Source organism: Veillonella parvula, from assembly GCF_945949885.1.
Taxonomy (GTDB): Bacteria; Bacillota; Negativicutes; order Veillonellales; family Veillonellaceae; genus Veillonella; species Veillonella parvula_B.
This window is the reverse complement of record NZ_CAMFFZ010000006.1, coordinates 1-82,246: the sequence shown is the minus strand read 5'-3', so window position 1 is coordinate 82,246 and position 82,246 is coordinate 1. Positions and strand designations below refer to the sequence as shown.

At 40.2% G+C, this 82,246-nt stretch carries 75 protein-coding genes, 2 tRNA genes and 5 pseudogenes; 77 read left to right on the top strand and 5 right to left on the bottom strand.

Annotated features, from left to right (window positions below):
- The 10 genes and pseudogenes from Q7O55_RS03380 to Q7O55_RS03335 form a co-directional block, all read left to right on the top strand.
- Nucleotides 1-612, top strand: a pseudogene (locus tag Q7O55_RS03380) (tetracycline resistance ribosomal protection protein Tet(W)); the annotation flags it as partial.
- A 50-nt stretch (nt 613-662) separates the two neighbouring features.
- Entirely contained in the window at nt 663-1,430 is a 768-nt protein-coding gene (locus Q7O55_RS03375; protein ID WP_303928274.1) for a class I SAM-dependent methyltransferase, read from the top strand.
- Nucleotides 1,431-1,601: 171 nt separating this feature from the next.
- A complete protein-coding gene (locus tag Q7O55_RS03370; RefSeq protein WP_002586616.1) occupies nt 1,602-2,024 on the top strand; it encodes a sigma-70 family RNA polymerase sigma factor in 423 nt (140 codons plus the stop codon).
- Nucleotides 2,017-2,229 (top strand): helix-turn-helix domain-containing protein, encoded by a 213-nt coding sequence (locus tag Q7O55_RS03365; RefSeq protein ID WP_002586615.1) that lies wholly within the window; start codon nt 2,017-2,019, stop codon nt 2,227-2,229. Before Q7O55_RS03370 ends, Q7O55_RS03365 begins: the two co-directional genes overlap by 8 nt.
- A 497-nt stretch (nt 2,230-2,726) precedes the next feature.
- A complete protein-coding gene (gene mobC / locus Q7O55_RS03360) occupies nt 2,727-3,125 on the top strand; it encodes a plasmid mobilization relaxosome protein MobC (RefSeq protein ID WP_002596229.1) in 399 nt (132 codons plus the stop codon).
- Nucleotides 3,097-4,722: pseudogene (locus Q7O55_RS03355) on the top strand (relaxase/mobilization nuclease domain-containing protein). The gene mobC and the pseudogene Q7O55_RS03355 overlap by 29 nt, the downstream one beginning before the upstream one ends.
- Nucleotides 4,712-5,098 (top strand): cysteine-rich VLP domain-containing protein, encoded by a 387-nt coding sequence (locus tag Q7O55_RS03350; RefSeq protein WP_002596231.1) that lies wholly within the window; start codon nt 4,712-4,714, stop codon nt 5,096-5,098. The pseudogene Q7O55_RS03355 and the gene Q7O55_RS03350 overlap by 11 nt, the downstream one beginning before the upstream one ends.
- 72 nt (nt 5,099-5,170) lie before the next feature.
- Nucleotides 5,171-5,965, top strand: a complete 795-nt coding sequence (locus tag Q7O55_RS03345) for a replication initiator protein A (protein WP_006356266.1) — start codon at nt 5,171-5,173, stop codon at nt 5,963-5,965.
- Complete coding sequence (locus tag Q7O55_RS03340; protein WP_002596233.1) at nt 5,962-6,804, top strand: ATP-binding protein; 843 nt, start codon at nt 5,962-5,964, stop codon at nt 6,802-6,804. Before Q7O55_RS03345 ends, Q7O55_RS03340 begins: the two co-directional genes overlap by 4 nt.
- Before the next feature lie 14 nt (nt 6,805-6,818).
- Complete coding sequence (locus Q7O55_RS03335; protein WP_002596234.1) at nt 6,819-7,013, top strand: transposon-encoded TnpW family protein; 195 nt, start codon at nt 6,819-6,821, stop codon at nt 7,011-7,013.
- A gap of 64 nt (nt 7,014-7,077) precedes the next feature.
- Here Q7O55_RS03335 and Q7O55_RS03330 read toward each other — a convergent pair whose 3' ends face one another.
- Nucleotides 7,078-7,278 carry a hypothetical protein gene (locus tag Q7O55_RS03330; RefSeq protein WP_002596235.1) on the bottom strand — a complete coding sequence of 67 codons (201 nt, stop codon included), beginning with the start codon at nt 7,276-7,278 and terminating at the stop codon, nt 7,078-7,080.
- Nucleotides 7,279-7,503: 225 nt separating this feature from the next.
- Here Q7O55_RS03330 and Q7O55_RS03325 point away from each other — a divergent pair, with 225 nt between their 5' ends.
- From Q7O55_RS03325 to Q7O55_RS03260, 14 genes and pseudogenes are all read left to right on the top strand, one after another.
- The gene (locus Q7O55_RS03325) at nt 7,504-9,120 is read left to right on the top strand and encodes a recombinase family protein (RefSeq protein WP_002596236.1); all 1,617 of its coding nucleotides are present in this window, start codon (nt 7,504-7,506) and stop codon (nt 9,118-9,120) included.
- An 89-nt stretch (nt 9,121-9,209) separates the two neighbouring features.
- Nucleotides 9,210-9,917: pseudogene (locus tag Q7O55_RS03320) on the top strand (putative porin); the annotation flags it as partial.
- A gap of 184 nt (nt 9,918-10,101) precedes the next feature.
- Nucleotides 10,102-15,180: a TonB-dependent siderophore receptor gene (locus Q7O55_RS03315; protein ID WP_303928266.1), complete on the top strand. Its 5,079-nt coding sequence runs from the start codon at nt 10,102-10,104 to the stop codon at nt 15,178-15,180.
- Nucleotides 15,181-15,215: 35 nt separating this feature from the next.
- The gene (locus Q7O55_RS03310) at nt 15,216-15,833 is read left to right on the top strand and encodes a MotA/TolQ/ExbB proton channel family protein (RefSeq protein ID WP_303928264.1); all 618 of its coding nucleotides are present in this window, start codon (nt 15,216-15,218) and stop codon (nt 15,831-15,833) included.
- A gap of 2 nt (nt 15,834-15,835) precedes the next feature.
- Entirely contained in the window at nt 15,836-16,243 is a 408-nt protein-coding gene (locus Q7O55_RS03305; RefSeq protein WP_303928262.1) for a biopolymer transporter ExbD, read from the top strand.
- Nucleotides 16,244-16,245: 2 nt separating this feature from the next.
- Complete coding sequence (locus Q7O55_RS03300) at nt 16,246-17,049, top strand: energy transducer TonB (protein ID WP_303928261.1); 804 nt, start codon at nt 16,246-16,248, stop codon at nt 17,047-17,049.
- Nucleotides 17,050-17,077: 28 nt separating this feature from the next.
- Entirely contained in the window at nt 17,078-17,596 is a 519-nt protein-coding gene (locus Q7O55_RS03295) for a flavodoxin family protein (protein WP_303928260.1), read from the top strand.
- Between the two features lie 21 nt (nt 17,597-17,617).
- Complete coding sequence (hutW, locus tag Q7O55_RS03290; RefSeq protein ID WP_303928258.1) at nt 17,618-19,258, top strand: heme anaerobic degradation radical SAM methyltransferase ChuW/HutW; 1,641 nt, start codon at nt 17,618-17,620, stop codon at nt 19,256-19,258.
- 338 nt (nt 19,259-19,596) lie between these two features.
- A complete protein-coding gene (locus Q7O55_RS03285; RefSeq protein WP_303928256.1) occupies nt 19,597-20,619 on the top strand; it encodes a carbohydrate kinase family protein in 1,023 nt (340 codons plus the stop codon).
- A 4-nt stretch (nt 20,620-20,623) separates the two neighbouring features.
- Nucleotides 20,624-21,985, top strand: coding sequence for a TrkH family potassium uptake protein (locus Q7O55_RS03280; RefSeq protein ID WP_369691707.1), 1,362 nt, complete (start codon nt 20,624-20,626; stop codon nt 21,983-21,985).
- A 34-nt stretch (nt 21,986-22,019) separates the two neighbouring features.
- Nucleotides 22,020-22,670 (top strand): TrkA family potassium uptake protein, encoded by a 651-nt coding sequence (locus Q7O55_RS03275; RefSeq protein WP_303928254.1) that lies wholly within the window; start codon nt 22,020-22,022, stop codon nt 22,668-22,670.
- A gap of 113 nt (nt 22,671-22,783) precedes the next feature.
- Entirely contained in the window at nt 22,784-23,590 is an 807-nt protein-coding gene (locus tag Q7O55_RS03270) for a hypothetical protein (protein ID WP_303928253.1), read from the top strand.
- A 12-nt stretch (nt 23,591-23,602) separates the two neighbouring features.
- Complete coding sequence (locus tag Q7O55_RS03265) at nt 23,603-24,703, top strand: AAA family ATPase (protein ID WP_303928251.1); 1,101 nt, start codon at nt 23,603-23,605, stop codon at nt 24,701-24,703.
- Nucleotides 24,704-24,841: 138 nt separating this feature from the next.
- Nucleotides 24,842-26,485, top strand: a complete 1,644-nt coding sequence (locus Q7O55_RS03260; protein WP_303928249.1) for a VWA-like domain-containing protein — start codon at nt 24,842-24,844, stop codon at nt 26,483-26,485.
- Between the two features lie 109 nt (nt 26,486-26,594).
- Here the strand turns inward: Q7O55_RS03260 and Q7O55_RS03255 are convergent, their stop codons facing one another.
- Nucleotides 26,595-27,272: a metal-dependent hydrolase gene (locus Q7O55_RS03255; protein ID WP_303928248.1), complete on the bottom strand. Its 678-nt coding sequence runs from the start codon at nt 27,270-27,272 to the stop codon at nt 26,595-26,597.
- A gap of 108 nt (nt 27,273-27,380) precedes the next feature.
- Between Q7O55_RS03255 and moaC the strand changes: the two genes are divergently transcribed.
- The 10 genes from moaC to Q7O55_RS03205 all read left to right on the top strand — a co-directional run bounded on the left by moaC (nt 27,381) and on the right by Q7O55_RS03205 (nt 37,013).
- Entirely contained in the window at nt 27,381-27,893 is a 513-nt protein-coding gene (gene moaC, locus Q7O55_RS03250) for a cyclic pyranopterin monophosphate synthase MoaC (RefSeq protein WP_303928246.1), read from the top strand.
- Between the two features lie 28 nt (nt 27,894-27,921).
- Nucleotides 27,922-28,407: a tRNA (uridine(34)/cytosine(34)/5-carboxymethylaminomethyluridine(34)-2'-O)-methyltransferase TrmL gene (gene trmL / locus Q7O55_RS03245; RefSeq protein WP_004696651.1), complete on the top strand. Its 486-nt coding sequence runs from the start codon at nt 27,922-27,924 to the stop codon at nt 28,405-28,407.
- Nucleotides 28,408-28,512: 105 nt separating this feature from the next.
- Complete coding sequence (locus tag Q7O55_RS03240; protein WP_303928244.1) at nt 28,513-28,878, top strand: YlbF family regulator; 366 nt, start codon at nt 28,513-28,515, stop codon at nt 28,876-28,878.
- Nucleotides 28,853-29,782: a UDP-N-acetylmuramate dehydrogenase gene (murB, locus tag Q7O55_RS03235; protein ID WP_303928242.1), complete on the top strand. Its 930-nt coding sequence runs from the start codon at nt 28,853-28,855 to the stop codon at nt 29,780-29,782. Before Q7O55_RS03240 ends, murB begins: the two co-directional genes overlap by 26 nt.
- A 138-nt stretch (nt 29,783-29,920) precedes the next feature.
- Complete coding sequence (locus Q7O55_RS03230) at nt 29,921-30,868, top strand: epoxyqueuosine reductase (protein WP_303928241.1); 948 nt, start codon at nt 29,921-29,923, stop codon at nt 30,866-30,868.
- A 197-nt stretch (nt 30,869-31,065) separates the two neighbouring features.
- A complete protein-coding gene (gene typA, locus Q7O55_RS03225) occupies nt 31,066-32,877 on the top strand; it encodes a translational GTPase TypA (RefSeq protein WP_004696644.1) in 1,812 nt (603 codons plus the stop codon).
- A 266-nt stretch (nt 32,878-33,143) separates the two neighbouring features.
- Nucleotides 33,144-33,863, top strand: a complete 720-nt coding sequence (locus Q7O55_RS03220; RefSeq protein WP_227037128.1) for a DUF4198 domain-containing protein — start codon at nt 33,144-33,146, stop codon at nt 33,861-33,863.
- Between the two features lie 145 nt (nt 33,864-34,008).
- Complete coding sequence (locus Q7O55_RS03215; protein WP_303928238.1) at nt 34,009-36,252, top strand: autotransporter outer membrane beta-barrel domain-containing protein; 2,244 nt, start codon at nt 34,009-34,011, stop codon at nt 36,250-36,252.
- A 98-nt stretch (nt 36,253-36,350) separates the two neighbouring features.
- A complete protein-coding gene (locus Q7O55_RS03210) occupies nt 36,351-36,809 on the top strand; it encodes a low molecular weight protein-tyrosine-phosphatase (RefSeq protein WP_303928237.1) in 459 nt (152 codons plus the stop codon).
- Between the two features lie 129 nt (nt 36,810-36,938).
- Nucleotides 36,939-37,013: transfer RNA gene (locus Q7O55_RS03205), tRNA-Arg, on the top strand.
- A 118-nt stretch (nt 37,014-37,131) separates the two neighbouring features.
- Here the strand turns inward: Q7O55_RS03205 and Q7O55_RS03200 are convergent.
- Nucleotides 37,132-37,546, bottom strand: a pseudogene (locus tag Q7O55_RS03200) (hypothetical protein).
- Between the two features lie 418 nt (nt 37,547-37,964).
- On the opposite strand from Q7O55_RS03200, the gene Q7O55_RS03195 reads away from it, so the two are divergent.
- The 3 genes from Q7O55_RS03195 to Q7O55_RS03185 are packed head-to-tail and all read left to right on the top strand — an operon-like array spanning nt 37,965 to nt 39,627.
- Complete coding sequence (locus Q7O55_RS03195; protein ID WP_303928235.1) at nt 37,965-38,780, top strand: class I SAM-dependent methyltransferase; 816 nt, start codon at nt 37,965-37,967, stop codon at nt 38,778-38,780.
- A 9-nt stretch (nt 38,781-38,789) separates the two neighbouring features.
- A complete protein-coding gene (locus Q7O55_RS03190) occupies nt 38,790-39,137 on the top strand; it encodes a nitrous oxide-stimulated promoter family protein (RefSeq protein WP_004696632.1) in 348 nt (115 codons plus the stop codon).
- A complete protein-coding gene (locus Q7O55_RS03185) occupies nt 39,127-39,627 on the top strand; it encodes a folate family ECF transporter S component (RefSeq protein WP_004696629.1) in 501 nt (166 codons plus the stop codon). Before Q7O55_RS03190 ends, Q7O55_RS03185 begins: the two co-directional genes overlap by 11 nt.
- A 77-nt stretch (nt 39,628-39,704) precedes the next feature.
- Here Q7O55_RS03185 and Q7O55_RS03180 read toward each other — a convergent pair whose 3' ends face one another.
- On the bottom strand, nt 39,705-39,983 hold the full coding sequence (locus Q7O55_RS03180; protein ID WP_004696628.1) for a hypothetical protein: 279 nt from the start codon (nt 39,981-39,983) through the stop codon (nt 39,705-39,707).
- A gap of 192 nt (nt 39,984-40,175) precedes the next feature.
- Here Q7O55_RS03180 and ilvB point away from each other — a divergent pair, with 192 nt between their 5' ends.
- From ilvB to Q7O55_RS03120, 12 genes are all read left to right on the top strand, one after another.
- Nucleotides 40,176-41,903: a biosynthetic-type acetolactate synthase large subunit gene (gene ilvB / locus Q7O55_RS03175; protein WP_303928232.1), complete on the top strand. Its 1,728-nt coding sequence runs from the start codon at nt 40,176-40,178 to the stop codon at nt 41,901-41,903.
- 8 nt (nt 41,904-41,911) lie between these two features.
- Nucleotides 41,912-42,424: an acetolactate synthase small subunit gene (ilvN, locus tag Q7O55_RS03170; protein WP_101928817.1), complete on the top strand. Its 513-nt coding sequence runs from the start codon at nt 41,912-41,914 to the stop codon at nt 42,422-42,424.
- A 184-nt stretch (nt 42,425-42,608) separates the two neighbouring features.
- Nucleotides 42,609-43,199: a carbonic anhydrase gene (locus Q7O55_RS03165; protein ID WP_303928230.1), complete on the top strand. Its 591-nt coding sequence runs from the start codon at nt 42,609-42,611 to the stop codon at nt 43,197-43,199.
- Nucleotides 43,200-43,205: 6 nt separating this feature from the next.
- Nucleotides 43,206-44,528 carry a metallophosphoesterase family protein gene (locus Q7O55_RS03160; RefSeq protein ID WP_303928229.1) on the top strand — a complete coding sequence of 441 codons (1,323 nt, stop codon included), beginning with the start codon at nt 43,206-43,208 and terminating at the stop codon, nt 44,526-44,528.
- Between the two features lie 218 nt (nt 44,529-44,746).
- Nucleotides 44,747-45,931, top strand: coding sequence for a M20 family metallopeptidase (locus Q7O55_RS03155; RefSeq protein WP_303928228.1), 1,185 nt, complete (start codon nt 44,747-44,749; stop codon nt 45,929-45,931).
- Between the two features lie 31 nt (nt 45,932-45,962).
- Entirely contained in the window at nt 45,963-46,973 is a 1,011-nt protein-coding gene (gene argF / locus Q7O55_RS03150; RefSeq protein ID WP_369691704.1) for an ornithine carbamoyltransferase, read from the top strand.
- Between the two features lie 110 nt (nt 46,974-47,083).
- Entirely contained in the window at nt 47,084-48,034 is a 951-nt protein-coding gene (gene argC, locus Q7O55_RS03145; RefSeq protein ID WP_303928226.1) for an N-acetyl-gamma-glutamyl-phosphate reductase, read from the top strand.
- Nucleotides 48,035-48,044: 10 nt separating this feature from the next.
- The gene (gene argB / locus Q7O55_RS03140) at nt 48,045-48,902 is read left to right on the top strand and encodes an acetylglutamate kinase (RefSeq protein ID WP_303928225.1); all 858 of its coding nucleotides are present in this window, start codon (nt 48,045-48,047) and stop codon (nt 48,900-48,902) included.
- An 85-nt stretch (nt 48,903-48,987) separates the two neighbouring features.
- Nucleotides 48,988-50,175: an aspartate aminotransferase family protein gene (locus tag Q7O55_RS03135; RefSeq protein WP_303928224.1), complete on the top strand. Its 1,188-nt coding sequence runs from the start codon at nt 48,988-48,990 to the stop codon at nt 50,173-50,175.
- Between the two features lie 137 nt (nt 50,176-50,312).
- The gene (locus Q7O55_RS03130) at nt 50,313-50,495 is read left to right on the top strand and encodes a hypothetical protein (protein WP_004696604.1); all 183 of its coding nucleotides are present in this window, start codon (nt 50,313-50,315) and stop codon (nt 50,493-50,495) included.
- A gap of 190 nt (nt 50,496-50,685) precedes the next feature.
- Complete coding sequence (locus Q7O55_RS03125) at nt 50,686-51,864, top strand: M20 family metallopeptidase (RefSeq protein WP_303928223.1); 1,179 nt, start codon at nt 50,686-50,688, stop codon at nt 51,862-51,864.
- 168 nt (nt 51,865-52,032) lie between these two features.
- Entirely contained in the window at nt 52,033-53,004 is a 972-nt protein-coding gene (locus Q7O55_RS03120) for an MFS transporter (RefSeq protein WP_303928221.1), read from the top strand.
- A 137-nt stretch (nt 53,005-53,141) separates the two neighbouring features.
- Here the strand turns inward: Q7O55_RS03120 and Q7O55_RS03115 are convergent, their stop codons facing one another.
- Nucleotides 53,142-54,128, bottom strand: a complete 987-nt coding sequence (locus Q7O55_RS03115) for a GMP reductase (protein ID WP_004696596.1) — start codon at nt 54,126-54,128, stop codon at nt 53,142-53,144.
- 183 nt (nt 54,129-54,311) lie between these two features.
- Between Q7O55_RS03115 and thiT the strand changes: the two genes are divergently transcribed.
- The 28 genes and pseudogenes from thiT to Q7O55_RS02975 all read left to right on the top strand — a co-directional run bounded on the left by thiT (nt 54,312) and on the right by Q7O55_RS02975 (nt 82,061).
- A complete protein-coding gene (gene thiT, locus Q7O55_RS03110) occupies nt 54,312-54,842 on the top strand; it encodes an energy-coupled thiamine transporter ThiT (RefSeq protein WP_303928220.1) in 531 nt (176 codons plus the stop codon).
- Entirely contained in the window at nt 54,835-55,959 is a 1,125-nt protein-coding gene (gene mobB, locus Q7O55_RS03105) for a molybdopterin-guanine dinucleotide biosynthesis protein B (RefSeq protein WP_303928219.1), read from the top strand. The genes thiT and mobB overlap by 8 nt, the downstream gene beginning before the upstream one ends.
- Nucleotides 55,940-57,175 (top strand): molybdopterin molybdotransferase MoeA, encoded by a 1,236-nt coding sequence (locus Q7O55_RS03100; RefSeq protein WP_303928217.1) that lies wholly within the window; start codon nt 55,940-55,942, stop codon nt 57,173-57,175. The genes mobB and Q7O55_RS03100 overlap by 20 nt, the downstream gene beginning before the upstream one ends.
- 348 nt (nt 57,176-57,523) lie before the next feature.
- Nucleotides 57,524-57,859, top strand: coding sequence for a cupin domain-containing protein (locus Q7O55_RS03095; RefSeq protein ID WP_303928216.1), 336 nt, complete (start codon nt 57,524-57,526; stop codon nt 57,857-57,859).
- Nucleotides 57,860-57,863: 4 nt separating this feature from the next.
- The gene (locus Q7O55_RS03090; protein ID WP_369691706.1) at nt 57,864-58,187 is read left to right on the top strand and encodes a zeta toxin family protein; all 324 of its coding nucleotides are present in this window, start codon (nt 57,864-57,866) and stop codon (nt 58,185-58,187) included.
- Nucleotides 58,188-58,202: 15 nt separating this feature from the next.
- A pseudogene (locus Q7O55_RS03085) lies at nt 58,203-59,224 on the top strand (helix-turn-helix domain-containing protein).
- A gap of 365 nt (nt 59,225-59,589) precedes the next feature.
- Nucleotides 59,590-59,856, top strand: coding sequence for a SemiSWEET family transporter (locus Q7O55_RS03080; protein ID WP_369691705.1), 267 nt, complete (start codon nt 59,590-59,592; stop codon nt 59,854-59,856).
- 263 nt (nt 59,857-60,119) lie between these two features.
- Complete coding sequence (locus tag Q7O55_RS03075; RefSeq protein ID WP_287511405.1) at nt 60,120-61,148, top strand: AraC family transcriptional regulator; 1,029 nt, start codon at nt 60,120-60,122, stop codon at nt 61,146-61,148.
- Between the two features lie 385 nt (nt 61,149-61,533).
- Nucleotides 61,534-62,436 (top strand): L(+)-tartrate dehydratase subunit alpha, encoded by a 903-nt coding sequence (gene ttdA / locus Q7O55_RS03070; RefSeq protein ID WP_054746885.1) that lies wholly within the window; start codon nt 61,534-61,536, stop codon nt 62,434-62,436.
- Entirely contained in the window at nt 62,436-63,047 is a 612-nt protein-coding gene (gene ttdB, locus Q7O55_RS03065) for a L(+)-tartrate dehydratase subunit beta (RefSeq protein WP_024062026.1), read from the top strand. The genes ttdA and ttdB overlap by 1 nt, the downstream gene beginning before the upstream one ends.
- Before the next feature lie 102 nt (nt 63,048-63,149).
- The gene (locus Q7O55_RS03060) at nt 63,150-64,418 is read left to right on the top strand and encodes an SLC13 family permease (RefSeq protein ID WP_303928209.1); all 1,269 of its coding nucleotides are present in this window, start codon (nt 63,150-63,152) and stop codon (nt 64,416-64,418) included.
- Between the two features lie 269 nt (nt 64,419-64,687).
- The gene (locus tag Q7O55_RS03055; RefSeq protein WP_303928208.1) at nt 64,688-66,358 is read left to right on the top strand and encodes a formate--tetrahydrofolate ligase; all 1,671 of its coding nucleotides are present in this window, start codon (nt 64,688-64,690) and stop codon (nt 66,356-66,358) included.
- Between the two features lie 158 nt (nt 66,359-66,516).
- Nucleotides 66,517-67,134 (top strand): cyclodeaminase/cyclohydrolase family protein, encoded by a 618-nt coding sequence (locus Q7O55_RS03050; RefSeq protein WP_303928207.1) that lies wholly within the window; start codon nt 66,517-66,519, stop codon nt 67,132-67,134.
- Between the two features lie 180 nt (nt 67,135-67,314).
- Entirely contained in the window at nt 67,315-68,643 is a 1,329-nt protein-coding gene (locus Q7O55_RS03045) for a nucleobase:cation symporter-2 family protein (protein WP_303928206.1), read from the top strand.
- Between the two features lie 218 nt (nt 68,644-68,861).
- Nucleotides 68,862-69,302 (top strand): MOSC domain-containing protein, encoded by a 441-nt coding sequence (locus tag Q7O55_RS03040; protein ID WP_303928204.1) that lies wholly within the window; start codon nt 68,862-68,864, stop codon nt 69,300-69,302.
- Nucleotides 69,303-69,328: 26 nt separating this feature from the next.
- Nucleotides 69,329-70,294 carry a GTP 3',8-cyclase MoaA gene (moaA, locus tag Q7O55_RS03035; protein ID WP_303928203.1) on the top strand — a complete coding sequence of 322 codons (966 nt, stop codon included), beginning with the start codon at nt 69,329-69,331 and terminating at the stop codon, nt 70,292-70,294.
- A gap of 1 nt (nt 70,295) precedes the next feature.
- On the top strand, nt 70,296-70,598 hold the full coding sequence (locus Q7O55_RS03030) for a hypothetical protein (protein WP_303928201.1): 303 nt from the start codon (nt 70,296-70,298) through the stop codon (nt 70,596-70,598).
- A gap of 83 nt (nt 70,599-70,681) precedes the next feature.
- Nucleotides 70,682-70,757 (top strand) — tRNA-Lys (locus tag Q7O55_RS03025).
- Nucleotides 70,758-71,035: 278 nt separating this feature from the next.
- Nucleotides 71,036-71,977: a Dyp-type peroxidase gene (locus tag Q7O55_RS03020; protein ID WP_303928200.1), complete on the top strand. Its 942-nt coding sequence runs from the start codon at nt 71,036-71,038 to the stop codon at nt 71,975-71,977.
- A gap of 183 nt (nt 71,978-72,160) precedes the next feature.
- Nucleotides 72,161-73,660 (top strand): threonine synthase, encoded by a 1,500-nt coding sequence (gene thrC, locus Q7O55_RS03015; protein ID WP_303928199.1) that lies wholly within the window; start codon nt 72,161-72,163, stop codon nt 73,658-73,660.
- A gap of 184 nt (nt 73,661-73,844) precedes the next feature.
- Entirely contained in the window at nt 73,845-74,732 is an 888-nt protein-coding gene (locus Q7O55_RS03010) for a DMT family transporter (RefSeq protein WP_303928197.1), read from the top strand.
- A 172-nt stretch (nt 74,733-74,904) separates the two neighbouring features.
- A complete protein-coding gene (locus Q7O55_RS03005) occupies nt 74,905-76,572 on the top strand; it encodes an ATP-dependent endonuclease (protein WP_303928195.1) in 1,668 nt (555 codons plus the stop codon).
- A gap of 285 nt (nt 76,573-76,857) precedes the next feature.
- A complete protein-coding gene (gene mscL, locus Q7O55_RS03000) occupies nt 76,858-77,325 on the top strand; it encodes a large conductance mechanosensitive channel protein MscL (RefSeq protein ID WP_004696554.1) in 468 nt (155 codons plus the stop codon).
- A 123-nt stretch (nt 77,326-77,448) separates the two neighbouring features.
- Nucleotides 77,449-78,498, top strand: coding sequence for a D-glycerate dehydrogenase (locus tag Q7O55_RS02995; protein ID WP_303928193.1), 1,050 nt, complete (start codon nt 77,449-77,451; stop codon nt 78,496-78,498).
- A gap of 82 nt (nt 78,499-78,580) precedes the next feature.
- Nucleotides 78,581-80,269 carry a glutamine--tRNA ligase/YqeY domain fusion protein gene (locus Q7O55_RS02990; protein ID WP_303928191.1) on the top strand — a complete coding sequence of 563 codons (1,689 nt, stop codon included), beginning with the start codon at nt 78,581-78,583 and terminating at the stop codon, nt 80,267-80,269.
- Between the two features lie 37 nt (nt 80,270-80,306).
- On the top strand, nt 80,307-80,939 hold the full coding sequence (locus Q7O55_RS02985) for a hypothetical protein (RefSeq protein WP_303928189.1): 633 nt from the start codon (nt 80,307-80,309) through the stop codon (nt 80,937-80,939).
- 104 nt (nt 80,940-81,043) lie between these two features.
- The gene (locus tag Q7O55_RS02980) at nt 81,044-81,631 is read left to right on the top strand and encodes a DUF3793 family protein (RefSeq protein WP_369691703.1); all 588 of its coding nucleotides are present in this window, start codon (nt 81,044-81,046) and stop codon (nt 81,629-81,631) included.
- A gap of 10 nt (nt 81,632-81,641) precedes the next feature.
- Nucleotides 81,642-82,061 carry a flavodoxin gene (locus Q7O55_RS02975; protein WP_004696544.1) on the top strand — a complete coding sequence of 140 codons (420 nt, stop codon included), beginning with the start codon at nt 81,642-81,644 and terminating at the stop codon, nt 82,059-82,061.
- The last annotated feature ends 185 nt before the right edge of the window (nt 82,062-82,246 follow it).

The window sequence follows — 82,246 nt, the reverse complement described above, 5'->3', positions numbered from 1 at the left end:
CCGCCCAACCCGTTTTGGGCATCCATCGGACTGTCTGTTACACCACTCCCGCTTGGCTCCGGTGTACAATACGAGAGCCGGGTTTCGCTGGGATACTTGAACCAGAGTTTTCAAAACGCTGTCAGGGATGGTATCCGTTACGGGCTGGAGCAGGGCTTGTTCGGCTGGAACGTAACGGACTGTAAGATTTGCTTTGAATACGGGCTTTATTACAGTCCGGTCAGCACGCCGGCGGACTTCCGCTCATTGGCCCCGATTGTATTGGAACAGGCATTGAAGGAATCGGGGACGCAGCTGCTGGAACCTTATCTCTCCTTCATCCTCTATGCGCCCCAGGAATACCTTTCCAGGGCTTATCATGATGCACCGAAATACTGTGCCACCATCGAAACGGCCCAGGTAAAAAAGGATGAAGTTGTCTTTACTGGCGAGATTCCCGCCCGCTGTATACAGGCATACCGTACTGATCTGGCCTTTTACACCAACGGGCGGAGCGTATGCCTTACAGAGCTGAAAGGATATCAGGCCGCTGTCGGTCAGCCGGTCATCCAGCCCCGCCGTCCAAACAGCCGCATGGACAAGGTGCGCCATATGTTTCAGAAGGTAATGTAAAGATACATAATCGTCAAGACGGCAACAATCAGAAGTTATGGAGGGTAACAATGGAATATAGTAAGGAAGATTTAATGGAAGCAAAAAAGCAAATTTGGGGAGTGGGAGAGAACATGGGAACAGAGGAAAGTAAAAAAATCTGGGAGGAGAACGCACAATTTTGGGATAATGCAATGGGTGACGAATCTAATGAATTTCACAGAGAGGTAGTGCGTCCCAAAGTAACGGAACTTCTATCTCCTAATCCTGCGGATTACATTTTGGATATTGCGTGTGGCAATGGAAATTATTCTTCGTATCTTGCACAAAGAGGCGCTTCGGTTGTCGCTTTTGATTACAGCAAAAAAATGATAGAATTGGCTAAAAGACGGCAATCACAATATGCAAAACAAATTGAATTTTATGTGGCGGATGCGACCGATAGAAAAAGTATATTAGAATTAAAAAGAAATCGAGCCTTTACGAAAGCAGTTTCTAATATGGCAATTATGGATATTACGGATATTGAACCACTTCTTATGGCTGTTTATGAACTGTTGCAGGAAAGCGGAATTTTTGTCTTTGCAACGCAACACCCTTGTTTTGTCACGTTGACTGAAAAATATATGACACCGCACAGTTACTATGATATAGCGATTGAAGGGCAACCGAAAGAGCAGATTTATTATCATCGTTCCATACAAGATATTTTTAACCTTTGTTTTAGAGCTGGATTTGTCATTGATGGATTTTATGAAGAATGTTTTAAAACCAACAAAGAAATTCCTATGGTAATGATAGTAAGGCTTAAGAAGGTAAAACGTGATAGCTTAAAATAAATTCAAGTTTGTCGGGTAAATAGCAAACCCAGCCGAGCCAGTCAACGGTCAAGATGAACGGCGCATATGCGCAGCCGTTGACAGCCCCGCCCGCCTTTGCTGGTAGGCAATCAAGGGGCGACAGCAAGAAGTGCCACCGCCCCGCACTATTATTCAGAAAGGGGAATTTCCATGACCGACCAGATAGCCTATCAAGAATATATCCAGCGCAGGTACAACGCCTTTTGCAAGACTGTTATCCGCTGTGCCGCCTTGGACAAGATTTTGAAGCTTAAACGGCAATGGGAACGGCAAGTTTCCCTTGACTATCTGATGAACGAGAAGTTTGTCCAGTTTGCCGCGTCGGAGCCGGACGAGGAATACCCATTTACCGTCTGCGGTCAGACCGTCCTGCTCTGCAACGCCGCCCTTGCCGACGCGATCTCTGTTTTGCCGGAGCAGACGCGGGAAGAAATCCTGCGCTATTACTTTCTGCGCCAGCCGCAGCGCGTGATCGGCGCGTGTATTGGCCGGTCACGCAGCACAGCGGGGCGGCATATCCAGCTTGCCTTGCAGCGGCTACGCGAAGAAATGGGGGTGAGCCGGTATGAGTAGACTTCTCCCCTATGAAACAATCCTCAAAGCCCGTGAGGGCGACCCAGAAGCCGTGAACGCTGTCCTGCTCCACTACGCCGGATATATCCGCTATTTCTCAAAAGTGAACGGGCAGGTCAACGCCGAGGTGGAGGACTATGTAAAGCAGCGGTTAATTGACTGTCAATTCAAGTTCCGGCTTGACGAACCACCGGACAAGTCATAAAAACTGAATACCAGCCGCCACCGACGCGGCCAGCGAAAGCAGTAAGTCTTGAAAAAGATTTACTGCTTTTTTTGTTGTCCGGCTCCGCTCCCGGCCATTTTGCCCCCTGCCGGTTGTAGTAGTAAGCGAGGAGGGAATTTTTCTGCCCTGGTGTTTGGCATTTGGAGCATTTACCCGTAGTAGAGGGCAAAGAGAAAGGATTTCTCCAACACCGGGTAGAAACCACTGCGTCCGGTGTCATTTTAGCGAAAGCGGGCAGGAATGCCCTTTACAGGATTAGTAGTAGCAGAAAAAGAGAAACAAACTTTTGTGGTTGCAGTTTTCCAAAAAAGTGGCGGACGGAAGTGAGAGAAAGTTTGCAGTCACGGAGAGCAAGTTTCTACCACGGTGCCAAAATCCGCAATTCTGCAGTTTTGCCCCTCGCGGGAAACTTGTTGGGGAGTGCCTTCCCCAAACCCTGCTCATGCGCCCTTACGGGCGAGAAAGGAGGTCACACCATGCGAAAGAAATACAACACGCCCCACCGCAGCCGCGTTGTGAAAACCCGGCTGTCCGAAGATGAGTATGCCGACTTCACAGCGCGGCTTGCGCCCTATGGTATCAGCCAGTCCGAATTTCTCCGGCAGGCGATACGGCGGGCGACCATACGCCCGGTTGTCCATGTGTCGTCGGTCAATGACGAGTTGCTTTCCGCTGTCGGGAAGCTGACAGCCGAGTACGGCAGGATCGGCGGCAACCTCAATCAGATTGCCCGGTATCTGAACGAATACGGCGTACCCTACAACACCCTTTCCGGCGAGGTACGCGCCGCCATATCCGACCTTGCCGTCCTCAAGTATGAAGTCCTCAAGAAAGTAGGTGACGCGGTTGGCAACACTCAAGCATATCAACTCTAAAAACGCCGACTACGGAGCCGCCGAGCAATATCTTCTCTTTGAGCATGACGAGTTTACCATGAAGCCCGTCCTTGATGAAACCGGCAGGCTTATCCCCCGCGAGGACTACCGGCTGTCCACGCTGAACTGCGACGGGGAGGATTTTGCCGTTGCGTGTATGCGGGCCAATCTCCGCTATCAGAAAAACCAGCGGCGGGAAGATGTGAAAAGCCACCACTACATCATCAGCTTTGACCCGCGGGACGGGCCGGACAACGGCCTGACCGTAGACCGGGCGCAGGCGTTGGGGGAACAATTCTGTAAAGAGCATTTTCCCGGCCACTAGGCCCTTGTCTGCACCCACCCGGACGGGCATAACCACAGCGGCAACATTCATGTGCATATCGTCATAAACAGCCTGCGGATTGAGGAAGTGCCGTTCCTGCCCTACATGGACAGGCCGGCCGATACGAAAGTCGGCTGCAAGCACCGATGTACCGACGCTGCCCTGCGCTACTTCAAATCCGAAGTCATGGAGATGTGCCACCGGGAGGGGCTTTATCAAATCGACCTCTTGAACGGCAGCAAGAACCGCGTCACCGACCGGGAGTATTGGGCGCAGAAAAAGGGACAGGCCGCGCTGGACAAGCAGAACGCCCCCATGATTGCCGATAGTATCACGCCCCGGCAGACCAAGTTTGAAACGAACAAGGAGAAGCTGCGGCAGACCCTACGGAAAGCCCTTGCCACCGCCGCCAGCTTTGACGAGTTTTCCTCTCTGTTGCTGCAGGAGGGTGTGACCGTCAAGGAGAGCCGGGGGCGGCTTTCCTACCTCACGCCGGACAGGACAAAGCCAATTACCGCCCGGAAGCTGGGCGACGATTTTGACCGCGCCGCTGTCTTTGCCGTTTTAGAGCAAAACGCCGCCAGAGCAGCCGAAGCGCCAGCCAGATCCCCCGATCCCCCACGCACCATAAAAGACCGCTTGCAGGTTGCCAGAGCCGAGATAGCCGCCCCGAAACAGGACGGAGTGCAGCGGCTTGTGGACATTGAGCAGAAAATGGCCGAGGGCAAAGGCCGGGGCTATGAACGCTGGGCGAAGATACACAATCTGAAGCAGGCCGCCAAAACGCTGTCCGTCTACCAGCAATACGGCTTTACTTCCCCGGAGCAGTTAGAAGCCGCCGTTGACACCGCCTATCAGAAAATGCGCCAGACCAGCGGCGAACTGAAAGCACTGGAAACGAAGCTGCAAGGGAAAAAGAAGTTGCAGCGGCAGGTGTTGGCCTACGCCCAGACCAAGGCCGCCCGCGACGGGCTGCGGGCACAGAAATCCGAGAAAGCCCGCGCCGCATACCGGCAGGCCCATGAGAGCGATTTTATCATAGCCGACGCAGCAGCCCGGTATTTCAAGGCGCATGGCATTACCAAGCTGCCCGCCCGGAAAGCGTTGCAGGCCGAGATCGAGCAGCTTATCTCCGAGAAAGACGGCCTGTATAACACCTATCACGAACAGAAACAGCGGTTCAAGGAGTTGCAGACCGTCAAGCGGAACATCGACCAGATTTTGCGCCGGGACGAGCCGCACCGCAGAAAGGAGCAGAGCCATGAGCGATAACCTGCCCCACATGGACTACCGCCAGCACCGGCGGGCGCGGCGGCTGGTACATGAGTGCTGTAACTACGATGAGGGGAACTGCCTGCTATTGGACGACGGGGAGCCTTGCGTGTGCGTCCAGAGCATTTCCTTTTCCCTCATGTGCCACTGGTTCCGTGTGGCTGTCCTGCCCCTTGACGGGGAGCTGGCCGCAGCCCTCTTGTGCCGGGGAAGCCGGAAACGGTGTGCCGTCTGCGGGGCGGCCTTTGTCCCCAAATCCAACCGGGGAAAATACTGCCCCGACTGCGCCGGGCGCATGAAGAAAATCAAAGCCGCCGAGAGAAAGCGGAAACAAAGGCAGAGATGTCACGCTTTAGAGCCTTTCAAACCCGCATAAATCAAGGCTTTTTTCGTGGGTGTCAAAGGGTACGCGATACATTTATCCTTTTCCCCCGGAAACGGCGTTTTAATGCGTGACAATACGCCAAAATCAACCCGAACACAGGGAGGTGATCCTATCGCTGATTATATCAGGGCAGACACGCGGCTGCCCGCCTATCTGCCGTATCCCCGTTTCCTGCTGAAAATGGAGATTTCACAGACCGCCAAGCTGCTGTATTCGCTGCTGTTAGACCGTTCCACCCTCTCCCAGAAAAACAAGTGGCTGGACGACGAGGGCAGGATTTATATTATCTATCCCATCGCGGAGATAGCAGAAATACTGGATAAAGGCAGCACCACCATCAAGGGGGCGCTTAATGAACTGGACACGGCGGGGCTGTTGGAACGGGAACGGGGCGGCTTCTCCGCACCGAACCGGCTTTATGTCAAAGTACCGCCAGTGCCACAGGTACAGTTTTCAGACCAACTGATGGCCGGAAGTCCGCCCCTCATAGAGCCGGAAAACCGTCCTACTGATGGTCAGAAAACCGACCTTATGATGGTCGGAAAACCGTCCCCTAACCAAACTACTATAAACAACCTTACAGAGAGCCAAACAAAGGGAGTGAGTGGGGGGCCGTCCGCGCCCTATGGCCGATATGGAAATATTTTTCTGTCACAGACCGAATACGACGAGTTGCAGGCAGAGTACCCTGACAGGCTGGAACGGTTCATCGAGGAAATGAGCCGCTACCTTGCCGCCAACGGGAAAAGCTACCAGAACTATGCCGCCGCCCTGCGGATATGGGCGGGGAACGACAAAAAGGAAGCCCCTAAAAAGGGCATACCAGACTACTCATGCAAGGAGGGCGAGAGTTTATGAAGAATGAAATCAACGCGGTTTTGGAGAATATGACGACCACCATCCCGGAGCCGGAGGACTACACCGGCGAGGACGGTTTACTGTACTGCGGCAAGTGCCGCAAGCCGAAAGAAGCCTATTTTGCGCCGGATAAGGCCGCTATCTTCGGGCGCGACCGCCACCCGGCAGAGTGCGACTGCCAGAGAACCGCCCGCGAGGAACGGGAAGCCGCCGAAAAGCGGCGCAGACACCTTGACACCGTGGAAGAACTGAAACGCCGGGGCTTTACCGACCCCACCATGCGGGACTGGACTTTCGAGAACGACAACGGCAGGAACCCGCAGACCGGGCTTGCCCGCCGGTATGTGGAGCATTGGGAAGATATGCGGACAGACAATATCGGCTGCCTGTTCTGGGGCGGCGTAGGCACCGGCAAAAGCTACCTTGCAGGCTGTATCGCAAACGCCCTCATGGAGAAAGAAATCCCCGTCCGCATGACGAACTTTGCTCTTATCCTCAATGACCTTGCCGCCAGCTTTGAGGGGCGCAACGAGTACATTTCCCGCCTTTGTCGTTATCCGCTGCTGATCCTTGACGACTTCGGCATGGAACGCGGGACGGAATACGGGCTGGAACAGGTGTTCAATGTGATTGACAGCCGTTACCGCAGCGGCAAGCCGCTGATCGTCACGACCAACCTTACGCTGGACGACCTGCACAACCCGGAGGACACCGCCCATTCCCGGATTTATGACCGCCTGCTTTCCATGTGCGTCCCGGTACGCTTTACCGGCGACAACTTCCGGCAGGAAACCGCCAAGCGGAAAATGGAGAGCATGAAGAAACTGATTACCGACTGAAAGGAGTATTGCCTATGGCAGATAACAAGCAGCACGACACCCGCACCACCCGCCGCCCTGACTGTGTGACGGAAATCCGCATGGGCAATTCCGTCCTTGTCGTGTCCGGCTATTTCAAGAAAGACACCACAACCACAGCCGCCGACAAAATGGCGCGGGTACTGGAAGCGGAAGCCGCTGCTACACAGGAGCCGACTTATCCGGCGTGAACCGGGGCATGGAAAAGCGGCCATGCCAGGGAGCATGACCGCTGGAACGAAAATCGGAAGTGCTTTAGCAATTCTTAATCTCATTCTCTATAAAATAATTTGCAATTTCAAAGGCTTTTATTCTTCTCTTTGCCAATGTGATTTGTGATTTATAACGCTCGGAATTATCCTTTGATTCAAATGTTTTTACTGTTTCTCTTAGCTTGTGCAGAGTTGAATCAATTTGCCTTTTGGCCGCGGTTAATTCATCTATTGTATACTTCATGTTTTCTCCTTTAACTTCTGATTTTTTTGTTAAATCAGAGTATACCACGGAGTTATGAACTTTTCTACTGCAAATATGGGACGACAACCCATACCATAAAAATCGGAAAATTGAAAAGCTGTAAAGAAGCAAATTTAACGCTTTTGCCGCTGTACAGCCCCCGCCGTTCCGTGGTACAATGAAACCACGGAATAGTGGGGCTGGCTGTCGGAAACGGAGGATTTTATGTTAAGACAAGCCACCCAAAACCTCATTACCGCCCTTTATCCGAGATTGTCCCACGAGGATGAATTGCAAGGCGAGAGTAATTCCATATCGAACCAAAAAAGGATACTCGAAACCTACGCAAAACAGAACGGCTTTACCAATCTGCGCTGGTACACCGACGACGGTTTTTCCGGCGCGAACTTCCAGCGGCCCGGATTTCAAGCCATGCTTGCGGACATTGAAGCCGGGAAAGTGGGTACGGTCATCGTCAAGGACATGAGCCGGTTAGGGCGAAACTACTTGCAGGTAGGGTTTTACACGGAAATGCTGTTCCCTCAAAAGGGTGTGCGTTTTATCGCTGTCAACGATAATGTGGACAGTGCCAGCGAGGGCATGGACAACGATTTTACCCCGCTGCGAAATCTGTTCAATGAATGGCTGGTGAGAGATACGAGCAAGAAAATCAAGGCAGTGAAAAAGTCAAAAGGCATGAGCGGCAAGCCTGTTACCAGCAAGCCGGTTTACGGCTATGTGATGGACGAGGACGAGAATTTTATTATAGACGAGGAAGCCGCCCCGGTGGTGCAGCAGATTTACCAGCTTTGCCTTGCCGGGAACGGCCCGACCAAGATTGCCCGTATGCTGACGGAGCAGCAAATCCCCACGCCGGGGACGCTGGAATATCAGCGGACAGGCAGCACCCGCCGTTATCACCCAGGCTATGAGTGCAAATGGGCGACCAACACCGTCGTTCATATCCTCGAAAACCGAGAGTACACCGGATGTCTGGTGAACTTCAAAACGGAAAAGCCTTCTTATAAGGTCAAGCACAGCATAGAGAACCCCGTCGAGAAGCAGGCCATTTTCGAGAACCACCATGAGCCGATCATCGACAAGGAAACATGGGAACGGGTGCAGGAGTTACGCAAACAGCGCAAACGCCCGAACCGCTACGATGAAGTGGGGCTGTTCTCCGGGATTTTGTTCTGCGCCGACTGCGGCCATGTGCTGTATCAGCAGCGGTATCAGAACAAAGACCGCAAACAGGACTGCTACATCTGCGGCAGCTACAAGAAGCGCACCCGCAACTGTACGGCGCACTTTATCCGCACCGATCTGTTGACCGCTGGTGTCCTGGCAAATCTCCGGCAAGTGACCGAATACGCAGCCAAGCATGAGAGCCGGTTTGTGAAACTACTTGTCCAGCAGAACGAGATCGGCGGCAAGCGAAAGACCGCCGCAGCCATCAAGCAGCTTGAACAGGCGCAGGAACGCATTTCTGAAATCAGCCGCATTATCAAGCGGCTGTATGAGGACAATGTAAACGGCAAAATCAGCGATGAGCGTTTCATGGAACTGTCGGCTGACTACGAAGCCGAGCAAGCGGAGCTGAAAAAGAGAGCCGCCGCCCTGCAAGCCGAACTGGACAAGTCACAGGCAGCTACCGTCAACGCCGAGAAATTTATGGGCATTGTCCGCAAGCACCTTGCCTTTGAAGAACTGACCCCCACTCTCTTGCGGGAAATGATCGAGAAAATTGTGGTGCATGAGTGCAGCTATGATGAGAACGGCACCCGCAGGCAGGACATTGAGATTTATTACAGCTTTGTCGGCAAGATTGACTTGCCCGAATAACCGCCCGACCTATCCGACACAATGGCCAAGTGTCGGATAGGAACGGCAAAATTTTTTGCACTTCTATTGCTTCTTTATCACACATAAGCAAATACACAGGTAATGTTATCCCAACGACAGGTGTTGTATTACAACAAGATACAGTACCACCAATTGATAAAGCTGCCTATGTTCAAGTTAAACATATGGTAACGCCTCGTCTTGGTTTAGCTGCTTGGTACTTACGCTCCTTTGGTGGTAGCGACTATCGTTTCTATACGGCGAATGGTAATGCTACAGAAGCACATGAGTTTAACAATGTGGCTAATGTATTTGGTGTAGGTGCTAAGTATCAATTAAATCATAATGCAAGCATTTCCTTCGACTATGGTCAAAACCGTAGTGACTATGGTCGCTTCATGAATGGCAATACTCATTATGAACATAAGGCTGGTTCATCTCAATTCGATATTAAAGGTCGCGATATAGGTGGGACACCTCATTTCTGGGCATTGCGATTCGATGTAGGTCGTGTAGATATGAATAAACCAGGTTCTTGGAATGCTTATGTGGATTATAAGTACTTCGGACATGGTTCCTTCTTCGGCGGAAATGGCACCGAAGCTGTACCTGATCGTTATTTAGATGGCATTAAGAGCTTTACATTTGGTGGGGGCTATGTACCAACTAAAGATCTACTTTTACAAGCATTCTATACATTTGATGCAAAAGGGATCAATAAACGAGACACATTATATGGATCTGAAAACTTCAAACTTGGGAATTATACTCGTTTCCAAATGACGTATAAATTCTAAAAAATAGTCCGATTTGTCCAAAACGTATATTTTTGGTCTATTCGGAGTAGATATGCAAGATACACTTTGCTAACATTAAAATGTGAATGATATTCAATGTCATTATATGTTGGTGAAGTGTATCTTTTTAATTTTGTGTGGGAGATACAAGTCATATGTTTAGTTAGAAATTTAGGAGGGCACAATGACCCGGTGGGGACATACAAAGCGTAGCATAATTTTGTCTAGTGCAGTTGCCTTGTGGCTTAGTGCGCCTTTAGTGGTTTGGGCAGATAATGCGACTGTCACTACAGATGTTGTTCATGTCAAAGGTACATGGGCAGAAGAAGAAGCAAAACTGAACTCACAGCAAGTGCAAATCATTACCAAGAAAGAGATTGAGAAGAAACAGGCGAAGTCCGTCGAAGACATTATTTTTACGCAAACAGGCGTATCTAGAACGGTTGATGCTATGGGGCGTGTAGGTGTATCTATTCGAGGGGCAGAAGCCCGTCACACCCTTATCCTTGTAGATGGTCAACCAGTACTAGGTGATTTTGATAAGTACTCAGGTGCGGCCGACGAAGTACAGCGTATTGGTACAGAGAATGTAGAGCGAATTGAAGTTATTCAAGGTGCGGCTAGTGCTAAATATGGTTCGGATGCTGTCGGTGGTGTAGTTAATATCATCACTAAAAAAGCACAAAAGAAACCATCTGTACAATTTAATGCAGAAGGCATGCGTCGGAAGAGTGATGGCGATGTTTTCCCATTCCAAAATTTCTTTATTCGTGCTGATTCAGGTCAAATGGGGAAATTGAAGGTCGGTTTGTCAGGTAGTAAACGAGATCTTATGCCAGTTCTTGCATCTGTTAAACGTCGTGCTTCTGGCATGGCCTTTGACTATGCAAAACATAACTTTAAGCCAAATGTACTTCGTTACTATGGTGACGCGGCAGATATTGGTCTAGTAGCGACCTATGAGGCTAATGATAAAAATAAAATTGAAATGCGCCTCAACCGCTATACAGAAGACCTCGTACGAGATGTTAAGCATTCTGACTCCGACTTAGAGCCACAACAACACTTTAAACGTACGGCAGATCGTAATACAGCTAACTTACAATGGTCTTCTAGAGCCGGTAAGAGTGACTGGACTGTTGAAACAAACTATTCTCGCATTAAAGAAAATGATGTAGCGCTAATTAACTATACAGGACGTTCTGCTTATGAAGGTTCCAATGAGTTGCGTTATATCGATAACATCGATCATCGTCAATTGGATATTCGCGTAAATGCAAATACGCAAGTTAATAAAAATCATTTGCTCAGCTACGGTGTTAGCTATGCTCGTGAAGAAGGTTCTGGTAGCCGTTTAAAGAGTTCTCCTAATACAAGCACTATGTATATCGATCCATGGGATTACGATAAGAGCTTGTTAGTAGACCGACTTGATCGTCTTGTACGACGTAAAGGCGACAATAGTGTTAGAGTTTATTCTCATATCCATGATTACAAATTTATTAATTCTGGTGGCGGTATGCCGCAATGGGATATGGATTACGAATACTACGGTGCCGAAAATGATGCTCAAAAACCAGGTATTACCTATGACGATTATGTAAATTATGGTTTATCTGAAAGCCGCTTAAGCGACTGGTCTAGTACAGCTCCAAATAACCTACCTGTTACAGATGAGTTTAAGGCTCGTTACAAAGCTTTAGAGAACCGTTTGAAAGCAGAGAATCCTGAATTATCTGCTACCCGTGCCAATATCGTAGGTGATTACTTTAAATATGGTGAGTCTAATGATCCAGAAATGCGGAAAAAAGCACCTAAGCTAAATGGTAAGGCTTTCTTAGAAGAGTATCGTAATCGCGACCAACGCTTGACTACTGGTAGTGGTACGATTCGCAAGTTAAATGCTTACATTTCTGACACTTGGCAAGTCAATAAGAACTTAACATTGTCTCCGATTGTGCGTTTGGACAATAGTAGCTTGTTTGGCTCTAACCTATCCGCATCCTTGGGCATGACATATAACGTTAATGGTAATACACATCGCAGATTTAAAGCCAATGTAGGTACTGGTTATACAGAGCCTGGTATGGGCGAACTGTGGTATAACTGGGAGATGTACGCGTCTAACCCGGTAGGGATTGGGGTTGCAAAACTCGGTTGGTACTGGGCTGGTAATCCTAATTTAAAACCTGAAAAATCACTCAACTTTGACATGAGCTTGGAAGGGGAAAATAAAAATACCTATGCTCGTGTAGGTGTATTCCACAACCGTATTAAGAACTATATGTCTGTATACTTTACTGGCGACTTTATGGACTTTGCACCATATCTTAAAGGTGATGCAAAATACCAACGTGCTCCAGATATGATTTATAGCTTTAAAAATATTGGTAAAGCTGAAATTACGGGTGTTCAAGCTGAGGTACAACAAAAATTCGGTAAACATTGGTCTGGTAAGTTAGGTTATACATACTTACATGCAATCAATAAGAGTGATCCGACAATGCCTCGTCAATTACTTGATAAACCAATGCACAAAGTTGACATTGGTATTACCTATGACAATCCTAAGTCTGGTTGGAATGGTTCCATCTGGGGCGATTACTATATCAACATGCTTGATAGTAATACTCTCAATAACGGTGGTAACTACTGGCCAGATATCTTGTCTGGTGATGCAGGCGTTTACAAGAAGCAAACATATGAAAAGAAAACATTTGGCATTTGGAACGTAATGGTTCAAAAACGTTTCAATAAAAATGCCATGATGTATTTTGGCATCAACAATATCTTTAATCATCGCGATGATGACCGTGCTACACAAGAACGCGTCTACCGTATGGGTGTTAACCTTAAATTTGGTGGTGGCGATAGTAGTAAAACTACAGCCATCGGCAAGACTAAGGATGGTACGAATGTTAATGCTACAAGTGCTAATGTAGCTAATGATGAAGTGGTAAATGCAGAATCTGGTGTACAAAATGTATCTGATGTAGTTCGTTTAACTGATTTTATTCGTTCTGATTTTGATACTACTAAAGAACGTGGTGTTACATTGCTTGGGGACTATAGAGCACGTTGGATGGCACATGATGGCTCTAACAGACCACAATCTCCATTTAGAGCGAATTCCGCTATCGCTTCTGCAAAAGCAAATATGTACGATGCAGACCGTCATAGCTTTGAGCAACGATTACGACTTGGCTTTGATGCTCGACTCAATGAGTTTACAAACCTCAAAGTTATCGGCAGTGCGACTGGCATGAGTGGTGTAGATACAAGTTGGACACAATCTGATTCCAAAGGCTTTAACCATCAACGACTCGATACCGTTGATCTTACAAGAAGGGTTAAAAAATGGGATGTATCAGTGGGTCGCTTGACAGAACCTATGGGTGCTAGTGGTTACTGGTTCGGTCAATCTTATGATGGCGTTCGTGCTGTTTGGAATGGCCATGACTCTCAAGTTCGTATTGGGGTTGGTACTTTCAAACATAGCACGGGTATTACTGATTCTGCATATACTCATGCAGTCCATGAAGTTATCTTTAGACCGCCAACAGCAGCCGAATTAATTGGTATCAACCGCGATGACTATCCATATGATATTAATAGTGCTACTAAGACCGGTTCTGATGGAGAAAAAAAATCTACAGAAGATGCACCAGCACCAGATAGTCCTAATGGCATTTATGATTCTACTTACAAAGGTAAGACAGATAGTATTTACTTCTATCAACAGCTAAAAGGTTTGCAAGATGAGTATGAAGCATATAAGGCTACATTGAACCTAAATTGGAGCAATCCAAACCGGGATCAAGAAATTGAAAAGGCTAATGCTAAATTAGCTGAAACTCAGAAAAAACAAGCTCAAATTATGGGTCGCTTACAAGATATTCTTACAAAAGCATATCCGAATGATATGGCTGAGAAGAAATTCTCCCTTGATATACCATCTGGTGGATATGCGATGTATGAAATCACTAATAAGAAAACAGGGGAAAAACTGTATAAGACAGGTGGCATTATGTATAATGTGAACTCTTCCTTATACCCTGAATACTTAAAAGAAAAGGCAAAAGGTGTTATCGTATCTACGGATAATAAAGAAGCTTTATTGAATCCGAAGGCTTATGTTGATAAACATGGTGATGCGATTAACCAATCTATCTCTGAAATTGCTAAATATAATGCAAAAGATAATTGGAGTAATTATAACAATAGTGAGCTTGACGAAGTTTGGGTGAAACAAGCTGATGGTACATTTAAGAAATCTTATGATTACTATGGGCAACTATCAAGTGATTATGAATTCACTGGTTTCTTAGGTGCAAAGACTTATAAATATGATAGTGGTAAGTATGTATTTAGTGATTATGATGCTAAAGATGCACTATATAAAAAGAACTTTACAATGACTACTAGTGATTGGGGCGAAGGTGGTTCTGTATATGGCTGGAGAATGCCTTCTGCTATGTTCAACTATCTCTACAATCTTGAAAAAGTTGTGCATGATGCAGAATCTGAAAATAAATTACCTCGTGAAGCTATTGGTAAGATCATTGGCAACTTGATTAGAACAGAAGGGGTAGTTCTTGAAAAAGATACTGTACCTGCTATCGATAAAGCAGCATTTATTCAATACAAGAAGCAAATTGGCTCTCGTCTTGGTTTACAAGCTTGGTACTTACGTTCCTTTGGTGGTAAAACACATACATATTTAAATGCAAATGGCAATGGTAATGATGAGTACAACTTCTCCAATGTAGCTCATGTATTTGGTATTGGTGCTAAATATCAACTTGGTGCCAATGCAGTTGTTACTGTTGATTATGGTCAAAACCGTTCCAACTTAGGTCGTTACTTGAACGGTAACACTGTATATCAACATGAACGTGGTACGGCAGACTTTGCTATTAAAGGTCACCAAATGGGCGGTACACCACATTTCTGGATGGCTCGTCTTGACATTGGTCGTGCTGATTTAGATGTTCCAAAATCTTGGAATGCGTTCATTGATTATAAATACTTCCAACATGGCTCATTCTTTGGTGGCAATGGTACAGGCGCTGTTCCTGATCGTTATTTGGATGGTATTCGTAGCTTTACATTTGGTGCCGGTTATGTACCACGTAAGGACTTGCTCCTTGAAGCATTCTATACATTCGATGCGAAGAGTACTAATAAACGAGATACTTTATATGGTAGTGAAAGCTTTAAGTTAGGCGATTATACAAGAATTCAAGGGACCTACAGGTTCTAATGTTCAGTCTATAAACAGACAGAAAGGTTACAAATATGGAAAATTTAAATTATGTCATTCACTTATTTCATAGTGGCGGGTATGTAATGTATCCATTATTACTCTTGTCATTCATGGTTATCGCTATAGCTGCAGAACGTGCTTTCTTCTATCGTAAATATGCAGGTAAAACATTTGTTGTAACTCATGCAGTAAATGAATTAGCAAAACTACAACGTTGGGATGAAATCGATAAAGTAATTAAAGAAAACCATTCTATTGCAAGTCGTATTGCGGAAGCAGGCTTAAATAATGATTTCAGCGAAGAAGCAATGAAGACAGCTTTTGCTGATCAAATGGGGGTTGATGCAGTTGGTTTCCGTAAATATATGGATTACCTTAGTGCTACAGTTACAATCTCTCCATTATTGGGCTTGCTTGGTACGGTAACAGGTATGATTAGCTCTTTCAGTATCCTTGACTCAGGTGCCGGTGCATCTGCCATTACTGGTGGTGTAGGTGAGGCCCTTATCGCTACAGCATCTGGTTTGTGTGTAGCCATAATGGCGTTTATCGTTTACACAATTTTTAGTCATCGTTTGGATTCCATTATTAACCAAATTGAAAATATGTGTGTTAATATAGTTACAGCTAAACGAGAAGGGTGGAAATAATTATGAACTTGCAAAGCTTTCGTATGAAAACTAAGCCGGAATTTATGATCATTCCAATGATTGATATCATCTTCTTCTTGTTGGTATTCTTCATGATGAATAGCTTACAAACAGTTGCTCAAAAAGCATTATCTGTACAATTACCTAAAGCGAGTAGTGCTTCTGCACCAGCTCAATTGCCAGTTGTATTTACATTAGATGCAGAAGGGCATATTACAATTGATAACAATCCAATGAGTATTGATCAAGCTGAAGCTATGATTAAACAACGTATTCAAGAAAATCCTAATGTCAGTGTTATCTTGCAAGCAGATAAACGTGCGGCTCATGGTCAAGTAGTAGCGATCATGGACATGCTAAAACAATCTGGCGTTAAACGCTTAGCTATTGCAGCTGAACAGAAAGGATAACTATGGGACTAGGCATATCATGGAAAAAAGCAGCCATTATATCCGCCGTAGTTCATCTAGTTGCTCTTTTTATTGCCGTAATCTTTTTTGTAGTGGTTCCAGCCATTCAAGAAATGGAAACCTATGAAATCGACCTCACACAAAGTGTGCTCGATGATGGCGGCAGTGGTCACGCAGGTGGTGGCGGAGGTAACAGAGCAGATTTGTTCCCTAAACCATTATCTGCAGATGAAGTAGCGGCAAGGACAAAGGCTGTTGTAGCAAATGTTGAACCATCTACAGCTACAGATATTCCTGATGCAGTAGATGTGGCAGCAAAAGGAAGCGAAAATAAAGCCAATACACCTGGTGATAATTCCGCTGTTGGTGGCACAGGCCCTGGATCTGGTGGCGGTTCTGGTGGTGGTCATGGTACCGGTGAAGGTACGGGTATTGGTGATGGTAGAGGTCATGGTACTGGTACAGGTGACGGTACAGGTGAAGGTGATGGTCACGGTACAGGTAAAGCAGCATTTAATACGGCTGGTTTCTACGCAGCTGTAGACAGTCAAAAACAAATCCCTTATGCGGCAATTAAACGTAAAATGAATGTAGACGTTACAATTTATGTAGCTGCTCGTTTGGATACAGAGGGTAACCTAATTAGCGTTACACCATTGAGTGGTGGTGATGAAATATTTGTTGAAGCTGCCCTTGATGCAGTACGACGTGCCACACCATATCCAAATCCTACAGGAGATATACAACCAGTAGAAGTTCCTGTACACTTTGTAGTACAGGCCGATGGTGAAGACGAAGAAGAATAAATTTATCTAAGTAATAAAGGAGATAATTATGAAATCTATTATTTTATATTCATCCCTCACGGGAAATACAAAAAGCGTAGCGGAAGCAATAGCTTCTGTTATGCCTGAAGGGACACCTTGCGTTCCTGTAAAAGAAGCGCCTGATAATTTAGCTGATTATGACACTGTGTTCGTAGGTTTCTGGGTAGACCGCGGTACAGCTAACAAAGAAGCGGCTAAGTTGATTGAAACTTTGACAAATCCTAACATCGTATTCTTTGCTACGTTAGGTATGTATGCTGATTCTGATCACGCTCGTGAAAGTATCGATAAAGCATCTACATTGTTGCAAAACAAAGAATCCCTTGTAGATGGGTTTGTATGCCAAGGTAAAATCGATCCTAAAGTAATCGAAATGATGTATAAAATGTTCCCACCTGGATCTGCACATGGTCAAAGCCCAGAACGCGATGCGTTACATAAAGCGGCTGAAACTCATCCAGACGAACAAGACTTTGCAAATGCAAAAGAATTTACAAAATCTGTACTTGCAAAGTTGCAAGCCTAATTTCTGAAAGGGGATTGGAGTATGAGTTTAGCAAGTTTCTTTGAGTCCATTCCGGAGAAGCAGCGAAACCTACAACTAGGTTTAGCCTGCGATAATCCGATGAGTGGTGCATTTCCTCATAAACGTGTTGTTCATGCAGGTCTCAATGGTACGCTCGTTTCTCCAAAAGAAACGCAAGCCGTTTGGGATGCATTAATGAATGGGGCTCCTAAAAAGGGCGAAATGCAATGCGCTTACATTCATATTCCGTTTTGTAAGACAAAATGCACATATTGTGGATTCTTCCAAAACGGTACGAGTCAAAGTGTTGAAGATCAATATATTGATGGTCTTATCAGTGAATTAAAGCTCGCTAGTGAGCGTCCGAGATTAAAAGATGGCTTAATCCATGCCGTGTTTATCGGCGGTGGCACACCAACATCTTTATCTCCTACAAACTCTGAAAGACTGCTCAAAGCAATTAAAGCGTACTTGCCATTGGCAAATGATTACGAACTTACCTTAGAAGGGCGTATTCACGATTTAATTCCTGAAAATCTTGAAGTTTGGATGGCAAATGGTGTTAACCGTATGTCCATCGGTGTACAATCTTTCAATACAGAAGTACGTCAAATGGTAGGTCGTTTAGATACGAAAGAAACCGTATTAGAACGTTTATCTGCCTTGAAAGCTTATGGTCAATGCTCTGTTGTTATTGACTTGATCTATGGTTTGCCTGGTCAAACTATGGAGGTTTGGGAAGAAGACTTAGCAGATTTGGTAAGCTCTGGCGTAGATGGTGCGGATCTATATCAATTAAATGTGTTTGATGGTAGTGATCTCAATAAAGATATTGCAAACGGCAAAGTTCCAGCTGCAGCCACAACCGCGATGCAAGGTGAGATGTTTGAATTCGGTCGTAAATACCTTGATGAACGTTCCTATCGTCGATTGAGTGCCGCTCATTGGAGTGCTAATAATCGTGAACGTAGCTTGTATAACACTTTAGCTAAATCGGGCGTTTCAATGTTCCCATTTGGCAGTGGTGCAGGTGGTAACGTCGACGGTTATGGTATGATGTTACATCGTGCATTAAAGCCATACGAAGATATGGTTACCTGCGGTGAAAAACCATTTATGGCCCTTATGAAACAACGTGATTTACAACCTATCGTGAACCAAGTAGTAAGTCAATTAGAACAAGGGTTCCTCAATATTATGAGTTTAGTAAAACTGGATTCAAGATTAGATGAATTGAACTGGCTCTATAAATTATGGGAAAAACGCGGTCTTGTTGCCTATAATGGTTTACTTTATAAATTAACTGCAGCAGGTGAATTCTGGACTGTAAATCTTACACAAAGTACATTAGAAGCAGTTGAATATATCCTGACTGGTAAGAACTCCTTTGCTGTAGAAGCAGTAGCTGCACAAGATACAAAAACAACTTCTAAAGACAATCCTAATCAAGAAGTACGGGGGATTGGGCAAGGTAAAGCTAATATTTCTGTACCAACTGATGAAGATTCTGAAGCACAACGTAAAGAAGCTCTCATTGCTAAGGCGAAAGCTGAAATTGCTAAGAGCGTTGCTTCTGGCGAAGCAGCAGAACGAATGGTACAAGTTATGTACAATTTAAGTGCTGATGAGATTGAGTACATGATGGAACGTATGATGTCTTAAATTTTTATGTTACACCTCAATTCTAACAACCTCTCCCAATAACTAACATATAATATACAAGACATATTACGTGACATATACGTACTACTTGTAGTACAGAGTAACCCCAGACGAGCGTCTGGGGTTTACTTTTTATAAAGCGAAAGGTATTCTGTAGGTATAAGACTTAAATGAATTTTAAAAGTAAAACAATCAATGTATAAGAATAAATATATAAGTCTATAAGGACAATAAAAAATAATTGTTGTTAAAGTCATAAACCAATAAGTAAGATAGTGAATCTATAAGATGTGAAGTGATATTGCTTGTATAGCTAATAAAAGGCTTAGGAGGTTAGTATGAGTACATTTCCTCAAAAAAAAATAGATATTGTAGGTATCGGGGCTAGCACATTAGACCGCTTCATCGTTGTGGAACATTACCCAACGGGACGTGAGGTACAACAAGTTGTATCTTCTACCACCGATGGTGGTGGACCTGTAGCCACAGCATTAGCCGTTGCAGGTAAATATGGTGTACGTACGGCCATGATTGATAGTATCGGTGACGATATGGTGGGGCGTCATATTTTAGATGACTTCAAAAAATATAATGTTAATACCGATGCTATCCACATTGAAACGGGGGAAAAGAGTGGCGTTGCTACAATTCTTGTAAAGCATAGTACGGGGGAGCGGGCTGTGTTTTTTGAACGATCCACTGCAAAAGAGCCGGCCTTTTTAGAAGTACATAAAGAGTTAATCAAAAATGCTTTTATTTTGCATATCAATGGTCGACATCGCCAATTCATGCGCTCTGCTATGGCTATTGCAAAAGAGGTAGGCACTATCATTTCTTTAGATGGTGGTGCTCAGCGTTACGATGAAGACATGAAGCCTATTACAGAAGACAGTCATATCGTTATCGTAGCTCGCGACTATGCTGAGAAGTATACGGGCTCAACTAATTTGGAAGATGCTTGTCGTATCATTCATGACCGTGGTGCTTTAATTGCAGGTGTTACGGATGGGGCTAATGGTAGCTATTTTGTATGGCCTGATGGTACAGCGTATCGTTGTGAGCCATTCCCGCAAAAAAGTATTGTAGATACTACGGGGGCAGGGGATAGTTTTCATGGTGCTTTTTTGGCTAGTTTAGTAAATACAATTCATTATATGAATGGACAAGAAAATACTTTTATTATTAAGCCAGATAGTACATATATAAATGCTGTAGATGTGCTCAAACATTGTGCACATTCTGATTTAGAGAAGGCCGCTATTTTTGCATCTGCTGTAGCTTCCCTAAATACGCAAGGCATTGGAGGGCGTAGTCCGCTACCAACTCTAAAAGTCGTGCATGAACTTACAGGTTGGGAGTAAGGTTATGTGGCAAAATACTTCACAAAATCATGTACAGCAATATATACAACAAAATCCCTATCGTCTATTAGCTCTTAGCTTTTTGGCTGCCATGACTATAGGGACGATATTGCTCATGTTGCCCATATCAAATGCTCAAGGCCATAGTACAACGCTTGTAGATGCAGCTTTTACCGCAGTATCTTGTGTTTCTGTAACAGGATTGGCGACAGTAGATACCTATTATCACTGGTCCTTGTTTGGCAAAATCGTCATGGTAATCCTTATCCAATTAGGTGGTTTGGGAATTGTTTCCTTTACTACTATTATTGCTCTAGTATTAGGGCGACGCGTAGGTCTAAAAAATCGCGTGCTTTTGTCAGAGGATGTAGGGCAAGATGGCATGAAAGGACTTCTACACATTACTAAGAAGCTAACCATTTATACCTTTTGTGTCGAAATTATTGGTGGCATTGTCTATACCATTCAGCTATATCCCTATATTGGTGATGCTGCTTTATATACGGGGATTATGCAATCTGTTTCCAGCTTTTGTAATGCAGGATTTATATTCTTTGATAATGATCTACCTTATGCTATGGTGGGCGATGTATTATTTAATATGAATACAATGGCCCTTATTATAATAGGTGGTTTTGGTTATCTCGCAACTTTTGATATTTGGTCGCATCGAAAGCTACGACGTTTTGTAGATTTAAAACTACATACAAAAATAATGTTAGTTGGCACAACGGCGCTCATCCTTTTAGGGACTATTATTTTCTTAGGGATTGAGTGGGCAAATCCCAAAACTTTTGGCCCTTTACCTATATGGAACAAGGTCATGGCTTCTCTATTTCAATCGATTACACCTCGTACAGCAGGTATTTCAACTGTAGATTATAATGCTTTACATCCAATTACCCTGTTTATTACCATCATTTTTATGTTTATTGGGGCAGGGTCCAACTCTACAGGGGGCGGTGTTAAAATTAGTACCATTGCCGTCGCTTTTCTAGCATCGCGTACATTATTTAATAACCGTCCTGATACAGAGGTTTTTGAACGTCGTATTTCGTTGGTTACTGTACTTAAGGCAAATGGAATAATCTTTTTATCTATCCTTCTTGTTTTACTGGCTACTTGCTATTTGGCTTGGGATGAGCCGTATAACTTTATTCGACTACTTTTTGAGGTAACCTCTGCCTTTGGGACCGTAGGTCTTACAACGGGTATTACACCTGATTTATCTGAAAGTAGTAAATGGGTGTTGATGCTTGTCATGTTTACGGGGCGTGTAGGGGTTATGACTGTTATTGGCACCTGGGCTCTAAAAACAGCACCTACTAAACCGATTAGCTATGCAGAAGAAAATGTATTGTTATAAAGAGTGATTTGAGTAAATACACAAGAGGTAATATATGAAACATAAAACGATAGCAGTTATAGGTCTTGGTCAATTTGGTGGCACTATTGCTAAGATGTTAGCATCTATGAATCATGAAGTATTAGGTGTAGATATTGATCCTGAAGTTGTACAGAAAATATCACCTTTTGTAACACACGCTATAGTAGCAGATACAACGGACGAACAAGCAATCAAGGCATTGGCATTAAGTCAATTTGATATGGTCATTGTGGCTATAGGTGAGAATCTTCAAGCAAATCTAATGACATCTATGCTTCTTAAAGAACTGGATGCTCCTAAAATAGTGGCAAAGGCTGAAAACAATATACAAGGAAAAATGCTTCATAAAATAGGTGTAGATCAAGTGATTTATCCTGAATATGATATGGCATTACGTCTTGTACAATTTTTAACGCGGGACCATGTGATGGATTATTTGCAACTATCTAAAAGTATTAGTCTTATAGAAATTAAAATGCCTTCATTCTTGGTAGGAACTTGTTTAAAGGACTCCAACTTGCGTGAGAAATATAATCTTAATGCAGTAGGTATAAGACGTGGCGAGGATTTAGAAGTACCACCTAATCCAACTACCATTTTCGGTGAAGATGATAAATTATTAGTCATTGGGAAGAATTCTGATTTAGATGCATTAACGATGTAATGAGTATACGAAAGAGATATAACCATATCGAAAATATATGATATAATAAAAATAGAATTCAGTATAGGCCATACGTATTCGTATGGCCTTTTAATATAGAAATGAAGGTTATTATGACAGAGGAACAATACATAACGGCATTGACCAATAACCCACATGGAATCCGTAATATTCCAAATCCCACGGAAGTAATGCAGCTAACTTGCGTAGCTCAAAACGGTATGCTGTTACAATATATCAAAGAACCTACTCAAAAGGTGATTGAAACAGCGCTTTCACAAGCACCACGGGCCATACAGTTCGTAGAGTATCCTAGTGAAGCGTTGTTGAGTGCTTTGGTAGAAAAGGACTGGGCGGTTTTAGAATATATTGACAATCCGTCTGACGCATTAATTCAAAGTGCATTAGCTCAATCAGGCTGGGCTATTCGCTATATTGAGAACCCATCTGAAGAATTGCAATTAGAAGCGGTGAAGGCGAATTACGATGCCTTACAATATATCAAGGCCCCAAGTGAGGCTGTGCAGTTACAAGCCGTGCAAGGGAGTTACTTAGCCTTGCGCTACATTGATGAGCCTAGCGTAGCTGTTCTAGAAGCAGCAGTAAAGCAAGATCCACAAGCAATGCGTCAAATTACAAATCTCACAAAGGACTTGGCGTTACATCTGTTTAAGGTAAGTGCGGCTGTCGTAGGTTATATACCTAATACATTGGGCGTTACGGTAGATGAAATCAAAGCTATCATCATTAATGCCGTTGCTAGTGATATCGTTGATGAAGACTATGTACGCGAGTTAATCAACAATAAAGCTATCGGTGGACGTCAATCAAAATGGCCTATTGATATATTGTCACTTATTGATATGTATGGTACTAGAACTGTTAAGAAAATCGCAGTGAGTGAATATTTGAAATATTAGGACGGAGATACAATGAACTTTATAGATACAATGGCAAGTGTTGAATTAGTGCTTGCCGCTAATCAAGTGCCCTTGCTCGTTGGTGAGACTGGTATTGGTAAAACCTCTCTCGCAGCGCGTGTAGCAGATGTACACGACTGGGAACTCGTTACTATCGATGGAAACCTGTTAAAAGAAGGTGAAATTGGAGGCTTGCCAACAGTAGAAACGGTGACGCATACAGATGGTCATGGAAATACACGAGATGTGAAAACTACAGTATACGCTGTGCATCATACATTGGAACATGTGGCACAAGCCGTAGATAAAGGGCGTCAAGTATTGTTGTTTATCGACGAAATTAACCGCGCAGAACATGCAGTGCAACAAGAGTTGATGAACCTTATCTTAAATCGTGAAATCAATGGTTTCTCCTTAAGTGATCAAGTGCGCATCATCGCTGCTATGAACCCTGAGGATTCTTTTGATTACCAAACGATTGATATGGATCCGGCACAACAAAACCGTTTTGTATGGCTTTATATGAATGCTGATTACATGCAATGGATTGACTGGGCTATCGGTGCAGGCATTGAAGAAAAGGTTATCGAATTCATTTCTTCATACCCAGAATATTTAAATCAACGTCATGAAGACGATATCGATGCCACACCTCGCTCCTTTGAACGCGTTTCCGGTCTATATAGGATTTTTAAAAACCAAGAAGGCACAAGCTATAGTCGGGATGTATTTATGAATGTTATCCGCGGTAACGTAGGCAAACTCATTGCTGAGGCCTTTGTAAACTTTATCGAGTCCGACCAAGAACCTCTTATTACTTTTGACGATGTATTGGTGGCGGTTCAAAGACCAGGTGCTATTATGTCTATGGCTGAGCAGGTTAAAGGTGAAAGCCCAACTCGCCTTTATATAGCAGCAAAAAATATGTTGCATCGTTTAAATCGCAATAGTAATGCCCAAGAAATTCATTACTTTGTAGAATTCTTGACCTTGTATCCAGGGGACTTGCGCGTAGCGGTTATGAAAGATCTTCGTAACACGTATGAGCGCGTTTACGCTTATGCTATTGAAGATGATCTCTTTGTAGACACCTTTTTTGAAGCTCAAAAATAATTCTATGTTAGTAGTTAGCTGAATCGAAGCTGTCTATATAGATAACCGATTTTAGTAAATTATTAGTCATGAGACTAATTGATATATGGAATATAATATTAATTAAATCTGTTTTTTTAAAGAAAAGGAGGTGTAAATATGCAACGAAACTTAGATAAGGATGATATACGTGATGCGTCGGATCTACTGTCTCATATCGATGGTTGGGAAAAGACGAGTTCTTATGATGCGGAGGCTATCGAGACGCTCGATCGATGGCATGCGAAACGAGAGCGCATACATCGTGAAGCAGAGGCTTTGTATACGCAAATATACGCATCCTATGAGGCCTATGTAGATAGCTATGAAGAACAACATCATAGCATGGCGCCTGAACTCATAGCGGCCGATCTTATGAACCATAATATGTCGGATAGCCATATAGGTACCATCGGTCGTGCTCTTGAAGATGTACACGTAGAAGGTACGGACCTTGCCGTTATGCAGCAAGCGGTAATGACGCCTGCCTATGAGCAACGGTTGTGGAATATATTGCATGATGTGAATAGCTTACTCCTTGAAGAAGACCAATTCTTTGGTTACTTTTATTTACAAATGACTCATCGCATTCGCTTTGATATAACCAGTGCCTTCGGTATTAATCTTAAACAGGGCGGCTATGTGTTATATATAAATCCCTTTATCTTGTTACGTCAACCGCCTGATGTGATGAAGGATGGCATTAAGCGTGAAGTTCTTCATATTATTTCTGCTCATTTGATGCGGGTAAAAGCACTGAGCCAAGGCTTTCACAAAACAGCAGTCCATATGGCTATGGACATGGTCGTAAATGATTACCTTGAACATGTGGACCGTGATGCGGTAACGGTGGCCAATGTAAATACGCGTTTTGGTTTGTTATTAAAGCGTTTCCGTACCATTGAATACTATGCGAAGGCTATTGATAAGGTCATGAAAGAAAACCCAGACCTTTTTGTGCCTATCGATAACGCAGATACAGCGGTTGCTATGGAGTTTGACCCTCAAACCAGCCATGATATTTGGGATGAATCCGATTCTATTGATACAGATACGATGGACCAAATCACGGAGCGCTATATCAACGAAGCCTCAAAGGGGGATATGGAAGGCTATGTGAAAAGCCTTATCGATACATTCCAAAAGACACGTCGTGCCTTGCCTTGGTATTTCTACCTTAAAAAGCTAATGGGCAAGGTAGCGAGTGGATACAAAAAAACGACGATGCGTCGTAATCGTCGCCAACCTGAGCGTTTGGAATTATCTGGTACATTACGTCAACATAAGGCAAATGTATGGGTAGCTCTCGACATGAGCGGTAGTATAACTGATGTGGAGTTTACAAATGCTTTAGAGCAAGTGCTACAAATCGTGCATGTTTATAACCATCGTATTACTGTTGTAGAATGTGATAATGAAGTACGCCGCACCTATACGATGAAATCTGTAAAAGATGTAAAACCTCGCCTCGATGTGCGTGGTGCTACAGCCTTTACCCCTGTATTCTCTCTGGCTAATCAAAACCGTGTAGATTTACTTGTATACTTTACAGATGGCAAAGGGGAAGAACGTTTACGGGAAGCTCCTAAAGGCTATAAAGTACTTTGGGTACTAACAGGTGAGAACCCACAATTATCTTTGCATAACCCATACGGCATGGTTCGTGAACTCGGCTATGTTGGTGTTGATGAAACTCAAGATATTGAAGAGTTTGTACGCATGGCCAATCGCGGTGGTTTTTCCATGGCAAACCAAGAAATTTAGTATATTAGGTTTACGATGTCTTTTAATAGTTTTGATTTTGAAATATGATGGTATATAAAAAAGACGTAATCCTCTGGATTGCGTCTTTTTTAGTTCTGTGGATTTATTATTAGCTGTTAAGCTCAATAGAGGAACCTGGATCGATAATGAGTGCTGTTTGGTTATACTTGCCTTCTACAAGGCTTGTAAATACACCTGGTTCACGGTCGATAACAGGCCATGTTTTGTAGTGAATTGGAATGGAAATACGCGCTTTTACATAAGAGGCAGCAAGGGCTGCATCTTCAACCCCCATTGTGTAATTATCACCGATAGGAAGAAGTGCGTAATCGATTTCACAAAAGCGATTTAATAATTTCATATCGCTAAAGAGTGCTGTATCACCAGCGAAGTATAGGATATCTCCGTAGAAATCTACGATACAACCTGCAGCGTGACCGCCAGGGATGCCAGCGCCGTGGAAGGCAGGAACCATTCGAACAGAACCGAATTCAAAGTCGAACTTGCCACCTAAATGCATGGCGTGTGTACGACAACCGGCAGCTGCTGCTTTACCCGCTACCTCAGCCGTAGAGATAACGAGGGCGTCATTTGCTTTGGCAATAAAATCTGTGTCTCCATAGTGATCATCATGGCCATGACTGACAAAGATATATTGGCATTTGATATCTTCTTTTTTTGCGATATCCCATGTATTACCGGTCAAGAATGGGTCGAAAATCATGGATACATCGCCACGTGTGAGCATAAAGCAAGCGTGACCAAAATAAGTTAGTTTTGTTTTCATAGGAACACTTCCTTCCTTGTACATACAATTCTTAATTCTATTGTATAATATAATAAATGAAAATAAAACTATTGGTGATAATTTATACATAATTAGTAAGGATATATTATGGATTTAACACATTTTGATCAAGATGGTAATGCTTGGATGGTAGATGTATCAGATAAGGATATTACAACTCGTACTGCTGTGGCAGAAGGCTTTATTACTATTAATGATGCAATTTATGAACGCATTGCGGCGGGAACAATAAAAAAAGGGGATGTTCTTAGTGTGGCCCAATTGGCAGCTATTATGGGGGCGAAACAGACGAGTGCTCTCATTCCGCTTTGCCATCCGTTGGCATTGACTAAAGTTGAGGTGCATTGTACTCTTGTTGATGGTGAAAGTCCAGCCTGTACGGATTCTACACATAATAGAGCTGTTAAAGTTCATGCTACCGTAAAAACGACAGGAAAGACAGGTGTTGAAATGGAAGCACTTACGGCGGTTCAAGTAGGACTTTTAACAGTCTACGATATGTGTAAAGCTATTGATAAGGGGATGATTATAGGCCCTACATATCTTGTAGAAAAAGAAGGCGGGAAAAGTGGACATTTTGTCCGTTCCTTTGTAGAATAATATAGATATAAAGAATAGGGGATTGAAAATGGAAATAGTACTTTATGAGCCTGAAATTCCAGGTAATACAGGAAATATAGCGCGTTTATGCGCCGCTAATCATATGACCTTACATCTCATCAAACCCCTTGGCTTTTCTATTGATGACAAGCACGTAAAACGAGCTGGCCTTGATTACTGGCACTTGGTAGATGTACAGGTACATGAAAATATTCAAGAATTATATGAGAAATATCCTGATCGTAGATATTTCTATGCCACTACCAAAGCAAAGCATACTCATTCCGAGGTGAAATATGAAATCGGTGATATGCTCGTTTTTGGGCCTGAAACAAGAGGGTTGCCTGAAAGTTTATTAGATGGTAAAGAGGATACATGCATTCGTATACCCATGGTAGATGAAGCACGTTCTCTGAACTTATCTAATGCGGTGGCGATTATAGCTTATGAAGGTATGCGTCAACTTGATTATCCAGATCTTAAGGCTGAAGGCAATTGGATTCAATCTAAATAAATAGACTTTCATAATTGAGAAATATATTATACGTATGTGTTAGAAGATCTACCAAATCTATATGACCGGTAGCGATTTTAACGGTGTTGTTTGGAGGAGGATATTATGAACTACGATAAAGCTCATGATTTAGCTCACGCAATGCGTGAATCTGAAGAGTACAGAGAGTTAATGGCTGCTCAGGAAGCAGTGAAAGCAGATGCAGTAGCAACGGGTTTGGTTCGCACATTTATGGCTCAACAAATGCAATGGGAATATGCTAAGTTGTCTGGTGCTCCAGAAGCGGATGAGTTGCAAAAGAAACAAGAGGAATTGATGCCTCAAATTCAAGAAAATGCTGCAGCGGCTGCTTATTTGCAAGCGCAAATGCGTTGGAGTCAGATTTCTAATGATATTTATAAAATCATTAGCGAACCAATCACTGAGGGGATGAAAGTGTTAGATCATGGCGAACAACAACCAAAACATTAAGGTATTACAAACAGCTTTATTAGAAAAATTACCATGTACACGTGTACGAGAGCAGGAGCTTCTTTGTCATCATACGACATTCAAAATTGGAGGACCTGCGGACTTATTTATTGAACCTACTACGATGGCAGAACTTAGTTTTACACTTCGTACCATTCACGAATTAGATGTGCCTGTAACTATTATTGGTTGTGGATCTAATATTTTAGTGAAAGACGGAGGTATCCGTGGCGCTGTCGTATCAGTTCGACATATGACCCAAATCATGGATTGTAACGAAAACACATTGTGCATCGGTTCCGGGTATATGTTAAAGGATGCTTCTAAATTTGCTTGGGCGAATAGTTTATCTGGTCTTGAATTTGCCATTGGTATTCCAGGCACACTTGGTGGTGCCGTATTTATGAATGCAGGTGCTTATGATGGGGAAATGAGCCATGTAGTTACTGCAGTGAGAGCCGTAGATTTCCAAGGAAATATTAAAGAGTATGATGGATCTCACTTGGACTTTGCTTATCGTCATAGTGTATTCCACGATAATCATGAAGTTATTGGGGAAGTCATTATGACACTCAAACCAGGCGACAAGGATGCCATCAAGGCACGTATGGATGAGTTAACAGAAAAACGTGAATCAAAGCAACCTTTGGAATATGCCAGTGCAGGTTCAACCTTTAAGCGCCCACCAGGGTACTTTGCAGGTACATTGATTGAACAAACAGGCCTAAAAGGTTTGTCTGTAGGTGATGCGCAAGTATCTCATAAGCATGCTGGCTTCGTAATCAATACAGGTAGTGCAAGTGCGAAGGATGTACTTGACCTGATTAGTGAGGTACAACGTCGTGTGTATGATCAACATGGTGTACATCTCGAACCAGAAGTACGCATGATTGGTGAAGATTAATACAAATCAAATACTAATATAAGATTTCTTATGTAATGTTACTCTTTTAAGGATGACGGATTCATAAGAAATCTTTTTTTATAGTTTTTAAAAGAGTATGATAGATTTATAGTTAGTTCATGTTTTGGAGGCGATGATATGAATACTTTGTTGGCCCAGGAGATTTATGATAAAGCGCTAGCGTGTGGGTATGACAGTTGTGGTATAGTGCCTCTTGATGCACTTGATTTTTATAAAGAGCGGTTGATAAAGCGTTTAGAAGATGTACCTGAAAGTAAAGAGGTATATGCGCATAGTAAAGATTTTTTAGCATTAAAAGAAAAGTATCCTTGGGCACAATCCATAGTGGTTTGTACTGAATATTTTGGTGATTATAAGTTTCCTGTATCTCTTCGAAACCGATATGCAAAAGGGTTGTTGTTATCTTTGTCAAATATTCCTCACAGTGATGAGTTTAAACGACGGCAATCTTTTGAAGTTTGGCTTGGTGAAAATGGAATACGATATATTGGCGGTGAAACGGCGAAACCTGCCGGAATTATTCCTTTGCGGCCCGCTTCGGTAGCAGCTGGTTTAGGCATTTATCGAAAAAATAATTTTTTTTATGGCCCTAAAGGTTCTAGCTATGAACTGGTAGGCTATTTAATTGATGAGTCCTGTGAGTATATTCAACAGTTAGAGATACCACCATGTCCGGATTCTTGTAATTTATGTCAGCAAGGGTGTAGGACAAAATCCTTATCTGCACCGTTTACTATGAATCCGTTAACATGTGTATCTTTTATTAATACATTCGGTGATGGTAAGTTACCGGATGGTGTCACAGACGATATGCTGGAGGCGTGGATATTAGGTTGTGATAACTGCCAGGATGCATGCCCTTTTAATGCAGACCATGACTGGAGCATAGGGCTGGATTATCCTGGACTTGATGAATTAGAGCCGTTGCTACAGCCAGAATATATTTTGAAAGCCTCTGATGAGGAGATTATAAAAAAGCTGATTCCTAAATTCTGTTTCCATTTAACAGATAAACAAATTCCGTTGTTGCGTAAATCTGCTAAGCGGGCGATAGCGCGTAAATAGGTTTTTGTCCTAAGATGAGTCAAAAGTATAATCGAATGTTGAAATTGCCATGATTAGAATAGGTGTACTATTTTGACTTTTTTCTATAGACTGCGTTATAATTAACTGTTGCCATTTTTGGAAAATATACCTACATAGCTACTTTCACAGAGGCTATGTGATATAGAATATACTGAAAGAATTAAAGGGAGGATCTTATGATTCGCGAAAATCTTCGTAATGTAGCGATTATCGCCCACGTTGACCATGGTAAAACTACTTTGGTGGACGCATTATTAAAACAAAGCCATGTGTTCCGTGAGAATGAAAAGGTAGCAGAACGCGTAATGGACTCCAACGACTTGGAACGTGAACGCGGTATTACTATTTTGTCTAAAAACACTGCTGTTATGCATGATGGCATCAAAATCAACATCGTTGATACTCCAGGCCATGCTGACTTCGGCGGCGAAGTGGAACGCGTACTTAACATGGTTGATGGCGTATTGCTTCTCGTAGATGCTTACGAAGGTCCAATGCCTCAAACTAAATACGTTTTGCGTAAAGCATTAGAGCAAAAATTGAAACCAATCGTAGTTATCAATAAAATCGACCGTCCTGACCAACGTGTTAAAGAGGTTGAGGATGAAGTCCTTGAATTGTTTATGGAGCTTGAAGCTGATGATGATCAACTCGACTTCCCTGTGGTTTACGCATCTGCTCGTTCCGGTGTGTCCAAAACCAACTGGGATGATGAAGCTGTAAACATGGAACCGTTGTTCAAAACATTGATTGATGAGATTCCGGCACCACAAGGTGATATGGAAGGCCCTCTTCAATTCATGGTAACTACACTTGATTACGATAACTTCATCGGTAAAATCGCCGTAGGTCGTATCGTTCGCGGTAAAATGAAAACTAACCAACAAGTGGCAATCATGAACGGTGAAAGCACTCGTAAAGCGAAAATCGGTCGTGTGTACACATACAATGGTTTGAATCGCGTTGAAACTGACGAAGCTGAAATGGGTGATATCATTGCCTTTGCAGGTATCGACGATATTAACATCGGCGAAACAGTAGCGGATGCTGAAAATCCTGAAGCATTACCATCCATCTCCATCGACGAACCAACATTGTCTATGGTGTTTTCCGTAAATAACTCTCCATTCGCAGGTCGCGAAGGTGAATTCGTTACATCCCGTCACTTGCGTGATCGTTTATTCCGTGAAGTAGAAACCAACGTTTCTATGAAAGTAGAAGAAACTGATTCTGCAGATGCGTTCAAAGTATCTGGTCGTGGTGAATTGCATTTGGCAGTATTGATTGAAACTATGCGTCGTGAAGGCTACGAATTACAAGTAGGTAAACCTCGTGTAATTTTCAAAACTATTAACGACCAATTGTGTGAACCGCTCGAAGCGTTGACCATCGACGTACCTCAGGAATTTATGGGTACCGTAATGGAAAATCTCGGTCAACGTAAAGCTGAGTTGACTAATATGGTTGAATTGGCCGGTTATCTTCGTATGGAATTCGTAGTTCCGGCTCGTGGTCTGATCGGTTTCCGTGCACAATTCTTAACAGCTACAAAAGGTAATGGTATTATGAACCATGTATTCCATGGCTATGCACCATATAAAGGTGAAATTCCTTCCCGTACACGTGGTGCTTTGGTAGCATTCGAAAATGGCGAAACTACTCCATATGGTTTGAACTCCGTTCAAGATCGTGGTACATTGTTCGTTGGCCCTAACCAAGACGTGTATGCAGGCCAAGTTATCGGTGAAAATACACGTGAACTTGATATGGATGTTAACCCATGTAAGAAAAAACATGTTACCAACATGCGTTCCAGTTCCTCTGATGAAGCGGTACGCTTGACTCCACCTCGTATCTTCTCTTTGGAACAAGCTCTTGAGTGGATCAACGATGATGAACTTGTTGAAGTAACACCTGAAAGCATTCGTATGCGTAAAACAATCCTTGATCGTAATGCACGTGCGAAAGCAGCGAAAAATAAAAAATAATATCTCATGCGGATATAATGGCGCTCCTTAAGGAGCGCCTTTTTTATCTAATCTATAAGTTTTCATCTAATATATTCTTATAAATTATATATCCATGAAAATGGATGATAATTTTATCATTTATGATTAATGGGTATAAAAATAAGTTAATATACTAAATACGCATGATAACTTGCTAATAGGGGTATTGGTATATACGAAATATTTGTAACGCTGTATAATAATATCAAATTTGTTGAAATAAGTTATTGATTATGGAGGTTCTTATGAATAAGAAAATCTTAGCTTCTTTATTTGCAGTAGGTTTAGCTGCAGGTTGTGTGTGCTCTTCCGTTGATGCGCATGGCGTATTCTTTGCTAACCGCTTAGATGAAAAAGCGCTAGTACTTGGCGAAGGTCCTGTTGATGATGCGTATAGCCCAGAAATGGTAAAAAGCATCATTGGTTTAGATAACAATGGCATGGTAATTCCTGTACAAGTTATTAAACATGAAAAAAATGTAGTAGTTGTACCAAATGATAAATTGGGTATTACAGTAACTGACTTTGACTATGGTTATTGGACAAAAGACAAAGATGGCAAAACTGTTCATAAACCAATCTCTGAAGTACCTGGTGCTCAAAAAAGTACACATGCCATTAAATATGATGTTCACTACTGGAATGCAGAAGCAAAACCTTTCAATAATAAAGATGCTTTCATTCAAATCATTCCATCTGTTAATCCATTAACTCTTAGAAAAGGTGATACATATGAAATCCAAGTCTTGAAAGAAGGCAAACCATATGCAAATGCACCTTTAATCAAAGACGTAATTAACGATCTTACTAACGAAAGCAAAGCTGATGAAAACGGTAAAGCAACTGTTGCAGTAAGTGCTAACGGCCTTAACGTAGTAGGCGTTGAAGTGGGTTTCCCAACTCAAACTAAAGGTGAGCAAAATAAATACTTCAGTGCATTGTCCTTCATCATCAATCCTGAATAATATAGGATATACTATTTACTAAGTGTGTAAAATAAACAAGACCTCCTAAGTTGGACTTAGGGGGTCTTGTTATATTTTTAGGGTGTACGTATAAATGCGTTCTGTGAGAGCCTCGTATTAAGCGAGGTAAGAAAGAGAGATTTTTATGAAATTACAACGAAATGTATCGGCTGTGATGGCTGCGTTGGTATTAACTGGAATGACCTGCTCTGCATTTGCTACAGAAATTAATGCCACAAGTGATAAAGCGGAGGAATTGCTTGGATTAACAATGGGGTCACCTGTACAAACACAACCGGAAGTTAAGCATATAGAAGATACCTTGACGGTTAATGTGCATGGTAAAAGCTTAACAGATACAGGTAAAACTAAAAATGTATCAGGTATTTATAATGGATTTGGATCACAATTGACGGTGGATAAAGATTTGATTGTACGTCTTAAGAATGATGCACCAGCCTCAAAAAGGGAACTCGGTCATTACTATATGAGCGCTGTATATGCTGGTTACGGCGGTAAAGTGCCAAGACTCAGCAAGGACAATCCTGATAGAGATTATGGAGATACTAATATTCACGTCAAAGGCAATGTAGATATTGATGCTATCGGTGTCGGCTTACAAGCTAATAAACGTGGTCATATCATTGTTGATGGTGGTGGACGTATCATCACTCATCCTTTAGAAACTTCTGATACTTACTCTGTGGTGGCAGAAGAGGGTGATGTATACGTTAATACTGGCTCTGACGGAAAACATCTAGGTTCTAAAGAATTGGTCGCTGTTGGGAATGTAGGATTAATTAATAAGGATTATGGACGTGATCCAAATCATAACGAAACGCCAACGAATATAGCATTAGCTTTTACAACACCTAATTCTAAACTTACGGGTGCCGTACTAAATGAATATGCTGAAAGCAATAAGAATCCTCATAATTCTGGTGCTGACATTTACTTACAAAATGGAGGAACTTGGAATAATGAATGGATTGGTATGGAGCGTCCTACCCCTAAAAGAGAACGTCCATCTGGGGATAATGCAGCATATCTATACAAGGGCAGTAAGGTTCGCAATCTCGTAGGTGGATCAAGTCCATCGGCAGCCGGTATACTTCATCCTATTGATGCACGACCTATTACAATTCAAAATTATAGCGGCTATGTGAATGCTGTTTACAAGACCGGTGTTCCAGCTAGTGAAAATGGAAAGGGGAATATCGTTGTTGAACATGCTGCAGATAATAGCCATATTACGTTGCAAGGCGATGGAGCTAATTTGACTAATGATGATAGCTACCGTAAGGAAATACAAGCCTTAGCCGATAAATTACAATATACTGGCAATGATAAGAAACTGAGTACAACTGTTCAAATCAATGAAGGTATTACTCGTCCAGGTGCTGTTGCAGAGCTTGGTGCAAATCATTTTGACTCACAGGGGCGCCTTGTTGTGGGAGATACGACAAAGATTAATCGTGCTAGTGAATCATCCTTGGTAAGTGGCACAAAATCTGCTCTTACATCGACCGCTATGGCATGGAAGAGTAATACCAATGATTTACAACGCCGTTTAGGAGATCTTCGTTTAGCTAATACAAATCAAGGTGTATGGGCGAAATATATAGGCGGTAAATCTAAAATTACAGACGGCGCTGATGCACATATGACGTATAATGGTGTACAAGTCGGCTACGATCATAAGGCTTCTAATGGTTGGATTTTGGGAGGTGCCATTGATTATAGTACATCCAGTAATTCTTATACCAATGGCAGTGGTGATGGTAAACTTGGTGGTATTGCCTTGTACGGCACGAAACAAAATGATGATGGTCGTTATTTAGATATTATCGTTCGTGGTAATCGTTTATCCAATAATTATAACCTTTATACTGTTGGTGGACAGCGGGTAAATGGCAAGTATCATACTTATGGTACATCATTGAGTGCTGAATACGGTAAGCGCATCAAGAAGCAAAATGGATTCTATATCGATCCTAGTGTAGAGTTTATTATAGGCCGTTTGAATGGTGTATCCTATGATGCCTCTGTTGTCGGTGGTGGTTCTATGCATGTGAAAGCTGATGCTGTAAACTCTGCTGTAGGTAGACTTGGTATTGGCATTGGGAAAGAAACAGAAAAATCCAATATCTTCGCTAAGTTAGCACTAGTGCATGAGTTCTCTGGTAAGGCAAATACAACATATTCCGCACTGGGTAATCCAACAGTACAAACAACAGTAGATTTGAAGGATACTTGGCTTGATGCTGAAATCGGTGGATCTTGGAATGTTCGTCCTAGTACATATCTATATGGTACATTCACTAAAAACTTTGGTGCTATCGTAGAAAATACATGGCGTATTGATGCTGGGATACGGCATAATTTTTAATTGAATATTGCATTAATGGTCCTTATAGCGTATGCTGTAAGGACCATTAGTATATAAGGAGTTATTTATGATTAAGATTTTATTCATTAGGAGTTGTAATGGTTAATATTTTATTCATCTGCCACGGCAATATTTGTCGTTCTACAATGGCAGAGTTCTATATGAAATATATCGTTAACAAGGCTGGTTTAAGTGATTCTATTTATATTGAGTCCGCTGGTATATCTCGTGAGGAGATAGGAAACGACACCCATTATGGGACTAAAGAGAAATTAGATGAAATGGGTATTCCTTATACGCGTCGTAAGGCTCGTCAAGTAACGGTTGATGACTATCATAATTTCGACTATCTTATTATCATGGATGAAAATAATGGGCGGAATTTAAAACGTATCATTGGCAATAACATAGACTCTAAAGTGTATAAGGCCATGTCGTTCGTTGGTGAAAGTAGTGATGTAAAGGATCCTTGGTATACGGGAAACTTTGACGAAACCTATGATGATATAAGTCGGAGCTGTGATGCTTTACTAGAATTGATTAAGGCAAGAATATAATAGAGATAGCCCCTATAGCTAGCTAACAAGATGCTTAACTATAGGGGCCTTTCTGTAATAAACCTAGTATCCTATATACTTTATACTATCGAACCATAGCGTAATATGGTATAATTTTTAGGTATTCATGCGCCTATAGCTCAGGGGATAGAGCGCCGGTCTCCGGAACCGGGTGCGCAGGTTCGAATCCTGCTAGGCGCACCAAATAAAAGGCTTCTCGAAATTTAGAGAAGCCTTTTTTGTATGTCTATAATTAGTCTATAGGACAGAGAATTATATATTCGTATATCATAATTTAGCGTACTTTAGTGTTCTAACTTTACTATCTATATTTATTACACTGAATTCCTCTAGATCTAAATTCATTCATGAGTAGGTCTATTGATTTATCAATGATTTCTTCATTTGTTATATATACCATCTTTTTGTAATAGACCGTACCATCAAATTCTATCCAACGACTTGTCTTACCATTTAGTTTGCAAATCTTCATTCTGCCTGCCCAGTTTCCCATACTGCGGAATTTTGCCCTTAGAGAAGCGTACTTCTCGAATATCTTTTAATTTATAGGTTCTTTTCATTAATCCAATGCCTATTGAGACTTGATCATCTGTAAAATAAAGAAGTTTATAACGTTCTTCTGGAGGCATGGATTTAATTATAGATAGGTTATAAGTAGCAAAAGCTACAGCAATGCCGACTAATACAAACATTAGGATTATTATATAGATTCCCATATTTTCAATCCCTTCTTATTTCTATTATAATAAAAATAGGTATCGGATGAAATAATTTGTATAATCAACTTTGAAGCGCTATTTGTATGTATTAATGGGAGAGAAATATATGGCGATACATGCATGAACTAGTTAGAAATAGATAACTACATGAGTTGAGTTGCTGTTAAGCTGTCGATATAGAGTTTTATATTTAATAATATCGAAATAACATAATAAATGTGATTTGGGTAACACGTTTTGTTTTGAGAATGATGTACAATAAGGATAACTATATGAAAATCTGAACATCTTAGCCGGAACACTAGGACATATAGGGGAGCGTTAAATTACATAGTGAATTTAACTAAGTGAAAATTACTTATATATGTATCTATAACTCATCCGTTTGAGGATGTAGCTATTTAGAGGGGATAATATGACAAATAAAATACAGGAGCTCACGGTCAACGAAACGTGGCGCGATGAGCAAAACGCATGGAACCATCGTTCCGAGTACTTTGTAGAAATGCACAATCGCGAGGATCGCAAGGCACAGGTCACTGATTTTTTAGCCTTCTTAAAGGATGAAAATTTATTACCTTCATCGAATGATCGTACACTTGATGTAGGCTGTGGTGTTTGTGACTACGCACTTGGGTTAGCTCGGGAAGGCTATAAGGCGACTGGTATCGATTTATCTGATGGTATGATTCGCGGTGCTAAACAATTGGCAGAGTCAGAAGGTTTAGATCTTAGCTTATATATCGGACCTTGGTCTGATGAAACTCGTCGAGAACTAGGTTGGGATAAAAGCTTTGACTTGGCATACAGTATCTTCTGCCCAATAATGTTTGATGTAGAAAATATTCGCGCCATGCACGATGCAAGTAATGATAAATGTTTATGGATTGCATTTAGCGAACGGAGTGACGAAATGGTAGATATGCTATCTGAACATTTCTTTGGTCGTGATTCTTTTCCGTGGAATGGTAAGATGAAAGAGTGTTTAGATGCTATCCATGAGATGGGGCATAATGTAAAAGTAATTTATAAAACGGTTCCTGAAACAGAGGTTATGTCTCTTGAAAAGGCAGTTAATTATTTTACCATGCGACTTCATAATAATGGATGGGGAGACATGGAAGACATGAAAGAAGAGATTAGAAATCTCATTGAGCCACTAGCTATTGATGGAGAAATCCATAATAAGACTGTTGATAAGGTGGCTTGGGTTTCATGGTCTGTGAAATAGGAGAGAAACATGACAGTTGATGAGAAACGTAAGTTAGAACTAAAAACTATGTACCAGATTATTGGCATCTATTGTCATAATAAGCACCACACTCCTAAAGGACAACTCTGTGAGGAGTGTCAAAAAGTTTGGCAATATGCTGAACATCGTATAGATGTATGTCCTCATATGGAAAGCAAGACCTTCTGCAGCGTATGTAAAACGCATTGCTATGCGCCTACGTATCGTGAAAAAATACGTGAAATCATGCGCTATGGTGGACCTAGAATGTTATTTATATCACCAATTCAAGTTATTCGCCATATGTATTTAGAGTGGAAGGATAGAAAAAGGAGTCGTACTTCTTATGAAAACTGATATGATTGTAAAGACAGGAATGTTTGTAGCATTGACGGTTTTACTATCTTATATATTTGCTATTCATACTACATTTATACATATTACCTTTGGATTTTTATCAACCGCTATATTTGGTATTCTTTATGGGCCTATGGCAGCAGGTATAATGGCTGCTATTGCCTGTTTTATAGGTATGTCTTTATTTGGACAAGGGGTATTCTTCCCCGGCTTTATCATATCTGAATTTCTTGTAGGCTATGTGTATGGGTATTTTTTACACGGACGTAATGTTACATTTAAACAATTACTTTTACCGGAGACGATTGTTACTGTATGTATACATCTGATATTAAATACAATATGGCTCACAATATTTTATAACAAAGCAGTATCTGCTATATTTATTGGACGTCTTATTAAAAATATCATTTGTTTCCCTTTAGAAATTGCATTGATTTTAATTGTGTATAAGGCAGTCAGTAAGTTTATGGTACAAAAAAAGCCATAATCTTACAGTATACTAAAATGCACCCCTAACATTAGATTATATGTTAGGGGTGCATTATTATTTGTAAATATAGCGTTTTACGCGAGTGCTTTGTCTAATACAGTTTTGATTAAAGATTTTGTTTGGGCATAGCTTTCACCAGGTTGCGCCTCGTATTGTTTGTCGAGGTCGAACCATAAGTTCGGATAGTATTCATATGGGTGAGTTTTGAAGAGCTCATGAGCATCTTGATCTTCAACCCAGTTGATATGAATATCTGCGTATGCAGGATTTTCTGCAACGAGTTCATCGATAGCACGGAATGCATTAGCGCAATAAGGGCAACCGTTTAAATGGAAACCTAATATTTCTTTCATGATATTCAGTCCTTTCAAAATAGAATCTACATATATTTCTATAATTTGAGATTTTATACATATTCATGTACCACAACATATGGTACACTACTGAGTATAACATATCTATATAAGATATTCAATTTTTTAGATATATCAGATGTGAATATTGAGAATTCGATATACATGCATTATATAAATAAGGAGATACCTATGATTTCAGGCGCACAGTATCTGGTAAAAGCCCTTCAAGAGGAGCAGGTAGAGTTTTTGTTTAACTATCCTGGGGCGGCTACTATTGATATCATGGATGAATTATATAAGCAAGATAAGGTAAAAGTGATTTTGCCGCGTCATGAGCAAGCATTGGCCCATGCGGCAGATGGATATGCTCGTAGTACCGGTAAAGTAGGGGTTTGTATGGTAACCTCTGGACCTGGTGCTACAAATCTTGTGACTGGTATTGCTACTGCTTATTCTGATAGTGTTCCTCTCGTTTGTATTACAGGCCAAGTTGACTTGGGTCTGATGGGCAATGATGCGTTCCAAGAAGTAGATACTGTTGGCATTGTACGCAATATCTGTAAATATGCTGTTACCGTTCGCGATCGTAAAGAGCTTGGCCGTATTTTGAAAGAAGCCTTTTATATTGCTCGCACAGGTCGACCAGGTCCTGTGGTTGTGGATATTCCTAAAAATATTCAAAAGGCTATGGGCTCTGATGAGTATCCTAGTGAGGTTAATATTCGCGGTTACAAACCAAATACCACTGTTCACGTAGGTCAAGTTAAAAAGGCCTGTTCTATTATCAGCAAAGCTAAAAGGCCTCTATTTCTATTAGGCGGTGGGGTAAGCATTAGTGGTGCTAACGACCTTATGATGGAGTTGGTTGAAAAAACAGGGATTCCTGTAGTAACAACATTGATGGGAAAAGGTGCTATTGATAGTCGTCATCCATTGTATCTTGGTAATGTAGGGATTCACGGTGGTTATGCGCCTAATGTAGCCATAACTGATTGTGATGTGATGATTTCTATTGGTACCCGTTTTAACGACCGCATTACAGGCAAGTTAAGTACCTTTGCACAAGATTGTAAGATTATCCATATTGATGTGGATGCTGCATCTATTTCTAAAAATATTAAGGTCGATATTCCAATCGTAGCAGATGCTAAATTAGCTATTGAAAAATTATTGGAATATATTGAACCTCATGATCTTGGTGACTGGCCAAAACAATTACAGCTACTTAAGGCGGAGCGTCCTGTCACTCAAGCTGATGAAGAGGGGCTAACACCTCAAACTGTTATCGAGTACATCAATCATCACTATGAACATCCTATCGTCACAACCGATGTGGGTCAAAATCAATTGTGGACTACCCAGTTCCTTGATGTGAAAGGGCAATATCAAATGTTGACGTCCGGTGGCTTAGGGACTATGGGTTATGGTTTTCCTGCTGCATTAGGTGCGCAAATGGGAAATCCAGATAAGCGTGTATTTGCTATCTGTGGTGATGGTGGCGTGCAAATGAATATCCAAGAGTTTGCCACTGCTATGCACTATCGTTTGCCTGTGACACTGATTATCTTAAATAATGGTTTCCTTGGTAATGTGCGTCAATGGCAACAATTATTCTACGATAAACGGTATGCTTGTACGAATTTGATGATGGATGAAAGCGCCCTCGTAACGCGTGATGTGATCGATAATGATGAGTTTGAATATGTACCGGACTTTGTAAAATTAGCAGAAGCTTATGGCGCAAAGGCAATGCGTATTACAAAGGTAGAGGACATCGAAAAAGGATTCCAATTGGCGGATACTTTCAAAGATGGCCCTACATTACTTGAGTTTATCATTCCAACAGAACTCAATGTGTTGCCAATGGTACCAGCAGGTAAGTCTTTAAGTGATATGTTGTTGAAGGATAAAAAATAGGAGGGGCTATGGAAGTACATATGAAAAAACGCTGTATTTCAGCGTATGTAGAAAACCAAATCGGTGTACTAGCTAAGATTTCAGGCCTCTTCGCAGGCAAAAATTATAATCTTGATACATTGACTGTAGGGGAAACTGAAGATTCTACCATGTCTCGTATGACAATTGAGCTCACATGTGATGATTTGACATATGAACAAATCATTAAACAGCTTAATCGCAGTGTAGAGGTGATTAAGGTTATCGACTTTACGGACATGCCGATTACGAAAAAAGAATTACTATTTATCAAGGTCAATAGCTGTAAAGAAGCGGATAAACAAGAAATCTTCCGCATTGCCCAAACCTTTGATCTATTAGTTGTGGATTATAATCGTAAATCTGTACTAGTACAATGTGTAAAGACCGTATCTAAAAATAATGACATGATTGCCTTATTTAAAGATATGTTCGTCAATCGTATTGAAGTTGTACGAGGTGGTAGCGTAGCTATCGAAGCATTATCTACACCTGATAGATAAGGTGTGTACTCTAGCACTTTAAAAGCGATTTAGGTCTATTCAAATATATAATACATGTATTTGAATAGACCTATTTTTTGTGGCTTAAAGCGTGTACAACTTAATATGATATAATATGTATATCGAGCATTATTGATATAGAGACCTTGGTTGTATGCCAAAGTCTTTTTATATAGGAGGTACTATGAGCTTATTAGATGATATTTTAGCCCATAATCGAGAATATGTAGAAGATCAAAATACAGGTTATGTAGATACAGATACAAAGTGTAGTAAAATGCCTAGTCGTGAAATGGCAATTGTTACATGTATGGATACACGTCTTGTTAACTTCTTAGAAGATTCCATGGATATTGGGCGTGGTGAAGCGAAAATCGTAAAGACTGCAGGTAACTGTATTACAGGTCCCTTTGATGGCGTTGTACGTAGTTTACTTGTTTGTATTTATGAGCTAGGCGTTAACGAAATCTTTATCATTGGTCATCATGAATGTGGTATGGCAAAAACTACGGCAAAAGATTTAACAGAAAAAATGTTGGCTCGTGGTATTGCATCAGAAGCGATTCATATGGTCCGTAAAGAAATGGAACGCTGGGCTGATGGCTTTACACATCCTGCTGAAAATGTAGAGGATACAGTAGACGAATTGCGTATGAATCCTTTGATTCCTAAAGATGTGCCTGTTCACGGTCTTATCTTCCATCCTAGAACGGGTGAAATCGAAGTCATCGTTAATGGCTATACACAAATGAAACAATATTACGAAAAGAATTAGAATTATATGAACAAAAAAAGATTAATTATATCCGTGCTAGCCATTATTGCCTTGGTCTGTGTTACTATAGGTGGATATGTCCATAAGGATGCTATACAGCGTCGTATAGCTAGAACTGCTGCCGTTGTAAGTGGACAAGAAATTAAGGCACTCCTCGATTCTGAAAGTCGTTATATTAGGCAAATTGTAGCTCAAGATAACAGCACGAGTCGTACTATTATGTGGCAATCAGATAGCAGCGAAGCTGATGCGGTAATAGAGTATCGTCTTGTTGGAGCCGATACGACTCAAACGATAAGAGCTACAGACAAAGCTTTTACCGATGATGGTAGTACTACCTATATCCATGAGGGGACATTAACTGGTTTGGCGCCTAATACTAAATACGAATATCGAGTTGGTTATGGTAGTGATCGCCGTAGTGATTGGTACTCCCTGGAAACGGCTGGCGCCAGTGTGTATGATGTTCTTATCTATCCAGACTCTCAGTCGGGGGATTATTCTCAGTGGGAAGAGATTGTAAAGGACTCAGCACATCGTAACCCTAGGACCGCCTTGTATATTAGCATGGGTGACCTTGTAGATAATGGAGAGCAGGCCTATCAATGGCGCACTTGGTTAAATTCCATTAGACCGTTGAGTGCTAATGTGCCGTTAGCAACGACATTAGGCAATCATGAGATGTATACATTAGATTGGAAAATGCGCGAGCCTTATGCGTATTTGAATTACTTCGCAGTTCCGCCTAATGGGAATGAAATTTTTAATCGTCGTTATTATTCCTATGACTTCGGTGATGTTCATTACGTTGTATTAGATACAATGTTATATGAAAGCAATCATGAGGATAATCATGATACGTATCATCCTGATTTATACGATGTACAGGTTCAATGGTTACGCCAAGATCTTGCAGCTAATACGAAAAAATGGACTGTCGTTCTTATGCATCGAGATCCATTCCAATATGCCTTTGACCGACCAGGTGTAAGTCGAGATGTTGGTTTCGATGACGAGGGTGTATTATTTATGCCTATCTTCGATGAATTTAATGTGGATTTAGTCTTATCTGCTCATTTACATACATATCGCAATCGCGGTCATGTGCGAAACTTTGATCGAGACCCATCTGGTCCATTATATATTCTTACAGGAATAGCTGGTGATGCACGACGTCCTAAGTGGAAGCAACATCCATTAGATGTATATGTAGCACCTCAGCCTGAAACGAATAATTATATGGCTATGACAGTAACACCGAATAAGTTGATTGTAAAATCATTTTTACCTGATGGTACTCAGCTCGACGAATCCGTCATTGAAAAATAAGAAAAAGACACCTTCTTTGGAAGGTGTCTTTTTTTCTCTAATCAAAGGTAGCAAGAATCTATGAGTAAAATTGATTTACAATATAACAAATAAAAATACGGAAGATTTGTATAAATACTTGCTAATTATGGTAGGTAGTATTATAATACGTGTATAGATTATAAAAATACACAAAATATGTATAAAATATACATATCGTGTATAAAGGAGATAGCCTAATGAATGTTTTACAAGATTTAATTAAGAAATATGCCTCCCAATATAAAGAACAAGTTGTGGAATGGCGCCGACATATTCATAGCCATCCAGAGTTATCTGGTGAAGAGAAACATACATCTTTATTTATTCAAAAGGTGCTTGGTGAACTAGGAATTCCCTTTGTAAACGATATTTCTGATTATGCAGTTATCGGTAAGATAGAAGGTGCTCATACAGGCCCTGTTATTGCATTGCGTGCCGATATGGATGCATTACCCATACATGAAATAACAGGCTTGCCCTTTGCTTCACAAAATGAAGGTGTTATGCATGCCTGTGGTCATGATAGCCACATGGCAATTTTACTTGGTGCAGCGGCGATTCTACAATCTATTAAAAATCAATTACATGGGACCGTGAAACTCGTATTCCAACCTTCCGAAGAAGAAGCTTTATTCCCAGGGGCTCAAGGTATTGTCGATAGCGGCATCCTCGACGATGTGGATGAGATATATGGACTTCATGTGTGGCCTCAATTGCCAGTGGGAACTGTAGGTCTTAAAAAAGGTAATCTCATGGCTGCATCCGATCACTTCCTCGTACACATTAAAGGTAAGGCTACTCATGGTGCAGAACCTCATAATGGGGTAGACGCAATTGTAGCAGCCGCAAACTGGATTGTAAATGTGGAATCCATGGTGGCTCGCGAAACGAATCCTATGGAAAATCTTGTGTGTACAATTGGAGTGATTAATGGTGGTGATCGATACAATGTGGGCTGTGGTGATGTGTATCTTGAAGGTACTTGTCGTACCTATGAACCAGAAAAACGTGATTATATTGAGCGACGTTTGGGTGAAAGCTTACAGGCCCTCGATGTGATGTTTAAAACGGAAAGCACTTTGGATTATAAACGTGGTCATGGTGCTACTATCAATAATCCAGAGGCCATTGATTACGCCACATCTATCGTAGAAAAATATTTTGGCAAAGAAGCGGTGGTACATCCTGAATTCCCGTCTATGACGGCAGAAGACTTCTCCGCCTATCTTCATAAGATTAAAGGTGCTTTTCTTTGGTTAGGCACTGGCTTTGAAGGCAATCCGGCTTTGCATAATGCAGCTTTTACCATCGATGAAAGCATCCTCGAACCAGGTATCACAATGATGTCAGCGTTGGCCGCCGAATTCTTACAAGAAAAGTAGTTAAATAAGTAGTTTGAAATAAGAGGTTATCATGAAAAGTTTACAACATAAATCATTTAAAACAATGCTTCAATATACACCAGAGGAAATTAAATACTTTTTAGACTTGGCAGCTAAATTAAAAGCAGATAAAAAAGCGGGGAAGGAGATTAAAACATTAGAAGGTAAAAACTTTGTTTTGATCTTTGAAAAGGACTCAACACGGACACGTTGTGCTTTTGAGGTAGGGGCTTCTGACCAAGGTGCTTTTACAACATATCTTGGTCCTACTGGTTCTCAAATGAATAAGAAAGAATCCTTAAAGGATACGGCTCGTGTTCTTGGTTCCATGTATGATGCTATCGAGTTTAGAGGCTTTGACCAAGAGGACGTAGATACATTGGCGGAATACTCTGGTGTGCCAGTTTGGAATGGGCTTACCGATATGGATCATCCTACACAAACCTTGGCGAATTTTTTAACAATTCAAGAACATATCGATAAACCATTGAATGAAATATCCTTCGCTTATATTGGTCATGGACAATCTAATATGTGTAATGCACTGATGAGTGGTGCCGTTAAAATGGGGATGGATTTCAGACTCATTGGCCCTAAACAATACTGGCCGGCTGGTCCATTCTACGAAGAGTGCTTAAAAGTGGCTAAAGAAACGGGTGCTACTATTACTTGTACAGATGATGTAGCTGAAGGCGTTAAAGGCTTAGATGTTATTTACACTGGTGTGTGGGTAACGATGGGTGATACTTACGATATGTGGGAGGAACGTATCAATACCTTTAAACCATTCCAAGTAAATGCAGAAATGATGGCATTAACTGGCAATCCAAATACTAAGTTCTGCCACTGTTTACCTGCGTTCCACAACACAGAAACACAAGTGGGTAAAGATATTTATGAACGGTTTGGCATGAATGGCATTGAGGTGACCGAAGAGGTATTCGAAGGTCCAAACTCTTTAGCGTTCCAAGAAGCAGAAAATCGTCTCCACACGATTAAGGCAGTTATGGTTGCCACCTTTGGGGATTATCCATTGAAATAAATTCATCCTCCTAAATGGTGATGAATCGTATAGTTTGTTTCCTATTTATATTGGATAAAGGGCTATATAAATAGGTGTGAGTCACCAATAGGTGAGAATTGAGGTTTATTATGACACTCCATAGAGTATTTATTGTTGGTCATGAAGGCACAACTGGTCTTAGAATTCATGAACGATTATCCGATCGAAAAGATATAGAACTCTTAGCGACTGCTGATGAGGATCGCAAAAATGTAGAGGCCATTAAAGTGGTTGCAAAAAAAGCGGATCTTGTATTTCTATGTTTACCTGATGTGGCATCTAAGGAAATTATGGCCGCTATTGGTGATTTTCCATGTAAGGTTATTGATACTTCTACAGCGTTTAGAACTACAGCTGGTTGGGCATATGGGTTTCCAGAACTTGGTGAAAGCTACAAAACAGATATTGCAACTAAAAAACATATTGCAAATCCTGGCTGTCATGCGAGCGGTATGATTGCTTGTATAGCGCCTCTTGTAAAAGCAGGGCTCGTGCCAGCGGATTATCCTTTCACCATTATATCCTTAACAGGCTATAGCGGTGGTGGTAAAAAGATGATTGGCCAATATGAAAGCAATCCAAAAGACTATTTCCTTTATGCTCCTCGTCAATATGGGCTTGGTCAAGAACATAAACATTTACCTGAAGTACAACATGTATGCGGTATTAGTGAAGCGCCAATTTTTATGCCAATCGTTGATGACTACTACTCTGGGATGGAGGTTACAGTAGGTATTCATAGTCGTTTATGTCATAAACCTGTTTGCATTGATAAGGTGCAACAAGTATTAGAAGACTTTTATAAACATAGTGCGATTATTACGGTCGCACCATTTACTGAAAATAGTAACACTAGCATGTTAAACGCTAATCAATTAAGCAATACGGACAGCATGAAAATCTATGTGACTGGTAACGATGAACGCATTATGGTTCACGCTATATTCGATAATTTAGGTAAAGGTGCATCTGGTGCGGCTGTTCAATGCATGAATATCGCATTAGGTTTGCCAGAAGAGACTGGATTGGTATTGGGGTAGAGGTAATACTATGAAGGACGTAACAAATGCAATGCGGGCGCAGATACTAACGGCGGCCGTTCCATATATAAAACAATATACCGATCAGTATGTTGTCGTTAAATACGGCGGCAATGCCATGGTTGATGAAGAGTTAAAAAAATCTGTCATGAAGGATTTACTATTACTTCAATTAGTGGGGGTCAAAGTAGTCCTTGTTCATGGTGGTGGCCCAGCTATTAATAGTACCTTAGAGGCGATGCAAATTAAATCACATTTTGCTAATGGATTACGCGTTACAGATGAAGCAACAATGAATGTTGTACAAATGGTATTAGCCGGCAAGGTGAATAAAGGTCTCGTAGCGAATTTAACGGATCTAGGTGGTAAAGCTGTTGGTCTCTGTGGTGTGGATGGCAACATGATTCAAGTTCATAAACAAAACGAAGAACTTGGTTATGTAGGTTATATTGATGCTATTGATACGAGCATTATCCATGACGTAATCAGCCGTGGCTATATTCCGGTTATTTCTTCTATCGGCATGGGTGCCGATGGTAATACTTACAATATTAATGCTGATACCGTAGCCGCAAAGATTGCGGGCGCTCTCAAGGCGGAAACAATGGTGGCTATGACCAATATTGATGGTGTACTGCGAGATGTACATGATCCAAATTCTTTAATTCCTAAAATTACAATGGCTGAGGCGGCTCAGTTAAAAGCCGATGGTATTATAGCGGGCGGCATGATTCCTAAGGTGGATTGCTGCTTAGAGGCCATAGAAGCAGGTGCGCAAAAGGTATTCATCATCAATGGAGAGATTCCACATGCTATTCTTATTGAGTTATTAACCGATGAAGGTCTTGGCACAATGTTTGTTGCGTAATATAGTAGATATAATACTGGTAATCATCTATAGGTTATCTTTTATATAGATAGACGACGGCAAGGCCGTACGTTTGGAGGGTATAATGAATAATACAATCGATTTCGAACAACAAGATAAAGAATATATAGCCAATACGTATGGTCGGTTCAACGTATGCTTTCAAAAAGGGAAGGGTTCTCTCTTGTGGGATGTAGAGGGTAAAGAATACATTGACCTTGGCTCTGGTATTGGTGTAACGGCTTTTGGTGTTGACGATGATGAGTGGACTGACGCTGTTACTAAGCAGTCTCATGCGTTGAATCATATTTCTAATTTATACTATTCTTTGCCACAGATTGAACTAGCGAAACAGCTCTGCGCGAAAACGGGGATGAAAAAGGTGTTTTTCTCTAACTCTGGTGCGGAGTCTAACGAATGTGCTATTAAGGCAGCGCGTAAATATAGCCATGATAAATACGGCGAAGGTCGTCATGTAGTTGTTACCTTGGTCAATAGTTTCCACGGTCGTACTATTACCACCTTGTCTGCTACAGGACAAGATGTATTCCATCAACATTTCTTCCCATTTACGGAAGGCTTTATTCATACACCAGCCAATGATATTGATGCGGCTTTGAAAGTCCTTGCTAATCCAGCTGTTTGTGCTATCATGATGGAACCTATCCAAGGTGAAGGTGGGGTTATGCCCTTAGATAAAGAGTTTGTCCAAGCGGTAACAAAATATGCGCATGAACACGATCAACTGGTACTTATCGATGAGGTACAAACTGGTAATGGTCGGACTGGTAGTCTATATGCATATCAACAATTTGGCATCGAACCAGATGTGGTATCTACTGCAAAAGGCTTGGCGGGAGGTCTACCAATGGGGGCTACTTTGTTCAATGAAAAGATGCAGTACGTTTTAAATGCTGGTGCCCACGCTACTACCTTTGGGGGAAATCCAATCTGCGCGGCTGCAGGGAACACTATTATTAGCCGGTTAACTCCTGAATTTCTCGATTCTGTAAAAGTAAAAGGGGAATACGTAAAATCTACCTTAACTGGTAAACCTGGTGTCATTGGTGTTAGTGGTATGGGGCTCATGCTCGGTATTGAGACTACAGTAGATGCAAAAGCTGTCATTGCAAAATGTTTAGAAAAGGGCGTAGTATGCTTATCTGCTAAAAATAAGGTACGACTTTTACCAGCCCTTAATATTCCACAAGAACAATTAGAAAAGGCGATACGTATTTTGGCTGAAGTGATTGAAGAATTAGCTGCAAAATAAGAATTCGTCTAGCTTTCATAAATATTGTTTACTATAGTTATGTAACATTGAACTATGGAAATAAACCGATGATTATATAGACTTTAGTCCGTATTCGTGTTACCCTAGAAGAAACAGTCTATATTGGAGGAGTGAATATGAATACAGAATCCTTACGTAATGAAGTATTGGTTCCGGCGGTAGCAAAAACGTTGGACATTGCTGCAAAAGCAAAACCTACAAAAGAAGAAATTATCACAACGGCGAAAATCACCGCTGCTGTGACAGTTGCAACAGCTGTTGTATCCTTAGCGGTACAAGCAGTATTGCGTAACCGATAAGAAACTGAGAAAACGACATGGCGCTGCCTGTCGTTTTCTTTTACATTTATCCTGTTATTCCCCTAAATAAGGGGCTTTTCTTGGTGCAAGTAAGTTGTGTATTTATAAATTCGTAGACTGTATAATCGTTATATATTAGCGATGCATATTGATATGCAATTGATATACTGATATTAGAGGAGGCGATACGATGCATAGTCGCGATTTAATAGAGCAATATAAAAGCTACGTTCAAGATTGGCGTAGATATTTTCATAAACATCCAGAGCTCAGCAACGAAGAGTTTGAAACGACAAAGACACTCGCTAAAGAATTAGGATCAATAGGCGTAGAGGTTCATGTAGACACAGAACGTGGTATAGGCTTAATCGGTATTATCCATGGTGCTAAGCCTGGAAAGGCTATTGCATTGCGCGCCGACATCGATGCACTGCCTGTTCATGAACATAATACAGTGGACTATAAATCTGATGTAGAAGGTAAAATGCATGCTTGCGGTCATGATGGACATATGGCTATTTTATTAGGTGCGGCTAAAATGCTAATGTCTATGAAAGACCGTATTGAAGGCGATGTGTATTTAGCATTCCAACCTGCGGAAGAAACTGGCGCAGGGGCTCCGGATTTCATCAAGTTTGGTGACTGGTATGATAAGGTAGGTGCTATCTTTGGTGGTCATGTGTGGATCGATTTGCCTGCCGGTCTCGTATCTGTTGAGGAAGGCCCTCGTATGGCTGCGAGTAGCCAGATTACTATTAACGTAAAAGGAAAACAAGGTCATGGTGCACAGCCACATCAAGCGGTCGATGCTATCGTGGTGGCTAGTGCCATCGTTATGAATTTACAAACCGTAGTGTCTCGTAATGTTAGCGCGTTAGACTCTCTTGTACTAACTATTGGGAATATTCATTCTGGCTCTGAATGGAATGTTATCCCTGGTGAAGCTAAAATGGGGGGGACCATTCGATTCTTTGATCCGGGCCAAGAAGAGTATTATGTTGAATCCATACGCCGTGTAGTAGAACATACGGCTGAAGCCTATGGCGCGACTGCTACATTAGAATATGTAAAAAAAGTACCACCTACTATCAATGATCCTGAATCCAGTGAACTTGCAGAACGTGTTGTTATTGATACATTAGGTAAAGACAAGCTTTCTAAGATGCGTAAAGTAATGCCGGGGGAAGATTTTGCATGGTATTTACAAGATAAACCAGGATGCTTTGCCTTTATTGGTATTCAAAATTCGGAAGTAGAGGCTACCTTCGATCACCATAATAATAGATTTAATATGGATGACTCCGTACTATCTGCGGCATCAGCGGTGTATGCGGAATATGCCATTGCTTGGTTACAAGAAAATAAATAAATTTTAATCTGATAAACCCCTTTACATTTTTCGTAAAGGGGTTTATTATATTCCAATATTAAATCATATGTAATTAAAATGGTTTCCTGTTAAAGTACAAGTTTTAGTGCTTTGCGGATAAAAAGGGCCTTTCTTCGCCGGACGGTTCTAGAAGCCAGAAAGGATGTAATGAACGATCAAGTTTCTATTTCAACAGCAAATATTCGTGGTGCTTTTGGGGCATTTTTTATCCCCGGCATGTACACAGCTTTATGGGCTGGTTTTGTGCCATATTTAAAAGCAAAGCTTAGTATTGGTGCAGATGTATTAGGTTCCATGATTTTGTTGCTCAGTGTAGGTTCTTGTTTATCCATGGCTATAGCAGGTAAGCTTGTAGAAAGCTTTGGGTGTAAGAGAGTCGTTTTGCTCGTGCTTTTAAAAATCTTATCGCTGCCTGTTAATCAAAGTATTTGGGGACTTCTCATCGTACTATTTATTGCGATGGTTGTAGTTAGCCAATTTATGTTGACCTTTGGTAGTGATCCAAATGCAAAGGTTACTAAAAAATCTAAAAGCCCATTGTCCTTTCATCCAATCGCTCTTATTTTTGGTTTATTGTCCTTTGTTTCTTATTTGGTAGAAGGTGCTGTAGGGGACTGGAGTGCATTATATTTATTGGAAGATAAAGGGATTCTTATCGAAGAGGCTGTCATGGGTGTAATGCTCTTTAATGGTACTATGTGTATAGGCCGTTTGCTTGGTAATAGATTAGGTAAACATTTAACATCAAAGCAAGTTGTTGTTGGTGGCTACTTACTTGGCTCTATTGCGATGGGGCTTATCGTGTTCTTGCCAGGTCATGCATCCATGTATACTTACTTATTATTGGGTATTTCATTAGCTATGATAGTACCAAACCTATTCTCTGCAATGGGGGAACAAAATGTCATTCCTATGACACAAGCGGTCGCAACATCCACAATGCTCGGTTATATGGGTATTTTGATGGGACCTGCCTTAATTGGTTTCATTGCGCACGGTACAAGTCTTACAGTAGCATTTATCGTATTGACTACATTGCTTGTTGTAAGTGCAGGTATTGGTAAATACGCATACCATTTAATGAGTAAAGACTGTGGTCTTAGTGAAGAACAAATTTAATAGCCTATAATTAAGGAGCTACGATTTTCGTATCGTAGCTCCTTTTTCATATTTTTATATTTTATGTATTTCTCGCATTAAAAAGCCACAGGTCTAGAACCTGTGGCTTTTAGAACTATCATTATATATTGATTAGATTAGCGATCGCCATTGAAGATGGAGTTTTTAACAAGCACATAGTCTACTTTGCGAATGGCTTGTAGAGTCGTACCGCCAGCGTAAGAAATAGCGGATTGTAAATCTTGTTCCATTTCAGTTAATGTATCGAAGATAGAACCTTTGGAATCGATGAAGATTTTTTTACCTTCTACATTTTTGCGTTCCCCTTTTTGGAACTCAGAAGCGGAACCAAAGTATTCTTTTACAGCTTTGCCGTCAACAATCTTTTCTTCCCCTGGGGATTCCTCGTGACCTGCAAAGAGGGAGCCAATCATAACCATGGTAGCACCAAAGCGAATGGATTTTGCGATATCTCCATGGTCACGAATACCGCCGTCAGCGATGATAGGTTTAGTAGCTGCTTTTGCGCACCAGCGAACAGCCGCTAATTGCCAGCCACCAGTACCAAAGCCGGTTTTCAATTTTGTGATACATACTTTACCAGGACCGATGCCTACTTTAGTCGCATCAGCACCAGCATTTTCTAGTTCACGAACTGCTTCTGGAGTGCCTACATTACCAGCGATAATGAAGGTTTCAGGTAAGTTCTTTTTTATGTATTGGATCATTTCGATGACCGCATTGGAATGACCATGTGCAATATCAATAGTGATATATTCTGGGGTTAAGTTTGCTTTCTTAAATTCATCAACTAAAGCAAATTCTTCAGCTTTTACGCCGATAGAAATAGAAGAATATAGGTTAAGGTCGTGCATACGTTTTACAAAGTCCATACGACGTTCTGGTTGGAAACGATGCATGATATAGAAATACCCTTCACGAGCTAATTTTTCAGCCAACTCTTCGTCGATAATAGTTTGCATATTAGCAGGTACTACTGGTAAGCGGAATGTGCGTTTACCTAATTTTACATGTGTATCACATTCGCTACGACTGGAGACAATACATTTGTTAGGAATCAATTGCACGTCTTCATAATCAAAGATGTTAGTTGTATTAATCATAGTTTCTATATCTCCTTCGAGTATTACATATTGAACCTGTACCATTATACAAGAGACTCATAAAATTTTCAATACGTTCCGAATATTTTGTTTGGTGTAAGGGATAAACTGTAGTACAATACAAGTAGATTGTATAAATAATATATTCATTTATAAATATATGGTAAAAGGAGGTTGATTAATGTGGAACAGTCTAAAATCCGTATGCTTGCTGAAGCTGGCGTAGCAATTGCCATTGCTCAAGTGTTGTCATTTATTACGATTTTTCATATGCCACAGGGGGGCTCTATTAAGGCGGCAGCTTTGGTACCACTCATGATTTACGCATATCGTTGGGGCGGAACACGAGGGATCTTCGTAGGTATTGTATATGGTATATTACACTTTATTTTAGGCTTTAAATCATCTGTTCATTATTTAAGTATTGTATTAGACTACTTGGTTGCTTACGGTGCTATTGGCGTTTGTGGTTACTTTAAAGATTCTCTTTCTGGACTTATCACTGGATCCATCGTAGGTATTGTATTGCGTTGGGGGGCATCTGTTACGAGCGGTGCTGTAGTCTTTGCTAGCTATGCTCCGCAAGGGCAGAATCCTTGGGTTTATTCTATGATTTATAATGCATCCTATATGGTGCCAGATGGCCTTTTAAATATTGCAGTTTTACTATTCATTTACCAAGGTGTTAAACGAGGTTTACAACGTCGTGGATAAATTAGGTTTAATTATTTTGGCTGGAGGACTCAGCGCTAGAATGGGGCAACCTAAAGCTTTGTTGCCTTGGATTAATGGTGAAAGTCTTATATCTCATGCCCTTCGTAAGGGCTTAGATGCAGATGTTCAAGATATTCTTATCTCCATCGGTGATGACGAGCAATTAGGACTTGCTATACAGACTCATATTATAGATACATTATCGAACGATGAGAAAAATAAGGTTTCTATTGTTCGGGATTCTATTGGGCGATGCGGACCTTTAGGGGGGCTGTATAGCACTCTAGCGGTTGGTACTAGTTCTGCTTATGCAGTAATGGCAGTAGATATGCCATTCATGGAAATGGATTTGTATTATGATTGGCTCTATCAAGTAGAGCATAATGATTGGAATGTCATTGTCCCATATAGTGAAAGTGGTAAATCTGAGCCGATGGCCGGTATTTATAGGCCATATATTGCGTCCTTAATTCAATCTATTCTTGTTGGCGAAAATGTATCCTTGCATCATGCTCTTGACGTCATTGGGCATGTTGAGTCCATTGATGCTACTGACTATAGCTGGGAATTAAGTAATATTAATCGCTTTGAAGATTATCAATGGGCGCGAGCTTTGGCGGAAAATGAATTTCGCCGTGTACCTTTAATTAGTGTGGTCGCATCAAAACGTAAAACAGGTAAGACAACTGTTGTAACGCGTCTTGTGTCTGAGTTACAAAAAATCGGTTTATCCGTTGGTGTTGTCAAAAGCGATAAACATGGCTTTCAGATGGATCATGAGGGAACAGATACAGATCTTGCTTATAAAGCTGGGGCTGATGCGGTTGCTATTGCAGGGCCTACTGAAACAGCGATTCGCATACGTACAAAAGAACAATCAAACCTGTATGAAATATCACAGTTTATGCCTGTAGATATAGTTATACTAGAAACGAGATCACAAGGAATCGCTCCAATTATAGAGGTTACTCAAGAGGGGCATACGGAAGAGCTAATCTCGGATAACATGGACCGAGTGGCGACGATAGAAATTGGCAAGTTAGATCAAGACGTATCTGAATTGGTACGTCATATACAGGAAATGATGAGGAGTTTAAATGGCCGTCGTTACTGTTGAGAAGGCGCTCCAATTGTGGAATGAAGCCTTACAAACGCAAGTTCATAAAGTTGAAACAATAGATGTTAAGGCTGCGAAGGGGTACGTGTTAGCAGAGAATATTATTGCTCCCACAGACGTACCTGCATTCCCAAAATCTGCTATGGATGGTTATGCCATCGCCTACGAAGAAGGTCGTAATGAATATATCGTTGACGGTATCATTGGTGCTGGTGTTGTATGGGAACATCCCGTAGACGTTGGTCATGCGGTGCGTATTATGACTGGTGCACCAGTACCAGACACATGTGATACTGTCATCATGCAAGAACAAGTGGTTGGCACTGGTGAACCACAAACTACAATTACGATTCAAGGCAAATATCATTGTGGTGATCATATTATTCCACAAGGTGAGGAGTGTGTTGCCGGCACCATTGTGATTCCACGTGGTACAGAGGTAACATCTACAGTACAAACCATTTTGACGGGACTTGGTATTATTGAGATATCTGTTAATGCCATGCCTCGCGTGTTAGTTCTTACCTCTGGTCACGAGGTTATTGAACCTGGTGAAAGTTTAACACCTGGTAAAATTTACAACTCTAATCGAGCTATGATTTGTGGCCTCTTGGAGGATTTAGGGTTTCACAAGATAACACACTATCATGTAAGTGATGCTCCGAAGGAGCTAGATTCTGAAATCAATCATGTTTTGAAACTTAGTGAAGAAGCAGATATTATTATCAGTTCTGGTGGTGTATCGGTAGGTCTTTTTGATACGATGCCTCTTATTTATGAAAAACTAGGGGCAAAATCTATCTATGCCCGTATTCAAATGCGACCGGGTGCAGCATCTTATGGTGCGGTTACCCCAAAAGGTCAGATTATCTTTGGTTTGTCCGGTAATCCAGGGGCTGCCTTTAATGGGTGGCATTTAATCGTAGCACCTACCTTGAAGCGTTATAAAGGGTTGGCTAATTGGACGACTCCAGTGGTGGCTTGTGTAATGGATACAGAAATCTTCAAACGTAATGCCTTTGATCGTTATGTACAAGGGAAAGTCATATTTTGCGGTGGAGCGCCACGTTTTGTGGCTAATCGTCACTTTAATAGTAGTAGTATGTTAGGGCTATATACTGTGAATGCGTTGGCATGTATTCCACGAGGGATTCATGCAGTACATCCTGGTGATACATTTAATGTGTATCTATTAGGCTTGCTGCCTGCAGTTTAGACCGTATTGATTTTTAGATTCTTACTCTAATGCTTTAGATTTTTTAGCGTTTTAGAGTTATAGATACAAATATATCTAGTTAAATAACTATAATATTTATAGTTAATCATAATATAAAAAGACGAGGTCTCTTAGGAGTCCTCGTCTTTGCGTTTATTCAAAACATTTCGTTTATCCAAAAATATTTTAAATTTTGCCACCAAAGATACTGAAATTTAATCTCAATTAAATTATAATAAAATTAAGGGAAGGATATTTTTTAGTTATATCAATTGGGTTTTGATAAAACTGTTTAAATCTACTTTTTATTTACTTTTACTATTATATAGCTATTAAGGAGTGATTTCTATGAGTAAGACTTTCACAAAAAATATTCCGGTAAACGAAATTTTACATCTAGGCGAACACCTGGAGTATAAAGAGGGGCAAGTGATTAGTATTACGATTGCCCAAAATGAGCGACTCAGCATTACATTATTTGCACTGCCAAAGGGTGAAGAAATCTCTACACATGTAACTGTAGGTGATGCGATTGTGCAAATTCTCGATGGTGAGGCGCACGTCGTTGTTGGTGATGTGGAACATACTGTGAAAGCTGGTGAAACCTTGATTATGCCATCGGAAGTACCTCATAGCCTAGATGCAAGAGAAAGCTTTAAGATGCTGTTGACCGTAGTTAAATAAATATATCATAATAAATGCATCCCTTATATCAATAAGGGGTGCATTTTATATGTATCCTTTACAAGCTAGAGCCACACCTAAAGATCATCATGATGGAATTGTAAAATCTTTGGTCTCTAATATTAATGAACTTGAACAGAGTGGACTTTTTGAAAGCGTTCAAGTGTATAAACGTGATTTAGAACAAGTATATAATTCAAAATTATGTACTGAATCTGTTGGAGCGGTTGTAGACCAAATTTTATTCGGTTCTTGGTCTCAGGATGAAATCGATTTGTTGGCGCTAGGTAGAACACAAGAACAGGAGCTGCGAAAGCAGTTATGTTAAAGGACTTTGGAAATTATGGATTACTTCGACTATTCATATAAACATAATTACATAGAGTTTAGCAGCAACATATATCGAGTTGGTACATACCATTACAATTGGTATGGGGAAACGGAGATTTTTATCTTGTTAAAAGGGCGCGTTGAGATGAGTTGTAATGGCGAGGTGTTTACACTAGAGCCACTTGATGCGGTTATTATTTCCCCTTAAGAGTACACTCAAAACTTGCTTTGGAGGAGGATATAATAGCTTTTGCAATTCATGTAGGAAACGAGTTTTATCAACAGTATGATCCAGACTTTGGATCGTACCAATTTGTTGTTCGTTCTGATAAAAGCACTCGTCATAATCAATTTTTTACGACATTGCGTCACCATGCGGCTTTGATGATGTTGTTGATGGCTAAAGGTGAAAGTCCTGTGCATCGCATGTGGGTAGAGCATCATTATTTAGCATTAGCGGGCGATGTGTTTAGGGAGTTTGATCCGGTTAAACTTGTTCACGAAAATGCTAGGCCTGGTGATATAAAGCCGGCTACCTTTGATAAGATGAGTGCTTATATCGATGAACATTATCAACAAAAAATTGAGTTAGAAGATATTGCTAAAATTGGTGGCTATAATGTGGCCTATACCTCTCAGTTCTTTAAACGACAAATGGGTATTTCCTTTGTTGACTATGTATTGCGTTTAAGACTAAGAGCGGCAACAACTCGTTTGACTAGCTCTGATGAGGCAGTTGCTAGGATAGCTAGCAGTTGTGGCTTTGCAGATATTAAAGCCTTTAATGTGGCTTTTAAAAAACATTTCCACGTGACACCAACAGAATATCGTAAACAAGTAAAAGAAATTGGACGTAAAACAACATTACAAAACGGGGTAGAAATTGTTTCTGTTGAAAATCAAGATGTTCTTGATCTGTTACACTCGTTCTTGTCCTATGAAGATGATTCGAGAGCTAAGAGTGAGCTAGAGTTTATGAGTCAAAAACTAGAAACTTTAAAAGCGAAGTTGGCCGACGTGGTAAAGGCATTATAACGAATCTTCTAATTAATGATTTAACGCCAATATGTTGTAAATAAAATTTGGACTAATGTAAATTAAATTTTTTTTGACATATAGAAATATTAGGATTGGGTGATTTTCTATATATTAAAATACTCTAAAGATAATAGAAAAGCACTACTGTTGATAGGTAGTGCTTTTTTTGTATGTATTTTTTTGGTGAATTTATATAATTTTATAGTCTCGGAATAAGAAAAATATATAGAAAACTTTAATTTTTGCTTAATTTAATTCAAAAATTTGTCTGTTAATTTGGATAGTTAGATTCTCTAAACTGGGTAGAATATAGTTCATGAGGAATTAACAATAACATAAAGTTAATCAATTTGGAGGATATACTGAATCAAGTAAATTTTATGGAAAACTTAGGGAAAGTTGCAACTGTTACTGCTGTAGCCATGTATGTATCTTACTTCCCACAAATTATGAACAACTTAGCACATCCAGGTACTGGTGATTGGATCCAATCTTTAGTAGCGGCCGTCAACTGTACATTATGGGTATTATACGGTTTGTTTAAAGAACATAGAGATATTCCAGTAGCATTAGCCAATGCACCAGGTATCTTTTTCGGTTTAGCAGCAGCTATTACGGCTCTTATGTAATATTGATGAGTAAGGCTGTTATGTTATTAAAGCTTGGTATAAATATAATAATCAAGATGTCGTTGACCGAAGTTAAATAAATATATCATAATAAATGCATCTCTTCGATTAGAAAGGGATGCATTTTTGTATTTCGGTTAACTATTTTGTAGGTATTGAAATTAGTGGAGAGACCTTTGTTTGTATTATTTTTACTAGAAAAGATTACCTTTTAATAATTAGTTATTTGATTTTACAGGGTTTACAGGGAATGATTAGATATCATGGATTACTTTCACTATACATATAAACACAATCATATAGATTTTAGTAGCCACATATATAAGGTTAGCACATATCATTACAACTGGCATGGAGAGACTGAAATTCTTATCTTGTTGAAGGGTCGTATTGAGATGAGTTGTAATAGTGAGGTTTTTACGATGGAACCTCTTGACTCTATTATTATTTCTCCTCAGGTGGGGCATGCCACCCTAGCGCTTGAAGAGGATACGACGGCTCTTGTTATTCATGTAGGGAAAGATTTTTTCCAGCAGTTTGATCCAAATTTTGGAATGTATCAATTTGTGGTGCGTTCAGATAAGTCGAATCGGCATAATTCGTTTTTTACCTCTTTACGACATCATGCAGCGATGATGATGTTGATAAAGGCGAATGGTGAAAGTCCCATTAATCGTATGTGGTTAGAACATCATTATTTAGCATTAGCTAGTGAGGTATACGATGAAATTAATGCGGTTAAGTCGATATATGTACATTCAAAGCCTGTGGATATGACTGTAGCTACCTTTGATAAGATGATTGCTTATATTGATGAAAACTATCAACAAAAGATTGAGCTAGAAGATATTGCAAAAATTGGTGGATATAATGTGAACTATACATCACAATTTTTTAAACGCCAATTAGGAGTCTCTTTTCTTGAGTATCTGTTGCGTTTGAGACTACGAGAGGCCACAGTTCGTCTGGTCAACTCTGAGGATGGGGTAGCGCATATTGCGAGTAGTTGTGGCTTTGCAGATATTAAAGCCTTTAATGTGGCCTTTAAAAAGCACTTCCATACGACGCCATCGGAATATCGCAAGCAAGCAAAAGAATTAGGACGTAAGACAAAGCTTCATGATTGGAAGGAGATCATCTCTACACAAGAGGAAGATATTATAGAAGTACTACAATCTTGCTTACCCTATGAACATGATACTAGGCATAAGCTTGAGCTAGAGGAAGCGAATCAAAAGTTACAAGATGTTAGAGCTCAGCTTGAAGTAGTTGTTAGGAAACTACAGGGCTAGAATTACCTTTTTATATCACTATAATGGTGGAATTATTTCATCATTTTAAGTTCTAATTATGATAAATATACAATCATTAGGTATAGGTAAATTTGTATATATTATAATCCTATAAAAATAAATGGTAAAAGAGCACTACTTTTCGATAGGTAGTGCTTTTTTTGATATTTTGGTATAGGTGTAATTGTATATTTTAAATGGGTAAAAATATAATCATATAGGTGATTTTGTATTAATTTGTCTTGCTTTCACCATCAAAAAACAACTTGTAAATTGGATAGTTATATTCTGAAAAAAGAGTAGAATGAAATCATCGAAAGGAGCTAAGGTTCCGAAACAGAAATAATTTGCATCTTAAATAATGAAGTCTTTTTGGAGGTTTACGATGAGTACGAAAGAACAACAAGTGCAAGAAATGACAAATGTCATTGCAAAGTTCATTGCTTATGTAGCAAAAAAGTTGCCTGATGATGTAGAGGCTAAAATCAAAGAGCTTGCAGCAGATGAAAAAAATCCATTAGCAAAAACAATTTATGAAACAATGAAAAAGAATCAGGAGTTGGCCTTCGATTTAAATCGTCCATCCTGCCAAGATACAGGTGTTCTACAGTTTTGGGTGAAGGTTGGTTCAAACTACCCATTGATCGGTGAATTGGAAGAAATCTTGCGTAATGCTACATACCAAGCAACACAAGATGCGCCACTTCGTCATAACTGTGTAGAAACATTTGATGAATTTAATACTGGTAAAAACATCGGACGTACAGCACCTTACATTACTTGGGATATCGTACCTGGTCGTGATGATGTAGAAATCTTCCCATACATGGCTGGTGGCGGTTGTTCCTTGCCAGGCTCTGGTAAAACATTGATGCCAGGTGAAGGTTATGAGGGAGTAGCTAAATTCGTATTAGATTTGATGACAAGTTATGGTTTAAATGCATGTCCTCCATTATTGGTTGGTGTAGGTATTGCTACATCCATCGATACTGCGGCAGCTATGTCTAAAAAAGCCTTGATGCGTCCCGTATCCTCTAAAGCAGATAATGAAAAAGCAGCATATATGGAGCAATTACTGGAAGATGGTATTAACGCATTGCACATTGGGCCACAAGGTATGGGTGGCGATAAATCCGTTATGGGCGTAAACATCGAGCACGGCTCTCGTCATCCATCTGTAATTTCCGTAGCTGTAAACGTTGGTTGTTGGAACCATCGCCGCGGTCATGTAGTATTCGATAAAGACGGTAAGTACGAAATTCTATCTCACAAAGGAGTGACATTCTAATGGCTAAACATATTTTGACAACACCTATTCAAGCTTCTGATCTCGAAGGTATTAAAGCAGGGGATATCATTTACTTAAATGGTCACATCACAACATGCCGTGATGTAGCTCATCGTCGTCTTGTTGAATATGGTCGTGAATTACCAGTAGATGTTCGTAACGGTGCCATCTTGCATGCTGGTCCAATCGTGCGTGACCATGGGGATGATAAATTCGAAATGATTTCCGTAGGTCCTACTACATCCATGCGTATGGAAAAATTCGAATATGAATTCGTAAAGCAAACTGGTGTACGTCTTATTGTAGGTAAAGGCGGTATGGGGCCTGAAACAACACGTGCCTGTAAAGATTTTGGTGCTCTTCACTGCGTATTCCCAGCAGGTAATGCGGTTCTTGCCGCAACAGAGGTAGAGGAAATCGAATCTGCTAATTGGCGTGAACTTGGTATGCCTGAAACCTTGTGGACTTGCCGCGTTAAAGAATTTGGTCCTCTCATCGTATCCATTGATGCAGATGGTAATAACTACTTTGAAAATAAGAAAGTAGAGTACAATGCGAAAAAAGAAGAAGTGTTAGAAGAAATTTACAAACACGTAAGCTTCATTAAATAATTTCATTGTGCGCTTTAACTTAATAGGGGGATTATACGAATTTTGTACAATCCTCCTTTTTTGTACCCTTTTTAGGTATATTACACGTAGTGGGAGGTATTTATGGATACAAGTGTAATGATAACTCTTGGCTTCTTGGTGTTTGCCATCGTCATGTTTGCATGGGAGAAAATTCCATTGTCTATTACAGCGATGATTGTGGCTGTAGGCTTACATCTAAGTGGTGTATTATCCGCTAAAGATGCATTCGCAGGTTTTGTAGATCCAAATGTGTTGCTCTTTATGGGTATGTTTGTTATTGGTGCGGCTTTCTTCGAAACGGGTGTAGCCGTAGAGGTAGGGAATGTAGTTCATAAATTTGCTAAAACTGAAACATCCTTACTTGTAGCTGTTATGATGATTACAGGCATTTTATCTGGTTTTTTATCTAATACTGGTACAGCCGCTGTACTGATTCCTGTAATTATCGGTATTTGTAAAAAGAGTGGCTTTAAACAAACTAAATTATTGATGCCATTGGTGTTTGCTGCTGCAATGGGTGGTAATATTTCTCTTATCGGTGCGCCTGGTAATATGATTGCACAAGCGGGCTTACAACAAGCGGGCCTAGGCTCTTTTGGTTTCTTTGATTATGGTTTAGTAGGTTTACCAATCCTTATCGTAGGCACTATATTCTATGCTACAATTGGTAAACGTTTCTTACCAGATGCTCCAAGTCATCAACCGGATGGTGCTTTTGAAAGTAATGAAGATTATAGCCATGTACCATCTTGGAAAAAATGGACAGCTGCCATCGTATTAATCTTGACAATTGTTGCTATGATTTTTGAAAAACAATTAGGTGTAAAACTCTATGTAAGTGCTTGGGTAGGTGCACTAGTCTTGGTGGCTACCAATGTTATAAGTGAAACAGCAGCTGTAAAATCAATCGATATGAAAACAATTATGCTCTTTGCTGGTTCCATGGCTCTTGGGGATGCAATGGTTAAAACTGGCACTGGCAGTGTTATTGCGGATATCATCGTTAATAGTCTCGGTGCAAGTCCATCTCCAATTGTAGTATTGGCAGTTCTGTTTGTATTAGGTGTGTTTATGACGAACTTCATGTCTAATACAGCTACCTGTGCATTATTAGTTCCCATTGGGCTTAGTCTAGCATCTCAACTTGGCTTTGATCCAAAAGCCGTTCTTGCGGCTATCGTAATTGCTAGTTCTTTAGCTTATGCTACTCCAATTGGTATGCCAGCAAATACTATGGTATATAATATAGCGGGCTACAGCTTTATGGATTATGTGAAAGCTGGCTTACCGCTTATTGTTGTATCTAGTATTGTGGCGCTTGTATTACTGCCAATTCTATTCCCGTTCTAATCTATTTTTAGACAATAAATGCCTAGTGTATGAGTTCATGCACTAGGCACTTTTTATGTATTTTAGCTATATCTTTAGTTATATACTAAAGAGTAACAATTTATTAGTCAAAATACTTAATTTGTTAATGATTAGTATTAGACAGAAGGTCCACTTTCATATATAATAGATTACTGTAGTTGTACAAATATACATCTACAGTAGACATTAAATGTGGTTTCATAGTTGTTATATAGTTTTTGAGCTGGCCATGGTGCCGAGGAGGCTTTATGTTAAGCGATATTGAGATTGCCCAACAGAATACAATGGAGAAGATTCAGGTTATTGCCGATAAATGTGGTTTAACATCTGATGATATTGAACAATATGGTCATTATAAAGCGAAAATTTCCTTTGATGCCATTCGCCGTTTAGAATCTAAGTCAGATGGTAAATTGGTGCTAGTCACAGCGATTACGCCAACACCAGCCGGGGAAGGTAAGTCTACAACGAGCATTGGCCTCGTACAAGGCTTACAAAAAATTGGTAAAAATGCTATCGCTACATTGCGTGAACCATCCTTAGGTCCTGTGTTTGGGATTAAAGGCGGCGCCGCAGGTGGCGGTTATGCTCAAGTTGTGCCAATGGATGATATCAATCTTCACTTTACAGGTGATATGCACGCTATTACAGCGGCTAACAATTTATTATCCGCTATGATTGATAATCACATCCATCAAGGTAATGAATTGCAAATTGACTTGCGTCAACTATCTTGGACTCGTGTTCTAGATATGAATGATCGTGCTCTTCGTAATGTGACAGTTGCACTTGGTGGTAAAGTATGTGGTTTCCCTCGGGAAGATCATTTTATGATTACTGTAGCTTCTGAAATTATGGCTATTCTTTGTTTAGCTAAGGATTTAGAAGATTTGAAAGAACGTTTTGGTCGCATCGTTATCGGTTGTAACTTAGTAGGTGATCCTGTTTATGTTCATCAACTTGGATGCCAAGGTGCGATGGCTCTCCTTATGAAAGATGCTATCAAGCCAAATCTTGTACAAACATTAGAACATACACCGGCCATCGTTCACGGTGGTCCATTTGCTAATATCGCTCATGGATGTAACTCCATTGTAGCTACAAAACTAGGGCTTAAACTTGGTGATATCGTAGTTACTGAAGCCGGCTTTGGTGCGGATTTGGGTGCTGAAAAGTTCCTTGACATCAAATGCCGCTATGGTAATATTTTCCCTGATACAATCGTTATCGTTGCCACGTTACGAGCTCTTAAAATGCATGGTGGTGTACCAAAGCAAGAACTTAATGCAGAAAATGTTGAAGCCGTTACAAAGGGGTTCAGCAATTTGCAAAAAGCCATTGAAAACATGCGTTACTTTAATGTGCCTGTATTAGTGGCAATCAATAAATTTGCCAGCGATACAGATGCAGAAATTGCAGAGTTGACTCGCTTGTGTGATGAGTTTGGCGTGCCTGTAGAACTTAATGAATGTTGGGAAAAAGGTGGCGAAGGCGGCACTGATATGGCAAAAAAAGTCGTAGAGTTACTTGAGGGTCCTAAGCCAGCACCTAAATTCGTATATGATTTGGAAGATAGTTTAGAGGATAAAGTTAATAAAATCGTTAAAACTATTTATGGTGGCGATGGAGTTATCTTTACGGACAAAGCCAAAAAGCAAATTAAACAATTAGCAGATTGGGGACTGGATCGTTTGCCTGTATGTATGGCGAAAACGCAATATTCCTTATCTGATAATCCAGCATTATTAGGGGCTCCAACAGGATTCACTATTACTGTATCCGATATTCGTGTTGCCAATGGGGCAGGCTTTATTGTATGTCGTACAGGTGATGTAATGGTAATGCCAGGCCTTCCTAAACGTCCTGCTGCTCTTAATATGGATATTGAAGCAGACGGCACAATTAAAGGCTTATTTTAATAGATATTGTTTATAGTAGAACGTTTCTTAACTGGAGATTTATAGTGTCTGCTATAATTAGTTATATTTTTATTGTGTTCAATATTTGTAGATTTTTATAGTAATTACAAAGCGATAACAAGACATATCTTGTTATCGCTTTTACATGAGGCCTTGTTATGAAATTAGTGGAACAACGAGTGATAGATTTTGTCGCTGCTACTGCATCTAAAGAGCCAACACCAGGTGGTGGTGCTATTGCAGCACTAACTGCCGCAACAGGTGCGGCTTTAGCAGAAATGGTAGCAAACCTTACATTTGGTAAAAAAGGTTATGAAGCGGTTCAGACCGAAATGGAGGAGCTTCAAGCTAAAGCAGAAGCGATTCGCGAGCGCATGCTCGAATTATCTCAAGCTGATGCGGATGTATTTAATATCTTTATGAACGCATTAGGATTGCCAAAGAATACAGATGAAGAAAAGGCTGCGCGTACAGCTGCTATTCAACAAGCATACAAAGATGCTGCTATGGTACCTTTTGAAATTGGAGAATTAGCGAATCAAATATTTGATTTAGCAGAACTAGCCTCTCGTAAGGGTAATCAAAACCTTATTACAGATGGTATTATTGCGGCTATTAATGCGCGTGCTGCGGTGAAATCGGCTTTTTTGAATGTGCGTATTAATTTATCTGGTATTAAAGATGAAAGTTTTGTAGCAGAACTAACATCTAAGATGTATGCCATTGAAAAAGATCTTGATGATAAAGAGTCGGCTATCATAGGGCTATATGAATAATAAGACATTATAATATAAATCGAATAATATAACCGAGCAAACTATAAAAGTTCGGGAAATAATATAAAGAGAGTCTATTAATACATATAAAATAATAGACTCTCTTTTTTCTATTGTTAAAATCCGAACGATAGTGTAAAATAAATGGGTGATATTTCGAGATTTTATGTAGGAGACATTATGACAGATCAAAAACAAATGAATACGGTCGATAGCATGCTGCCCATACCACAGCTCTTTGCCTTTGGTTTACAGCATGTACTTGCCATGTATGCTGGAGCTGTTGCGGTACCGATTATTGTGGCACAGGCGATGAATTTACCGGTGGAGGATTTGATTCGACTTATTACAGCAGACTTGTTTACCTGTGGCATTGCGACCTTAATTCAAACATTAGGCTTCGGTAATATAGGTGGGCGTATCCCTATGATTCAAGGTGTTACCTTTGCATCTGTCGGCCCTATGACTATGATTGGGGCACAGCATGGTATGACTGCCATTTACGGTGCCATTATTGTAGCAGGTTTATTTACCTTTCTAGTAGCTCCATTCTTTAGTCGTCTAATTCGATTGTTTCCACCGGTTGTAACGGGGACGATAATCACCCTTATTGGTATTAACTTGATGCCAGTTGCTATTAACTGGATGGGGGGCGGTGTAGGAAATCCAGAATTTGGAAGTTATACGAACATAGGGCTTGGATTTCTTACGTTCTTAATTGTTGTATTGGTATACAAGTTTACTAAAGGTTTCTTAAGTAATCTTTCTGTATTAATAGGTTTGATTGCAGGTACAGCGATAGCTTTTGCAATGGGCGTTGCTAATTTTGATGAAGTTGGTCAATCTCAATGGGTTGCTTTCATAGAACCATTCTATTTTGGCTTTCCTACATTTGATTGGGCTTCAGTGCTATCTATGATTATCGTAATGCTTGTTGTCATGGTAGAGACGACAGGTGATAGTATTGCTATCGGTGAAATCGTAGATAAACCCATTGGTCGCAAGGAATTAGCCTCTATTATTCGCGCCGATGGTATTTCCACTGTAATTGGTGGTATCCTTAATAGCTTCCCATATACGGCATTTGCTCAAAACGTTGGTCTTATTGCTGTAACAGGTGTTAAAAGCCGATTTGTAGTAGCTGCATCTGGAGTGATCTTAATTTTGTTAGGTTTATTTCCTAAATTAGCGGCTATTGTTGCTAGTATCCCAAATGCAGTACTTGGTGGTGCTGGCATTGCTATGTTTGGCATGATTGTAGCCAGTGGTATTCGCTCTCTTGGTAAGGTTAGCTTTGATGGTAATCATAACTTGATGCTAGTTGCTATTAGTATCGGTGTAGCTATGGTTCCCATTGCGGCACCAAATTTTTACGCTAACTTCCCTGATTGGGCACAAATTATTTTAAAATCTGGTATTACCTTTGGTAGTATTACGGCAATCTTGCTTAACTTATTACTCAATGGTGTTAATCATGGCGATGAAATCCAAGAAATGGGTCGTCGCTAAATAATATATACGAGAACTCTATTCCTATAGAATAGAGTTCTTTTTAGTGATTAAATTCACAGGGAAAATGTATGAATACTATGCTATAATATATAGATAATTGTAGAACTATTTTCGGTACTTTTACCAAAATGAGAATTCTCAGTTTAAATTTACAATTATATGTTCATATAAAGTTATGTATATATGGTATATTCCCATAAGAAGGGAAGGGCTAGATGGCAGACGGAAAAATTATTGCTATCTCCATTAGTGAGCGAAAAGGACAAAAGAAACATAATATAGAAACTGCTAATCTCATTGTAGATCATGGGATGGAAGGCGATGCGCACGCAGGTAATTGGCACCGCCAAATCAGCTTACTTGGCATTGCGAGTATTGATCATATGCGAGCACAAGGGGCAGATGTCAAACCTGGTGATTTTGCAGAGAATATCACCGTTGAAGGCATGGTGCTTTATGAATTAGCGGTAGGTACCCAATTACAAATGGGTGCTGATGTAATTCTTGAAATTACACAGATTGGCAAGGAATGCCATCATGGTTGTGAAATCATGAAACAAGTTGGTTCTTGTATCATGCCTACACAAGGTATCTTTGGTAAGGTTCTTAAAAACGGTACGATTCGCGTAGGTGATGAAGTATCTATTATTAAATAATTTTGAATTGGTAAACGAGGTGTGTTATGAAAGACGCATGGGGCCGTACAATTGAATATGTACGTCTGTCGCTGACAGATGCGTGTAATTTTTGTTGTCCCTATTGTCGACCTGCAGAAATTACGCCTCAAAGTCAAACACAACTATTGTCTGTTGATGAGTGGATGAAAATATTAGGGGCTTTTCATCATATTGGTGTGAAGGCGGTACGCCTCACAGGTGGTGAGCCATTACTCTATCCTCATATTGAAGAGCTACTAAGTCGTATCAAAGAATCAGATTGGTTTGAAGATATCTCTATGACTACCAATGGCAGTTTATTAGCCTCACGAGCGCAACGGTTAAAAAAACTTGGCTTGAATCGTGTAAATATCAGTTTGGACTCTCTTGAAAGTGAAGCCTTTGCTACCTGTGTAGGTAAAGATGGTCAACTTGAGTCTGTGCTAGATGGCATACGTAGTGCTATTAATGCTAACTTTAAATCCGTTAAGATTAATACCGTTTTATCTCGTTATTGGTCTGATGATGAAGTTAAGGCTTTGTTGCAGTATGTAGAGAAATGGCCTGTTGTATGGCGGTTCATTGAATACATGCCGTTTCAAGGTGACGCATTTCATGGCCCTACCTTTGATGAATGGAAGGCTCAATTAGAACGCGTTAGTGGCGGATCTCTCACAGAGGTTCATTCTATTTATGGCTTTGGACCAGCTACATATTTGGCACTACCTAGTGGTAAGGCTGTGGGCTTTATTTTTTCTATGTCTCATAGTTATTGTGATACCTGCAATCGTGTGCGCCTTACATCTGATGGCCAAATGCGATTGTGCTTGTTGCGAGATGATGAGGCTGACCTTGTATCGCTCGTGCGCAATGGTGCCTCAGAAGAGGCTTTAGCTAAGCATATCGAACGTGCTTTGCAACGAAAACAAGAACGACATGATGGCATAGGTATGGAGCAACCAGAACGACCAATGTGGCGAATCGGAGGGTAGTATGGGATTTTTTGATTTTTTAAAACCAAGATCAAAGGAAAATATTGAATCATGCTGGTCTGGAGGCAAGATGCTTCAAGTCCATATAGAATACAATACACAAGAAACCGTATTTACTTATTTTGGTCGTTATGGTTTACAGTTTAGCGTTCCTAAGTCTAACTTAACGAATGTTATTGTTAAAGAAGTAAGCCGCACTCATAGTGTGCTTCAACTATATAGTGGTGAAGATTGCGTCGGGACTAGTGATTTGCTCCCTACTGAGGCCTGTAATATTATGAAAGATTGGGTATTACAATATTAATAATATTAATGTTGATATTTTATAGGAGTGTAATAAATATTCTTTACATTCCTATAAAATAGGCATATAATTAATCATGTCATGGACCACTAGCTCAGCTGGCAGAGCACCTGACTCTTAATCAGGGTGTCCAGGGTTCGAACCCCTGGTGGTCCACCAGAGTAAAGAACTCACATTTTGTGTGAGTTCTTTTTTTGTAAATAATTTTTATTTACCTTTTATATATCTTTTTAGACTTTACATATTTATTTACATGGTTAATATACGTTGTGGTTTAATCTTATCTTTTCCTAAATGAGTAGTCATTGCTGTAATTAAGTTTATGAATTTTGACATTAATAGAATACGACATTGATACAATAATATATTTTATAGACAGTAAAATTATAATAGCTTATGATGGCTGTATAATAGTTTTTCTCATTAGGAGGTACCAAATGGCAGAAGATGTTTCTAGAACACAAGATGTGTATAAAGATGCTGGACAAAGTGTCAACTTCACTACTTTGTTATTAAATCGTAAAGATCATGAGGCAGAACTTGAAGTGATTCAAGATATGGCAGATCGTATTCAAGCCATTAAACGTTCTGTTAGTATTCGTGCTAATGGTGAAGGATGGGGCATTGCTTTTGGCTTTAGCTGTAAAGCCTGGGGTTATTTGTTCCCTAATGCACCGGTACCAAAAGAGTTAGAAGATTTTCAAGGCATAAAAGGTGATAAACAAGACGTACCAGCTGTTGCAGCTGATTTATTCTTGCATGTTCGCTCCAATGATGAATCTGTTACTTATACTGTAGTGGATCAAATTATGGGGTTTTTACGTCCTATTACATCTGTGGTAGATGAAACTCATGGCTTCCACTACGAACAAGGTCGTGCGATTATTGATTTTGTTGATGGTACGGAAAACCCTGTTGGACAAGAGACTGTAGAGTGGGGCGTTATTGGTAATGAAGATCCTGAATTCACTAACGGCTCTTATGCATTTGCACAAAAATATGAACATGATCTTGATGCATGGCGTGCACTTCCCACAGAAATGCAAGAAAAATTCATTGGTCGCAGTAAATTTAGCGATATTGGATTAGAGGATGATGAAAAAGATCCGGCAGCTCACAATGTAGTGGCTCAAGATAATCGTGATGACGAAGAACACAAAGTCGTTCGTATGAATGTTCCATTTGTTCAACCAGGACATGGCGTACGTGGTACATATTTCATCGGTTATGCTCGTTACTGGGATGTAACTAAAACAATGCTTACCAATATGTTTACGCAAAACGATAAATTGCTTGATTACTCTAAACCTATTACTGGCATGTTATTCTTCATCCCATCTCTTGATACATTGGATGCTATTGCGGAAGGTGAACTATAACCGAATTCTGATTAATATTGGAAAGCTGTATATTCACTTAATTAGTTAGTAATATTTGGTTTTATCTATTAGATTAAAATTTATTATATAATTCTATAGAAAGCGCCCCAAGTGGGCGCTTTTATGCTATAATAAATCTATTAAACTCGTAAAAATCCATTGTAGTTATGAATGAGGTATTCCATGAATTATACTAGCACCCGAGGTACCGTTGCGGTAAATGAAACATATGCATTGTTGCACGGATTAGCAGAGGATGGTGGTCTATATGTACCATCTTTATTTCCTACAAACTGCTTAACTTACAATGATGTGAAAGATAAAAACTACCAAGAAGTAGCAGCCGTTGTTTTAGCAAAGTTGTTTCCATGCTTTTCCGAAGCTCATTTAAATGAAATGATTAATTCTGCTTACTGCGATGCTAATTTCAGCACTCGCGATATTGCACCATTACACTCTTTATTGGAAAAAGTTTCCGTATTGGAACTATTCCATGGCCGCACACAAGCTTTTAAAGATATGGCATTATCCTTATTTCCATACCTTTTAGTAGCTGCTAAGGAGGCTGAGGGCGAGAAAAAAGAAGTACTTATCTTAACTGCTACCTCTGGTGATACTGGTAAGGCGGCTCTTGAAGGATTCAAGGATGTACCGGGAACTCATATTCAAGTATTCTATCCAACTGATGGCGTTAGTCCTATGCAAGCGGAACAAATGCAAAAACAAGAAGGGGAGAATGTTAATGTTACGGCTATTTATGGCAACTTTGACGATGCTCAGCAATTCTTGAAGCGCCTCTTTGTTGATAAAGCGACTGCAGAAGAAGTCGCTGAAAAAGGAGTTATGTTCTCCAGTGCGAACTCTATCAATATCGGTCGCTTAGCGCCACAAGTGGTTTACTATGTAAGTGCCTATGCTGAACTGGTTGCACAAGGTGCAATCCACGAAGATGAAGCTTTCAACGTTGTAGTTCCAACAGGTAACTTCGGTAATATCTTGGCTGCTTACTATGCTAAAAAAATGGGTATTCCTATCGGCAAATTGATTTGTGCATCTAATCAAAATAACGTACTTACTGACTTCTTTGAAAACGGTACATACGATATGAACCGCCCATTCTATACGACAATTTCTCCATCTATGGATATTCTTGAGTCCTCCAACTTCGAACGATTCTTGTACTATATATCTGGTGAAGATAGCGAACGTACAGCTGGCTGGATGAAAGATCTTAAAGCCACAGGTAAATTAACTGTTAACGAAGAAGAACTAAAACGCGTTAAGGCAACCTTTGCTGGTGCCTACGTTGATGATGAAGAAACAAAAGCAATCATTGAACAAGTATATAATTCTTATGGTTATGTAATGGATCCTCATACGGCGGTTGCTATGGGGGCGTATATGAAGGAGTTGGAGAAGCATCCTGAAGATGGCGCTCGTCATACAGTGATTGCATCTACAGCACATCCGTTTAAATTTCCTACACCAATCTGTGAGGCATTGGATATCAAGGTAGGTGAGACTCCTTATGAAAGCTTAGATAATATTTCTGCTGTAACGGGTGTTGCCTTCCCTAAACAATTGGAAGCGTTGCAATCTAAACCATTGCGCTTTACAAAAGCAATCGACAAAGAGAATATGAAACAAGAAATCTTAGACTTTGTAGATACATTCTCTAAATAATACAATGCCGCCTTTCATTAGAAAGGCGGCATATCTATATGTTTCTTATTGAGTAATCATTTTTTCATTAAATTAACATTCATCATATATGATATGAAATTTTGTTAGTATTTATTGATGTATCCATTATTTATAGAAATATGGGGTTATAATTATATAGAGAAATATAATTATAGGAGGGGCTATGGCTAAAAAGGGCCTTATATATGCATTGTTATCCGCACTTTTATTTAGTACGATGAATGTATTCGTAAAACTGTTAGGGACAAATATTCCACCTGGGGAGATCGCTTTTGCCCGTGGGTTCTTTGGGACTGTTGCGGTGCTCATTATCATGTATGTGAAGGGCATCCGATTTTCAAAAGAGGATCGGGGGCTCCTCGTCATGCGTGGCTTATACGGCGGTTTTGGTATGGTATGTAATTTCATAGCATTGGTACACATAAAATTATCTGATGCAACAATTCTATTTCAAACGACAGGAATATTTGTTTTTATCTTTAGCGCTCTATTTCTGAAGGAATCGATACCTAAAGGGGCTGGTAAATGGCTTGGAGTCATTTTGATTGCTGTCTTAGTAATGGTAAATCCTTTTAGTTATGAATCATTTTCTTGGTATGCATTGGTAGCAATTTTAGGTGCTGCTTTAGCTGCAGCGGCCTATACGACGATACGAACTATTAGTAAACGCGGAGAACATAGTAATTTTGAAATCATGGCCTATTTCATGATTACTGGCATGATTGCGGGCCTCGTCACTACTGATAAGCTCGTTATGCCTCAAGGTACAGATTGGCTTATTATCTTCGCTATCGGTGGTATTAGTGTAGTGGCTCAGTTTTTCTTGACTGGCGCCTTTGTTACGACCAATGCTGTAGTGGCTCAATTCTTGCAATACGTTGGCGTATTTATTAGTTCCTTCTATGGTTTTTTGATTTTTGGTGAAAGCTTATCCATAGCAACAGTAGGAGCTGGTATTGCTATGTTTATATCCTCTGTCATGTTGGCACGTCTTAAAGAACAGAGTGGTCCATTAAGAGAGGGCAAAGTCATAGAGGATAAAATTAAATAAATGTCGAATATATACAGTATCAGACTGTATATGACAGTGGGGGTGCTGATTACATTCGTGATTGGCACCTTTTTACATAAAAGATAAAATACAGGGGTATTAGTTAGTGATTTATTGTAATGAAATATACTAGAGCTTTTTCATTTTGAAAGTAGCTACAGACGGAGGAGCTATGTATATAAAATGGATGCATATTGAAAACTATAGGAACTTAGCGGATGTAACGTTGAGCTTTCATAATGATATTAATTATTTTGTCGGTGAGAATGCGGTAGGTAAGTCTAATTTTTTAGATCTCTTAGAAATTATCATGGAGTGCCATGGGTTTGTTGAAAGTGATTTTACGGATGTAAATAAGCCTATTCGCATTGACTTTGAAATCTCTCTAGGTGAGTTAAATTATAAAAGCATGTTTACTGCTAATGAGGGACCGACCTATCGTTTGCGACTTGAACAAGTTGTACAAGAGGTATATCCACGATTATGTAGGGTTACGGACGAAGGCATTGAGCCTATGGCATTGTCTATGATTCGTCATGCTTTATATGTGTGTCATCGCGACACCTCAGAGCAGGAACTGTTTTCTATACCGTCCTCTATATATGTAGAATTAGGACAGCTATTACAAGCTTATGTGTCTCGATTAGAAATGCCTACTGATGATTTTCAGCGTGAAATTGTTAGTTTACGTAAGGATTTAGATCCTTACTGTATGCTCAATATTCAACATCTTGTAGAGGTATTGTCTACATCCTCCGCTATGGAACGTAAGTATTCTGCTGATAATGTACGATTGATTATGGCTGTGGCTCTCAAGATTTTGGCTCAAATTTATATGAAAGTGAGTAGTGCAACTACAAATTTAGAATCTTTACTCGTATATGATGCAAAGGGACACAAGTTTTTACCAATCTTTATAAGTGTGGATGAGCCTGAGCTACATTTAAGTCCGTATTTGCAACGGGCTGTGCTCAATTATTACCGTCAAATTGCAACTAATGAAAATGAAGAGTTTTTAGCATTGCTGCGAGATATTTTTAAAATAGATGGATTATTAGGACAGCTCTTTGTGGTTACTCACAGTACGGATGCACTAGTTGACGATTATCGTCATATTATTCGGCTTTATCGGGATGAAAATAATATGGTTTGTGCAGCGTGTGGAGTTACTTTCAATTTCCCTAAAGAGGTAGAGAAACACTTGATTATGCATTTTCCTGAGGCAAAAGAGGCTCTATACGCTCGGTGTATTATCATCGTAGAAGGGGAGACTGAGTACGGTAGCTTTACAGGCTTTGGTAAAAAATTAGGCGTGGACTTTGACTATTTTGGAATCTGTCTTATCAACGCTCGGGGCGAGTCCTCTATCAGTAAATTGCAAAAATTGTTTAATAGATTCTCTATTCCAACAGTAGCCCTCTATGATCGAGACGTAGAGGGAAAATATGCAAAAGCACATAGCAATATATTCTATACGGAGGAAATCTGTTTTGAAATGGATTTTGTATCGTATTTACTTGCGATGCATAAGCGTTCCATAATGGATGCCATCATCAAGGACATTATTGATGACGCTCGTCCGATGGTAACAAAGGATATGGCGCGGCGTGGTTATGCTAAATTAGGTATTACTAAAAGCCAAATTGTACAACGATGTTTACCAAATATTTCGGATCGTAAGTTGGATGATTTACATATCTATTACTTCTCTTGGTTTTATGCTAATAAAGGAGTAATTGTAGGGCGTCGTATAAGTCAATTTTTAGAAGCTTCTATGATACCTCCTGCGTTTATCGCCGTAATAGAGCGTGCTAAACTTCTTTCGCTGGGTTTAGGTTGATGGAGCCAATACATTATTACATCTAATTAATAGAGTCTAACCAAAGTTTTGTTAGACTCTATTTTTTAGGAGGTAACATAGCGTTTTAGAGTGTAAGCATAGGAAATATGGTGTAAAAAATACGCATAATAAGCGATTTATTACAATAATAGATAGAATTATGAAAAACTATATTAACTAAATTTTAAAAACTACATCGAAATTTCTTGACATCTTTTTATCTTTATTTTATGATTAGTACTGTTATTAATGTATTCTCAATTAAACGTATCTAGGAGTATGAAAATGAAAGACTTTTTAAACGACTTTAAAGCATTTGCTTTCAAAGGCAATATGATGGACCTAGCTATTGGTATGATTATTGGTGCTGCTTTCACAGCATTGGTTAATTCTGTTGTAAACAACCTATTTATGCCTGTTCTCAGTGTATTCACAGGTGGTATTGATTTTAGTAATTTGTACTTGCCATTGAGCACAGGTTCTAAAGATGCATTCATGGCTGGTGCTGATATTGCTACAGCTCGTGCAGCTGGATCTGTATTGCCATATGGTACATTTATTACTGATTTGATTCAATTCTTGATTTTGGCATTTGTTGTATTCTTGATGGTTCGTGGTTTGGCTAAAATGATGAAATCTGCGAAAGAAGAGGAAGTGGCAGAAGCACCTACAACGAAAGAATGTCAATTCTGTAAATCTGAAATCAATATCAATGCAGTTAAATGCCCTAACTGTACTGCAGATTTGAACTAGTTCAAATTTAAATTATACATAAAAGGAGTGAGGTTTTGACCTTACTCCTTTTTGTTGTATTACGTTAGTTTTCTAGTATAAAATATAATTATAATATATAGAATTTTTTAGGGAGGGATATACATGGAAAAGAAACCTCTAGTAGTAGTAAATGGACTGGTTCGCAAAGATGCGATTGCATATTTAAAAGAGCATGTAGATGTGCGCCAATGGACTGAAAAAACAGTAATGCCTCGTGAGACTTTGAAGGAATGGCTCGTTGATGCAGATGGGCTATGGTCTGTAAGACCTTTAGATGTAGATGGAGATCTCGTTAAAAATGCACCGAATTTAAAGGTTATAGCACAAGCGGCCGTAGGTTATGATAATGTAAATATTGATGAACTAACAGCGGCAGGTATTCCTTATGGCAATACGCCAGGTGTTCTCAATGAAACGGTAGCAGAACTTGCATTTACGTTGATTGCCACGGCTAGTCGTCGTATTATAGAAAATGCTAACTTTGTAAAAGACGGTCGTTGGGCTCAAAGACCTTCTAATATTAAGGGCTTTGATTTAAGTCGCCGTACCCTTGGTATTATTGGTATGGGCGCTATCGGTGTATCTATCTCACGTCGCGCTCGTGCCTTTGGCATGACCGTTGTATACCATAATCGCAACCAGCGTATAGATGATAAAATTCATAAAACAACTTATATGGAGCTAGATGACCTTTTAGCTACTAGTGATGTAGTTTGTGTAATGGCTCCATTAACAGATGAAACTTATCACATGTGCGATGAAGCGTTCTTCAAGAAAATGAAGAATACTGCATTATTCGTTAACGTTGGTCGTGGTCCTATTGTAGATACGGATGCGCTCATTAATGCACTTAAAACAGGTGAAATCGATTATGCGGCGCTGGATGTAACAGATCCAGAACCACTACCTGCTGATCATCCATTGTTAGAGGTAGAAAACTGCCTTATCGTACCACATATTGGTTCTTACACAGATAGAACTCGTTATGACATGTCTATTTTGACAGCGGATAATATCATTGCCGGCGTTCATAAGAAACCGTTAAAAACATGTGTGAATGAAGAAGTAAACTACAAGAAACCTCAAATGGATGTAGAGTCTGCGCTAGAAGAGCTTAAAAAGGCTGGTGTTGATTTAACTGATTTCGACTAAAAGTACAAGACATTAAAAGATATGCGGTTTTATACAAAGTATGGTAAAATAAAAGAATATTTTTCCTATGGAGGTAAGAACGTTGGAACATAAAGACATTGAAAAAGATGTAGCTCCTGAAGAAGTTGTATCTGTTAACTTTATTGAAGCTATTATCAACAAAGATAACGAAACTGGCAAATACGGTGGCCGTGTATTGACTCGTTTTCCACCAGAACCAAATGGTTACTTGCATATTGGACATGCTAAATCTATTTGCCTAAACTTTGGTATTGGTAAACAATACAATGGTTTAACAAATCTTCGCTTTGATGATACAAATCCTGTAAAAGAAGATGTCGAATATGTAAACTCCATCATGGAAGACGTTAAATGGCTTGGATTTGATTGGAATGAAGACCCACGCTATGCATCTGATTATTTTGACCAAATGTATGAGTATGCTAAGAAATTAATCACCCTTGGCAAGGCTTATGTAGATGATCAAACTGCAGATGAAATTAAACAAAATCGCGGCGATTTCTCTACTCCTGGTGTCAATAGTCCATACCGTGATCGTAGTGTAGAAGAAAATTTGATGCTCTTCGAAGAAATGAAGGCTGGCAAATATAAAGATGGGGAAAAGGTATTGCGTGCAAAAATCGATATGGCGCATCCTAATATCGTAATGCGTGATCCTGTTATTTATCGTATTGTAAATACAGAGCATCATAATACGGGTAATGAGTGGAAAATTTATCCTATGTATGATTTTGCCCATCCTATTGAAGATGCTATTGAACGCATTACGCATTCTATTTGTACATTAGAATTTGAAGTTCACCGTCCATTATATGATTGGGTGTTAGAGGAATGGGATGATACTGAAATTCCTCAACAAATTGAGTTTGCTCGTTTGAATGTAACTAAAATGGTTATGTCCAAACGTAAATTGCGTGCTCTTGTTGAGGCAGGCCTTGTAGCTGGTTGGGATGATCCTCGTATGCCGACAATTTCAGGTTTGCGCCGCCGTGGTTATACACCGGAATCTATTCGTGATTTCTGTGAGCGCATTGGTGTAGCGAAGGCGGATAGCGTTGTAGATATTGCGTTGCTTGAGTTCTGTATTCGAGAGGACTTGAAACTTAAAGCTAAACGCCCTATGGTTGTGGTAGATCCTGTAAAGGTTATTATTACAAATTATCCAGAAGGCAAAACAGAACTTTGTACAGTTGAAAATAATCCTGAAAATGAAGAACTTGGTAATCGTGAAGTTGTATTTGGCCGTGAAATTTATATCGAACGCAGTGACTTTATGGAAGAACCAGTTAAGAAATTTTTCCGCTTAGCACCAGGCAAAGAAGTACGCTTGAAAGGAGCTTACTTTATTACATGCACGGATGTTATTAAAGATGAAAATGGTAATATTACAGAAATTCACTGTACATATGACCCTGAAACTAAGAGCGGTAGCGGTTGTACACGTAAGGTTAAGGGCACATTACATTGGGTTGAAGCATCTACTGCAGTAGATATTGAATCCCGTTTATATGATTACCTGCTCAAAGAAGATTCTGATGGCAAGGATTTCTTAGGTGATTTCAATCATGAGTCTTTACAAGTATTCAACAGTAAAGGTGAGGTAAGTCTTGCTACAACTGTACCAGGGGATCATTTCCAATTTTTGCGTCAAGGTTACTTTGTAACTGATAAAGATAGTACTTCAGACCATATTGTAGTGAACCGTATTGTTGGTTTACGCGATAGTTGGGCTAAGGCACAAAAAAAATAGCATAACGCATTATATTAATGCTTTCATGAGGAGAAAAATGAAAAAAATAGTACTACTTGCTACGGTAGCGGCTGTGTTGGTATCTATGCCTGCTACGGGTTCCGCAGCGAACATCAAGTCCATTTTAAATAGAAGTCAAACTGTAACATATCAAGGTGTTAAATTGCCTGAAGGCGTTACTATGTATCAAAATAATCCTAAAGCATTGTTTGCTGGGGAGGGTAAAAAAGATATTAAGTCTGTACTTCTTGAGGCGGGCGCATCTTCTGCGGATGTATATACATTAAATATTAAAAACGAGAATGAAATGCAATATGCTATTTATGCTAATGTTGTGTTAGGAAAACAATTATCCAGTCGCATGAGTGAAGCAAAGCATATGAATACAGATTCTTCATCTCTTGGAGCATTAGCAGCTGCTATTAACAATGGCGATAGCCCTATACTTGGTACTTTCACGGTAATAAATCCATTAGTAAAACAAGGCAATGCCTATGAAGGTACATTGAAATATAAAAGTATAGCTAATAATAATTCTTATAATGAGATATTACATATTAGTATTTCTGAAGATAAATATACAGGACCAAATGCTCATTTAATCGTTGTTGATGAAGCTAATGATAGTGTTGTATTCCCTAAAGTTAAAGGTTTATTACATACCAAATAATAAATAATTATTGAAAATACATATCAATTATTCTTGACAATTTTTCTCATCAAGAGTACTATGAGCCTATAGGAATTATTCTCATTAGAGGAAATTCTAACGATGTGCAACAGGCAGGTACTATTATGATGAATTCAATTGACCATATCATTGGATATTATTGTGCACCGGCAATTCGAGGTATTAAGCTATCGAACTTGGTTTCTATTCCACGGGACATGAATGAACAAATCCAATTTGTATTGACAGAATATAATAAAGCGTTCAATGAAAAAGGATTGTTCTTTTTTGAATTATGTCGTTGTAAAGCGAGAAGACTATTATTGGTATTCCGTGAGAAGAAATTAAGAGACTATGTACGCCAACCTGCGGTGATGTCATTTTTGAAAGCCTACGGTTATCATGATCGAATGAGCATTATGGAGATGCTTGAACATCTTAGATATCGTATGGAAGTAAGCCTTGAGTTTCCACATGAAATCGGCATTTTTCTAGGTTACCCATTAAAGGATGTGAAATGTTTTATTTCTTATCGTGGTGGAGGATACCGAATGTGCGGAGAGTGGAAGGTTTACCATGATGTGGTAAATGCGCAACGCTCTTTTTTGTGTTACAAAGCATGTCGTGAATTTTGTCAAACTCAATTGATGTTGGGAAAAACATTTAATTCATTGGTCGCAAGAACGGCCTAGGAGGTACAAGATGATTGGTGTAATTTTTTGGTCCGGTACAGGCAATACAGAACGCATGGCTTATGAAGTAGCTGAAGGTATTAAAGCTGCAGGTCAAGAAGTTGAAGTAAAATCCGTTTCTGAAGTATCTGTTGATGAAGCAGCAGCTTATGAAAAATTAGCTCTTGGTTGTGCTGATATGGGTGCAGAACAATTAGAAGAAGGCGAATTTGAACCATTCTACACTGAACTAGAAGGCAAGTTGAGTGGTAAAAAAATAGCGATCTTTGGCTCCTATGGTTGGGGTGGCACTTGGTTGGAAGACTGGGGCACTCGAATTAAAGATGCTGGTGGCGAATTAGTAGCTGATGGCGTAGCAATCTTGGGCGAACCTGATGATGATGGTAATGCACAATGCCAAGAATTAGGTAAAACATTAGCAAATGCTTAATTTGATTTCAACTACTAAATAAATACTAATAGTTAATAATAAAAAGGCTGTAATGACGATAATTCGTTATTACAGCCTTTTTTCATGTACTTATGATTGATATGATAAAGCAAAGGTCATTAAAAATTTTAGCTTAATTGTAGAATGAAATTGAACAACTAAAAAATCCATAGTGAACCTTGTGT

What these genes read in the sequence shown, in the direction of transcription:
- Q7O55_RS03240 (WP_303928244.1), top strand. Translation starts at nt 28,513, where the DNA reads ATGAACTACGATAAAGCTCATGATTTAGCTCACGCAATGCGTGAATCT.
- ilvN (WP_101928817.1), top strand. Translation starts at nt 41,912, where the DNA reads ATGGAAGTACATATGAAAAAACGCTGTATTTCAGCGTATGTAGAAAAC.
- Q7O55_RS03365 (WP_002586615.1), top strand. Translation starts at nt 2,017, where the DNA reads ATGAGTAGACTTCTCCCCTATGAAACAATCCTCAAAGCCCGTGAGGGC.
- argB (WP_303928225.1), top strand. Translation starts at nt 48,045, where the DNA reads ATGAAGGACGTAACAAATGCAATGCGGGCGCAGATACTAACGGCGGCC.
- Q7O55_RS03265 (WP_303928251.1), top strand. Translation starts at nt 23,603, where the DNA reads ATGAACTTTATAGATACAATGGCAAGTGTTGAATTAGTGCTTGCCGCT.
- Q7O55_RS03060 (WP_303928209.1), top strand. Translation starts at nt 63,150, where the DNA reads ATGGATACAAGTGTAATGATAACTCTTGGCTTCTTGGTGTTTGCCATC.
- argF (WP_369691704.1), top strand. Translation starts at nt 45,963, where the DNA reads ATGAAAAGTTTACAACATAAATCATTTAAAACAATGCTTCAATATACA.
- Q7O55_RS03330 (WP_002596235.1), bottom strand. Translation starts at nt 7,278, where the DNA reads ATGAAGTATACAATAGATGAATTAACCGCGGCCAAAAGGCAAATTGAT.
- Q7O55_RS03130 (WP_004696604.1), top strand. Translation starts at nt 50,313, where the DNA reads ATGAATACAGAATCCTTACGTAATGAAGTATTGGTTCCGGCGGTAGCA.
- Q7O55_RS03050 (WP_303928207.1), top strand. Translation starts at nt 66,517, where the DNA reads ATGAAATTAGTGGAACAACGAGTGATAGATTTTGTCGCTGCTACTGCA.
- ttdB (WP_024062026.1), top strand. Translation starts at nt 62,436, where the DNA reads ATGGCTAAACATATTTTGACAACACCTATTCAAGCTTCTGATCTCGAA.
- moaC (WP_303928246.1), top strand. Translation starts at nt 27,381, where the DNA reads ATGGATTTAACACATTTTGATCAAGATGGTAATGCTTGGATGGTAGAT.
- Q7O55_RS03095 (WP_303928216.1), top strand. Translation starts at nt 57,524, where the DNA reads ATGAGTAAGACTTTCACAAAAAATATTCCGGTAAACGAAATTTTACAT.
- Q7O55_RS03005 (WP_303928195.1), top strand. Translation starts at nt 74,905, where the DNA reads ATGTATATAAAATGGATGCATATTGAAAACTATAGGAACTTAGCGGAT.
- Q7O55_RS03230 (WP_303928241.1), top strand. Translation starts at nt 29,921, where the DNA reads ATGAATACTTTGTTGGCCCAGGAGATTTATGATAAAGCGCTAGCGTGT.
- mobC (WP_002596229.1), top strand. Translation starts at nt 2,727, where the DNA reads ATGCGAAAGAAATACAACACGCCCCACCGCAGCCGCGTTGTGAAAACC.
- Q7O55_RS03180 (WP_004696628.1), bottom strand. Translation starts at nt 39,983, where the DNA reads ATGAAAGAAATATTAGGTTTCCATTTAAACGGTTGCCCTTATTGCGCT.
- Q7O55_RS03325 (WP_002596236.1), top strand. Translation starts at nt 7,504, where the DNA reads ATGTTAAGACAAGCCACCCAAAACCTCATTACCGCCCTTTATCCGAGA.
- thrC (WP_303928199.1), top strand. Translation starts at nt 72,161, where the DNA reads ATGAATTATACTAGCACCCGAGGTACCGTTGCGGTAAATGAAACATAT.
- Q7O55_RS03350 (WP_002596231.1), top strand. Translation starts at nt 4,712, where the DNA reads ATGAGCGATAACCTGCCCCACATGGACTACCGCCAGCACCGGCGGGCG.
- hutW (WP_303928258.1), top strand. Translation starts at nt 17,618, where the DNA reads ATGAGTTTAGCAAGTTTCTTTGAGTCCATTCCGGAGAAGCAGCGAAAC.
- Q7O55_RS03165 (WP_303928230.1), top strand. Translation starts at nt 42,609, where the DNA reads ATGAGCTTATTAGATGATATTTTAGCCCATAATCGAGAATATGTAGAA.
- Q7O55_RS03335 (WP_002596234.1), top strand. Translation starts at nt 6,819, where the DNA reads ATGGCAGATAACAAGCAGCACGACACCCGCACCACCCGCCGCCCTGAC.
- Q7O55_RS03195 (WP_303928235.1), top strand. Translation starts at nt 37,965, where the DNA reads ATGACAAATAAAATACAGGAGCTCACGGTCAACGAAACGTGGCGCGAT.
- Q7O55_RS03295 (WP_303928260.1), top strand. Translation starts at nt 17,078, where the DNA reads ATGAAATCTATTATTTTATATTCATCCCTCACGGGAAATACAAAAAGC.
- Q7O55_RS03255 (WP_303928248.1), bottom strand. Translation starts at nt 27,272, where the DNA reads ATGAAAACAAAACTAACTTATTTTGGTCACGCTTGCTTTATGCTCACA.
- Q7O55_RS03135 (WP_303928224.1), top strand. Translation starts at nt 48,988, where the DNA reads ATGAATAATACAATCGATTTCGAACAACAAGATAAAGAATATATAGCC.
- Q7O55_RS03075 (WP_287511405.1), top strand. Translation starts at nt 60,120, where the DNA reads ATGGATTACTTTCACTATACATATAAACACAATCATATAGATTTTAGT.
- Q7O55_RS03100 (WP_303928217.1), top strand. Translation starts at nt 55,940, where the DNA reads ATGGCCGTCGTTACTGTTGAGAAGGCGCTCCAATTGTGGAATGAAGCC.
- mscL (WP_004696554.1), top strand. Translation starts at nt 76,858, where the DNA reads ATGAAAGACTTTTTAAACGACTTTAAAGCATTTGCTTTCAAAGGCAAT.
- Q7O55_RS03160 (WP_303928229.1), top strand. Translation starts at nt 43,206, where the DNA reads ATGAACAAAAAAAGATTAATTATATCCGTGCTAGCCATTATTGCCTTG.
- Q7O55_RS03190 (WP_004696632.1), top strand. Translation starts at nt 38,790, where the DNA reads ATGACAGTTGATGAGAAACGTAAGTTAGAACTAAAAACTATGTACCAG.
- Q7O55_RS02995 (WP_303928193.1), top strand. Translation starts at nt 77,449, where the DNA reads ATGGAAAAGAAACCTCTAGTAGTAGTAAATGGACTGGTTCGCAAAGAT.
- Q7O55_RS03300 (WP_303928261.1), top strand. Translation starts at nt 16,246, where the DNA reads ATGGGACTAGGCATATCATGGAAAAAAGCAGCCATTATATCCGCCGTA.
- Q7O55_RS03375 (WP_303928274.1), top strand. Translation starts at nt 663, where the DNA reads ATGGAATATAGTAAGGAAGATTTAATGGAAGCAAAAAAGCAAATTTGG.
- Q7O55_RS03270 (WP_303928253.1), top strand. Translation starts at nt 22,784, where the DNA reads ATGACAGAGGAACAATACATAACGGCATTGACCAATAACCCACATGGA.
- ttdA (WP_054746885.1), top strand. Translation starts at nt 61,534, where the DNA reads ATGAGTACGAAAGAACAACAAGTGCAAGAAATGACAAATGTCATTGCA.
- Q7O55_RS03345 (WP_006356266.1), top strand. Translation starts at nt 5,171, where the DNA reads ATGCGTGACAATACGCCAAAATCAACCCGAACACAGGGAGGTGATCCT.
- Q7O55_RS03215 (WP_303928238.1), top strand. Translation starts at nt 34,009, where the DNA reads ATGAAATTACAACGAAATGTATCGGCTGTGATGGCTGCGTTGGTATTA.
- Q7O55_RS03185 (WP_004696629.1), top strand. Translation starts at nt 39,127, where the DNA reads ATGAAAACTGATATGATTGTAAAGACAGGAATGTTTGTAGCATTGACG.
- Q7O55_RS03310 (WP_303928264.1), top strand. Translation starts at nt 15,216, where the DNA reads ATGGAAAATTTAAATTATGTCATTCACTTATTTCATAGTGGCGGGTAT.
- Q7O55_RS03315 (WP_303928266.1), top strand. Translation starts at nt 10,102, where the DNA reads ATGACCCGGTGGGGACATACAAAGCGTAGCATAATTTTGTCTAGTGCA.
- Q7O55_RS03030 (WP_303928201.1), top strand. Translation starts at nt 70,296, where the DNA reads ATGGGATTTTTTGATTTTTTAAAACCAAGATCAAAGGAAAATATTGAA.
- Q7O55_RS03045 (WP_303928206.1), top strand. Translation starts at nt 67,315, where the DNA reads ATGACAGATCAAAAACAAATGAATACGGTCGATAGCATGCTGCCCATA.
- Q7O55_RS03120 (WP_303928221.1), top strand. Translation starts at nt 52,033, where the DNA reads ATGAACGATCAAGTTTCTATTTCAACAGCAAATATTCGTGGTGCTTTT.
- Q7O55_RS02985 (WP_303928189.1), top strand. Translation starts at nt 80,307, where the DNA reads ATGAAAAAAATAGTACTACTTGCTACGGTAGCGGCTGTGTTGGTATCT.
- Q7O55_RS03370 (WP_002586616.1), top strand. Translation starts at nt 1,602, where the DNA reads ATGACCGACCAGATAGCCTATCAAGAATATATCCAGCGCAGGTACAAC.
- Q7O55_RS03115 (WP_004696596.1), bottom strand. Translation starts at nt 54,128, where the DNA reads ATGATTAATACAACTAACATCTTTGATTATGAAGACGTGCAATTGATT.
- moaA (WP_303928203.1), top strand. Translation starts at nt 69,329, where the DNA reads ATGAAAGACGCATGGGGCCGTACAATTGAATATGTACGTCTGTCGCTG.
- Q7O55_RS02975 (WP_004696544.1), top strand. Translation starts at nt 81,642, where the DNA reads ATGATTGGTGTAATTTTTTGGTCCGGTACAGGCAATACAGAACGCATG.
- murB (WP_303928242.1), top strand. Translation starts at nt 28,853, where the DNA reads ATGGCGAACAACAACCAAAACATTAAGGTATTACAAACAGCTTTATTA.
- Q7O55_RS03125 (WP_303928223.1), top strand. Translation starts at nt 50,686, where the DNA reads ATGCATAGTCGCGATTTAATAGAGCAATATAAAAGCTACGTTCAAGAT.
- typA (WP_004696644.1), top strand. Translation starts at nt 31,066, where the DNA reads ATGATTCGCGAAAATCTTCGTAATGTAGCGATTATCGCCCACGTTGAC.
- Q7O55_RS03220 (WP_227037128.1), top strand. Translation starts at nt 33,144, where the DNA reads ATGAATAAGAAAATCTTAGCTTCTTTATTTGCAGTAGGTTTAGCTGCA.
- Q7O55_RS03055 (WP_303928208.1), top strand. Translation starts at nt 64,688, where the DNA reads ATGTTAAGCGATATTGAGATTGCCCAACAGAATACAATGGAGAAGATT.
- Q7O55_RS03010 (WP_303928197.1), top strand. Translation starts at nt 73,845, where the DNA reads ATGGCTAAAAAGGGCCTTATATATGCATTGTTATCCGCACTTTTATTT.
- Q7O55_RS03260 (WP_303928249.1), top strand. Translation starts at nt 24,842, where the DNA reads ATGCAACGAAACTTAGATAAGGATGATATACGTGATGCGTCGGATCTA.
- Q7O55_RS03275 (WP_303928254.1), top strand. Translation starts at nt 22,020, where the DNA reads ATGAAACATAAAACGATAGCAGTTATAGGTCTTGGTCAATTTGGTGGC.
- Q7O55_RS03210 (WP_303928237.1), top strand. Translation starts at nt 36,351, where the DNA reads ATGGTTAATATTTTATTCATCTGCCACGGCAATATTTGTCGTTCTACA.
- trmL (WP_004696651.1), top strand. Translation starts at nt 27,922, where the DNA reads ATGGAAATAGTACTTTATGAGCCTGAAATTCCAGGTAATACAGGAAAT.
- Q7O55_RS03305 (WP_303928262.1), top strand. Translation starts at nt 15,836, where the DNA reads ATGAACTTGCAAAGCTTTCGTATGAAAACTAAGCCGGAATTTATGATC.
- Q7O55_RS03340 (WP_002596233.1), top strand. Translation starts at nt 5,962, where the DNA reads ATGAAGAATGAAATCAACGCGGTTTTGGAGAATATGACGACCACCATC.
- Q7O55_RS03285 (WP_303928256.1), top strand. Translation starts at nt 19,597, where the DNA reads ATGAGTACATTTCCTCAAAAAAAAATAGATATTGTAGGTATCGGGGCT.
- Q7O55_RS03155 (WP_303928228.1), top strand. Translation starts at nt 44,747, where the DNA reads ATGAATGTTTTACAAGATTTAATTAAGAAATATGCCTCCCAATATAAA.
- Q7O55_RS03040 (WP_303928204.1), top strand. Translation starts at nt 68,862, where the DNA reads ATGGCAGACGGAAAAATTATTGCTATCTCCATTAGTGAGCGAAAAGGA.
- Q7O55_RS03020 (WP_303928200.1), top strand. Translation starts at nt 71,036, where the DNA reads ATGGCAGAAGATGTTTCTAGAACACAAGATGTGTATAAAGATGCTGGA.
- argC (WP_303928226.1), top strand. Translation starts at nt 47,084, where the DNA reads ATGACACTCCATAGAGTATTTATTGTTGGTCATGAAGGCACAACTGGT.
- Q7O55_RS03280 (WP_369691707.1), top strand. Translation starts at nt 20,624, where the DNA reads ATGTGGCAAAATACTTCACAAAATCATGTACAGCAATATATACAACAA.
- ilvB (WP_303928232.1), top strand. Translation starts at nt 40,176, where the DNA reads ATGATTTCAGGCGCACAGTATCTGGTAAAAGCCCTTCAAGAGGAGCAG.